We start from the raw sequence: 115,343 nt of genomic DNA, 5'->3' as shown, positions 1-115,343 counted from the left end.
TACCATTTAAGTCTTTTAGGCCAATGCCAGCAGCAAGTAATGCATCTGAGAGGGTTAGTTTTCCAAGATTAAATAGACGATAAGGGGTATTGTTTACATGTACTGTAATAAAATGCAAGCTTTGAGAAGCTGCTACTTTTAAAATCCCAAGTGGGGTTACGTTATCTGGCTGTTTTAACTCATCAGGAAATTCCATTCCATGAATTGTATCAGGTCGCCGTACGGCAACTCTTGGGGCAGGAATTTCTAACGCTTGTGCGAGCATTTCTGGTAAAAGCGGAGTTAAGGAACCACCTCCAACTAATAATACAGCTTGGGGTGATTCTTTATTTAATGCAATGATTTGGTTGGCAATAGCTTGTGCCAGTTCACCGACATTCGGCTTAACTTGTGCAATGATTTCCGTAGGTGACAAATTGTATTCAATTCCAAGAATATCTGAAAAAGTGATTGTAGTTTCTGTGGATGTTTTTGGCATGGTTAATTCGCGTTTAATTCTTTCGGCGACATTGAAATCTAAGAGATACGCTTGTGAAATTGCTTCTGTAATTTCATCTCCGGCAAGTGGAACCATGCCGTAACCAATAATCGTACCATTTTTTGTTATTGCAACGTCAGAGGTGCCTGCACCAATATCTACGAGAACTAGATTTAAATGGCGCATTGTTGGTGGGATTAATACGTTAATCGCAGCAATTGGTTCTAAGGTTAATGCTGACATCTCTAAATTGGCCGCTATTAGTGCTGATTGCATTGAGTCGATAACTTGGCGAGGCAAAAACGTTGCAATTACTTCTATATGTGCTTTTTTCCCGCGTTGTCCGACTAATGTTTTTAAAGGAACGTTATCAAGCTTATAGGTTATGGTGCTATAGCCGACACAATAATATAATGTCGGATCGTCTACTGTATTAGAAGTAGCAAGTTTTTTTTGTGCGGCTTGAATGGCGGAAAGTTCTAAGGTGCGTTCATTTTCTGGGGTGATGATTTCTGATATTTCCATTTCTGCTTCGGCAGTAATCGTATAGAGTGCACGCCCTGCTGCTGCAACCGCAGCATGATTTAGTGTTCCAACGCGATCTTCAAGTTTTAATTTTACTGCTTCTAGTATTGCAGCAACTTCGGGGACATCGTGAATTTGACCATCTAGCATTGCTCTGGTATTATGCTCTTTACGTTCTGCTGCAATAATTTTTATATCTTTACCGATTTTTTCGGCTACGATGCCAATGACACTTCGTGTTCCAATATCTAGTGAAAATAATAGATTTTTATTCATAGGTGAGCTCCTTTATCTAAAGTAAAAAATAAAGTAAGAGTTGACTCAAGTGGAATTTTTACTCTATTTGAGTTCTGGTTATCAGGTAACAATGGATTATTTCGAGAATTTGTGTGATTATTCCTTTGATTTTTAGCAAAATATATAATATTATTAGTAATTGATTTTGATTTTATTGTTTTATACTGTATTTTGCTGTGGAAATTTAGTACAATATAAATATGAATGTTTAACTGGAAGTTTATACTTTCAACTGAAAAATAAAAAAAGAGATAGTAGGCCTTTGGGTTTGAAGGCTGATAAATTGAAAAAGCAATATATTGGGATGTTGTTTTTGAGGAGGATTGTCGTGAATAATATTCATGTAGTTTTAGATAGTACTGCGAGAATTCCAGCAGAATTATTGAAACAACATAAAAACTTGCATAAAGTATCTTTAAAAATTAGAGTTGCCGATAAAGAGTGGAATGAAGATGAATTACCATATCAGCAGTTATTTGCTGAGTTAGATAAAGCGAAGACAATGCCACAAACTTCACAACCTCCACTTGGTGAGTTTGTAGAGTTATTTCAAAAGCTTGTTGATGAAGATGCAGAAGTAATCGTAATTACTGTTTCTGGAGCGCTCAGTGGTACAGCCGAAGGGGCACGAACTGCGGCGCGCAGTGTAGATGCGAAAAAAATTCATGTTATTGATTCGGAAACTGCCGATATTGGTCAGCTAGGAATAGCAGAAGCTGCACTTCAAATGATTGCAGAGGGGCTTGATTGTGTAGAAATTGTTCAAGGTCTAAAAGATAGAGTAAGAGCTACGCATACGATGATTTTACCTGATTCTTTGGAACATTTGCATAAAGGTGGTAGAATTGGCGGTGCCGCAACATTGCTTGGTACAATTTTGCAAATTAAACCAGTACTTTATTTAACCGAAGGAAAAATTTCGGTTTTAGATAAAGTAAGAACACGCAAACGTGCTATGAATCGAATGATTGATGAAATCGCAAAGTGTGAACGCATTGAATATGTTGGTGTGGTTCATGCTGGAGCACCCGAAGAAGATTGTTTAGAATTAAAAAAACGTGTACAGGAATTATATCCATATATGAAAGTTACGTTAACGGAGACTAGTTCAGTAGTAGCTGCACATACAGGGCCAAAAGCGTTAGCACTAATATATCAGGAAAAGTTATAGGAAGGAGTGCAATCGATTGGCGGGAAATAAAGAGATTATTACCGGTAATGATTTTAAATGCATGATTGCAGGTGCGTATAATGCATTTTCATTAGAACATGAAAATATTAATCGTTTAAATGTATTTCCAGTACCGGATGGCGATACGGGAACAAATATGCTTCGAACCTTGGGAGCAGTTGCAAGAGCTGTAGCTGAAGCGTCAGAAACTTCTATTGGAGAATTGAGTAAAAAAGCAGCTACAAGTGCGATTATGGGAGCGAGAGGAAATTCAGGGGTTATTTTATCGCAGATTTTTCGCGGTTTAGCACGTGGGTTGGAAGGAAAAGATACCGTTTGTTCAGCTGGTCTGGGGAAAGCGTTTCAATATGGTGTTTTATATGCATATCGTTCAGTATCTAAACCTGTAGAAGGGACGATTTTGACTGTTGCAAAAGGGATTGCAAAAGGTGCTCATCATGCAGTACGCGCTGATTTGCCTATTATGGAGATATTAAAAGAAGCTGTCGCAGGTGGAAATCGTGAATTAGCAAGAACACCTGACTTATTACCAGCACTTAAAGCTGCAGGTGTGGTTGATGCTGGTGGTAAAGGGCTGATTGTTTTTTTAGAAGGATGCATTGCTGGGTTGGGTGGTGACTTACCGACGACTCCAGAGGTTACTTTTGAAAAAAGTTTTAAAGCAGCAGCAAAGATGCCAGCGGAAGATTTTGAGATTACACGTCCATATTGTACAGAGTTTATGGTAAAAGATTCTACGGTAAAGGCTGTAGAAGCGCGAAAAGTCTTAATGGAAATGGGAGATTCTCTAGTTGTTGCTGATGGCGGCGAAATACTAAAAATTCATATTCATACAGATAATCCAGGCAAAGTATTGGCACAAGGAATTTCTTGGGGTTCTTTACACGATATTAAAGTGGATAATATGGCAGATCAACATCGTAGTTTGGTTATTGATGAAGAAGCAAAAGACCCTGAGCTAAAGGTAGCTGTAATTAGTGTGGCTGCCGGTGAAGGACTGGCTGAGATTATGAAGGGATTAGGTGCTTCGATTATTATTTCGGGTGGACAGTCGATGAATCCGTCAGTAGAGGAATTTGTTGATGCAGTCAATAGTAACATTGCTGAAAAATATATTATTTTACCAAATAACAGCAATATCGTTTTAGCGGCGGCACAAGTAAAGAAAATGCTTGGGGACCGAGTTGAGATTGTTCCTACAGTAAATACTCCGCAAGGGCTATCTGTGCTTATGGCATTTGATCCATCGTTAGATATTATGGAAAGCGTAAATCATATGACTGAAGCGATGCAAGGTGTACGTGAGGCGGCGATTACACAAGCAGTTCGTGACAGTAAAGTCGATGGCGTTTTAGTAGAAGAAGGCGCTTATCTTGGTGTAATTGGTGGTAAAGTAAAATTATATGGTGATAATATTAATAAAGTGATTGTGGATACCGTTAAAAAAATTTCTGATGACGAATGTGAAGTTGTCAGTTTATATTATGGAAAAGATATTAGGACAGAGGATGCAGAAGCTTTTGCTGAAATGTTAGAAGATACTTTTCCAGATTTAGAAGTTGAGATTTATGCTGGTGGACAGCCACATTATCATTTATTGATTAGCGTTGAATAATAAGATAGGGATGTTGCATTGTGGCGACATCCCTATTCTTCTAATGAATTTTTGGAAAATAAAATTTTTATAATGGAAAGTATTTTATTTTTGGTCATACAATAGAGATAGATAGGAGGAGTGAATATGTTGACGGAACTTTCTATCCATGATTTTTTTACAAAAATGGCTGGGAAAGAAGCTCCAGGTGGTGGAAGCGGAGCGGCAATGACGGGGCTTAATGGTGTATGCTTATTAGAAATGGCAGTCAAAGTATCGAAAGTATCTTTAACAGAAACTGAATTTTCAGGGGCATTAGATGAGCTGACTCGACTACATCAAGAATTGGAGAATTTAATTAATGCAGATGCGGAAGTCTTAGCAAGAGCTCTTCCTGCGTTAACGAGAGTTGGACCAGATGGAAGTCAAGAAGAATGGAATGAAATTTTGTTAGAAGCGGTACATATACCGTTTGAGATTGCACAGGCTTGTATAGATGCATTAGTGGTCGCAAAACAAATGAAGGATAAATTGCACCAAAATGTTGTTTGTGATGCGACCTTTGGTGCGATGAGCTGCAATACGGCATTGCAAGGTGCAGTGCTTTTGGCAGAGCTCAACATATCTTTGTTGCGCGGTGATGCAGAGTTAATGGAAAAATTAAAAATAGACATGATGAATTTTGCAGAGAAAAGTGATATGTTAATCGATGCTATATTGTGTAAATAAAAATAGCAGGAAGAAATCTTCCTGCTATTTTTATTTGGAATCCTAGCTTAATTTATATGTCTAAGCTTTGTCTGTTTGCTCCGGGACCATCGTTTGCAATAGCTACAGCCGCTTGTTTAAATGTTTTCATATCATTGACCATATGCAAACAGGCATCAAGGAGTGTCATGCCGAGGGCTGCTTGGCAGCCTTCATAGAGGGTTGAATCAAGATAAAGATAAGCATTTAGATTTAGAGATTCAATTGCTTCTTTATGAAGTGGTTCAGGTGAAAGAGAAGCGTTAATTAAGTAATTATTAATTTCCTTATTCATGCTTACAGCAATTCGTGCGGCTAATGCAGTAAGTGGCCCGTCAAGCATGATTGCACATTTATTTGCAGCGGCAGCGATGATTGCTCCAGTAATAGCCGCTAATTCCACGTTATCTATATTAGTGAATGACTCTAGGGATTTATTGGCAAATCTATTTGGCACTTGCTGGCCATATGGAGTGAGGTTTAAGCTTTCACCAATTCCAAGAATTCTGCTACCTTTTTTAAATTCTTGATCGGCGACTTGCATACCTAATGCTAATGCTTGCCCGCAATTCATTTTACTATTGTCTAGATCAGCAATTGTAAGATTCGCCTTTGTATGTGAAGCAAAGGCGTAAATCAGTGAATTTTTAGGTGTAGAAAATAGAAGTATACTTTTTTTCAAATTCTTTGGTTTAGACATTTCGGTTATACCTGCAAGCTGGACAGCTAATTTTTCAAGATGTCCAAGACTGCCAAGAGGTTTTGTAAGATTATCAATATGTAATTGGCACGCTTGCATTGCTTCATTATCTAATGAAGCGGCAATATAACGATCAGGCAATATTTCAGATAACATCTGATCTGGATCAATGATTGTTGTGTTTTCAGGATTAGATTCATGCAGATAGGATTTTATCGTAGCGTCAAGGATTGACATGGCAAGTGCGGCTCCAGTCGCTTCCCCAAAACGAAAATGCATATCAATATATGCTTTTAATTCTAATATTTCGAGGGCTTTGCTATGTGCAGGCTCAGCTGATAGGTGTGAGCCAATTAAGAATTTTTTTGATAGTGGACAAAGACTCGCTGCAATTAAAGCGGCTGCACTTGCATTAAATCCATCGATGACAACAGCAGCACGGTTCGCTGCACAACCGAGGATAACGCCTGCCAAGCAACCAAGTTCAAAACCACCAACTTTTTTCAAAACGTCTAGGCCATCATTTGAATTTGGTTTATTTACCGCTAATCCTTTTTCTACGACTTGGATTTTTTTTAGTAATCGTTCATCAGAAATATTAGTTCCACGACCAGTTGCCTTTTTGGGAGCTAGCTTAGCAAAAGCTGCGACAATTGCTGCACTAGAGGTCGTATTGGCGATGCCCATTTCCCCCAAACAAAAACAACGATAGCCTTCAGCAATTTTTTGCGTGGCAATTTCAATTCCAATTTCAAGTGAACGAATTGCTTCGCTTTCGGTCATTGCAGGGCCTTTTGTAAAGTTTTTTGTGCCGTAATTGATTTTTCTATCAATAAGTCCCTCGATTTTTTCCATAGGCGCAGCAATGCCAACATCGACTACGACTAAATCAGCACCACAATGCAAGGCCATTGCGTTAGCACCTGCACCTTTAGCGACTAAATAATTACGTGTCATTTGTACTGTTGTTTCAACTGGATAGGCACTTACACCTTCCTCAGCGACGCCATGATCTGCACAAGCGACTACCATACATTTTTTTGGTACTGACGGGGTAATCTCATTGGTAATACCGACGTATTTTTGTAATATAGTTTCAAGATAACCAAGGCAGCCTTCAGGTGTAATTAAATTATGGCTAGCCTTTTTTATTTTTGCCATTGCTAAATCATTCAGAGGTGTAACTTTAGCAATTGTACTTTTTAATAAATCCATAATAACCTCACTTTAATTTCTTTAGATGTTACGATTAACTATCGGATAAAAATATAGAAGGTGCAGCCGGTAGACGGTTTGCACCGATTTTTTATGAAAATATAAGTTGTAAATTAGATAGATGAAGGTTGGATTGTATTCACTTTGGTTATTTTCATAAGAAAATTAATCACTCCAAATACCTTGAGACTTATTATAACATGGAGATATAGGAGAGTAAACTAATGAAAAGCTTGAATTTTATGCCTAAAGGGTAAGATGAAATTCAAGTTTTTTGCATAAAAATTTTGTTAATATTCTGTAATTTGGTCATACTAATTCCAAGTATCTGGAAGGAAGGTGTTTTTGTGGAACAAAACCAAAAAGGTTCTTTATATAAAAAGATATTTGAATATATTCAATATAAACCTAAAACGGAAGAAACTACTTTTGTTTTGCCAGAAACGGAAGAAGAACAATGGATTGCATATAACAAAACAAAAGCAAAAGCAAGTGTTTTAGATTGTCTATCGGATGTTACAAATGGAATAAAATCTTTATCTGAGGTTATTGAATTAGCGAAAGAAAAATGTGCGTCGGGAAAGTGGACAAAAGAAGATATAGAAATATTAAAAATTCGGTTAGAAATGTTAGAAATGCGAGCTGATGAATTAGAGCCAATTATTCTTGCCTATGAGCATGGCAATATGGACCGGGGAAGAATTAGTGTCAGCAGCAGTTTAATTGAGAACAAAACGACAATAGAAAGACTATACCATTTACCAAAAAATAAAGACATTCAAACTCGCGAATTTGAATTAAAAGGAAAAATCCCCGTTAAAATGATGTTAAATTACATTGATGGCATGGTTGATAAGCAATTGTTAACCTTGGCATTATTACAACCGTTGATGTTGTTTGAATATGAAAAAGAAGGGTTGATTGGTGAAAGTTTAACTGATAAATTGGTAAATAATTTTATTCCACACTTGCAGCCGCTTAAAATAACGACTTATCAAGATGTGACAAAAAGTATCAATGCTGGCGATTGTGTTTTATTTATTGAGGGTTCAAAAGAGGCATTGGGAATTGATGTAAAAGGATATAAAAGCCGTGGGATCGGAAAAGCGGAGATTGAGAAAACCACACGTGGTTCGCAAGCTGCGTTTGGTGAAGCATTGCGTCCAAATACTGCACTGATTCATGCTATGCTGCAAAGTACGAATCTAGTAACAGAATTATTTCCTTTAGGAAAAGTAAATGCGAAAAATTGTGCGGTAATGTATGTTGATGGAATTGTAAATGAAACGGCGAAAAAAGAATTAATTCGACGCATCAAAGGGGTAAAGCGTGATGATGTCTTTGATGCAGGCTCGTTTAGTCAAATGATTTCAGATAATAAACTTCAGTTTCCTGAAAATTTATCTACTGAGCGTCCCGATCGTGTAGTTGCAGCACTTATGCAAGGACGAATTGCCTTTATGGTTGATGGTGATCCCTTTGCTTATATTGCGCCAGTTAATCTGTGGGATTTTTTTCATAATCCGGAGGATTATGAAATGCGATTACCAGCGGCTATGTTTATGCGTATCTTGCGCTATACGGGTTTACTTTTAGCATTTTTTTTACCAAGTATATATATTGCGCTAGTATTATTTCATTATGAAGCAATACCAACAGAGATTCTTTTAGCGATATCTGGTTACAGGCAGTTTGTTCCATTTACTTCTGTCTTAGAGTTATTGATGATGATTTTTTCCTTTGAATTGATTCGGGAGGCAACGCTACGTGTACCAGGTCAGCTTGGAGGATCTATCGGTATTGTGGGGGCAATTATTCTTGGGCAGGCGGCAATCTCAGCAAAGTTAGTTAGTCCGCTATTAGTGGTTGTTGTTGCAATTACTGGACTAGCTTCCTATGTCATTCCTGAATATCGATTTGGATTTGCAGTGAGAATTACGCAATATGCAATGCTCTTTTCAGCTGCGATGATGGGCTTGGTTGGCGTAAGTATTGTATTTCTTTTAATCTTATTAGAAATGGTAGGATTAAAATCTTTAGGCGTTCCATTTTTAGCACCAATTATTCCTAAAACGTCGACGGTTACAGATATTTTACGGGTGCCTAATTCATATGAGAATGATTTATGGCGTCCAGATGAATTAAATACTGAGCGGGTACAGCGCAAATCAACAGCAAGTGAGTCATGGCGAGAAGAGAAGCCTACACAAAAGGAGGAAGAATAGTGAGTTATGGCATTGGAAAAATAAGTGCAGTAGAAGGCATGACCTTAGTAGCAATGTTGATTGTTCCGAGTATTTATCTCACAGAACCTAGTTTATCTATTGGGTTTGTGGGAAGCTCAGCTTGGCTGTTGAAAATTTGCAGTGGTTTGCTATTGCTAGGTCTTTTATTAGCAATCTTGAAAATCTATCAAAACTATATTGATAAATTTTGTAATGGACGAATGATCACATTTTTTAGTTTTGTACAAGGGGTATTAGGTCGTAGTGGGGGAATGATATTCTTTATTTTATGGGCAGTTTTGTTTCAACTTTCTACGGTTTTGATGATTAGAGAATTTACAGACCATACATTAATGACGACTTTAAAAACGGGAAATTTAAAATTAGTTTTACTTATTTTTGCTGCTGCTGTTTTTTTTATGATGCGCTATGGGTTAGAGGTAATTTTACGCTGTGCATATCTTTTGTTAGTTGTACGGGCGATTACTTTAATTATTTTACTTTTTTTGTTATTTTCCTCTTACGATGTTACGCAATTATTGCCATGGCAAGGCTATGGCATGGGGAGTTTAGCAAAATATTCTGTTTTAGACATTGGTACAGGAGCAACCTCGATGGCGATTTTTTTCATTATTCCGCATTTGCAAAATATTGCTACAATGAAAAAAAGTATTTTATATGGAATGGCATACGTAACCTTTTTTAAGATGATTTTAATTCTCATGATGATTATGACGTTTGGAATTATTGTTTCGCCAGAGCGCGTGTTGCTCTTTTATGAATTGGTTCGGTGTGTGAATTTATCGCAATATGTGCAGCGGGTGGACTCAATTTTTATTTTGATGTGGTTGACAGCAGGTTTGATGTCAATTGTAGTAACGCAATATTTATCGGTAATGATTTATTGTGAAGCTTTTAAATTAACGGATAGTAAAGCTTTAATGGCGATTGCAATGTTATTGACTACGAGTATAGCGATGTTGCCTGATTCAACAATTACCGCATTAACAATGAGTGGAATTTTTATTTATCAATGGTCAACGGCTTTTATGGTGTTTAGCTTTATTATTTTGGGGATTGGGTATTATGTGAAATGTCGGAGGAACAGCTCATGTGTTGGACAAGGCCTAAGATAATTATTGTAGTAAGTTTATTATTTGTTACTTTTTTATGTAGCGGTTGTATAGGAGGGCAAGAGGTAGATGATTTATCATTTATTTTGACCATTGGAATTGATAAGTCAGATGAACCTGATATGAATATATTTACTTTTCGCATTGCTATGCCTAGATCTTTTACGGGAGATTCTGGGGGAGAGAATAAAGATAAAACAAAACTTGTCAGTGTAAAATCGCCTAACATTACAGAAGCAATTCGACAACTGGGGATTGCGTTGAATCGTAATCCTGAGTTAAGCCATACCTCTGCTTTATTTATTAGTGAAGAGGTTGCAAAAGAAGGCATTTACCCATATTTGACGATGTTTCTACGTGAACAAGTATATTTAAATACGATGTCAATTTTGGTTATTGAAGGTGAGGCAAAGGAGGCTTTGAAAAAAAATACGGCTCCTTTTGAGCTTTTTCAATATCGATGGATAGATAGTTTAAAAAGAGTGCAAAAATTTGCCGCTAGTTCTCTAATTAATGATGTAAATCAATTTTATATGCAGATTAAGGAACCCACACATGCAGTTGCAACCGGATATGGAACCATTGTTGATAATAGCTTACAAAAGAAATCCCCAATGCCATTACCACATCAATCCATTCCACAGTATGGAGTGGAGGATTTTCCAAGAGAAGGCGGGACAGAATTAATTGTTGTAGGCTCAGCTATTTTTCGTGATTGGAAAATGGTTGGTAAGTTAAATATGAGTGAAGCGTTTGGCGCAGTGTTATTAAATAAAGGGATACAAACTACATTAACAGTTGAAGATCCATTTGCTGAAGAAAGAAAAATAAGTTTAGGTATAGATGTAAAAAATCCTAAAGTCGATGTTGATGTAGTTGATGAGAAAATGAAAATTGATATTAATATTATAGCGAATTGTGAGTTATCGGATGTTGTAACGGATATGGATTATACGAACAAAGAAAATCGTCAGACTATTGAGAAAAAAATTAATGAGGCAATAGAAAGTGGTGTTCAGGCCTATTTTAACGCAACACAGCCATTCGGTGCAGATTGTATTGAAATTAGCAATCAGTATCGAGCAAAGGTAGGAACATGGCAAGAATGGTCAAGCCATGATTGGCCGAATTTATATAGGAATGCAGAAGTTCATATTAAGGTGAATTCTAAATTAAAGCGCTCTGGTTTATTATGGAGAGAAGTAGATGAAAGAGGAGCAGGAGATAATGTATAAGTTATTTTTGGTTCTTTGGTTAGTTATGGCCGGAAATTTGGCTCTTGGATATGCGCGTTATGTTCATGATGATGAAAACAATAAGGCTGGTGCATTTGCAGTTTTCGCTTTGGTTATATTGGCTGCTGGGGCAGTATATATGGCTTAATAAAAAAATGCTGACTTCAAATAATATTTTTATTTGAAGTCAGCATTTTTTATTTTCTATCCGATGACGGGAAGTCTAATAGAGTAAAAAATCTACCTGAATTAGGTCCACTTTTATTTTGAGGATACTTGATCTTCTACTTGTTTTAAACTTAGTCCAATACGGTTTCTTTCCGCATCAATGGAGATAATCATAACATCAATAATATCGCCGACAGAAAGCACATCGAGTGGATGTTTAAAGTACTTGTGGCTGAGCTCGGAACGATGAATTAGTCCAGCTGTCTTAATTCCAATGTCGACAAATGCACCAAAATCAGTAATGTTGTGAACGGTTCCTTTAACTATTGTACCAACAGTTAAATCGGTCAGCTTTACAATACTTTTACGGGTAAGTGGTGCAGGCAAATCTTCGCGAGGATCGCGTCCGGGTTTGGCAAGAGCGGAAATAATATCGCGAATTGTTGGAAGACCTGCATCTAAAGTTTTCGCTAATTCTTCAGGGTTGATATTTTGTAATTTTTCCTGTAAATTAGCAAGTTTATTTTTATTGGTTAAATCTTCAAGTGAAAATCCGAGTTCTGTTAATAAAGCTTTAGCTAGATCGTAGGATTCTGGATGAACTGGTGTATGGTCAAGTGGCATGTCACTGCCATTAATTCTTAAAAAGCCTGCACATTGGGTAAAGGCAGCTTGTCCGAGACGTGCGACTCTTAATAATTCTTTACGGCTTTTAAACGCTTGGTGTTCATCGCGATAAGCAACAATATTTTTAGCAACTGATGCGTTAATGCCAGAGACATGCTTTAATAATTCAATAGAAGCTGTGTTTAGCTCGACACCAACATGATTTACGGCAGATTCAACAACTGTCGCTAATGTTGTTGTAAGTTCCTTTTGATTTACATCGTGTTGATATTGGCCAACACCAATGGATTTTGGATCAATTTTTACAAGTTCAGCCAGCGGATCTTGTATACGGCGGGCAATAGAGACAGCGCCGCGAATTGTTACATCGTATTCGGGCAATTCCTCTTTGGCGAGTTTTGAAGCGGAGTAAACGGAAGCGCCAGCTTCATTAGTAATTAAGTAATGCACGGCAAGGTTGTGATCTGCAATTAATTTTGCCGTGAATTCTTCTGTTTCATAAGAGGCTGTACCATTACCAATCGAGATAAGGGTAATCTGATGCTTTTTGATTAGGTTAAGGATTTTTTCGGCGGCTTGTTTACGTTGTTCATCGCTTGCAGTAACATAAATTACCCCGTGGTCCAGTACTGTTCCTGTTGGACCGATTACCGCGAGCTTACAACCCGTTCGATAGCCTGGATCTAAGCCAAGTACAGTATGCCCGGCGAGTGGCTGCTGTAATAAAAGTTGTTTTAAATTCAAACCAAAGACACGGATTGCTTGTTTTTCTGCGTTTTCAGTTAACTGTGTACGAATTTCACGTTCAAGTGCGGGAAATAGTAATCGTTTATATCCATCTGTGATTGCGGCAAGAATAGTGTCCGCAAAAATAGAAGAACCTCTGATGATTTGTTTGGCAATTAAATCAATATTCGTATCGTGATTTGTTGCTAATTTTACTTTCAGCAGCGATTTTTTTTCACCGCGATTAATCGCTAGAATACGATGCGATGGCAAACGATTTATGGGTTCACTATATTCACTGTACATCAAAAAGGCTTTACTTTCCTCGTTATCTGTAACAAGTGTTGTAGAGATTTGCCCGTATTGCCATAATTGGCGGCGAAGCATTGCGCGGATTTTTGCTTGTTCGCACACTGTTTCAGCGATGATATCCATAGCGCCGTTTAATGCATCTTCAGCGGTATGAATTTCTTTTTCTTCATTGATATATTGTATAGCATAATCCAAAGGATTGCCCTCAACTATCTTCTGCAAAAGGATAAGCTCAGCGAGGGGTTCAAGCCCTTTTTCTCGAGCAATTTGTGCACGAGTGCGTTTTTTGGGTTTGTAAGGTAAATAGAGATCTTCTAACTCTTGTAATTTCGTCGTTTTCTCAATCGCTGTTTTTAATTCAGGGGTAAGTTTTTCTTGTTCCTGAATACTGGCGATGATATCTTCTTGGCGTTTGATTAGATTGCGGAGATATTGCACACGCTCTTCAATAGAGCGAACTTTTTCTTCGTCTAATTCACCAGTAACCTCTTTGCGATATCTAGAAATAAAAGGAACGGTATTTCCCTCGTCAAGTAATTTTATTGTCGCATTTACTTGAACTGGTTTAACATCTAGTTCACGGGCAATAAAATTAGGGATTTCTGCTAAAATCATATAGTCACCAACTTTTCTTTTAATAGGAGTATTATAGCATAATTTAAAAATAAAATGAGGACTGAATCATTGATAAGAAAAATCTTCTTTGTAAAAAATGCACAATGTTTTGTGTATGATTTTACTTGATGTGTACAAAATAATGATGCAGGAAAGGAGGGGTAAAATGTTAACAGAAAAAGAGTTGCTTTTAATGGAAGATTTTTTAAATGCAGCACAAAGTTCATCTGATAGTATGAATAACTTGGCTAACTCATTGCAGGATGCGCAAACAAAACAATTATTTCAACAAATTTCACAGAAAAATAGTCAAAATGCACAGATGATTAGCAAGCATTTGAATGCAGGACAAAATATTCAATAATGTGGAGGTGTAAGAATGCCAAGCAAAATGAATGGTGAGGCAGATCAGTTTTCTGAACAAAATGTATTGCAGATAGCATTAAATGAAACAAAATTAATGGCAAATGGGATAAATACATGTATTTTAGAAGCAAGTGACGATCAACTCCGTCGCGATTACATGACTGTGCTAGGTGATGTATATTGCCAGCAAAAGCAAATCTACGATATTATGGAGCAAAAAGGTTATTATCAAACACAACAGGCAAAACCAGAAGCTGTTAATCAAGCAAAATCAAAATTTATGTCGCAAAGCAACTAATTCACAAAAACCCTTACATTAAAAATGTAAGGGTTTTTGTGAATTAGACAAATGTACATATTGACAAAAAATGAATTTTTCAGTTATGATATAAGCAGATAAAAATAAACGATAATTTTTGTTATTAAGGAAAATGTATTAGATGATATTGAACTTGATAAATGCAGTCAAGAGATAGAGAGGAGGAGAATAGAATGGATGAACAAAGTGTTACGAATTTACTAAGAGAAAAAGGTTTTAAAGTGACACCACAAAGGCTGGCAATTTATGATGTGTTGGCAAAGACAAAAGAACATCCAAGTGCCGAAATGATTTTTAATCAATTGCAGGAGTATTATCCAACGATGAGTTTGGCAACTGTTTATAAAACGATTGAAATACTAAAAGAAATCGGTTTAGTTCAGGTATTAAATGTTGGCGAAGACAGCTTCCGTTATGATGCAACCGTTGAAAATCATCCGCATATTCGTTGTATGGTATGTAAACGTGTAGATGATGTGGAAGAAGTGGATTCCAGTGATTTTATTGAAAAAATTAAAGAAAAAACTGCTTATCAATTAACAGGACAACAATTTTACTTTTATGGAATTTGTCCCAAATGTATGGTGAAGCATTAAGTTATAGTGATTAAGCACAAAATATGCGCAGAAAAGTATTTTTCTGCGCATATTTTGTCTGTTCAATTAAAAATAAAATCCTCCATTGGAGGAGGAAAGTGCCACAGCGTGATGGCGCTAATCCGAATTACTCTTCATCGTTTTGTGCTGAATTCATTTTGCTGTTGATACAACCAAGTAATTCAATAATTTTTTGATTTTGAGCGATAATCACTTCTTGGTTTTTTAATGCGCATGCAGCTTTTACATTTAACTCTTCTCTCGTATCACTCAATTCATGAGCTAAAGATTTTGCCATTTTTTCAACGTTAGGCATAAAGAACCTCCCTATATCAAAGTTTTGATTATTTGATTTGTGCTTGGTAGAAGTCTTTTTTTCTTGCTCATTTATGGGGCGAAGTTTTTTGGACATGACAACACATCCTCTATTTGTATTTAATTCATTTTATGCAAGAGTTAGAAAAATAGTTACGATATCCTATGTGCTTGTATTGTTTTTACGAAAAGGATAAAATAGATTTAAGTTTTGTTTATCTAAAGAGAGTATTGCTAGTCTGGGTTGAAATGTATTTGAGAAGGGATTTTAAATAGATGAGTGTTTTTAAAGCATGTGATATTCGTGGAATTGCAGAGAAGGATTTAACAGATGACGTTGTAACGCAGATTGCAAAAGCGGTTGGTGTAAAACTGAGTGGAAAGCGTATTGTGGTAGGGCATGATATAAGGCTGTCATCACCTCGTCTTAAAGAGATCGCAGTCAGGGAGCTGGCTGCATCAGGGTGCGAGGTTGTTGATATTGGTACAGTAGCAACGCCAATGTTTTACTATGCAGCAAAACATTGCAATGCTACTGGTGGGGTAATGATTACGGCCTCGCATAATCCTGCACCTTATAATGGATTTAAGTTACTGCTAGGTGATCAGCCGATTCGTGAAGCGGATATTTTAGCGATTAAAGATTTGTATGAGAAAAAAAGTGAGATTAGAAAAAATGGTAGTATTGAAAAATTTGATATTATCGATACGTATATTGCAGACATGGCAAAAAAAGCCGCGCCAGGCAGGTTGAAAATTGTTCTTGATGCAGGCAATGGCGCAGTTTCGGATTTTGCACCGAAGTTTTATCGTGCTTGTGGCTATGAAGTCGTTGAATTATTTTGTACGCCGGATGGTAATTTCCCTAATCGACCGCCAGATCCTGCATTGCCGGAAAACTTAACATTATTATGTGAAAAGGTAAAGGAATGTAAAGCTGATCTTGGAATTGCTTTTGACGGCGATGGAGACAGAGCGGGATTTGTCGATGAGACTGGACGAGCTGTAGATAATGATGACATTCTAGTATTATTGGCGCGTAATTTTCTTGAGCAAGAAAAGGGAACAGTTGTATATGATGCAAAATGTTCTATGGTAGTACCAGAGCAGATTGCGCTTGCAGGTGGAACTCCTTTGATGGCGAGAGCAGGGCATACGTTTATCAAAGAAAAGTTTTTACAAGAAAAGGCGGTATTTGCCGGTGAACTTAGCGGACATTTTTTCTTTTGTGAACTAGGGTATGATGATGGAATGTTTGCTGGTACAAAGGTTTGTGAATATGTCATGCATCATGGTAAGCTATCTGAATTAATCGACGCGATACCAAACTATATGTTAACGACGGAAATCAGAATAGAGTACTTACCGGATAATAAGGAAAAAGTTTTAGCTGAAATTGCAGCAAGGCTAAAAGGATATCAGGTCAATTTAATTGATGGCGTACGCGTAGAATTTTCCGATGGATGGGGCATGATTCGCTCTTCTGTGACTCAGCCATTATTCACGCTTCGTTTTGAAGCGCATACACAACCTCGATTGCTTGAGATTGAAGAAGTTTTATTAAAAGCCTTACCATTAAATTTGCGTGAAGAGGTACGTGAAAAATTGCTAGATGTAAATGAGGGAAAATAATTTATGCGGGTTTCAGTATTAGCAAGCGGCAGTTCGGGAAATGCTACTTTTATTCAGATGGGAGAAACGAAATTACTCGTTGATGCAGGGATTAGTGCTAGACGAATTAAAAACTCTTTAGCTGAAATTGGCGTAGCAATTGAAGAACTGCAAGGCATTTTAATTACACATGAGCATCGCGATCATATTAATGGATTGGTTACGTTGACGAAAAAATATCAATTACCAATTTATTCGCGAGCGAATACGTTTCGCCAGATGTATTGTCGGGATTTATTGGCAGACCGTTGTTGTAATGCAATTGTCGATTGTCTGGCGATTGGTGATATTCGGATTGAATCATTTAGCATCTCCCATGATGCGGCTGATCCAGTCGGATATTCTTTGTATCGCCAAGGATTAAAGTGCACAGTAGCAACGGACTTAGGTTTCGTTACAACTGGGGTACAAAAAGCTTTAGATGATTCTGATGTGGTTGTGCTAGAGGCGAATCATGATGTAGATTTATTGCAGCAAAATCCAGCGTATCCACAAACACTTAAACAGCGAATTTTAAGTAACCGCGGTCATTTGTCCAATCAAGATGCGGCGTGGGCATTGGTGAAGATGCGCAAGAAAAAGCATTGCAAAGTGTTATTGGCGCACTTGAGTGATGAAAATAATAAACCAGATTTAGCATATGATACAATCTGCAAGATAGTAAGTAAACAAGGCTGCGATTTAATTGGAAGTATGGATATTAAAGTAACAAAACCGGATGAAACGGTGAGCTTAGATGATAAGTATAATCTGCGAAGTGAAGGAGTTGGATAGGAATGAATCAATGGAAAAAATTTAGACCTTATATACTTACTTTAGTAATTGGAATTATGTTTGGTGCAACATTATTAGCGGGATGTTCTAGTAGATTTTTTGCAAGTGAAGCACCAAAAGAAAAAGCAGAAGCGAGCAATTTGGCTGCTCCGACACCTGCTGATTTATCTGATGCAAGGAATACACCAATCGTACGGGCGGCACATAGTGTAGCTCCAGCAGTTGTTGGTATTACGAATAAAGCAGTAGCAAGAGATTGGTTCAATCGCAAAGTTATCGTTGACCAAGGGACTGGATCAGGGGTTATATTTGATGCGAATGGTTATATCGTAACGAACAATCATGTGGTAGAAAATGCACAAGAGATTGTTGTTTCTTTATCCGATGGCAGAACGTTGAATGGTAAGGTTGTAGGTACGGATCCAGCAACGGATTTAGCGGTAGTCAAAGTAGAGGAAACGGGACTACCAACCGCTACTTTTGGAGATTCTGATGGAATTATGGTAGGCGAACCGGCGATTGCAATCGGAAATCCATTGGGGTTAGAGTTTCAAGGAAGTGTAACGACTGGAGTAATCAGTGCGCTTAACCGCTCAATTGAAATTGGCGAACGTCGGTTTAAATTAATTCAGACAGATGCGGCGATTAATCCTGGAAACTCAGGTGGCGCTTTAGTCAATGCAGATGGTCAGGTAATTGGAATTAACAGTGCAAAAATTGCTGTAAGTGGAGTAGAAGGAATTGGACTTGCAATACCAATCAATACGGCAAGACCAATTATCCAAGCATTGATTGATCAGGGTAAAGTAGTGAGACCATATCTTGGGGTAGGGGTGTTTGATAAAGCGACAGCGGCACAGAATGGATATCAATTAAATATTAATGCTGGTGTTTATGTCATGAACGTAACTTTAGGCTCACCGGCAGATAAACTTGGAATTAAAAAAGGCGATATTATATTAAAAATTAATGATACTGAAACAAATAGTGTTGTTGATTTAAGAACGGCAATTGCTGAATGTGCAGTTGGGGATACAATAAAAGTAACCTTTGTCCGCAAGGGAAATCAGCATACGGAATCCGTTCAATTAGAAGAAATGCCAACGGAATAACAAAGATGAGAATAACAATCGTAGCCGCTGGCAAGATTAAAGAAAAATATTTGACGGCTGGAATTAGTGAGTTTACAAAACGCATTACGCCTTATGCAAAGTTAAACATTGTAGAAATTGATGAAGAAAAAATGCCGGAAAATCCGTCAGAAGCAGAAAAACAAAAGACGCTTACCAAAGAAGGTGAACGTCTACTAAAGCAAGTTCCAGAAGGAAGTTATCTCGTTGTACTTGATGTGTTTGGAAAAAATATTTCCTCAGAAGAATTAGCAGGAAATATTCAGCAGTTAGGGGTGCAAGGAACGAGTCATATTACCTTTTTAATTGGTGGAGCCTTTGGCTTATCTAAAGAAGTCCGCCAAGCTGCAAAAGAAAAATTAAGCTTTTCAAAAATGACATTTACGCATCAAATGGTAAGATTACTACTCGTCGAACAAGTTTATCGCGCATTTAAAATTATGCGTGGTGAGAAATATCACTGGTAGTGGTGCAGAATGTCCTCCAGACTGTAATTTTAGGAATTGAGTTCGTTGATATAGTCTGATATCTAGTAAGAGTATTAAAAGCCAGCGATGTTTATTTCATAATGCGAATTAGAAGTTATCGCTGTTTATGCTTTTAAAAGATTGTACTTAGAGAAACAAAGCGATCTATTTTTCAACGGGGATTCATAAAGTAGCCTGGAATATCAAACTGGGGGTAATATAATGTTCAAAGAGATGCGAAGAAAAGAAAAATTGATGAGTGAAGACACAATGGGGAATATCCTTCGTAAAGCAGGGTTTGGAACTCTGGCCTGTATAGGAGCGGATGGCTATCCTTACTCAGTCCCACTTAATTATGTTTATGAAAATGATAAAATTTATTTTCATTCGGCTAAATCAGGGCAGAAGATTGATCATATAAAATTTCAAAATAATGTATGTTTTTCAGTTGTTAGCTACTACAAGATTTTGCCTGAAAAGTTTGATACTGAATATGATAGCGTGATTGTTTTTGGCAAAGCGCATTGTGTAGGCGATGCTTCGGAGAAGAGTCAAGCGCTTAAGCTGTTGATTAAAAAATATTCCGAGAACTATTTGGCAGAGGGGACGGATTACATCCAGAGATCGTCCAATGCGACGGCTGTATACCGAATTGATATAGAGCACAAGACGGGAAAACTTGGTAGGTAGTGCAATATTCACGCATTTGACGTATAATTTGAAGTATTAGATTAAGCAGATAGGCGGTATGTTATGAAAATTTCTAAGCAAGATGCGTTGATATGGTTTGATTTTTTTGCGCAATTACCAGAGGATGAAGAGATTAATGTAAAACATGAAGAAATTATTTACGCTACTTTTGCGCAAATTGAAGAAGCGGTTGATGATAGAAATAATAAGCTGATGGCTCAAATTAAAGGGTTAAGAACGTTAGAAAATAGAACTCTTTTTGTGGGGAATGAAAGCAAATTCCCGCAAGGCTGTCGCTCTTGTCTATTAGGTACTGGGTTAAGTGCGATTAGGAAAACGAACAAGTGTAACTTGGAGTGTAAATTCTGTTATAATTATGGGGAACTAGACGATATTCATCCAGTTGGCGAAGGTATGTGGGAAATTGGTGGAACAAAATTCTACGAAAAGGATATTGATTTACTTCTTTCTATTCACCAAAAACCTACGGGGATTTCCTATGTTTATTTAGAACCCTTTATGGAAATTGAAAAATATTACTCGGTGATAAAGAAATTTGCTGCGGCAAACATTCATCAGCATTTATACACAAATGGAACTTTGGCCACAGAAGCGACTTTGAAAGCGTTAGGGGAAGCTGGCCTTGATGAGATACGTTTCAACTTAGGTGCATCTAATTGCGCGGATAAAGTTATTAAAAATATTGGAATTGCTAAAAAATACATTAAAAATGTAGGGATTGAAACGCCAATGACGCCTGAGTTTTTCGAAGCATTTTTCAAGAAAAAACAAGCGATTTTTGCAACGAAACTTGATTTTATCAACTGTGCGGAATTGCATTTGAATGAGAATAATATCAACAATTATTATGGGGAAAATATGTACATTTCAAGACATGGCTATATATCGCCAATTTGGAGTAGAGAGCTAACTTTGAAATTCATGAAAGTAGCGGATGATGAAAATTGGGATTTAGCAGTTCATGATTGTTCAAACAATACAAAGTTTGCTAGAAGTCTAAACTTGAGCAGTAAATCGGATATGTGGTTTGGCGCTAGTAACTATGCCAGTGAATTTTCTATGATTCCCTATGAAATATTTATCCCGATCTTAAATGATGATAATTTTAAATTTTTAAAAGAAGAAGAACTGCCTGAAGATTACAAACCCGAACTTATAGAATTTTAGAATATGGGATTGTTTACTTTTAAAAATTTAATGAGTAATAAAAAATAAATGCATGTAAACATTTTTACATGCATTTATTTTGAGTATTGGCATTTTTAATTTGGAAATATTTTAGTTGAAATTTATGTTTTATTATTTAAAACTCTCGGAGATGATATTAATAAATCCACGAGAGGAGATTTTATAATGCCTAAATTTTCAAAAGAAAAATTAAAAATGTTTGAAAGCAAGCTTCTTTCAGAAAAAGAACAACTTTTACAGACGGTATCGGCAATAGAGGAAGCCGGGCTAAAAGATACAATGGCAGATACATCGACAGAACTTTCTATGTATGATAATCATCCTGCAGATATAAGTGACCAGGTTTTTGAACGCAGTAAAGATGTAGCGCTAATAGATAATGCAAATGTTGCATTAAAAAGAATAGAAATGGCGCTAGATAAAATACAAGAAGGAACTTATGGAGAGTGTAATCATTGTGGAAAATCTATTGCGGTAGAACGGCTCGAAGTTTTGCCGTCTGCTACTTTATGCATATCATGTCAGGAAGAAGCTGATGAAAGAGAGTTAACCTTACGTCCTTTGGAAGAAGAGGTTTTAGTTCCGCCTTTCTATCAAAACTATTTAGTGTATGACCGATCATATGATGATGGCGTTGAACCAATAGATATTTTACAATCGGTAATGAAATATGGAAGTTCAGATTCACCTGCTGATACCCCAAATATAGATGACGATGATCGATACCCAAGTAGTAATGATGAACAATTACACATTATTAGGGACTCTGATCCTATAATTGATGATGATTAAAACGAAAAATGACAATAATCTTAAAATAGATTGTTGTCATTTTTCTTATTTTTTTGGGTATAAATGAATGATTAAAAAGGTAATCGATTCAATCATTTCTATTTCTAGAATAAGATAGATGATAAATATATGGGACTTAAGGTCGTTTCTTTTTTATTGGCTGTTAAAGTATAATTAATGCAGGGATATCAATTAGATAATGAGTGGGTGTCCTTTATATTGAAGATAAGCTACGAAAAATAGTACATCTTTATTGGATTTTACTGGATTAAGGGAGAAGTTGTATTATGACTAAAATGGTGGCAGTAAAAGATTTAGTCCCAGGCGATATTCTTGCAGATGAAGTTTTGTCTATCTCTGGAAAAGTGCTTCTTGGAAAAGAAGTTGCATTAACTAATCGACACATTTCTTTGTTGAATACTTGGGATATTCAAAGTGTATTTATTGACTCTGATGAAGAAGAGATGGAAGAGGCTGAAAATAAAGATTTTGTAAGTAATCAATTTATAGTAAAAGAAGATCAGCCATCTTCTAATGAATATATAAGATTTAATCAAGACTATGATTCGATAGTAACCAATATTGTACAATCTTTTGATATTATAAAACAGCATAGAATTATACCGGTTTCTCAAATGAAGGGTAATGCAGGAAAAATATATTCCTCTATTGAGAGCAATTTTGAAATATTGAATCATTTGCTTGTTAGTGATAACAATTTAGCGGATTGCATTTCTAGGCATTCTGTGATGGTCGCTTATTTTTCTGGTATAATCGCTAGGCAGATGAATTGGAGTCAGCAAGATATAGAAGGTGTAACCGTTGCAGCGTTATTGCATGATATAGGAAGTTTGGTTGTAGATAGAAAACCAATTTCCCATAAAAGTGCATATCTTTCAGAGACTGCAGGTTTGCTTAAATTGGCGAATGGGTTGTCTGCGGAAATCATATTGGGAATTGTACAACATCGGGAATATATGAATGGAACCGGTTTTCCAAGAGGAACTAAGGGGCTTCAGATTCATCCATATGCTAGGATTCTTTCAATTGCTGATAACTTTCATAATTATACATATAATGAGAAGGGAATAAATCCATTTCCAATACTAGAGTTATTTAAACGTGAAATGTATGGAAAATTCGATACGGATATATGTCAGACTTTTATTTCACGTGTTAAAGATACACTGATATTAAATAAAGTTATCCTATCCAATAATCAAGAAGCAGAAGTTATTTTTTTAAATAAGAATAATTATGAAGAGCCAATCGTAAAGTGCTTAGATAATCAAATTATTGATTTATCAAAAAGAAAAGATTTAAGAATTTCTCGAATTGTTACTTTCAATTAGCGTGGATTAGCAATAATTGATGAAGAACTTTTAAAAGTTGAATAGTTCATAAAAGTTGTCAATGAAAATTGGTTAAACTTATTACTCCCTAGGGTAATTAGTTATAATGCGATGGAAAGCATAATTAGTATTAAATTTAAGTTAGATTATACTATTTTTAAATACAGTTAGAGTATTAATTATTTTTCTTTTAATCTTCAGTGTATTTTATATGATGAAAAAGTTTCAGCGTATTTCGAATATGGCGATGTATTTATTACTTCTTATCTTTAGACAATAAATTGATTTCTGACAAATAAATTATTGAAGAAGGTAAAGAAATTCTTGAATTAAAATGAATTTTAGAGATAAAATAGGGATAGAGTTTTTTATAAATATACAATAAACCATTTATTAAAAGTCGTCGACCGACAGTAGTGTAAAAAATACTAGACATCGACGACTTTTTTAGGTCAATTTTAAATGGATGACGAGTAAAAGATAAAAAATTTATGCTTTTTTATCTTTATGCACTAGAAAATGTATAATTTTACATGTTTTTTATTATATAATAGGATTATTAGCTTACCTATAAGGAATTGAAACATTTTCCGATTTCGCTAGTGGTGCGTGAATCCGCATCATTATTAGCTTACCTATAAGGAATTGAAACTAAAAATGGAAACATTTATGTCGATTATGGATGGATAATTATTAGCTTACCTATAAGGAATTGAAACTCGTTCCGATGGAAGTAGACATATTTTCAGTAAAAGGAATTATTAGCTTACCTATAAGGAATTGAAACTAAGTTGTTTTCAAAATACTAAGCTTTTCATCTTCATATTATTAGCTTACCTATAAGGAATTGAAACATCTAATTGAAGCTGATCGCATTAAAACGCCCCCAACATTATTAGCTTACCTATAAGGAATTGAAACTTGCTTTTATTTCATCTTCTAAATTTTTTAGTTCACATTCATTATTAGCTTACCTATAAGGAATTGAAACTCTTTAAAATAAGGCTCAAGTTAATACTTTTAACAAGATTATTAGCTTACCTATAAGGAATTGAAACTCTACTTTCATTTCATCAGAAATATTTTCTTCAAATGATTATTAGCTTACCTATAAGGAATTGAAACAATGCTTCTTCTCGATGAATCGTCGTTTCTGAAACCCCATTATTAGCTTACCTATAAGGAATTGAAACACATCCATGATTAATACCCCTTTCTTTATTTCGGGATTATTAGCTTACCTATAAGGAATTGAAACGGGGGTAATAATGATGCAGGTAAGATTGAGTGATATAGATTATTAGCTTACCTATAAGGAATTGAAACTATCTATGAAAGCTATTATTGAGGTTACAGTCAAAATTATTAGCTTACCTATAAGGAATTGAAACTTGTTTATAAAAATCATATTCGTTTTCCATTCTCCATTATTAGCTTACCTATAAGGAATTGAAACACTGGTACTCCAAAGATTCTTCCGACACCTTCGGATTATTAGCTTACCTATAAGGAATTGAAACCGCGATTGCTAATGCCAAATACCCAGGTGTTAGGGGATTATTAGCTTACCTATGAGGAATTGAAACAGTGCGTTTCTGGCTTGCTCCACAGCTTCCTCCGGGTTCATTATTAGCTTACCTATGAGGAATTGAAACTAATGTTCTCAGAGAGATTTTGTATCTGTTCAAGTTGTATTATTAGCTTACCTATGAGGAATTGAAACTCTGTGTTATCTGTATTTTTATAATTAACTTTTATTGTATGGAATGAAGTGTACAGAATTGGTAAAATTATATATACTTTTATTATTAAAGCTTTATAAGGAGGGGTAATCATTGTTCGAAAAAATAGATGAAAAGCAATTAGAAATAAATCGCTATAGACCGCTGAATCATATACAGTTAAATGAATTAAAAGATTATTATAAAATTGGTTTGGTGTATTCATCTAATGCCATCGAAGGCAATACATTAGACATATCTGAGACGAAAGTTGTTCTCGAAGATGGTATTACTATTGGTGGAAAGCCAATGAAAGATCATTTGGAGGTAATTGGGAGTGGTGCAGCTTTTGATGAGATGATACATATGATTAATGATAAAAAAGAATTAACAGAGCAGTCAATAAAGCGATTACATAAAGTATTGTACGCGCCTATCGATATAAAAAATGCCGGTGTTTATAGAAAAAAACAAGTATATATTAGTGGTTCAGAATACAGCGTAGCAACTGCTAGTGAGATTGCTTTAAAAATGAAAGAGTTTATATTGAAAATGACTGAAATCAAAGATACTATACATCCCGTTGAGTATGCAGCAAGATTTCATCAGGAATTAGTATATATACATCCATTTATTGATGGAAACGGACGATTATGTAGGACGCTTATGAATTTGATTTTTTTGCAATATGGGTATCCTATCGTATGTATTTCTCCAATTGTAAAAGCTGATTATATTAGAGCCTTAGAGCAGGGACATAAAAATCCAAATCTATTTATTAAATTTATCGCAGAGCAAGTAATAGAAGGACAAAGAGATTATCTTAGATTGGTAAAGTAAAGAACAAAAATCATCAAGTTCTAGCACTATAAAAATGCTAAACCTTGATGATTTTTTTGTTTCAAAGATAAAATAGGTATCTCCTTAATGAATTATATAGTATGCAATAGTTAAACACTTTATGTATTATTACGGAGGAAAAACAAGGAAAATGTAGAATTTATTATTAGATGCTAATTTAAACAATCATTTTGTAATACATCATATCGAAGCGGAGAGAAAACAGGTGAGATGAAGGAGGATGAAGTATGGGTTCATGGAAGTATGAAGTTAAATTGCGTCAACTAACACCACTTATTCATTTTCAAGCAGAGCAACCTCAGGCAACGTTACGGGCAACAGAGGTAAAACCCAAATTAGATAGATTCTTATTGTGGTATCTCGCTCCGGAGCGGTTTAGTGGGATACTGTCAGGAAAAGATGAAAAAAAATTATTATTGGAAATTGCTCGTTCAAAAAAATGGTTGCTTCCAATGGTACAAGGAGATGGTAGCGCTGCTTTAAATTATAAAATGCAAATTAGTGCTGATGAAAAGGACAAGATTGACTTAGATGGTATGGGTGCATATTTTTCAGTGGGGCAAGATGATAAAAAAATGGGAGTGTTCAGTAGAGGACTTATAAATTTAACGATTCTCTGCTTTAATGAAGAACTTCTCGGTAAAATAAAAGAAGTACTGCCGATGTTTTTTGCAGTACACAATTTTGGTTTTCGACAAAATAAAGGATTTGGATCGTTTTTAGTGAGCGATGATAGCGGTGAAAATTCGCTAGGTAAAAGAGAAGACCTTGTAAAAAAATATGTTCAAATGGTAAACCAAAATGATAACTCGCAGATGAGAATATATAAGTTGGAATATAAAAAAAAGATGAAAGTGGATTTTGAATTAGTATTAAAGATAATTAATAATTTCCACAAATATATAAAATCTAAGTTGCTATTTAACTATGTCAAGTCAAAGGATAATAAAATAATAAATGAAAAAGAAATAATGAATGCGTTAGTAAATCAAAAAAATCTTTCTAAAGGAAAATATAAATATATAAGAGGAGTATTAGGATTTGCCAATCATTATACTTTTAATAAGAAAAAGATAAAGTTCAATTTGACTGCTGGCGAAATCAAACGTTTTCCTAGTCCATTGTATTTTTTACCGGTATATGATATGGAATATGACAAGGTTAAATGTTTAATTTTAGTACCTAGTAAATTATTAAAACGATTATATGACATTAATCCAACGATAGAAATAAAACCGGAGATAAATGATGAAAAAGCAAAAAAGATACCAACAATAGAATTGCCAAGAGATGTTTTTGATTTATATAAATTTTTCCAATATCTAATTACAGCGAGTGCGAAAGATGACAATCTATATAATTTACATCGTATTAATGAAAAGGATGGTGTAGACAATGGCTAATCATATATATGTGGGGATTACGATTGGTCCGATTTATGCTACGCTGATGCGTACTTCTACACCGGCGGGAATGTGGTTTGTCAGCACGATGTTCTCTAAAGTTAGTGAAGAATTATGTAAGGAATTAGTGGAAAAGGGGTTAGAGAGGGAAAATATTTTTTCACCATATTTTGGAGAAGATAAGAAATTATTAATTCCTGATGGTATTGGCTTGTATCATGACCGTATTCTATTTTTCACTGATTCTAATTTTATATCTAAAATACCAGAATGTATTATGGCAGTTAAGCAAAGAATTGCAAGCTATTTTGATATATCGCTAAATGAAAATAGAATAGAAACAAACGTGGAAAACTCCACTGAATTTATAAAAGAATATTTACAGATCCGTTATGCTTATTATCAAGAAGAGAAATTTTCACCCGATGTAATTTTCAAATTAAATCATACTTTGGACGTGATGGAGTTACAGGAAGGCTATATATATCAAAGGGATGATGAGCCATTAATTAAGATGTTAGAAGGTGAAGATGAAGCAGGGCGTAACCAAAAGATAAAACATTCTTTTTTAATGGCAAAAGATCCGGCAAAACCTTTTAAGCTAAAGGATAATTCAATTCAGGCACAAATTTTGAGAAAAGATGAATTTGAAATTCGCAATGTAAAAGAAATTGCTGATCTTTATGGGGGATATGAAAACAGCGAAGAAAAGTGTCAAAAGCATTTTCATTATTGGGCATTGGTAAAAGCAGATGGTGACAATATGGGTAAAATGCTCGAAAAGTTAACATCAATAGAGGAAATAACTGAATTTTCTTATAAATGTTTGCAATATGGAAGTGAAGCAGCTGAACTCATTGGGGAAAAAGATGGCGTTACACTCTATGCCGGTGGGGATGATTTGTTATTTTTTGCTCCTGCAAAAGATATTTTAAGTCTTTGTGAGGATATTAATGGAATTTATCACCGGATTTTTGATGGATTTCCCCAAGGCGAAGATAAGCTAACGACACTTTCGATAGGAGTACAGATTTGTTATTATCGTTATCCGCTCTATGAAGCTCTGGCGCAAGTCAGTGATTTGTTAAATAAAGCTAAAGCTAAAGGAAAAAATAGAATTGCAGTATCGCTGCAAAAAGCCTCCGGCAGAGAGATTGCTTTTACGCTAAAACATGCTGAGGCAAACGACAATCAACCAGATATAATGAAACTGCTTATTGATTTTTTACCTAAAGATAACATTGGCGAATATAAAGTTTGGTTGCAATCTGTTTTACATACGGTTATCCAGTATAAAAGTTTATTTCAAGAGGCTTTAAATCATGGTGTGGATATGAATATTGTATTTAAAAATATATTTCATCATGATGTGCATCACCTTGAACCTTCACGAAAATTTTTAGAAAAAATCGTTGCGTTATTTCAGGCAATTCACGAGGAGCATAAAAAAGAGAAGAATAACAACTCTACAGAATGTGTTTTAGAAAGATATGAATCATTATTACGATATATTCGATTTTATATGGAGAAAGGGGAAGAAAAATGAGCGTAAAAATGAAAGTTACGTTTACCCCGATTGATGAATATTTTCTTGGTGGTGAACAAAATGCCAGGTTTGGAGTTGACAAGCGTGCCCCATATTTTATTCGTTCAGAAAATATTCCTACGCAGACCACTATACTTGGTGTGATTCGCTATAGTAGTTTAGAAAACAATAACTTATTGACCCCAAATTTTGATCAGGGAAATAGAGTTGATGGTAATCATAAAAAAGAACAAGAAGCTTTGGTTGGAAAGAGCAGTTTTTCCTTTGCAGCGTCAACAGAGCAATCCTTTGGGCATATCAAAAAGATTTCGCCAGTTTTTTTAGAAGAGAATGGAGATTTATATAGCCGTCATCCACTGAATTATTGTGTTGGTGATGATCCTACAGATGTTTGGCAGTATGAAATGTTTAAAATGAAAGAGCGTTCTAGTGGAGTTGATGAAAAGTCATTTTGGTTGCCAGAAAATTATAAAGCTAAAAATGGGTTGCCAAATGCTTGGATTCATCCGAATGAAAAAAAGAAGCTTGTTCATGACACAAAGGTTTTTTTTGGTAAAGAAAAAGTTGGAATCATAAAATTAAAAAAAGAAAAGGAAGATTCGGGATTTTTCAAAAAAGAATATAAAGGCTTAAGAAAAGGTTGGCATTTTACTTGCTTTGTTAATGTAGAGTCGGAAACTGATTTGCCGAAAGAGAAAATTGTTCGGATGGGGCAAAGTAAGTCGTTATTTTATATGGAATGCAAAAAAACGGAAATGGTTTGGGAAGATGTTATTGCGCGAATTAATTTGGGCAGAGTAGATGGTGATTCATATCACGGGGTTATTTATTATGCCATCTCAGATTGTTATCCAAATTGTCCAGCTGAGAAACTATATCAAATTTGTGATTTTGCTGTTACACAGGTGCGTCCATTTAGAAGTTTAGAGACAAAGCGAGCGGTAGATAGATATTATGATGTGATGAAAAAAACAAATAAGGTAGCTTTGTTACGTAGTGGTAGTGTATTTTACGTGCCTGAAAATAGAAAAAATGAATTTGAAAATCTATTTGCTGATACACATAGAAAAATAGGGTTTAATCGTTTATTAAGGGAGGAAGATAATAATGAAAGTAGCATTATATAAAATGCAATGCATAACAAATACGCATGTTGGTAATGGAGATAATGGTTATAGTGTAATCGGAAATGAAGTAGAAAAAGACCCTATTTTAGGAACTCCTGTAATTCATGGTTCCAGTATAAAAGGTGCTTTGCGAGAATATTGTGCATTGAAAAAAAAAGCTGAAATTCAGAATTGGTTTGGTAGTGAAATCAACGAAACAAAAGAGAATCAGGGAGTAAGCAAGCCGGGGAAGTTGCGATTTTTGTCAGCGCATCTTTTAGTTAGACCGGTAAGAGTTTCTTCTGGAGCGGCGTCTTATGCTTTGGCAACAACGGTAGCAATGTTAAAAGCCTATTGTCAGTTATGTGAAAAGTTTGGCGTTCCTTCTTTACTTACGCTGGAGGAATTGAATCAATTGGATGATAATCAAAATTTCCGTGCAAATACAGATGAAAAAAGAGTGGGAGCTGTTGAAGGATGTGAAATTAAAGGAAAAGTAGGCAGCAAGATAAATGAGTTTTTCCAAAGCTGGTTACCGGGTGAAGACGTTGTTATTCTTTCAGAAAAATTGATGCGAGAAATTGAATTACCAATTATTGCACGGAATAAACTGGAAAACGGGACAAGCACCAATCTATGGTATGAAGAAGTTGTCCCACATGAAAGTGTATTTTATACGATTGTATTTAGCGATGAAATTGAAATGGATGATTTTGATAAAATAATTGATAAAAAAGTTATACAGATTGGTGGCAATGCCAGTATTGGTTGTGGTTACATAGAAATGAAACAAATGAATTTATTGGAGAAGGAGATTAGAAAATGAATAAGCAGCAAATTGACGAAAAAATAGCCCGCGCTTATAAAAGTATTGCTGCATGTGGATTATTAAATGAAGAACAAAAATTAAATTCTTCGTATAGAGGGCAAATTGCTGCATTAGGGGCATCCATTCGGCAAAGTAGTTTGTTAGCAGCTCTTGCATTTTTTAGTGATCAGAAAAATGCAGCTGTAGATCGAGCTAAGTTATTGGACTGTATCTATTATATTTTAGAAACGGATGAGTATGAGAAAGAGCGTGATACAAAAAAAATTAAAGTAAATTTATTTAAAAAAGTACAAAATAAAAATTTTAACGAAGAAGATATTTTACACGCGGTTATAGCGTTAAAGCTTGCAATGAATTTATATCCTTTGCAAAAGAAACGGGAGGATATAAGCAATGAATGAGAAAGGCTGTAATCGGCATTATTATTTTCATTTAGGATACTATGAGGGCTTAACTTATCATGGGGAATTAGATGATAAAGAAGCTTTTATTATCAAAGGTGAGAAGATAAGTGAACGCAATGAATCAATGATTGCTAAATTTACAATGGCGGATAAAGAAAAACAAGAGTGTTATGCTAAAAAGAAGGAAAAATTATTTCCAGATATACAATCCTTTTCCCTGCAAACACAATATCCGGGTTTATTGTTGGGGATTGGGGACTTACATAACAGTGGAATTGAAGGCGAAATTATGGCAGGATTTTCTTTGGATTATGTAACTGGTCTACCGATTATTCCTGGCAGTTCAATAAAAGGAGTATTGCGTGCAGCATTTTTATTGGGAAATGGAATAGTTATTCGTGAAATGTTGGCAGATTTATGTAAGTGCAATATGGAAAAATTATCTATATCAAGTTTAATTACCTCTATTTTTGGAAGTTTGGAATCAGTCGATGAAAGAAAAAATAGAGATGTTTTTTTTGATGCATGGATGATGCTTGAAGAGAAGAAAAATGCGAAAGATAGTTTTAAGTGTTTGGGACTTGACTCCATTACGCCACATCGGCAAACTGATTTATTAGAGCTTGCGGAACCTGTCCCTTTAACTTTTCTAAAAGTGCTGCCGGAAGTAAGGTTTAAATTTAATTTTTTATTACATGATACTGAATTAGTTAGTGAAGATGGAGAAAAAATAACTATATTAGAAAGTCAGACAAAGAAAGAATTATTTCAAGAACTTTTATGCACATTTGGTATTGGCGCAAAAACAAATGTCGGGTATGGAGTTTTAAAGGCACAAAATGATGGATGAATATTGTAGATTTAGCTAAAGAAGGTGAAATGATGTCAACGGAAAATAAAAAGCCAGATGAAGTGTATAGCTTTCATACGTTTATATTGCCGTTTACTTATAAGCGAGGCGACCAAGGGGAAGAAAAAGATCGCAATGAATTTGAAAAGCTCTTGGAGCAAAATAAAGCTTGGCAAAAAGTAAAGTGGAGTAAGGAAGAATTACCGGAGTATGACTTGTGCAAATGGCATGATGATCAAGATTCATCCTCGGCTTATGCGACATTTCAATACTTTAATGCCGCTGGGCGAGCAGCAATTCTCGGTACAGATAAAGGTCATGCGATTGTTAGTAAATATCTATTTAAGCCCAATAAACAAAAAAAACAAATAATGTATAAAATTAATATCCCTACAGCAACAGACACGTCATCAGATAAAGAAAAAGAAGTCGAACGAAGTTATTTGTTAAATGTTTATGCAATTCGTTTGCAAGTCTATGATAATAATGTAGCAATTTTAATTATTGAAAGTACTTATGATGGTAATGGTGGAACAGGTGAAAAAGTAATAAAGGAAATTAATCAATATGGGCGGAGAATTCGTATGCCGTTTATTCCGCCAGCTTTAGTTGATGGAGAAACAGCAAAATCTTTAGAACTATATATTGGTGATGATAAACCATTAAAAGACGATTTTTCTGAACAGCTTTCAAAGAATTGTCAGGGAGAAACTCCGCAATTACTGTTTATTCCGGAGTTTATTCTCCGTCTGTTTGACTACGGAGGCAGCGATAAATGGGCAATATATTCAAAATCTGAATCTTTGAGCCCTAGTGCAACTTGCAAGTTTATTATTCAACCAATCAGTGATGATCGGATGTTTGTTGCTTGTACTGTTTGTGATAAGAATCTTTTGCCATGCTATAAAGCGAAAAATAGGCAGGATGAATATTCATATCAAAGTGATTATGATTTAGCAAAACGACTTTATTCAATTTTATTCGTTGATAAAGATTCAGCTACTTGCCAAAACCAACAGATGATTCAAAAGATATTAGAAAAATCCGTATATGGCAGATGGTTAGACTGTGGAACGCTTCATGCGGTTACGCATCATTCAATGTTTTGTTTAACGGATAAATATAATGATGTTAAATATACAGTAGTTAGACCTTTTCTAACTGAGTATGTGGAGATGTTAACGCTTGTATTAGCACAAAGAGCAACGGTTATCGTTTTGCAAGATGCAGCAAGTAGGTTGAGTAATAAAGGAAAAGACAAGTTAATAGATTTGCAAAAAAAATATGTTGCTTTGCAAAATCAATTGTTGTTATTTGAAGTTACACCGCAAGAACAAGGAATTGAAATGTATCAATTGTTGCGTCAACAACTTTATTTAACAGAGGAACAGGATGTATTAGAAAAACAACTGCATAACTTATATGAAATGGTCACAATTCAACACGCAGCAAAGTTAAATAAATGGGGAATTGTTATTAATATAGTTATTTTTATACTTGGAATATGTTGGGGTAAGTGGAGTGCTTATTTAATGGGAAAGATGGATGCTATTTTTTGTTTTTGATATAGTGATTTTAGAAATATATATTTTAACCTGAATTAAAATATAATTAATTTTTTGTTAAATGGTCAGTGAATAAATAGGCATAAATATTCAAATGAAAAATCGTCGACCCTACATAGCGTAAAAATATATAGGGTACGACGACTTTTTTCATAAGTTTAGAGGGTTTATTTATTATAATTTTCATAAAAAAGGCTAAAAAACGGCGAGGTTTGCATAAATATTACTGATTTTTTAAAATTTTTAATGTATAATAGGGTTAGTAGCTTACCTATAAGGAATTGAAACTATACCATCTCATCTGAGAGATGGTATGAATATTCATCTGTTAGTAGCTTACCTATAAGGAATTGAAACAAGAAAAAGTAAAGCAACACGAATTGGAGGAAAAACAGTTAGTAGCTTACCTATAAGGAATTGAAACTCGCGCCACAACTAAAAAGACAGTCACTCTGATTAAAGGTTAGTAGCTTACCTATAAGGAATTGAAACATTACTTTGTATCGTATATACAAAGACAAATTACCTGTTAGTAGCTTACCTATAAGAAATTGAAACAACAATCAAGAGATATAGCTGTACAAGCGGCGAAAGAGTTAGTAGCTTACCTATAAGGAATTGAAACCTAGAACAACACGTAGAAACAATCAATGATAAGCAATAGTTAGTAGCTTACCTATAAGGAATTGAAACTTTCCAAACGTCTCACAAGCCTTGTCATAACTCATATCAGTTAGTAGCTTACCTATAAGGAATTGAAACTTATGTTAGGCAGGCTATTTCAACCTGCCTAACGTTCTCGTTAGTAGCTTACCTATAAGGAATTGAAACGTTATCGTCATTGTTTGAGAGATTGATGTTTGAGCAGTTAGTAGCTTACCTATAAGGAATTGAAACAGATGTGAGTGTATCGTTTTGAATTGTGATAGAATCTCCGTTAGTAGCTTACCTATAAGGAATTGAAACATAACAAAGAGCCAGCAAGAAGCAGTCGATTTAAATGGTTAGTAGCTTACCTATAAGGAATTGAAACATTGGAAAATGGTGCTATCATTAGACTATCATATTTCTGTTAGTAGCTTACCTATAAGGAATTGAAACTTTTTACGTTCGCTACCCAAGGCAATCCAAAGGAGTCCTCGTTAGTAGCTTACCTATAAGGAATTGAAACTAAATTAGATGAAGAAGATAAAGAAAAAGTACGTTCAGGTTAGTAGCTTACCTATAAGGAATTGAAACTTGCATTTTCCCAACCGCCCGCACTCAAATCCCTGTGCGTTAGTAGCTTACCTATAAGGAATTGAAACTCAGCTAGGTTATCGCAAATGATTGTCACTTGGCATAGGTTAGTAGCTTACCTATAAGGAATTGAAACTTGCAGCAGGTGTATGGGCATGGGAAACGGATTTTCTTGTTAGTAGCTTACCTATAAGGAATTGAAACTTGCCAAAGGTTAATTTCGCCATGAATTCGGTAAGTTGCGTTAGTAGCTTACCTATAAGGAATTGAAACCGGATGATACGAAATCTCCTGCAACACATACGCACAAGTTAGTAGCTTACCTATAAGGAATTGAAACTGTGGAAAATATACGAAAAGTTAGTAGAGGAAAAAGCAGTTAGTAGCTTACCTATAAGGAATTGAAACAACTCACGAATGAAACTCTCTGATAACTTTTGCCCATTCGTTAGTAGCTTACCTATAAGGAATTGGAACTATCGTCGGACATGATAGGTACGAAGTGCATTATCAAGTTCATGAATTGGTTATAATTTTTAAATAAAAATAAAATATTTTTGGAAATAGGAGGATATATTTGTAAATATGTCGAATTTACGCTCTTAGAAGATGATTTATAGGGGCGTATTTTTTATGCGAATGGTGATTACTTTAAAAGCGGAGAATAGCATTGATTTGCCGATTGACCATAATCATATTATTCAGAGTTGGATTTATAGTTCAATTAGTAAAGAACTGGCGACTTTTTTACATGATGAAGGCTTTGTTGTGAATGGGCGGACGTTTAAATTATTTTGTTTTTCTCGCCTTATGGGCAATTTTTCATTATTTCCTGCCAGACAGAGGATTCTTTATAGTGGAATGGCTCAGCTTGTGATTACTTCACCGCTGAATTATTTTATAGAAGAATTGGCAAATGGAATGCTTTTAAGCCCTAGTGTGAGATTGGGCAGTAATGATTTAATGGTAGAGCGTGTGGACGTTTACGATGAAGAGATTACACAAGATGAAATTATCGTAAAAACTTTGTCACCGATTACTGTGTATTCGACGTTGCTTCGCATGGATGGGCGGAAGTATACTGCCTATTTTGCACCGCGTGACCCGGAATACAATGAGATGATTACAAATAACCTTATCAAGAAATGTCAGGCGATTTTAAATTCTTCGAGGGAGTTCCAAGTAGGTGATGTTTTGGTTACACCAATTGGTATGGGGAAAATGAATATTGTTCGCTATAAAAATATTATTATTAAAGGCTATTCGGGGCGGTTAAAATTATCCGGTCCGAAGAATTTGTTGCAAACTGCTATTGAATGTGGGCTAGGCAGTAAAAATTCACAGGGCTTTGGTTGTATCGAAATAGAAAGAAGGCATTAATGCATACGTGTGTGCATTAATGCCTTCTTCTGCATTTTAGTAAAGGTGGTGGATTTATGGACATACCAAAATTGTTGAGCAATATGTGTGGTGAGGATGCTGAAAATTTATTTTCAGCACTCATCAAACCAGCTTCGATTATGGCAAAAGATCGAAAAAAAGATTTGTTAAATATTTTTATGAATTTTGATTTGGATCAAAAGAAAGTCTTTTTTGATGCAGTGCCATATAGCGGAGATATAGTTGATGAACAAAAATACCATTATTTCGGTAACAATCCTGCTGCTGCTAAGCAGACATATGTTGTTCGTGATGCGGGGAGTATGCTGAATTTTTGGCTGGGCAAGCCAAAGGGAATTATGCAAAATCTTTATGAATTTATTGGTGATGGCAAATTAAAAGAGTTACTTAGAGAATGTCAAGAGAGTCAGCTGTTTGATGAAAAAGGAATTTGTGAAGCGGCGATTCAGTTTCGTGAAGCGTTGGGTGAAGTGGAGTTTGAAGTGAAACGTGATAAGGCTGATAAAGGGCTATATATCAACGGCGATAAAGTGAGTCCGGATAAGTTTATCAATTTTTGCTTGGAAGATGAAAGCAATGGAAAATTTGTATTGGTGATTCCGCAGATTATAAAAGATGGCGAAACTATTTGCATTTCGCAGGATGAAGCCTATTTAACAGCGATTACTGAGTCTTTGCAAGGGGAAAGTGTCGGAAGTCTGGCAGTTTGTCATTTGTGTGGGAAAAGTAAACATGATATTAACACGGTAGAGTATTCGACAAAATTGAGTAAATCGAGTATCGGAAAAGTATTTGTAACGACGACGGTCAATTATAGTCCGCTGTTTAATAAGAGTAATCATCAGAAAAACTATAGCCTTTGTAAAGCTTGTTATGAAAAGATATTGTTTGGTGAAAAGGCTGTGATGCGGGACTACAAAATCCGGGTAGCCGGTGAAGATTGCGTGCTATTATTTGCTGGGGTAACGGATAAGCTAGAGACCAAATTTTTACCTGCATTAAAAGCGAATATTGATGCCGTATTTAATCATAATGAACTTAGCGGGTGGGCAAGTGATTTGATTAAGGAATTTGATTGCCAAGGGATAGCGACTTATCTTGGGAAAAAAATTCACTTATATGAATTTCATATGGTATTTTATCGGACGGATGGTAAATCAACCAGTGTGGTAAAAACGATTGAAAGTGTATCGCGAATTCGGTTTGAAGAAGTAAATAAGGCGTTTGCAAAAATTCTTCAAGAGCGATTTGATAAATTTTTAACGTCTTTTTCTTTAGCGAATATTTATCGGATGATTCCTGTTTCGACGAATTCTAAAGGAGAACAATTAGATATTGGACGGGTTTTAGATTTTTATAGTGGCATTTTAAAAGGGGAAGCTATTGCGAGAAATGTTATTTTTGATTTTGCAACGGAAGCATTGGAAAAGGGTATACGTGAACTAAATTCAGCCAAATTACGCAATTATAAAAATTTGCATCGTTTAGAAGCTTTATATGGGAAAGATTACGGCAAAGATTTTTATGGTGCGGAAATGGTCATGATGTATTTGGCTTTGATTGAGGTTTTGCAAGAGTTAAAAATTTTAAATGAGGAGGTAGTTATGATGGAGGAAATAGGTAGTCCAGAGGTACAGTATCCAGAATATATTCAGGAGATGGAACAATTTTTAACAGCACATCATTTTAATATGGCACAGAAAAAATTGTTTTATATGGGAGTGCTAATGCATTTGATTGGCAGAGCACAATATAAACAAGACCATAAAACAAAACCAATCCTTGATAAAATAACGTATTCAGGGATGACAGATAAAGAGGTATTGGATTTCTATTTAGAACTTCAGGCAAAAGGGAGACAATATCAAAGCATTTTGTTGAAAAATAAAATTTTAGGTGTTTTTGAACAAATTGAAGGTTGTGTGACGAGAAACTTGGGAGATGTCGATAAGAAAAATCAATTAACAGAAAAGGAAAATGTATTTTTCATTAAAGCGGGGTACAGTTTTTGTGTATTAAATTATAAGAATAAAGGGGCGGATAATAATGACAGTAGTGAAAAATAATAGTGATTTCTTATTTATTTTTGATGCGACGAATACGAATCCGAATGGGGACGCGGATCAAGAAAATAAACCACGGATGGATAATGAGACAAAAACATTGTTAGTGAGTGATGTTCGCCGGAAGCGTGATGTCCGTGATTTCTTAGCGAATAAAGGGTATGAGATTTTTGTTAATACATTGAATGATAAAAAAGTGACGATGGATAAGATGTTTGAAGAAGTCATGAAAAATCATAACTTATCTAAAGAATCAAAGGAAGAGGAACAAACAAAGTGTGTCTTGGAGAATATGATTGATATTCGTTTATTTGGTAGTGCAATGGCAGTGAAAAGCAATATTACGAAGACATTCACTGGTCCGGTACAATTAACTTGGGGTTATTCACTTCATCCCGTCGATTTAGTGAAATCAAATTCCATTGTAACGATTATGAATGAGGACAATTCTACATTTGGCAAGATGTATAAAGCGCATTATGCAATGGTTGCGCATAGTGGAACGATAAATAAATTTGCCGCAACGAAAACAGGAGTGACGGAAGAAGATTGTGAAGTATTTCGCAGGGCGCTAGTGCAGTCTTTGATGAATAATCTAACACATAGCAAACAAGGGCAACAGCCGTTACTTTATTTAGAAGTTGTATATCACGAGGATTTTGATGGCTATTTAGGTGATTTACGCAGATTTGTTGAAGCGAAGCTCAAAAAGGAATCAGCGATTCGCAATATAGCAGATATCTCCTTGGATTTTGCAAATTTAGTGCAAGCGGTTGAAGAGCTAAAAGGTCAAGGATATGTTCAAGAAGTACGAATCTGGCAGAGTCCATTATTCAAGCAAGTGGAAAATTTACCGGACGGAGTAAGACTTGATTTATTGAAACCGATTGTTAAATAAGGTGGTGAAAGTCATGCAGGCGATTTCCTTTTGCCTTAACGGCAAGATGGCACATTTTAGAAAATATTATAGCAATTCAACTGCACTTTCACATTTAGTTCCACCTGTGGTGACGATAAAGGGAATCATTGCTGGTTTATTGGGGTATGAACGTGACAGTTATTATGAAGAGTTTTCCGATAAACGCTGCAAAGTTGCTTTGTGCGTAAAATCACCGCTAAAGAAAATCACGCAGACCCTGAATTTGTTAAAGGTGGAAAGCTTAAATCATTTAAATGGAGCAGGCTTAAATCGTACGCAGAATCACACAGAGTTTGTCGTGCCGAAAAATATACAAAGTGAAAATATCTGTTATGAAGTGATTTTTTATCATGAAGATAGAAGTGTGATGGAAAAATTAACAGCAATGCTTTGTTTGCCTTCGCAGGCTTATTTGTCGCAAGGAATTAGTGTTGCCTTGGGAAGTGCACAATGTTTGGGGTGGATTAGTCAGGGGAAAATAGTGGAATTAGAAAAACGCTTCAGTGATGATGCTGTTATCGCGATTCGTAGTGCAGTTGCTTTAGCTAGAATCGAAAAGATTTGTTTGGAAAAAGAAAACTGTAGCAATTTTTTTAAGGAAGAAACGATTACGGAATTCGATGAACATCGGTTGATTACGGAAGGTTCACGTAAAGAAATTTTATTTAACTTGGAAGATACCGCATTGTCATTGATTTTAAAACAAGCTGCACCGTATTATGTAATGGATGCAAAAGAAAATATTGTATTTTTGGAGTGATTGCGTTGCTTTATGCACATTACGATAAAACTTCTCAAAGCGGACAAGCGTTAGCAGAGCATCTTGAAGTAGTAGCAGAGAAGATGGGGGAGAATATTTCTCCTCTTCATTTTAAATGTTCGTCCAATGATAGATTGAAGCAACTGTTGTCCCAGACAGGCTACTATCATGATGTCGGCAAAATCATGAAGAGTTTTCAACGGTATCTCAAAACGGATAAAGGTGGACATGAAAAAGATCATGCGTTGATTTCAGCAGGGGTGTTTAGTACAAATTATAAAGCCAGAGAGATTGACGGCTATTTAGCAATGCTGGCAATCGCTAAACATCATGGCGATTTGAACAATGATATCGTAACAGAGAATAACTTGTTTTCCCAGCTTACTAATCAGTACGAAGATATTTGTCAGCAAATTGAAGCTTATCCAGAGTATAAGGAGAAATTAAGCACAACTTTTGATTTAGCTGTATATCAAAAGTTTATACAAGATAATGTTAGCTATATAAGAAGTAAACGAAATTTATCGATGAATGGTGTAGAAACGTTTTTCTTATTGCAATATATTTTTTCTAAGCTGATTTGGGCAGATAAATTAAATTCTGCCGGATTAGACAAAAAAGAAAGCGTGAATACGACTAAGCTGGCTGATATCGAACGCTATATTCGAGAAAAAAATCAGCAAGCTATGGCAGTAAATGAAAAGCGGGAAACGATTCGGCGTAGTGTACTAGAGAAAGTGGATGCGTTAACGGATGAAGAGTTTGATAAAACGCGGATTTTTCAATTGACTGCACCGACGGGAACAGGTAAGACTTTGACGAGTATTTGTGCGGGATTAAAGATTATGGAGCGGATGCAAAAGCTTTATCAGTGCCGCGGACAAATTATTACAGCATTGCCGTTTATCAATATTTTGGAGCAGACGAAAATAGATTATGAAGCATTTTTTGCTGATGTATTGGTGCATTATAGTGGGGCGGATTTGAATGCTACGGCGGAAAATAAATCTGGGCATGAGACTGATTTGCAGAAAAAACTGCTGTTAATGTCAGCGTGGGAAAGTCCAGTCGTGATTACTACCTTCGTGCAATTTTTTGAATCTATTTTAACGGATAAGAATAAGCGATTGATAAAGCTTCACAAATTGGCGGGCAGTGTTGTCATCTTAGATGAGGTGCAAACGATTCCATTTTACTATGCGCCGCTATTAGGGGCGGTGATTCAGCATTTGGCGGATTTTTATGGAACTCGGTTTATTTTAATGACCGCAACGCAGCCGGAAATTGTAACTATGGCAAATCGGTTTTTGCCTAAGGACAATCCTATGCAGACCTATGAATTGTTGCCGAACTATCAGGAATATTATGATGATTTAAAGCGAACGAAGATTATTCCCGTCTTTGATAAGGTCGAAGATAATGAAGCGCTTGTGGAATTTATCAAAGCGACGAAAGAAGAGGATCAATCCGCATTGGTAGTAGTTAATACGATTCGGCAGAGCATCGAAGTTTATCAACTGTTAAAGGAAGAGTATCAAGTGCTTTACCTATCGACAAATTTAATTCCTGTCGATAGAAAAGCGGTAATCAAAGAAGCAAAAGCTTTATTAAAGCAGAAAGTGCCGTTTGTTTTAGTGTCAACGCAGACGATTGAAGCCGGGGTTGATTTGGATTTTGATATTGGGTATCGAGATTTAGCACCATTAGAATCGATTATTCAAGTTGCCGGCAGAGTCAATCGAGCTGGTGATAAAGGGGAGTATCTGCCGTTATATGTATTTGATACAGGGAGTGCAAAATCTGTTTATGACCAGTACCCAAGGCAAGAAACGAGTAAAATGCTAAAAGCATGCGAAAGTATCGGTGAAGATAAATATTTGTCTTTGATTAAACAGTATTATCAGCGAATTGCTAAATCGGAGCAACATGAACGGCAGATTTATCAGGCGATGCACATATTGGAGTATAAAACAGAGGTAAAGGACTGCCTAGCGATTCGTGATTTTTCGCTGATTGAAAATCAAGATAATATTAAAACGGTTTTGATTACCCAAACAGCGCAAGTGCAGGAAAAAGCAGAAGAATATGCACAGTTATTAGAAGCAGGACATTTAGATTTTGCACAAAAAGCAAAATTAAAACAACTCCTTACGGAATTGAGTCGCTATACGGTGGATGTTCGAGTGACGAATTTAGCTAAGAATATACCGTGTAAATTTGCCGATGTACATAGAGTCAAGCTGGATTGGTATGTCGTACAATTAGATGAAGTAAAAAATTATTATAATGAGACGGGATTTATGACAGAGAGCCCGCAAGCGTTTGTTTATTGATGAAAATCCCGATGGTTACTAAAAACCGTCGGGATTTTTTATCGGGGAGGGATAGAAATGGACGTTAAGGTAAATGGAACCTTGATTTGGTATTACTATATTTGCAAGCGTGAAGTCTGGCTTATGGGGCGTCAAATTGTGCCAGATCAAGAAAATGATAATGTGTTGATTGGTAAGAGTATTGCAGAATATTCGTATGGTCGTGAGAAAAAAGAAATCGTTGTTGATAACATCAAAATTGATGTTCTGGAACTAGCTGACGGGAAATTTTGCATTAGTGAAGTGAAGAAAAGCTCGCGTTATAAGCAAAGCGCCAGGATGCAATTGGCATTTTATATGAGTAAATTAAAGGAACGAGGCATAGAGGCTAAGGGTGAATTAAGATTTCCCAAAGAGAAAATTCGGGAAGAAGTTGTCCTTGATGCACAAACGGAAGCGGAGCTGTCAAAAGTAACAGAAGATATTTCAGTCATTTTAAATGAAGAAAAACCATTGCCACCGGAAAAACAGAAGTTTTGCCGTAATTGTGCATATGCGGAATTTTGTTGGTGCTAAGGGGGATAAGTGATGAAAAAGACGCTATATTTTTTCTCGGATGGAGTTTTGCAACGTAAAGATAATACGATATTTTTTGAAACGGCAGAGGGCAGAAGGTTTTTGCCGGTTGAAGATGTTGGCGAAATTATGGTATTTGGGGAAGTGAATTTTAATAAAGCGCTTGTGGAATTGTTATCGCAAAAAGAAATTATTTTGCACTATTTTAATTATTATGGCTATTATATGGGGAGCTTTTATCCACGGGAACATTTGAATTCAGGGTATACGATTTTAAAACAGGCTGAATTTTATATGGATGAAGCGAAACGATTAGAGTTGGCAAAATTATTTGTTGGTGGGGCGGCGAAAAATATTCGTCAGATTCTGAAATATTATTTGAACCGTGGACGCGAGTTAGCGGAAATTTTAGAAGTAGTTGAAAAGTTATTCCCGAGTATTGAAAGTTCAGAAACGATTCCAGAACTCATGGCGATAGAAGGGAATATTCGTGAAACCTATTATAAGGCGTTTGATACGATTATCGATGACAAAGATTTTGTATTTCAGGAGCGAACGCGTCGACCTCCGAAGAATTATTTAAATACGTTGATTAGCTTTGGCAATACGTTAGCATATACTGTTTGTTTAAGTGAAATTTATAAAACGCATTTAGATCCACGTATCGGGTATTTACATAGTACCAATTTTCGTAGATTTTCGCTTAACTTAGATGTTGCTGAAATTTTTAAGCCTATTTTAGTAGATAGAATTATCTTTAGTTGTATCGCAAAAAAGATGATTACCAAGAAAGATTTCGTTAACGATACAGAAGGGATTATTTTAAAAGAGAAGGGGAAGAAATGTTTTATTGAAAATTGGGAAGAAAAATTAAAAACGACGATTCAACATCGAGAGATTGGGAAATCTGTATCATATCGTCGGCTAATTCGATTGGAATTATACAAAATTGAAAAGCACATTATGGGAGAAAAAACATATGAGCCATTTGTTGCTAAGTGGTAGTAGAGGTGATGATTTTGTTTGTAATACTAGTTTATGATATTCACGTAAAACGAGTGGCAAAGGTATTAAAAAAATGTCGTCAATATCTTAATTGGGTACAAAACTCAGTCTTTGAAGGAGAAATATCAGATGGCAATTATAAAAAATTGATGATAGAATTGAATCATATTATAAAAGAGCAAGATTCGGTTATTATTTATAATATGCGAACGACAAGATATTACTCCAGAACCATATTAGGTGTAGAAAGGTGCGAAACGGGTAATATATTGTAACGTAATGAATAAAAATTAAAAAAGTATGCAAGAAAAAAGTCGTCGACCATAGATAGTGTAAAAACACCTAGGGGTCGACGACTTTTTGTATGAGATTTTTTGATTGAAATAAAATTAAAAATAAAATTTCGCCAGAAAAAGTTGATTTTGCATAAATATTAGTGATTTTAGTAGAATTTTAATGTATAATATGGGTTATTAGATTACCTATAAGGAATTGAAACATAACCGCCTTTTTCTCGTTCATACAATCGCCCCCCGTTATTAGATTACCTATAAGGAATTGAAACACGGTTATAAAGAATGTAAATATAATTTTGTTATGTATGGGTTATTAGATTACCTATAAGGAATTGAAACTTCCTCCATCATTTATTAAAGTGGCATTCTTTGAATATCGTTATTAGATTACCTATAAGGAATTGAAACCATAAACAAGGATAACAGCTCGACTACTAATGTAAATAGGTTATTAGATTACCTATAAGGAATTGAAACCCGATTTTTGCTCTTCACTCGTTTCACTACTTTTTTTAGTTATTAGATTACCTATAAGGAATTGAAACTGATCATAAGGTTGGGTGAGTAGATGAGTGGCGGAAATGTTATTAGATTACCTATAAGGAATTGAAACCGCCCTGCAACTAAGTTTGTAAATGAAAATAGCATGTTTGTTATTAGATTACCTATAAGGAATTGAAATTGGTGTTACAGGTGGTCAAGCTGATGGTGTTGGCGGTGTTATTAGATTACCTATAAGGAATTGAAACTCTAATATTTTCACGCAAGATATCGAAGATGTGGATATGTTATTAGATTACCTATAAGGAATTGAAACCGAACAAACCAAAGTAAGCTATCCGGTTCTTGTGCAGTTATTAGATTACCTATAAGGAATTGAAACAATGTAAATAAGCTTCTTCCTTTTCTTTTTAATTTCTGTGTTATTAGATTACCTATAAGGAATTGAAACAAAGCATTGCTGGCTGATGAAGAAGGTCGATGTGTAAGTTATTAGATTACCTATAAGGAATTGAAACTCTTCCATCCCTCTCTCACCTCGCTTTCTTATTTAGTTATTAGATTACCTATAAGGAATTGAAACCGCCTTCTTCAATCTGCGCAATTCTTCGCTGTACTCTTGTTATTAGATTACCTATAAGGAATTGAAACTCAAAATATTGAAATCTACATGCCATTATCTTTTTGTTATTAGATTACCTATAAGGAATTGAAACGGAGAAGCGAGTGATGAGATAAGCATAACAACATTTGGGTTATTAGATTACCTATAAGGAATTGAAACTCAAGAATTTCAGCAATCTTTTTTAAGGTTTTTAGGCGTTATTAGATTACCTATAAGGAATTGAAACTCCCAAGCAAAATGCAACATCTTGATTTTGCAGGCGGTTATTAGATTACCTATAAGGAATTGAAACTCCCTAGCTACTAATATGTTTACGCTAGCCTTTATGTTATTAGATTACCTATAAGGAATTGAAACAATTTAGAATTTAAATTAATTATTGATGGTAGGGTGTTATTAGATTACCTATAAGGAATTGAAACTCGTTAAGGATGTCTATGATATACCCACAACTATAAGTTATTAGATTACCTATAAGGAATTGAAACATTGAAATAAGGGGTACCTCAGAGGGACTGGTTTCAAGTTATTAGATTACCTATAAGGAATTGAAACTTGAATATATCCTTGAAACTTCTGTTGCAACAATACTAGGTTATTAGATTACCTATAAGGAATTGAAACTTATGCATCTGTAGACGAAGCAAACATAAATACCTCGGGTTATTAGATTACCTATAAGGAATTGAAACGCAGTCGCTCAAAAGGGATTGAGCGTATTGGAAATTGTGTGTTATTAGATTACCTATAAGGAATTGAAACCCAGCAATCTTGCTGACCATGATACCACCATCAGATGCGTTATTAGATTACCTATAAGGAATTGAAACATGTGCCCTCTAAGGATGCTTTTGCTATTTTTGAGTTATTAGATTACCTATAAGGAATTGAAACAACGTCTCAATGTTCAAATTGATGATGAATTAATAGAGTTATTAGATTACCTATAAGGAATTGAAACTTTGCATATGAATTTCCCTTACGTTTTTCAATATCCTGGTTATTAGATTACCTATAAGGAATTGAAACTCAATGGAATCCAAAGACTCATATTCCCCAATCTCTGTTATTAGATTACCTATAAGGAATTGAAACCTTCCTTTCTTTGGTGTTTGTACTGCTGTTATTAGTTCGTTATTAGATTACCTATAAGGAATTGAAACAATTCATAACCTGGCTCAATAGTTGTAGTAGATGCGGTTGTTAGATTACCTATAAGGAATTGAAACGTCAATGCCGGACAGATAATTGCTCTCGTTGGTTCAAGTTATTAGATTACCTATAAGGAATTGAAACATCATCTTTTCAGTGAACTGACGGTGAAATTCTGCGTTATTAGATTACCTATAAGGAATTGAAACAGAAGTATGAGGATAATGATACGGATGACCTTGTGACAGTTATTAGATTACCTATAAGGAATTGAAACCATTTACACCTGCACTAACGGCGGCAGTAACAAAGGAGTTATTAGATTACCTATAAGGAATTGAAACTGCCCATGCCACGGTTCCCCTATTGGAATTTCCGAGGAGGTTATTAGATTACCTATAAGGAATTGAAACTTATATAAAGTTCCGACAATTGTAGCCTTGACAGGCTTTGTTATTAGATTACCTATAAGGAATTGAAACTGGACTCGTTTTACAACTTCATGGATATTGTAACGTGAGTTATTAGATTACCTATAAGGAATTGAAACATTCTGTCTCATAAATATAAATGACTCGTCCATACAGTGTTATTAGATTACCTATAAGGAATTGAAACTGCGGATATGAAGAAGAGGATGAAGACGAGAATACAGAAGTTATTAGATTACCTATAAGGATATTGTGAAATAGGTGCGATGTTAATCATGATCGTGAAGGAGAGTTAGCAGGATTTTTGTCGCTTTAGCTCGAATTTTAACATAATAGTATATTTACAATAATAGGAGTAGAAAGTGAAAAACAAGAAAATGTTAGCTTGGATAATTGCAGTTCTTTTTGTTTTGGGAGCAATTGGAATATACATAGGCAATTACTTTATTAATTTTGCTTTGCAAAGAGGAAATGATCAGGACAAAACAGCGGTACCTGCTGCTTGTATGCAAATTTTAGATCCACGAGTAAAAAAACAAGATGAGCCTTCGGTTGTAAAAGAAGAATGGACAATAGTATCATTGGATGGATTAAAGTTAGTTGGGACACACTTTGTGCCTAACGATTTTAGTGACAAATGGGTGGTTGTTGTTCATGGTTATGGTAGAGATCAAAATAGCGTTTGGGATATTGCTACAAAATATTTAAGTGAAGGGTATCATGTATTAACGCCAGATTTACGTGCAAGTGGCAAAAGTGAAGGAATTTATTTAAGTATGGGGTTTTTAGAAAGTGATGATATTAAACTATGGATTGATGACATTATAGCGAAAGACCCACAGGCGAAAATTATATTACATGGGGTATCTATGGGAGCGGCAACTCTTATGTTGGCCGTTGAAAAGGATGTACCTAGCCAAGTTAAAGTTTTAATTGAAGATTGTGGTTATACTAGTGCGTATACAATGTTTATAATGCAACTTGAAAAGATGTTTGGTTTACCGTCGTTTCCGATTATGAATATTGTCGATGGTGTTGGAAGGGTAAAAGCAGGCTATTTTATATCGGATGCAGCACCAATAAAAGTCATGGGAAAAATAAAAATTCCAACGTTGTTCATTCATGGTGAAGATGATGAACTCGCACCTGTATCTATGGTAGATGAGTTATATAGCGTGGCAACTTGTGAAAAAGAAATTTTAAAGGTGAAAAATGCAGAACATGCTGATGCAAGAAAAGTAGATGCGGATAGATATTACGGTACAATTTTCAAATTTATTAATGATAAATTATAAAGAAATTTGCAAGAGCTATAGTAAATGATTTTCTAAGTAAAAAGAGTGTAAGAGTGTTCAATGAGTCTTTCGACTGCATAGGAACACCATACACTCTTTTTATAGATTTTTAAGTTAAATAGTCTTTAGTTATACATTCCGTTTTGCGCCATATAATCATAAATAGCTTTTCCATGTTCTTGTTCTTCTTTTTGAATATGATTTAGTACATCCCTAATATTGTTTTCGGTGAATTCAAAAATAGAAATATTATAGTCAGAGGAAACATATTTTTCTGTAGTTAATGCATCTGAGCATAGATAAGCATCATTTTGTTTGTTCATTGTATTATCGTAGTATGCGGCTTGTGAAGAAGGTTGCTGTAAAGTATTTGAATTATTATTACTACTACTATTAGCATTTATAGTTGGTACAGATCCATTTAGAATTTGATCAATGCTGTTTAGATGTTGTTGCTCTTTTTGACTGATTTGCTGGAATAAAGATTTTAATGATGGTGAGGAAGCTGATTGAGCGTATTTGTTGTATTTTTGAACGCAAACTTCTTCACATTTTTTTAAGTCTGTTAATAGATTCACTTCTTTTTGTGTTAACAAAAAAATCACCCCTTCAATAGTATGACTGTTAAAAGCATAACTATACTACTGTATTTCTTAGTTGAGATTTTGATAATCTTAGTTTATTTATCATTATATTAAAATATTTATGATTATTGCTAAAATAAAAAATTATCGTTTAAGTAAAAAAAGGATTCATTCTTAATATATAGAAGTGTCATTGTAAAACTATTTACGGAGGGGCGTTCATGAAATTTAAAGGGTATGTTCAAGTCTATACTGGTGATGGAAAAGGAAAAACAACTGCGGCAATAGGGCTAGCAATTCGAGCATTAGGCGCAGGTAAAAGAGTTTGTTTCTTACAATTTATGAAGAACAAGTCGTATAGTGAACATTGTATATTAAACAATTTGTCTAGAAATTTGACGGTTAAAACGTTTGGAAAACCTTTTTTTATTGCTAAAAAAGAAGAATCTGACCGATTGAAAGAGGAGGTCATCGGTGAAGAAATTGTTGTCTTTAAAAGTGGTTTTCCACCGCAAGAATATGTAACTTTAATTCATGAAGGAATGGAAGTGGCAAAGCAAGCAGTACAAAGTGGCGATTATGATATTGTTATTCTTGATGAAGTCATTGTAGCGGTATATTTTGAATTAATTGCAGGGAGTGAGTTGGATTTTTTAATTCAAAATAAATTAGATTCTGTTGAACTTGTTTTGACAGGACGCAAAGCGTCTAAGGAATTAATTGAAAAAGCCGATCTGGTTACAGAGATGAAGGAGATAAAACATTATTATACTAATGGAATTGAAGCGCGTGTAGGTATTGAAAATTAGTTTTTTAGAATTATCAAAATGTGTAGTTGGGGTGAACGATAGGGTTACCATTAATTCAGAAAAATAATTTTAATTCTGGTAAATTTTTATCTAGAAAGAAAATATTCTTTATAGTATAATAATCGCTATCTATGGGATTGTATTATCTTTGTTAGCATTATCAGAATTTAATGAAAATTAGGGAGAGAAAAAGGTTAGCAGAAATATTACCACACCCCAATTTGATAGGATTTGGAGGCGGTTTTATGAGTTTGAAACAAGAGTACAAAAATAAAATAGTATCTGCTGATGAAGCAGTAAAAGTTGTGAAATCTGGAGACTGGGTAGATTATAGCTTTTGCTTGGGACAGCCAGTTGCGCTTGATCAGGCATTGGCACTAAGAAAAGAGGAGCTTTTTGATGTGAAAATTCGGGGCGGACTACGAATGGCTCCATTAGCTGTGGTTGATGCTGATCCTGAGCGTGAACATTTTTGTTATAATAGCTGGCATTTTAGTGGACTTGAACGGCAATTAAGTGATAAAGGTTTGTGTAACTATATTCCGATGATTTATCGCAACAAGCCTTTACATTATCGTAAGAGCTTAGATGTTGATGTGGCAATGCTTATGGTTACACCGATGGATGAGTATGGAAATTTTAACTTTTCTTTTACGAATTCAGCAACGAAAGCCATTGTTGAGAAAGCAAAAATTGTTATTGTTGAGGTAAATGAGAATTTGCCGAGAGTTATTGGAGGAAAAGAAAACTCCATTCATCTTAGTGAAATTGATTTTATTGTTGAGGGGAATAATCCTGATATCCCGGTCATTAATCCAGGGAAAATATCGAAAGAAGAAATTAAGATTGCAGCGCTTATTGCAGCGGAAATTCCTAATGGGGCTACGATTCAGCTCGGCATTGGCGGATTGCCAAATGCGGTAGGAACAATGATTGCAGAATCGGATTTGGAGGACCTTGGTTTTCATACGGAAATGCTGGTAGATGCCTATATGGTGATTGATAAGGCTGGAAAGATGACAAACAAAAAGAAGAATATTAATATGGGGAAAGGTGTTTTTTCTTTTTGTGCGGGAAGCAATGATTTATATGAATGGGTGAGAGACAATAGACAGATTGAGTCTTATCCGATTAATTATGTAAATGATCCAGCAGTTATGTCGCAAATTGACCACTTTATTACAATTAATAATTGCATTGAAGTAGATTTATACGGTCAGGTTGCTTCAGAATCAGCTGGTAAACGTCATATTAGTGGCACTGGAGGACAGTTAGATTTTGTAACGGGAGGATATTTGTCTAATGGTGGAAAGAGTTTTATTGCGCTTACCTCTACGTTTGTTGATAAAAAAACCGGTGAACTTAAATCGCGTTTAGTACCGAGTTTAATGGAAAGTACAGCAATAACAAATCCTAGATCACAAGCACATTGTTTAGTTACCGAATGGGGAATTGCTGATTTAGCTGGAAGAACGACATGGGAACGTGCGGAAAGAATTATTCAAATCTCGCATCCTAGTTTTCATGATGAATTAATAAAACAGGCAGAAAAATTAGGGATTTGGCGCAAAACAAATAAGCGTATGTAATAAGCCCTTATTTAGGTGAAGTTTAAACTTCAATTGAATCGGCAGATAACATGGAAGCATCCTATTGAAAGTATCATAGGGTGCTTTTTATTATCAAAGTACCGGAATAATTATTATTAATAAAAAACACTTCAAAAGATAGTGATTTTTTTTTGAGGTTGTTATATTATAAAAATAGATTATTGTTAGAGGAGAGATGTATGATGTATGAATTTACAGATGATTATTTAACTGGTGTGGAGCAAATTGATAATGAGCATAGAAAGCTTTTTGCAATCGCTAATGAAGCATACGAATTGTTGAAAGATAATTTTGTTTCTGATAAGTATGATTATATTAGAGAAATACTTGAAGAACTTCGAGGATATACGAAAACTCATTTTGCGCATGAAGAAGAATATATGGATGAGATTCAATATCGGAGAAGATTTTCGCAAAAAATTCAACATGCAGAATTTATAAAAAAATTAGAGGATATTGATTTAGATAGAATTGATGAAAATCAACAAGAGACTTTATTGGAAATTTTAGATTTTCTCGCAAATTGGTTAGTTTCCCATATTAAAAAAAGTGACACGTTGATTAATAAATAAAATTTGAAACTAAAAATGCAAAGAATATCCTGTAACATTACATATGGTAGATAACGGTGTATATCTTTTGTGATTATCACAACTTGCAAAAATATAGAGCTTTTCAAAGCTAAATAGAAACAAAAAACAACATCACTTTTTAAGTGATGTTGTTTTTTGTTTCTATTTAGGAAGTCATATTTTAAACTGAAATTTTTGCATTATTTTTATCTTTGATTAATGAAGACCATTTTTTGATAGAGCTAAATATGATGAATATAATAAGTAACATCATTATTGCACTTGATCCAGCTAATAATAATTGATTTTTAGGAAGATAGAATTCAAAAATATTATAAAAAGCAGCTGTTAAAGCGGTTGCAATCATAAAGCATAATGGAATAACTGTTGCCCAGATATATTTAAGTTTTCCCATACGAATTAACATTGTTGTTCCGATCGCTAAAGTCATGCTGGCTAAAAGTTGATTTGACAAACCAAACAGTGGCCAGATGGAAGAAATTGAACCGCCAAATACAAGATACCCCCAAGCAAAGGAGATAAGCGCACTGGTGAATATGATTCCTGGCATCCAATGAACATTTCCAAGTGGTTTATATACAAGTCCACCCACTTCTTGAAGTAAATATCGACCAACGCGGGTTCCCGCATCGATGATTGTCAAAATGAAAAGTGCTTCAAACATAATAGCAAAGTGATACAAAAAGGACATCAATGACTCAAGACCAGGGATTTTTGCAAAAATATGTGCCATGCCAACAGCTAAAGATACTGCTCCACCAGGACGTCCAGCGATATCTTCACTTACCATTTGCGATAGGAATGGCAATTCCTTAACTGCCATATCTAACTTTTCAAATACGGCAGGTGCGCTATTAATTGCAAAATAATCAGGCGGGAATAGGCTTGTTGCTGCAATTAGTGCCATGATACCGACAAAGGATTCAGCGAGCATAGCGCCAAAGCCAATAGGTAAAATTTCTCTTTCATTTGTAATCATTTTTGGTGTAGTTCCGGTAGAGATAATGGAATGGAATCCAGAAATCGCGCCACAGGCAATAGTAATACAGATAAACGGCCATACTGGACCTGGTACTACAGGTCCGCCGCCATGGATGAATTCTGTTATTGGAGGCATATGAATTTCTGGTTGTACAATAATAATTCCTAAGGCTAGAGCGCCAATTGTTCCAATCTTCATATAGGTGCTTAAATAATCACGAGGTGCAAGTAACAACCAAACAGGCAGAGCTGCAGCAATGAAGCCATATAAAGGTAGAATAAGATCAAGTTGAACTCTGCTCAAGGTAAAATAAGGTGCAAATGATGAATGCTGAATCAAGGAACCGCCAAAAACTGCTGCTAATACTAAAACAACTCCAATGAAAGAAGCTTCGCCGATATGACCAGGACGCAGAAGACGCATATAAACTCCAATGAATAAAGCAATTGGAATTGTTGCACCGACGGTGAAAGTTCCCCAGGGACTATTAAATAATGCATTTGCTACAGCAATAGCCATACCTGCCATCGTAATAATCAAAATAAAAATTACAGCAATGGAAGCTGCGAGCCCTGTAGATTTACTGATTTCTGCTTTTGCAATTTCGGCGATAGAAAGGCCATCGTGACGAATTGAAGCAAATAAAATTACAATATCATGAACTGCTCCACCAATACAAGCGCCGACTAACAGCCAGATCATACCGGGTAAATAGCCGAATTGTGCAGCTAAAACCGGCCCAACTAAAGGCCCTGCTCCGGCGATTGCGGCAAAATGATGCCCAAAGGTTATCCATTTGTTTGTAGGAACGTAATCGTGCCCATCTTCGTGGACGATTGCAGGGGTTGGTCGATTTGGATCTAATGCTAAAACTTTTGCGGCTATAAAGGCACCATAAAACCGATAACAAATTACAAGAATTAATGCTGAAATAATAACCATGTAAAGTCCGTTCATAAAGATTCCCCCAATGTGAATTTTATAAAAGCGTAAATAAATTTATAAAAACCCAAAACATTTTGAATTTTTAAAATTTTCATTATAGAAATGATTGATTGAAAATAGTGGCAAACAATTCATATGTTTTGGATAATTTTTCATGTTAAGTATAGCAGAAAAAATTTTCTTTCTCAATAAATTTGCAGTTAAAACTTATAAAAAGAATGCAAGGTGGAGATTTGAATAAATAATAATAATTTCTGAATAAATATAGTTATAAAAATGTATTTATTTAGGTTGTTTTGTATAGATATGTAAAATGTTTTGATGTAGAATAGAATTTATTAATATTTTACTAATAAATTGTAAAATCTAATATTTAAGAAGAGCTTGGTGATAAAAATGATAAAATTTTTACAAGATAGCAATGGAATATTTTCTTGGAATAGCATTAGTAATATTTTAGAGGGGCGAAACAATCTTGGCGATGAGATGCCGGTATTTATGTATAGATTGTTTCAATATACGCTGCGTGACGAATTGATAGCACGATTTGGTAAAGAAGTTACGATTGATATTTTTCGCAAATCTGGTGAACGTGCTGGTTGTGAATTTGCCAAAAATATATTGGATTTGGCACTTCCATTTAATGCGTTTTTTGCACAATTGCAAGAGGTTTTGCAAGAAAAGAAAATTGGTATTTTACGAATGGAAAAATTTGATTCTTCAACAGGGCATGTAGTTTTAACAATAAGTGAAGATTTAGATTGTTCTGGATTACCGGTTGTAGGTGAAACGGTTTGTAATTATGACGAGGGATTTTTAGCTGGAATATTAAAAAGCTATACAAAAAAATCTTATCAGGTAGTGGAAGTAGATTGTTGGGCAACAGGTTCCAGGGTATGTAGATTTGAAGCGTTTTTAATAAATGAGAAAGAGTAATGAGGAAAATGAGCAGTTCGCGTGATATTCAAAGTTTAATTGAACAATTATAAAATATCATATTAAATAAACCATTATTAACAATAGAGAAGGTTAAATCACCTAAACTTGATAGAATACAAGAGATGGTTACTTACTTAGGACAGTGTTTGACTGAATCAAATGAATTTTTGCAACAGTTATCCATAGGAAATTTAGAGGCAAAGATGCCGAATCGGTATAATTTTTTAGCAAGTGGATTAAAAGAAATTCATGCAGGATTAAGACACTTAAGCTGGCAGGCTACCCAAGTAGCAAAAGGTGATTATAAACAGCGTGTGAAATTTCTGGGTGATTTTTCTACAGCTTTTAATTCTATGATAGAGCAATTGGAAGAACGAGAAAAAAGATTGAAAGATAAAACTGTAGCTTTAGAGCAGTCAAGAAATCTTTTAATATCAATTATCAATGGGATTGAAGAGTGGATTGTTGTTATTGATAAAGTCGAGAAGAAAGTAATCTATTCTAATCAAGCTGTACGATGTTTAGGTTGTGATGTTAAAAATAATCGAAATTTTTGTGGATATACTTGTGGAGTCATTGAAAAATTAATTGACAAAATGTCCAAAGATGAAAATGATGTAATTGAATTGGAATGTGAATATAATGCAAAAATTGTGGAAGCAAAAGCATATCCTATTGAGTGGAATGAAGTTGCTGCTTGTGCATACTTAATTAGGGATATTACAAATCATAAACGAGAGCAGGCAGAAATGGAGAATGCCGTTTTTAAAGATGAATTGACGGGCGTTTATAATCGTAGGTACTGCATGAAATTATTAGGCGAATTACAACAAGAGCACAAAGGATTTTCAGTTTGTTTTATAGATTTAGATGGACTTAAATATGTTAATGATAATTTTGGACATCATATTGGTGATCGATATATAAAGTTTGTTGCAAAAGAATTTTTTGAGCATACAGGAGATTCTGACCAATTATGCAGAATTGGTGGGGATGAATTTATCGTGCTTTTCCCTAATTGCACACAAAAAAAAATTCGAGGGAAATTAGCTGAATTGTATGAAAAAATTTTACATAAAGATACAGAGTATCCTATGTCAATTAGTTATGGACTTATTTATATTTGTAAAGATAACCAATTGTTGCCGCAAGAAATTTTGGCAAAGGCGGATAAAAAAATGTATCATTGGAAGAAACGAAAGAAAAATAGGAGAATGATATAAAAAAGAAGGTAAAAGAAGGGATATGTTTATTCATGAAAGCTTTTTATTTAGATTTTATTGATAAAAATCTAAGTTATTAAATGACAGATATACTAAAATTTGTACTTGTAGGCTTCTAGTAATTTACAGATTTATAAGGACATAACTAGTAATTGATAAATGAATAGGCTATAATATTAAACTGAAGGAATAGCAGAGTAAACATTTGTGCGTTAAGTGTCAGATGAACGGGGAGTTGTCACTGAACGAAAAACTTGGGTTAAGTTTGCGGTACAAATGTTGCATCCCGCTGCTGCATAGAAAGGAACTCCTCTATATGTAGCAACGATGTGTTGATGAGTTTATCAACATAAATTTCATATGGAGGTGTATTTTTTTGCAAAAAAACAAAAAGACAGAGTTTATTGTTTTTGCTGGTGTCTTTATCGCTTTGACGATTATTTTTACTCATGTTTTTGCTATTCAAACTGTTTTCATGCGGGTGAGCTTTGGATTTTTACCGATTGCTTTATTTGCAATGAAGTTTGGTCGTTGGCAGGGAGCTGTTATGGCTGCTATTGCTGATGTATTGGGGGGCGTGATTTTCTTCCCAGGATTATTCTTCCCAGGATTTACAATGAGTGCATTTTGCACAGGATGGATTTTTGGACATTTTTTTTATGAGAAAAAAATCTCTTTCAGCCATATTCTTATTACGGTGACATTGATTACTTTATTCGTTGATTTAGGCCTGAATACAGTTTGGCTTGCTTTGTTATACAATAAAGCTGCTGCTACTTTTTTTGTTAGTCGCCTGCTTAAAGCAATCGTGTTCTTACCAGTAGAGGCTTTTTTAATTCATATCATGTATAAACAGGTCGGACACTTTACTTTATTTCAGAGGCAAGTTTGAATACTGGTTTGTCAATAGGATAAAACTATGGTAATATCAATAACGATAACGAAAAACCTATAGATGAATGGAGAATGAAAAGTTTATGAGTGATTTCCCAAATTGTCCAAAATGTAATTCTGAATTTACGTATGAAGATAGAGGACTTTTTATTTGTCCTGAATGTGCACATGAATGGAATGACATGGATACTTCTGCGGAACATGATGAAAATGTAATAAAAGATGTGAATGGAAACGTTTTGCAGGATGGTGACACAGTAACAGTAATTAAAGATTTAAAAGTAAAAGGTACTTCCTCTGTTGTGAAGATGGGGACAAAAGTAAAATCAATTCGTTTAGTATTTGAAGGTGACCACAATATCGATTGCAAAATTGACGGAATTGGTGCAATGAAATTGAAATCTGAGTTTGTGAAAAAGATTTAAATATATATTTGACATAAACTTTGTAAGTATGATATATTGCGTCATAGAGCATATTAATTCCTGTGAGGGAGTAGTTTGCAGCAAGAGCTGTGGTAATGCCAACATCATGATGAAAATCTGGTATTATCTTAAAAAACGAGACTCATGGACAATGACTATTTTAGTCAGTGTCTATGAGTCTTTTATTTTGAAGGGAAGAAATTATGATTTATTTATTTTATTTAATTGTAGCAGCAGGAGTGGTTTATTTATCGCAAAAAGCTTCAGAGTATGTGGATTTAATTGATAAGACAACGAAACTTTCGGGAGCTTTTATTGGCGGGATTATGTTATCGGCAGTTACTTCATTGCCAGAACTTTTTACAAGTGTTTCAGCTACCCTTTTCTTGAATAAGCCTGGATTATGTATGGGAAATATTTTAGGCAGCAATTTATTTAATTTGGCTGTTTTAGGTAGCCTAATTTTGATTTTTTTTAAATCTTTTTGTAAAGCGAGGATTTCATCAGGCCATTTAGCTGTTACATTTTCAACGACATTGATTTATATAGCGATAATATTGAACATGAATCATATATTAAATTTTGAAATCATGACAGTTAGTATTACTTCCTTTATTATATTGGCATTATATTTATTTACATTAAAAAATTTATCGGCAGAAAATGGTGGTAGTGGAGAACAACAACAATTAACTGTTACAGATCTAACGCTAAAGCAAATTGTAACAAGATTTATTCTTGTAAGTATAGGGATTATTGTCCTAAGTATTATTATTACCTATATTACGGATGATATTGCAGAGCGTCTTAATTTAGGTGAAGGATTAGCCGGAGCCATCTTTTTAGGAGTAGCAACATCTCTTCCGGAAGTGTCATCCACGATTGCTTTATTTAGAATGAAAAGTTATGACATTGCGATTGGTAATATTATAGGAAGCAACATTTTTAATTTCTTGGTATTATGCATTGTTGATGTATTATATATTGGACAAGGAATCTATGATTTTTCTGACCCGAAAACTTTAAGTCTACTTGTCTATGGTGCTGTAGCTACACCATTATTTATGATTTTATTAAAAGCTAGAAATAAAACAACACAAGTTCTTTGCCCGTTTGCTATGGTGGTTTGTTATATAGCATTTTTATTGTAATTTAATGAACCCCGTAATTTTTGCATAGATCATTCCATAAATAAATTTGATGATTAAGAAACTAAAAAATAATTGTTCTCGTTTCTCTAAAGAAAAGGATAGGAATTTAGACCTGATTTTAGTATAATGAAATTAGTAAGAAGGCGGAATAAAGTTTAGTTTTAAACTAATTTCTATTGAGCGCAATAGAATGGGGTGACCAGAATGAAAACGAGTAGTGAACGGATAAAAAAAGATATTGGAATAGCTTTTTTGCTTGAATTTTTGATAGGAATAAATTGTTGGTTTTCTGAAGTGTATGTATATGAAGAAATTGCTTATGGGTTGAGTGTGTTGCTTTGCGTTCCGCTGTTTTTTGTTTTAAAACGAATTGTTTTCTTGAGCACATTATCTGATAAAAAAGTCATAGATACTGTAATGGCTGAAAAAGAAGATACTCTTGCAGAGCTACCACTACAGCTGGAAAATGAAAATGTTGATTTATTTTTAGATAAAGTAGTAGAGCATTCAGCGCAATATCAAGAAAAAAGTGAAATTGATGAATGGTTTAAGCTGCATATTGAAAAGGTAAAAGAGTATGAAAAAGAAAATATGAATGAATTTTATGTAGGTAGTAATCAGGAGACTATAACTGAATTTGAAAAAGAAGTCGAAGAAATTGTAGAGAATGTGTGTGGGGAAGAAATTGAAATACTCTTTAATCAGCACTTATCCAATAGCGAAGCGAACCCAGAGAAAATGGATGTCTTATATATAGGGGCTAAACAAGAAGTAGAGGTACAGTCTGAGCAATTAGTTGCAGAATCGGTACAGAATGTATATAGAGAAGAAATTGAAGTATTGTTTGAAAAGCATGTTCAAACAGAAAAGTTGAACCCAAAGTACTATGAACAGTATGCGTATTGTGTATGATGGATAACTAGGCAAGAATTTATGAAAAATAATTATCATAAATTTTTGCCTATTGTTATGTAGTGAAAAAAACATTCGGTGACTGGGAGTTAAAGAATTTAGTTCTATTTTTACAGATTATTTATCTTGTATTGAATTATCTAATATTCTTTTATAAAATAAGATAAAAGTATGGATGAGTTAAAGTGAGGAGAGAGCAGTGCAGAAGAAAGGGTTAATTTTATTTGCGATAATTGCTGTAATCGTTGCTCTAGTAGCGATTTCAGATGAAAGCTCTAGTCAAGGGCGTTCTGAGAAAACGTTAAATTATGATTATGACAATAATGATGAATATTATGAAAATGATTTTATTAATCCAGATAGCTCGAAAAGGGAAGAAGAAGAAAATGAGGATTCAGATAATGAAAAAGAGAATATGGCAGGGATGATTTTGTAAGTTTAAAAATAGAAGAATCATATAATAAAAACCAGTAGAATATTCTACTGGTTTTTATTATATGAAAGTTGCTGTATTTTTGTGAATGAATTATACTTATAAGGTAGAAAAATGTAAGCTGATAAAAACAATACGGCGTTTAGCTTCGATAAAGGGGGATCGTATGAAAGTTATAGGGCTTATTGGCGGTATGAGTTGGGAGAGTACATCAATGTATTATCAAATCATCAATCGCACAATAAAAGAAAACCTAGGAGGATTGCATTCGGCGAAATGTATTCTTTATAGTGTAGATTTTGCTGAAATTGAAGCCTGCCAATCTAGCGGGGATTGGAAAAAATGTGCAGAGATTTTATCAGGTGCAGCGCGGAGCTTAGAACGAGCTGGAGCGGATTGTATTGTAATTTGTACAAATACAATGCATAAGATAGCAAAACAAGTAGAAATGGCTGTAAAAATTCCTTTGTTACATATTGCGACATTAACCGCAAAAGTTTTACTTGCTGAAAATATTTGCAAGGTTGCGTTGCTGGGGACAAAATATACAATGGAACAGAATTTTTATAAAGATAAATTAATCGAAAAAAATATACAAGTTTTGATTCCAAATGACATAGATCGAGAATTAGTTCATCGAGTGATTTATGATGAATTATGTCTAGGAAGTATATCGGAAATATCAAGACGAAAAATCTTGAAGATTATTGACAAATTAGCAGCTGCTGGAGCGGAAGGTGTTATTTTAGGGTGTACGGAAATTGGTTTGCTTGTCAAACAAAAGGATACAAGTATAAAATTATTTGATACAACGCAGATTCATGCACGAAATGCAGCGCTTTATGCGATTGACATGCAAAAATAATATTTTGCTACGGTAAAGATTTTAAATTTGGAGGGAATAGAATTGAAAAGAATAATGGCAGTAATTTTAATGGGCATGATGATTATGGTGTTAGGTGGATGTGGCGATTCGTCTGCACCGAAAACAGGAAAATTACAAGAGCTTACGATTGGAACGATGCCTGATGTTGATTCAATTCCATTCATTATTGCCCAGGAAAAGGGGTATTTTGCCCAAGAGGGATTGACAGTACAAATTAAACCATTTAAAAGTGCAATGGATCGTGATAGTGCATTACAGAGTGGAAATTTAGATGGAGCAATTTCTGATATGTTAGCGGTAGCTTTTGCAAAAGAGGGTGGATTTGATGTAAAGATTACCTCTTTAACAAATGGAAGTTACAAATTAATTGCTTCACCAATTGAAAAAGCTGAAACTATGGCAGATTTGGCGGGAAAAGATATTGCTGTGTCAAAAAATACAATCATTGAGTATGTAACAGATAAAATCCTTGTAGAAAACAAAATGAATGAGGAACAATTTAATAAAGTTGTTATTCCACAAATTCCGACACGTTTAGAAATGTTGTCAAATGGTAAGTTAGCAGCGGCAACTTTACCAGAACCTATGGCAAGTATTGCAATGAAAAATGGTGGCAAGTTAATCAATAGCTCTGATAAATTGGGGATCAATCCGGGGGTTTTGATGTTTACAACAAAGTCGGTTCATGAGAAGAAAGCAGAATTGGAAGCAATGTATAGAGCCTACAATAAAGCGATTGATTACTTGAATAATGAGCCTAAGGAAAAATATATTGATTTATTAATTGAAAAAGGTGGATTCCCACCAAGCGTTAAAGATTCTTTAGTATTGCCAACGTATAAAAAGGCAAATAAACCGACTGAAACAGATATAGATTCTTGTATTGCGTGGTTAAAAGATAAAAATTTAATAAAGCAAACGTATAGCTATCAAGATCTTGTTGATGATACGTTTATTCAGGATTAATCATGCTGGAAATCAAAGACTTATCAGTAACCTATCAGAGTTTGGATGAATCTTATACTGCTTTGCAGAATATTAATTTATCTCTACCAAGCGGTGGTACTTGTGCCATTATTGGACCATCTGGTTGTGGCAAATCTACCTTACTAAAAGTATTGGCAGGCATTATTACTGATTATGAAGGAAAGGTTTTGTTTGATGGAAATCCAATTTTACCATCAAAGCAAAAAATTGGGTTTATTCCGCAAAATTATGGATTATTGCCATGGAAGAATGTCTATGAAAATATTTGCTTAGGCGTAAAATTAAAAAATCGTCAATTAAAAGTGAATAAAAGTTCCGTAGAATTCATGATGCGACAATTAGGCATTGATGGTTTGGAAAAGCGCTATCCTGGAGAATTAAGTGGTGGGCAGCAGCAACGTGTAAGTTTGGCGCGCTCGTTTTTATTAAAACCAGATTTATTGCTGATGGATGAACCTTTTTCTGCTTTAGATGCGATAACAAGAGAAGAGATTCAAGATGTGTTCCTAGAGGTTTGGAAAAGGCAAGCAATTTCTACGATTTTAGTTACACATTATGTAGAAGAAGCAGTTTACTTAGGACAAAAGATTATTATTCTCTCCAGTCACTTGGGGCAGGTGAGCAAGATCATTGATAATCCCTTATTTGGCGGAAAAGATATTCGAAAGGATAAGGAGTTTTTTGAATTAAGTCTATATCTCAGAAATTTTATTAAAAAGGACTGGGCAGATGTTGGGGAATAAAACATGGGCATATTATCTTCTTGCTATTATGACTTTTATTGGTTTGTGGCAGATGATCGCTGTTTTAGTTGATTTACCGATTATTCCTTCGCCATTTAAAGTTATGGATAATTTAGTGAATATTTTTATGAAATATATTGCGATTCATGGTTTTTATAGCTTGTGGAGAATCATCGGTGGTGTTTTTTTAGCGATTGTGATTGGTGTCCCGATTGGACTATGTATGGGATATTTCCCAACATGTGATAAGTTTTTAGCACCACTTGTTTATTTAACTTATCCAATTCCTAAAATCGCACTTATGCCGATTCTCATGTTGGTTTTTGGTCTAGGAGAAATATCGAAAGTACTGATGATTTTCTTAATTATTGTATTTCAAGTAATTGTTGCTGTTCGTGATGGAATTAAAAGCATTCCAAAAGAAACATATTATCCGTTGTACTCTTTGGGAGCTGGCTTTTGGGATGTCTGTCGAGAAATTTTAATTGAGGCATCGATGCCAAAATTTTTAACTTCTGTTCGTGTAGCAATGGCGACTTCTATTTCAGTACTTTTTTTTACGGAAACCTTTGGTACGGAATACGGAATGGGCTATTTTATTATGGATGCATGGCTGCGTGTAAATTATCTTGAAATGTATTCGGGAATTGTTGTGTTAAGTTTTATTGGATTATTCTTATTCGCGATGATCGACCTCATTGAAAAGAAAATCTGTCATTGGCAATATAAATAGAAGCTAATATAGAAAAAGTAATATTTACCATCTATAAAACGATAAAAAACGACATAATATTCGAAATATTGACAATGGTTTTTCGTGGGAGTACACTTATAATGATATTTATAATCTTTATGAAAGAAGAGTGTATTTTTATGAGATTAAAAAAGTTTATCACCGTTGGATTAGTAATAATGTTGATTTTAGCATTATCAGGGACGATTTGTCTGGCATCAGAAGGTGGTGCAGGGGAAAAAATTCGCATTATGTGTTATGGAGATTCGAATACTTGGGGATTTACGCAGCGTCCAAATGTAAAGCGCTATCCGAGCGATGTACGATGGACTGGGGTATTGCAAAATAATTTAGGAAATGACTATCAAATTATTGAAGAGGGATTAAGTAGCCGTACAGCAGGAATTGATGATTATAAAAATGGATTAAATGAGTATATTCAATACGATATGAACTTTAATGGGCGTCCAACATTATTACCATTGTTAAAAAGTCATATTCCATTAGATGTTGTGGTGATAATGCTTGGAACGAATGACTTTAAGGTTAAGTTTCGCCAAACACCAGAAATGGTTGCTGAATCTATGGATAAATTAGTAAAACTCGTTACCAATAGCGTTGATCCGGAACAAGAATGGTATGGCTATAGTGTACCGAAAGTCTTAATTGTTGCTCCAGTTCCGTTAAATGCGACAAAGGAATCTTTTGCTGCGAATAATGATCCATCACATGAATTAGCTAAACTGTATGAAAAAGTTGCACAAGCTAATGGAGTAGATTTTTTTGATGCTGGAAAAGTTGTACCAGTTCCAGGGATGAAAGATGGAATTCATTTAACAGCAAATCAGCATAAAATCCTGGGAGATGCACTTACTCAAAAAATAAGATCTATGTTAAACGAATAGAAAATCTTTATATAGAATACATAAAAACGACTACAGTAAGCGATTAAATCTAAGTACTGTAGCCGTTTTTTATTTATAGGGATAAATACTTTATTCGGAGAATAGAATTTATTTTATATTTACTACATCAATATCATAGCCATTAATATAGTAGTCACTATCGTTATAGCCATAGGTCTCACCATGGTAACCGTAATAATCACCAAAGTTAGCACGGTCAGCAAATGCTGTGTTGATCGCCTGAATTGCTTCATCTACATCAGCTACAGATAATCCGATTTGATTACCGACATCGTACCAAGAAATGAAACTTTTTTTGGACATAACGATTTCTAGGTCTGAATTTGCTTTTTGTGATAATGCAGAAGCTAAAGCAACTGCTTTAGGGTGATACTGTTGTTTTAATAAACTCATAACAATATTTTTATCTACATCGAATAAATTGTGAAGCTGGTTTGCCATTAAAGCATGTTGTCCATACTGAATATGCCAGTCGGTAAGTCCTGCAAGTGACGCAGTACCATTCCAGTCTCCGGCAATAGTTTTGTATTTAATTACTTGCTCTAAACTCTGGTTTGTTGCTAGCGCGATAAAGGATGCGCGATTAATATCTTGGAAGCTAAAGCCTTCGCTTTGGGCATTAATGATATCGGTTTGACTAACATTATAATCTTCTGCAATGATTTGTGTTGGAGATTGGTTCGCAAAAGAAATGGAAGAAAAGACAAGCAAAAAGATTGATAGTAATGTTAGGAATCTAATGTTGTTCATATAAATCCTCCTGTAAGTTATTATTATATTTAGTGTAAATTTAACATTGAATTGCTGATATTGTCAATTTATTTATTTTGGTAGAAATGTAGATATGTTCATTCTGGGGAATAATTGTGTAGTATTTTGGATTGTTTAGAAAATCTGAAAATAATATAATGGATACAATAAAACTAAAAAATGAAGAGAGAGAGGCATTATAAAGGAGGTAATATCTTTAGTGCTCATAGTAGTTTTTAATTGAAGAGTATCAAGATAAATTGTCTGAACGTTTTGGGAAGTGTAGTTTTCAGATGGAGTAAAGACTCATCTGAATCAAGTATCATTTTATTAATGGTTAGAAAGTAGGAGATTATGATTCACTATCAAGATTGTATTCTAGTTACGGATATGGATGGGACTTTACTCAATAGTAATAGCAAAATATCAGAAAAAAATTGTAAGGCAATTGAGTTTTTTAAAGGCAATGGAGGAAAATTCGCCATTGCAACTGGTAGGACAGAAAAATCTGTTGCAACATTTTTTAAACAAGCAAAACCAAATGCACCTTGCATTTTTTATAATGGTGCAGTGCTTTATGATTGGGATGAGCAAAAGTTTTTAAAGACGCAAAATGTAAAAAGTAAAGAATTGATAGAATTTTTAAAAGACTGTATGGAGATATACCCAACGCTTTGTATTCGTGTATATACGACAGATAAAAATTACATCATTACAGGAGAGAAATCTTTAAATCGTTTTGTAGTAGGAAGCACAATGGAGTTTATTTTTGCCGATTTATCAGAAGTATTAAATAAAAGCTGGTTAAAAGTGCTGCTCGCAGAGGAAAGAGATATTTTAGAAACCTGTAAAGCAAAGTTGAATAAATATCATCTAGAAGATACAACAAATCACTTTTTTTCGAATGATTATTATTTTGAATTTGTTGATAAAGGTGTATCGAAAGGTGCAATGGTAAAGATGATGAAATCATTAAATGAATTTGAAGGTAAAATTGTATTTGCCACCGGGGATTTTCATAATGATATTGAAATGCTGCAAGTTGCTGATGTTGGCATAGCTCCTGCAAATGCCGAGCCAGAAGTAAAAGCTGTAGCTGATATGATTTCAGTAACAAATGATAATGATTTAATACATCAGATTATTTATCATATCATACCGGATTATTTCAATAAAAGGATGAAAGGTCAATAAAAATTTTCGGATAACCTATCTTTCTTGCTTAATTATAGAAATTTGAACTTTAAATATTGAATATATAAAATTGTCGTTTTTTGAATAAATAACGACAATTTTATATAAAATGGTAGAATTTCATAGGAAAAGTTTAGTATAATTAATTATATAAATTTATATAAGATTGTATAAAATAATATAAGCAAGAAGGTGAACGAAATGAAGGGGAATTTAGAAAATACAAGTTCATTTTATATAAATGTAGAGAACCGTGATATGTATCAATATTTAAATTTAATGCCGATTGCATTTACGGCTATACGAGTTATTGTTGATGAAGTCGGAGCGCCGATTGATTTTATTTGCGAGTTTGCAAATAAAGAATTTGCTATCTTAGAAAATAAAAACTTAAAGGAAATTATCGGGAAGTCATTTTATGAAATATCCCCTGATGTTTCACAAAAATGGTTAAGAGGCTGCTGGGAAGTCGCTTATAAAGGGATAATAAGAGAATGGAAGGATTATAGTTCAGGGCTTGGAAAATATTTATCCATTTATTGCTATCAGCCGAAAAAAGGTTTGTGTGCATGTATCGTAAGAGATATAACGCATGATGTTGATATAGCAAATGAATTAAAATATTTGTCTGAATATGATGATTTAACTTGTATTTATAATAAAAGAAGTTTTTATGAAAAAACACATGACTTGATAATGAACAATTTTGATACGCAATATGTAGTTGGTAGAATTGATATAGAAAAATTTAAGATTGTTAATGATGTTTTTGGAGCGGAAGAAGGCGATCTTTTACTAAAATATCTTGCAACAAAGATTAAACATTACGTGCAGGATTTTGGTACATATGGTAGATTGGATGCGGATATTTTTGCGGTATGTTTTCCTTGGTCGCTAAATAATGTAGAACGGTTTGTCAATTATATGCAAACACAGGTAAAGGAATATCCACTTGAATTTGATGTGATTCCTTGTTTTGGTTTTTATATTGTTGACGTTGTGACTTTGCCAGTGGATATTATGTGCGATCGAGCAAACTTAGCTTTGCGCACAATTAAAGGGAATTATGTAAAAAGCTACGCTATTTACGATGATAGATTGCGGAGAAGTCTGATAGAGGAGCAATCTATTGTCAGTCAGATGAATAGTGCTTTGGAGTCTGGTCAATTTGAGTTTTATTTGCAACCTAAATGCAGCATTGATACAGGCAATATTGTCGGCGCGGAAGCATTAGTGCGTTGGCGGCACCCGATGAAAGGCTTAATTTCGCCAGGGAAATTTATTCCTGTTTTTGAGAAGAATGGCTTTATTTTAAAATTGGATGTGTATATATGGGAATCTGTATGTAAGTTGTTGCGGCAATGGATAGATGAAGGGCGTCAGCCAATGCCGATATCGGTAAATGTATCTAGGATTAATTTGTATAATCCAAAGCTATGTGATATCTTAATTGGTTTGGTTGAAAAATATCAATTAGAACCTTATTTATTAGAGTTAGAGTTAACAGAAAGTGCCTATACAGAGAATGAAAAGCTATTGGTTTCTATTATTGAAAGATTGAGGGGATATGGTTTTAGAATATTGATGGATGATTTTGGAAGTGGATATTCATCCTTAAATATTTTAAAAAACTTACCTGTTGACGTGTTGAAAATTGATTTACATTTTCTTGGGGGCAGTGATAAGTTTAATCGAGGGGGGAATATACTTACTTCGGTTGTTCGTATGGCAAAGTGGATGGCGCTTCCTGTTATTGTTGAAGGGGTAGAAACGCGTGAACAAGTGGATTTCCTCTGCAGTATTGCTTGTACAACAGCACAGGGGTATTATTTTTCGCCGCCGATTCCAGTACTTGATTATGAAAAAATGTTGGATTCTTCAGTGAAATGTAATGAAAATTTAAGTATAACGTTTGAAACGGATATGCAATTAAAGAATTTTTGGGATCAGAACTCTGGGAAAAATGTATTATTCAATACGTTAATTGGGGCAGTAGCAATTTATGAGCTCTGTCAGGATAATCTTGAAATGTTGCGTGCAAATGACGACTATTTTAAAATGGTAGAGTGGTCACGAGAGGACTTTTTTGCAAAAAGTCATAAAATACTCGACTATATTCATCATGATGATCGAAAGAACATTTTAAAAATATTTTATGAAGCTGTAGGAATGCGTGAAATTTTAACGTGTAAATTTCGTCGGTTTATATCAGGGGACAAGTATATTTGGATACATGCCAAAATAAGGTTTATCGCAGGCAGTCATGATAGGTTTCTATTTTTTGCAGTTATGGAAAAAACATTAAATGTTTTTTAGTGAAAGACATTCTTGCGTATTTTTCTTAAATAATATATAATAATTTATAGATATTTTTACTATAGACGAATAAAGAAAAAGAATGCAAAGGCGCATCTTCCTAAAATATATATTATTATATTTGCTAGGATTATTGCGCCTTTTTTGCTTGGAAATTTAAATTCTGTTATTTATATATTAAAATTTTCAGAAATGTATTCGAATTTATTGATTTATAAATATGAAGTTTTTATGCATAAAAAGAATAATATTAGCTATTTAAGAAAAGAAGGTTTTTATATTTAAGTTCTGAATTGATTTATTTTAATAGAATTTAAAGAGAAATAAATTTGATGAGAAAATAAGTGAAGATAATTTAACTGGAGGGATTTGATTTAACTTTGACTATAATTAAGATTTTTGAAGAATTTGCACTTTTTATTAAATTTAACTCAATAAAAAGTGCTAGTAGATGCACTACTTTTGATGTATAATTATTTTTATAAAAATACATAAAAAATTTTATGAAAGAGGGGAAAGTTGTAATGAGATTAAATCGAATGAGTAAGTTATGGGTGCTTTCTTTAGTTCTAGTTTTTGTTGTTTCAATGATTGCTGGATGTGGTGGAGATAATAAATCTGCTGAGAAGCAATTTATAAATATCGCAACTGGTGGTACAGCTGGGACGTATTATCCGTTAGGTGGTGCAGTAGCTGAAATTTTAAATAAAAATATCCCGGGTATGAATGCAAGTGCACAAAGTACTGGTGCTACTGTAGCAAATATTAATATGTTAAAAGAAGGCACTGTTGAGTTGGCATTTGTTCAAAATGATATTGTTTATTATGCAGCAAATGGAATTGAGATGTTTAAGGACAAAAAGGTTGACACATTAAAAGGGATTGCTACTTTGTATCCAGAAACAGTGCAAATCGTTACGCTTGAATCAAGTGGAATAAAAAATGTTAGTGAATTAAAAGGTAAACGTGTAGCAGTTGGTGCAGCTGGAAGCGGTGTTGAAGCAAATGCACGTCAGATTTTAGAAGCTTATGGTATTACATATGATGATATCAATGTTCAATATCTATCTTTTGCTGAAGCTGCAAGCGCATTAAAAGATGGTAACGTTGATGTTGCATTTGTAACTGCAGGTTTTCCAACAGCGGCAGTACAGGACATTGCCTCTCAAAATCAAGTTAGATTATTACCTGTAGATGCAGCAAAAGCTGATGAAATGATTAAAAAATATCCATTTTATACGAAAACAATAATTCCGGCAGATACCTATGTTGGATTAGCAACAGATACGCCAGCGGTTGCTGTAATGGCAATGCTTGTAGTGAATGAAAAAGTGAGTCCAGAACTTGGGTATGACATTACAAAAGCAATTTTTAGTAACTTGGAAAGACTACAATCTTCACATAGCGTAGGTAAAATGATTACTAAAGAAGGTGCCCGTCAAGGGATGCCAATTGAGCTTAATGCTGGCGCTGAAAAATTCTTTAAAGAATAATCCTAGATTAATTCAAGGATTCATCCAAGGAGGATACCGGGTGTCGTTATGGCACCCGGTTTTTTACCACTATGAAGTTAAAAGATAAGAAACTTATTGTTATTGTAGTTATCCTTTGCATATTTTTTTGTTATTTGCTAAGCCGCCCATATTTATTTGTTTGTACGGATGCAAATACACTTTTGGCTTTTCCAACGCAGAAAGAAGATGTGATTTCCATATGGTTTGTTCACTCAGTGCAAAAGACGCCTGTGCTTGAAAATTTGGCGGTTAATAAATCGTGTGATGGATTTACTTTACAATCAACAAAATATCAGTCCTTTGGTGTTGGGTTACCTTTTTTGCCTGATGAAGGTGAATTTAAACAGGTTGGTAAATATTTCATCTTAGATAATATCAATCGTCGCTTTAAAACGGTTGATTTAAGAACTGGTTTAGGTACAGAGCTTACTTTAATTTATCATGAAAAAAAATACCCGATTTATCATGAATTACCTTTAGGTTGTAAGGTTGAATTAAAGGTTTTGCCTTACTATAGGTATTATTTAGATCGATTGATAAATCTTTAAATAAGGTCATAAAAAGAAGAGGAGGCCGAACGATGAAAGAAAAATCAGCAGAAGAAATGCTAAGAGATCTAGAACCAGAATCTGATATACGTGAATATAAAGGATTTATGGCAAAAGTTATCTCGGCAATTGCAATTACATTTTCAATATTTCAATTATATACCGCTATTTATGGCGTTTTAGATGCGCAATTACAAAGAGCTGTTCATCTAGGATTTGGTTTAGCCTTGATTTATTTGCTATATCCAACTTGTAAATCATGGTCACGAGACAAGTTACATCCATTAGATTTTATTTTATCTATTTTAGGTGCGGCAGCACCAGCATATATTTTAATTTCTTATAACGAATTGGTACTTAGAGCGGGTGCGATTAATAGTACTGACATGTTTGTTGGTTGTTTAGGTGTTTTACTTGTTATTGAAGCCACACGGCGTGTGGTTGGAATTCCGATGGTGTTGGTCGCATTGATATTTTTAGCTTATGCATTTGTCGGACCCTATGCACCGGGAGTACTTGCTCATAGAGGACTCTCACTTAAAGAATTGATTGGACATTTATATTTTACAACAGAAGGTATCTTCGGTATTCCATTAGGAGTTTCCTCGACATTTATCTTTTTGTTCATTTTATTTGGGGCGTATTTAGAAGCTACAGGTCTTGGAAAATTCTTTATTGATATTGCAAATGCAATTGCAGGATGGGCAAGCGGCGGCCCTGCGAAAGTGGCTGTTCTTTCTAGTGGACTTATGGGAACAGTATCAGGTAGTTCAGTAGCTAATGTTGCAGGTACGGGTAGCTTTACAATTCCGATGATGAAAAAGCTTGGGTATCATAAAGACTTTGCTGGAGCGGTAGAAGCAGCAGCTTCTACTGGCGGACAGTTAATGCCCCCAGTTATGGGTGCAGCGGCATTTTTAATGGCGGAATTTGTTGGTGTGCCATTTTTGGAAATCGTTAAAGCGGCTACAATTCCTGCTTGTTTATATTTTGCTGGTGTATGGATTGGCGTTCATTTAGAAGCAAAACGCAATAATTTAAAAGGAATTCCACGCGATCAATTACCGAAGGCCTGGATTTTATTTAAAGAACGCGGTCATTTAGCAATTCCATTGATTGTTATTATTTATTTGTTGGTATCTGGTTATACACCAATGAAGGCAGCTTTGTGGGCAATTTTCTTGTCTATTGCGGTCTCTATGCTTAGAAAGTCAACGCGAATGAAGCCGATTGAGATTGTTCGAGGCTTAGAAAAGGGAGCAAAAGGTGTGCTTGGTGTACTTGTGGCTTGTGCATCTGCCGGAATTATTATCGGTGTAGTAACGAAAACGGGTGTTGGATTAAAACTGGCTTCTGCACTGCTAGACTTGTCAGGCGGGTTATTACTACCAACGATGTTTTTTACGATGTTAACCGCAATTATACTGGGTATGGGCGTACCAACGACGGCGAATTATGTTATCACATCCACGATTGCAGCGCCTGCATTAGTGCAAATGGGAATTCCGATATTGGCTGCGCATATGTTCGTTTTCTATTTTGGTATCATTGCAGATGTAACGCCTCCAGTTGCCTTAGCCGCGTATGCAGGCTCGGCAATTAGTGGCGGTAATGCCTTAAAAACGGGAGTCAATGCATCAAAATTGGCAATCGCAGCATTCCTGATTCCCTATATTTTCGTGGCTTCTCCTGTGCTATTAATGATTGATGCAACGCCTGGTGCCTTAATATGGGCAACATTTACTGCACTTGTTGGCATGATTGGTTTATCTGCTGCCATGATTGGTTATCTAATTGCGCCAATTCATCCAATTATGCGTTTGCTATTCTTTGCAGGTGGACTTATGATGGTGGATCCAGCTTCTATTACTGATTTTATCGGAGCAGCAATTTTAATTGTATGTATGATTTTACAACATTATAAGAAGAGAAAAATAAACCGACAAGCATTAAATATTTAACTTTAAATTGATTTAAGAATAATTGAGACTAGGATTACTTCGAAAATAGAGCAAGAAATTCTTTTGGAAAGAATTTTCTTGCTCTATTTTTATAATGAAAAAAAGCCTATTGAAGAAATTTTTCATGATTGGGATTTTCAGCATCCTAAAGAATATATTTAATATATACATAGGCTTATTTCCCATAAATTAGCGAAGTATATTTGATAAAAAATAGTAGGTTGCGACTTTATCTCATCGTTAAGAATATAAAAACACTAAAAATACAAAAATATACTTAGAATACATAAAGAGGTTGTTGATTTTTTGCTAAAATGATATAATAAGCATGTATGCAATGGAAAATTTTATGTTAATAATATGAGGTGGATTATGAATTCTAAACGGGAATCCGCAGGTAGACATATAAATTATATTGCTTCCAATGAGTTTTATATTGATGATACATTTGTGAAAAGTATCATTGAATTACTTTTTTTTAGTAGAAATATCAACTCTACAATCCAGACTGTTTTAATGATGCTAAGCGAGTACTATGATGCGCCGTATGTTAATATCGTAGAAGAGGTATCAAGCCAAGAAGGCTGTATTACGACATACGAATATAAGAATTCTAGAATTGATTTAAAAATGAACAAAGTTTTAAATCTAAATCATACAGTTTGGATACGATATCAAGAGCTTTTTAATCAACAAGGTTTATTTTCTTTCAATCTGCTTGCTGATTTGCAGAATGATAATGCAGATTTATATAATTTTATTCAAGGCTTTCATTTAAAATCAACGATACAATGTGCAATTTTTGAGAATGGTATACAACAAGGATTTATTGCTTTATATGATAGAACGTCGAATCGTAAATGGTCGCAAATTGAGCTTAATACATTTGCAGTTATTTCTAAAATATTGAGTGCTTATTTACTGAAACTTCGCTTATCGGAGATAAATGAGAAAAATTTATGGATTGATCCGCTTACGGGAATTTGGAATTTAACGAAATTTACGATGGAAGCAAATGCTTTCCTAACAAAAAAAACTAAACAAAAATATGTCGTGATTTACGTTGATATTCGCAAATTTAAGTTTATTAATGATGTATATGGTTATGCAGAAGGTGATCGAGTTCTAGTTACATTTGCTCGTCTTTTAAAATCATCTTTATATCGGGATGAAATGTTTGCTAGAGTTACTTCAGATCACTTTATTTGTTTAGCCAGATATGATACTACAGAAAAGTTAGTCAAAAGATTTAAAAATTTTGCAACTCAAATGAATAATATAAAAAAGAATTGCGTTGAGCAATATAAAATTTTACTGAATGGCGGTGTTTGCCTCGTCGATCCTAATATTGCCTCTATTACATCTAGTATAGATAAAGCCAATATTGCAAGAAAAGCAATTAAAGGTCAACATAAGAGTATGTATAATTTTTATAATGCCGAATTGAAACAGCAGCTTGCTAAAGAAAAGTCTATAGAGGATCATATGGAAGAGGCGTTGCAAAACGACGAATTTGTTGTTTATTATCAGCCTAAGATAGAGCTTCTAAGTAACAAAATGGTTGGCGCAGAGGCATTAGTGCGCTGGTGTAGACCGAATTATGGACTTGTACCGCCAGATGAATTTATTCCTATTTTCGAAAAAAATGGATTTATTGTTGAAATGGATTTTTACGTTTTTGAAAAAGTATGTAAAAGCGTCCGTAAATGGATAGATCAAAACTTAGAAGTAGTACCGATATCCGTAAACTTTTCACGTGTTCATTTGAAAACTTCGCTTTTTATAGACCGATTAGTCGAAGTTGCTGATAAATATCAAATTCCAAGAGGTTTGATAGAATTAGAATTAACGGAAAGTGCATTTATTGAAAATGCAGATGCATTATTAACTTTATTTAATCAGCTAAAAGATTTACGCTTTATGATTTCCCTTGATGATTTTGGGACAGGGTTTTCAGCACTGAAATTATTGACTGAATTGCCAGTAGACGTCTTGAAATTAGATAAAGACTTTCTAAAGAAGGGGCAGACAACAAAACGAGAACAAATTGTTTTGGAGCATGTTATTCGAATGTCAAAGGATTTAGATATTAAGGTTGTTTCAGAGGGAGTAGAAACGGAAGAACAAGCAAAATTTCTTACTAGAATAGGATGTAATTTAGCGCAGGGATATTTATTTTCCAAACCTATGCCCGAAAGTGATTTTCTTGATAAATTACGAGCAATGACAAGATAATTTGATAGGACGAAAAAGGTTATAATAAGAACAAAAAGGTAGTCAGCGTGCGAAATATAGGATATAATTAACTATATCCTATATTTTTTTACTCTTTTAAAGGAATTGTTATAGATGAATAATAAAGCAAGATATAATCATTGCCGAATTTGGTTTGTTGGTTTATTCATTTCAATTGCATGTATTTTGTCCTGCGGATTATACATATATAATATACAATCTGATATGGAAGACGATGTTCTAAGAGATATTAGAAATTTGATGTTAAGAAACTCGTTGGCAATTGCAAATAAATTAAATGACCAGAGTAAACTTACTGAAATGTTAGCAGCAGGACTTGAACAAAGAAATTATTCCAATGAAAATGAATATGCGTTTTTTTTAAACTCAATTGTTGTGGATGGAGCATTTGAACGTATAGGTGTGTTTGATAAAAATGGTGATATGTTTACATCAGATAAGAAAAGACTTAATATTGCAGATGAACCGCAATATAAAGAAAGTATGGAGGGACGGTTCAGTATTAGTCAACCGATATATGATAAGGTCGGCGATAAAAAGATTATTGTGTTCACCGCTCCTATCTTATTAAAAAATCAAGTTTATGGTGGAATTGTACTTGCGAAATCTATTGAATCAATAGAAAAGGAATTTTTACAGGGATTTTTTCAAGGGAGAGGTTCTTTTTATATTGTAGATAATAAGGGCGATATTTTGATGCGTTCTGAATCTTTGGATGAAAATAGTTTTGAAAATTTATATGATCAAATTGGACACGAAGAAAGTAATGAAAAAAATTCAAAAAAGATTATTGAGGAAATTAAATCAAGCCTAGTTATAGGTAAGGTTGGAACTGTAAAATCCTTTTTTAATGGTGAAAAAAAAGTATATCAGTTATGCAACAATTCATAATCCATATACATCATGGAATTTGGTATCTATTGTTGACGAAGAAGTCATCTTAAATAAAAGCCAGAAGATGGTAACGAAAGCGTTTATTCTTTGTAGTGTAGTAATCTTATTATTTTTAATTATGGCCGGATATGTATTCAGAATGAAGGAGAAAACAAAACATGAATTGGAGCAGCTGGCATATACAGACTCTTTAACTAAAATTAATAATGTAAATAGATTTTACATAAAGGCATCTGAAATTTTGAAGCGTAATAAAGATATTGCTTATTCAATTATCTGTATAGATGTAAATAATTTTAAGTATATTAATGAAACCTATGGATATAAGATTGGAGATCAGCTACTTATCCAAATAGCACAGAAATTGAGTGATACTTTTAAGGATGATGAAATTTGTGCCAGGATAAATAATGATCATTTTGTAGTTTTAATTAAAAGTGTTTTTGAAAATCCGGAAGTTAAATACCAAAGCTTAGAACGAGCTTTTTTAAATGAAATTAATCAGGGGATAATTAAGTATCCAATTTCGTTTTCTGTAGGAGTTTATCGTGTAGAAGATAAAAATGAAGCAGTAATCTCAATGGTAGACAAAGCTTTACTAACTTTAAAGAATATAAAGAAAAGAAAAAATATTTATTTTGCATATTACAGTAATGATTTATTGCAAAAATTTATAAAAAATAATCAAATTGAAAATATGATGCAACCTGCGTTGGACAATCAGGAGTTTAAAGTTTTTTTGCAGCCGAAAATTGATTTACATACCTTATCTATTATCGGTGCAGAGGCTTTAGTACGCTGGGTGTCTCCATCAAAAGGTTTTATGCAGCCAGATGATTTTATTCCACTCTTTGAAAAGAATGGCTTTATCGTAAAACTAGATTTTTACGTATTAGAAGAGTGTTGTAAAAAGATTCGCGAATGGATAGATAAAGGGATAGATCCAATTCCTATCTCGGTAAATCAATCACGCATTAATTTAGATGATCCCTTTTATGTTGAAAAATTAAATGACATACTTCAAAAATATGAATTGCCAGTAAATCTTATAGAGATTGAATTAACAGAAGGGATGTTTTCATCTAGTAATACGAAGTTGGTTAAAATAATGGAACGGATGCGCAAAATTGGCTTTAGCATCTCTATGGATGATTTTGGGTCGGGATATTCATCTTTAAATTTATTAAAAGAAATACCGGTGGATATTTTGAAAATTGATAAAGTCTTTTTAGATGAAACTGCAAATTCTCGTAAGAGTAGGATTATTATTTCACAGGTTGTATCTATGGCAAGAAAACTCGGGATGAAGGTTGTTTGTGAGGGTGTAGAAAATGAAGAACAGGCAGCTTTCTTGCGAAAGATTCATTGCGATTTTGCTCAAGGATATTTATATGCTAAGCCGATGACTATTGCTGATTTTGAAGAGTATAGAGACAGAAATTTAAAAGAAGTTGGATTTTAAATAATAAAAAGGCTGTGCCTAGGGCACAGCCTTTTTATTATAAAGCGAAGTGCTTTTTCGTTAGCTCTATCCATTTTCGCGTAGCGAAAGATAGATACTTATCTTTTTTCCAAATTAAGGCTAAATTCCAAGGGATAATCGTTTTCTCGAGTTTAACGCTAACAAGCCTATCATCTAAATCCTTGCAAATTGTTTCTGGCAAGAGTGCAATTCCTAGACTTTCAGCGACCATTTCAGCGATAAAATCCCAGTGGGAGCTTTGGCAAACAACTCTAGGTGAAAAGCCATTTACTCTGCATTGTTCATAAATCAAGTCGTTCAAAGAAAAATCATTGCTGTATAAAATAAAATTTTGGTCGTTTAGTTCAGGCAATTCAATAGATGATCTATTAGCTAATGGATGTGTGGCAGGTAATACCACTTGTAGAGCTTCTTTTAGAAAAGAAAAAGAAATGATATCTTCTTCTGATATTGGCAATGCAATGACACCAATATCAAGAAGCCCATTTTTGACATCAAGTTCAATTTGCTTTGAACCAACTTCAATTAATTTAATTGTTACTTTAGGATAGTGTTTCTTAAATCTGCGTAATATTTTTGGGAAAAAATTGGCGCCTATCATTGGCGGAAGACCAACGATAATTTGTCCATGCTGAATATTTACAACATCGTGAATCTCATTTGACAAATCGTTAAATTCACTAACAACGAGCTGAGCACGTTTAAATACAGCATACCCTACATCCGTTAACTCAATTTGACGTCCAGACCGCTCAAAGAGTGTTACGCCTAATTCATTTTCTAGTGTTTTAATCACCTTACTTATCGATGGTTGGCTGACGTGAAGAATTTGAGATGCTTTTGTAAAACTTTTTTGCCTAGCAACTTCGATAAAATAGTTTAAATGTAAAATGTCCATTATAAAAATCCTCTTTAAAAAATTTATCCGATGATGAAATCAGTCATCTAACGAAATAAGCAATTCACATAAAATCAAAGATTTTAGTTCTCTGCTTATAAAACTCTACCCATAGGGCACATGCGATCGGCTAACTTCCTAGATAAGTACAGTAGGATTCAGATGGAGTTGTAGCTCCATTTGGATCAAGACTTACCTTATTATAACTTAAACGCATAATAGATATATATAACAAGTATTTTATTATTCCTGCAAAATCAGTTAAAGTATAATCCATACGAAAAAGACAAGTTGTTAATTATATATAATATTTATGATTGATTAACTCGAAGATAATATATTTTCGTTTCAGATAAGAATTTTACAGCCAAATGATTACTTGGCTAAGGATAGTATTGGAGTGTTTAAGATGAAATTATTAATGATGATTATGCAAATTTGCTTATTATGCTTGATTAGTTTGTTCGGCAATTTTGTTGCAGAACATTTAGCAATTGGGATTCCTGGGAATATTATAGGAATGTTTTTGTTGCTTTTATTATTACAGCAAAAAATCATATCCATGGATAAAATTGAAATGGGAGCGAACTTTTTGATTGCTGAATTATTGTTGTTCTTTATCCCGTCTGCAATTGGTGTGATCCAATTTCAAGAGGCGCTTCAACAAGAGTGGTTACAAATCGTTTTTGTTATTGTGGCAAGCACTCTTGCTGTATTGTTGTTTGTGGCTGTTGCGACTGAAAGTGCCTTAAAACGGAAAGTGGCAAAGGAGTGAGTATAGTGTTTATCGTTGCTTCTATTTTATTAACCATTATTATATATTTAGTTTCAAAAAGAATTTATATAAAAACGGGGAAGATGGTTTTTTCACCAATTATTTTATGTCCAGTTATTATTATTGCTTTTTTAATGTTTTTTCATATTCCCTATGAATCTTATGCAAAGGGTGGCAATTGGCTAAGCTATATGCTACAGCCAGCGACAGTGGCTTTGGCTGTGCCAATGTATAAATATCGTGCGACAGTTAAGAAATATTTATTTGAAATTATGATTAGTGTAACAGGCGGGGCGATTGTAGCAATCGTAAGCTCAATGTTGATTGCACAATTCTTAGGAGTAAACTCTACCTTTGTTACGAGTTTGGCACCTCGTTCTGTAACGACACCAATTGCGATGAGTGTGTCAGAAATAATTGGGGGCAATCCTTCGATTACGGCTGTATTTGTCATTTGCACAGGGATTATTGGAGCTGTATTAACTTCTGTTATCTTAAAGTATTTGCCGATAAAAAATCCGGTTACAAAAGGAATGTTATTTGGGATATCCGCTCATGGTACAGGAACCTCAAAAGCCTATGAAGCAGGGCAAGTCGAAGGAACAATTGCAAGTTTAGCCATGATTTTCATGGGAATTATTACAACAGTTATTGCACCAGAAGTAGTCGATTTATGTGTTCATATTTTAGTAAAATAAAAAGAAGCGTTTTAGATTTATCTAGAACACTTCTTTTTAAATTCTTTATTCTATTACACGATGAGCAAAAATGTCTTCAATGACAAGTTTGATAATGACCATACAAGGCACTGCTAAAAACATTCCTAGTGCACCTAATAGTTGACCTCCTAAGAGAATCCCCAGCATAATTGCTACAGGATGCAGGTTGAGAGATTTACCAATTAAATAAGGATACACAATATTATGATTGACTTGTGTCAAGATAAGATAGAAAAATAAAGTTTCTATTCCATAAGAAATAGATAGCGTTGCTGCAAAGAGTGATCCAGCAGCAGAGGCAATGGTAGGTCCGACGACAGGAATGAACTCTCCGATAGCAGAAAGTACGGCGAATACTGATGCGTAAGGAATGCCCATAATGGAGAAATAAGCAAATACACATATGCCTGTGATTGAGCAAACGAGTAGTTGACCACGGATATAATGAATTAGGGCTAAAATAATTTGATTGAATAAAGTAATGATACGTGTTTTATCTTTTTGAGGAAATAAACTAGCAAGGTAAAGTTTTATTTGTTTACCGTCTTTTAATAAATAGAAAGTAACAAATAGAATAATAATTAAATCCAATACCTTGGAGAATAAATCAAAAACAATATCAAGAGAGGATTTTAAAGCGGTTACGCTAAAACTAGCAAAATTTTTAAAAATTGTATCTAGCTCTTGATTGAAATTGTTGATAGATGCAAAGATAGGAAGATTCTTCATATCATTTGCCATGGATGGTAGATCTGCGATAAAACTCATTAGATTAGGAATGAAAGTTTGAGATATGGTGATAAATAAGTAACTTAGTAACGTGATAAATACGCCTAAAACCCCAGCAGCAGCTAAGCCTCGAGGAACTTTTTTTGTAGTTAACTTATCTACCGTAGAATTGAGAAGAACGGTTAATAGAAGCGATAGAAAAATTACCATCGCAACGGAGCGTAAAAACCAAAACATTGAAAATAGTACAATAAGGCTTACGCTGACGAGAATAGAAGTCTGATACTGTGACCACATAGATAAGCACCCCATATATATAAAATAAGAATAATTATATATTATTTTTATTATTTCGTATAGTGAGGGAAAATATTTTCAATAAGAGAAAAATAATTATAAAAAAGACTTGAATGTATTTTGTATACAGAGTACAATATAAGTATAAAATATTTATCATACGATAAACGAAATTGATGCGTAAAGAAAAGAAAGAATTGGTCATAATAGAACTGGAGGGACAAAACATGAGATTAGAACACGATTTTTTAGGAAATATGGAAGTACCAGATGATGCATATTATGGTGTACAAACATTAAGAGCTATGGAAAACTTCAGTATTACAGGTGAAAAATTGGATGCTGATTTTATTGTTGCCATGGCAATTGTAAAGAAAGCAGCGGCGCTTGCAAATATAGCAACAGGAAGATTAGATCCGAAAATTGGTGCTGCGTTAGTTACAGCAGCTGATGAAGTAATTGCAGGTAAACTCCATGACCAATTCCCCGTAGATCCGATTCAAGGCGGAGCAGGGACATCTATTAATATGAATACAAATGAAGTATTAGTAAACCGTGCGCTAGAATTAATTGGAGAAGCAAAAGGACGATATGATATTATTTCGCCAAACAATCATGCTAATATGGCACAGTCAACAAATGATGCTTTTCCAACTGGAATTAAAGTATGTATTATTAGAAAAAGCAAAAACTTATTGAAAGCATTAAATTATTTAGCAGATACATTAGATAAAAAAGCAGTTGAATTTAAAGATGTATTAAAAATGGGGCGTACCCATTTGCAAGATGCGATTCCTATTACATTAGGACAAGAATTCGCATCTTACGCATCGGCAGTTAGACGTGGTATTAAACGTATTGAAAGTGCAATGCTTAGCATTCATACAATTAATATGGGCGCAACTGCAATTGGTACAGGCTTGAACGCTGAACCGGAATACATTGTTGAGGTAGCGCGTCAATTGGCAGAAATTACAGGTGAGCCATTTGTAACAGCTACAAATCTAATTGATGCAACGAACAATACGGATGGGTTTGCCGATGTGTCCGCATCTTTAAAAATTACTGCGTTAGTATTAATTAAAATGGCAAATGATTTCCGTTTGATGGCATCTGGTCCTCGTTGTGGGTTAAACGAAATCAAATTACCTCCTCGTCAACCGGGGTCTTCGATTATGCCTGGAAAAGTAAATCCAGTTATGCCGGAAGTATTAAATCAAACTTGCTATCAAGTATTGGGTAATGATGTTGCCGTTGGGATGGGTGTAGAAAATGGACAATTTGAATTAAATGTTATGGAACCGGTGATTGCGTTTAATATATTTAATTCGATGCGTTATTTGACAAATGCGGTAAATAAATTTACAAAACTTTGTGTGGAAAATGTTCAAGCAAATGAAGAGCAATGTCAAATGTGGCTAGACCGTAGTGTGGGTATTGTAACAGCACTTCTTCCACATATAGGTTACGAAAATTCTTCCATGCTTGCAAAAGAAGCTTATAATACAGGCAGACCAATTCGCGAAATTATCTTAGAAAAAGGGTTACTCACGAAAGAAGCGATGGATCATATTCTTTCACCGGAAGAAATGACGCATCCTGGTATTGCAGGTAAGGATTTGCTTGAAAAAGAATAATATCCTCTCCATTTTTTGACTGCTGGCTAGTGCTAGCAGTCTTTTTTGTGTCATATAACGTATGGAGGTGATACGTTTGCGACGCGGTGTTGTATTGAGAAGTGCTTGGAAAATGGGGCGCGGGTATTTTTTTTCAGAAAGTAAAAAAGAGGCTTGGTTATTGCTTCTTATCGTAATAAGTTTAAACTTATTTTTAGTATACATTACAGTTGAATTAAATATTTGGCAAGGAAACTTTTATCAAGTTCTGCAGTTGAAAGATCATAGAGGTTTTTTAGAAGCAATTGCTATTTATGCAGGATTAGCGGTTATTTTAATCGTAGTCAAAGGGGCACAGACCTATTTTCGGCTGCTCTTACAAATTAATTGGCGAAGGTGGCTGACTAAAGAATATCTAAGGCGATGGCTGGATAGAAAATCATATTATCGGCTTCAATTTGTTCATAAAGATTATGCAGACAATCCTGATCAACGGATTAGTGAAGATGTAGATTTATTTGTATCACTTACTCTACGACTATCTTTAGATTGCTTGCATGATATGATTACGGTTATTTCTTTCGTTGTGATTTTATGGAACCTATCTGGACTTTTGGTTGTAGCAATTTTTGGCTATACTTTTATGATTCAGGGGTATATGGTTTGGGCAGCGTTTATTTATGCTATTTTTGGAACGTATTTTACGGTGAAATTTGGTAAGCCGCTAATTCAATTGGACTATGATAAACAAAAATATGAAGCAGATTTTCGTTATAGTTTAATTCGCGTAAGAGAATATTCGGAAAGTATTGCTTTATATGGTGGTGAACTTGCCGAAGAAAAAAATTGCCTTGCGCATTTTACTTATTTAGTACAAAACTTTCGACAGATTATTCAAGTACGAAAGCAATTAATGTGGCTGACGACAGCCTATGCACATATTGCTGTTGTGTTTGCAGTTGCCGCTGCATCACCGAGATATTTTGCGGGAAAAATTCAATTGGGACAATTGTTTCAAATTACAGATGCTTTTTATCATGTACAAAATGGTTTATCCTTTATTATTGACAGTTTTACAAAAGTGGCGCATTGGCGTGCAGTTGTAAATCGTTTGAATGGATTTCTTGTGAGTATGGAAGAGTTGGACATAAAAATGATTTCACCTAGTCGAGGGGAATGCAAAATTGGCAGCGATATTCACTTGTCACAGGTATCTATTTATAAACCTGATAAAATTGTATTAATCAAGGGATTAAAGTTACATTTACCGAAGAGTAAAAGTCTAATCGTTACAGGTGCATCCGGATGTGGGAAAAGTACATTAGTGAAAACATTAGCTGGCTTATGGAAAAACTATGATGGAAATGTGTCAATTCCAAATCCAAGAGAAAGTTTATTTGTTCCACAAAAGCCATATATGCCAATTGATACGCTTAGGAATGCCTTGTTTTATCCAGATATTAAAAGAAAAATAACGGATGAAGAAATTGGCAGTTTATTAGAAAGGTGTTGTTTGCCTAGTTTTAAAAATCGCTTGAATGAATTTGGCGACTGGGGAAAAATTCTATCATTAGGTGAACAACAGAGAATTGCTTTCGTTCGAATTTTGATTCATCAACCGAAGTGGTTGTTTTTAGATGAAGCGACTTCGGCACTTGATGAAGTGAATCAAGAAATTATGTATGGGCTGGTTAAAAAATTTTTACCAGATACGGCAATTATCAGTGTTGGGCACCGTCAAAGTATTATGAGATATCATCAATTATGTTTAAATATCGAAAAAGACACAAGCTGGAGTTTGAAAGCAGTAAAAATATAGAGATATTTTTACTATAAAACAGTCAAATAAAAATAATAAATGAAAAAGATGATTTCTGCCGTCAGCAGAAGTCATCTTTTCATTTTATGTAGAGAAAATTTATTGAATGAAAACGATAGTAAATGAAAAATATATTGATAAATAGAGTTAATTTATATACAATGTAAGATAATTAGTAGATGCTTTAGATTTTGTAAAATATTTTGTGATGCAGAAATTTTGCAAAGAAAATATTTGAATGAGTTATAAGTACTTAATATAAAGTAGAAATAAAAATGAATGAACTAAAATGAAGTTGAAAGGTACTGTAAATGTATTAAAGAGCAGTGATAGGAGGGATTGAAATGGAGAAAAAACGGCAGAGTAAAGATGTGATTATTATTGGTGGTGGTGTTGCTGGTCTTACTGCGGCACTTTATGTTGGTCGAATGAATTTAGATGTTTTGGTACTTGAATCTGAACTTGTTGGCGGGCAGATTATCAATGCATATGGAATTGAAAACTATCCTGGGTTTGCCTCGATTAAAGGCAGTGAATTAGTTGAAACAGTCCAAAAGCAGGCGGAAGAGTTTGGAGCAGTCATTGATGAATTTGATAAGATAAAGTCAGTTGAGCTTACAGGTAAGATAAAAATAATAGAAACAGAAAGTTATATTTATGAAACTAAGGTCGTGATTATTGCTTCAGGGATGACACGCCGTAAATTACCAGTTGATAATGAAGCAAAATATCTTGGCAAAGGAATTCATTATTGTGAGCTTTGTGATGGACACATGTATCAAGATAAAACGATTGCGGTTGTCGGTGGTGGTAATGCAGCAGTTGATGCAGCGAATTTCTTGACTAAATATGCAAAAAAATTATATTTGATTCAGCGTTCGGATATATTAACTGCAGATGATATTTCACAGGAAAAGTTAAAACAGCATTCTATAGTTGAATTTTTGTTTAATAGTGAAATTAAGAGTTTGCAGGGAGAAGAATCCTTAGAAGCTATAAGTATCTATAATAGAAACGAACAGAAAGAAATAGCTATTCCAGTGGATGGGGTTTTCGTTAATATTGGAGTTGTACCAAATACTGATATGTTTAAAGGTGTCTTAGAGATTGATGAGTCTGGACATATTATTGCTGGGGAGGATTGTCGGACGAATTTACCTGGAGTATTCGCAGCTGGGGATGTGAGGACGAAGCTAATTCGCCAGCTTACAACCGCTGCTGCTGACGGAACGATTGCAGCACTTTTGTCAGAAAAATATTTAGAGTCATTAAAGGAGGAAAAGTAAATGGTAAAAGTATATTCGATTACAACATGCCCATGGTGTGACAAGGTGAAAAAATATTTAAAAACGAAAAGCGTAGAGTTTGAAGAACTTAATATAGAATCAGATGAGTCGGCACGCCGTCAATGTTATAAACTTTCAGGAGATCTTACTGTACCAGTAACGACGCCAGATGGTGAAAATTATGTAGTTGGTTTTGATAAGGATAAGCTTGATCATATGCTTGAAATTTAAATAAGAAAATTTATAAGAAATACCCTATAGAATGATTGTTATTATATCGACGCTATAGGGTATTATTTTTGCCATAATTTGCCCATGGCAATTCTTATAAATACCATAGTATAATAAAGACGAATTTTTGCGAAAGAAGGCGATAAAAATGAAGATACATTTGAAAAAATGGATAGTTAGTTTTTTAGTTGTATGTTTTGCAGTTACAGGGATGGCTCCGGTTGCACTTGCATACTCAAATGGAAAGGGACATAATGGACATAAGTATGAGAAACATGGAAATCGCTATGATAGAGGAGAACGTGATCGCTTTGTTTTAAACCACTTAAATGTTTCGCAAAAAGTTTTGGACTATGCGCGTCGCAATAAGATGACTATGCGTGATATTATGATTGCAAAACGCATTGCAGAAAGAAGCCCTCGTATTGGGGTAATTGATGTATTAAAATTACGTAAAAAAGGTCATACATATCGTTCGATTGCGAATCGCTATCAGGTAAGATGGGATAATTTCGATGATGATGTAAATAATTCACATAATAATATCGTTCGTGATGCTATTAAAATTGGACTTGTAATCTGGGCACTTGATGAATTATTAAATTAATATTAGTAAAAAAAATGCTTTAGCAAGAGGATTTCCTCAAGGTTAAAGCAGTTTTTATATAGAAAAAATTGCATTTATTACGTTCATCTATTATGCTAAGACCGAGGTGGGAAAATGAAACTTAAAGTTTTAGTAGAGAATCATACGTATATTGATCAATATTTTTCTGGAGAACCGGCAGTAAGTTTTTATCTAGAGGATGGAGATAAACGAATTCTATTTGATGTGGGATATTCAGATTTAATTATAAAAAATGCCTCTGTAATGAATATCGACTTAAATAGAATTGATACAATTATTTTTTCTCATGGGCATAATGATCATACACGAGGGCTTGTGTACTTAACGGAGCAGTATGATTTATCTGGTGTAGAGGTGATTGCCCATTCAGATGTATTTAAACGCAGAGTTTGCAAGGGGCAAGATATCGGTTCACCTATTTTAGAAGAGAATTTGAAAAATTTGTGCCAATTACATTTAGTAAAAGAACCGTTAAAAGTAAGCCCCAATTTAACTTTTCTTGGGGAGATTCCAACGTTATGTGAATTTGAACCGAGAAGAGCTGTTGGAAAGTTAGAAGAAGGTTCAGCATGGAAAGAGGACTTGATTTTGGATGATACTGCACTGGTTTACAAAAATGAGCAAGGCCTTTATATTATTACGGGATGTTCTCATAGTGGAATCTGTAATATTATTGAATATGCAAAACGTATTTGTAAGGATGACCGAATCGTAGCAGTTATCGGTGGATTTCATCTGTTTGAAGTGAATGATAGAGTGAAAGCAGTCGTTCATTACTTTAAAGAAAATCAGATTCAGTCCTTATATCCTTGTCATTGTGTATCTTTTCAAGTAAAGGCGTATATTCACCAAGAAATTCCGATTTGTGAAGTAGGTGTGGGATTGGAGTTAGAATGGTAATTTATTTATACAAATGTAAGCGAAAGATTTTCGCTATTCAATGGATCTAGGAGTGTTAGTTATGGAGAATATTATACTTTTTACAATGATGACATTATTTTTTACGATGATGCCAGGTCCCGACTTTGCTTTAGTCATGAAAACAACTTTGGCAGGTGGGCGAAAAGCCGGTATTTATACTGCGTGGGGAATTTCAGCAGGACTTATCATACACACACTTTTTGCAATTTTAGGACTTTCGGCGTTAATTGCGCAATCTATTTATTTATTTGAAATGGTAAAATATATAGGTGCAGCATATCTATCTTATTTGGGGATAAAATCTTTTATTGAAAAGCCAAAACAAGATGATATGCTAGAAAAGGAAGAAGAAAGTGCGCCTTCGAAAAAACAGGCGATATCATTTTTCGGGGAGGCTGTTTTAGCAAATGTGCTAAACCCAAAGGTTATTTTATTCTATTTAACGTTTATTCCTCAGTTTGTTAATCTGGAAAAGGCAGTTATGCCGCAATTTATCATGCTAGGGAGTATTTATGTAATGCTAACGTTTATCTGGTTTAGTTTACTTGCTTATCTACTCAATCATGTAAAAAAATTATTTGCGAGCAAGACATTTCAAGAAAGAATACAAAAGGTTACAGGAATATTACTTATTTCTTTTGGAATTAAATTAGTGTTGTCAGATAGATAGAAAATGTGTTCAGCCCAATCGGTTGAACACATTTTTTTTTGTAAAAAGATAATTTGCTATATTGACAATGAGAATCGTTATCAATATAATAGTGTTTGACGAAAGCAAAAGGTAAAAAATTAGAGGGCCTACAGAGCTCCGTACATATATTGATATATGTGCGGATTTTTTTCGTTAAAAATTCGTATTGAATAGTGGAGGGCAAGATGGAAGGTTTTTTTAAATGTTTTGATTGGTTTGTGCAAGGGGGGCTTGTGATGTATCCTTTGCTGTTTTGTTCAATCTTTGTTGTAGCAATAGCCATTGAACGTTTCTTATTTTATCGCAATCATTGTGGGCAGATGATGACATTTTTACAAACGGTGAAGAATTCTGTAGCTGAAGGAAAGTGGCAGGAGATTCAAGAGGAATGTCTAGTGCATGATAATATATTAAGCCGCATCTTGGGGCAAGGATTAAGGTATCGCAAAAACTTTGATCATATGAAGGAAAGCTTTGAAAGTTTGACGGTTGCGGAAACGACGGGATTGCGCAATAATTTAAGTTATTTAGATACCATTGTCACCATGGCCCCTTTATTAGGGTTACTTGGTACAGTGATGGGGATGATTGGTTCGTTCCAAGTCCTTGATATTGCGGGCAGCAATCCATCAGTGATTACAGGAAGTGTAGGCGAAGCATTAATTGCGACAGCTTCGGGACTTTGTGTCGCAGTTATGGCACTAGCCGTTCATAGTTATTTTACTCACTGGCTTGATCATATTATTACACATATTGAACAGACTTGTATTATGATACTAGAAAAAAATAAAGGTGAATTATTATGAAGGTAAGAAGTGCACGAATTGAGTCTTCGCCTAAGTTAATGATTATTCCAATGATTGATATTATTTTCTTTTTATTAGTATTTTTTATGATGAGTACGTTGAATATGGTACATCAAAAAGCGTTACCAGTAGATCTGCCAAAAGCGATGACTGCGAATCAGATGGAAAATAAAACAACGTCGATTACTTTGCTGGCAGATGGGATGATTCAAATAGATGAAACCATCGTATCTAAAGCGGAAATGAAAAATTCTGTGATGCAAAAGCTTCAGGAGAATAATGAAATGGCAGTTGTATTACGGGCTGATAAATTGACGGAACATGGAAAAGTAATTGAAGTGATGGATACCTTAAAAGAAGTTGGAGTAAAAAAACTTGCAATTGCTGCAGAAAAGAAAGGAACGTGATGTAAGTGCAAACTTATTGTTCAGATTTTTTAGGGCGCAGCTTTAAAATCTCGTGTGCGATACATGTTTTGCTCCTAGCTCTGATGGGAACAACCTTTTCCGAGATGCATAAACCGGAAAAAAACGTTGATGAATATATTTTTATTGATATTGAAGAGCCAGTTGCGCAAGTTGATGAGAAATCTTTTATCGCAAACCACTTGGAACAGGTAATACAGATACCTTCTTTAACCCAAAAATCTGCTGCGCAAGAACAAAAAAATTTAACACAGCAGCAAGTAACAGCACAATCTTCTTATCATAAAGAGAAACAAGCAGTTGGCTCTGTGAATGCTCTTACGTCTGGCAGTGCCGGTTATGGACAGGAGAGCAATAGTAATGATGCTGACGCCGGACAGGAAATAGCACAAGGGCAAGCTGATTCTGTATCTGCAACAAGCGAAGAAATTAATTCTGGTGGTTATCAAACGGTCAATATTGCACAGCTTGCAACTCAATTTGCAAGTTTGGTTGAGGCAAAAAAAGAGTACCCTTATATCGCATTAAAACGTGGTGAGACGGGCAGAGTTGGTGTTCTTGTACGCTTAAATGCGGATGGGAGTTTAGCTGCAGCAGAAGTGATGCAATCGTCAGGGGTAAAAAGTTTAGATGCGGGGGCAATTAAAGCAGTGCAGAAAGCTTGTCCGTTTATTCATGGTGCAAAACAAGTCATTGAATTTATGGTTCCGATTTATTATGAATTGAATGGATAATGGAGGATAAGGTCATGCAGCGAGAAAGTGAAAAATCAAAACAGGAATTGCCACAAAAACGTTGTGGTAACTGTAATCGACTTTTGTTTTATGGCTATGCAAAATCATTAAAAATAAAATGTCCCAAATGCGGCAATATTCTTTTTTTTGAAAATTAAACGAGAATGATAATCAAAATCTTGAAAGGAAACTTTACTGAATGAAAAAATTTAGTGTAATAATCATAAGTGGACTTATTCTTTTATTTGGCTGTTTGTATTTTGTGAATCAGAATACTGAAAAAAATAGCAATGACCAACAAAAAGTTGTCGATAGCTTGAAGCGAGAGGTGATGATTCCGAAACATCCACAGCGGGTGGTGATCTTAAATGCATCAAATTTAGAATTGTTTTGTGCAGCAGGTGGAGCTGAGTTTATCGTTGGTAAGCCGACTTCACAGGCATTATCGAAAAAAATTCAATTAGATACAAAAGATGCGGCAGAAGTAGGCGTGATTCATAGCCCTGATGTTGAGAAAATTTTAGAGCTTAAACCAGATTTAGTGGTGGGGATTAATGTCCCATTTCATCATTCTTTGATTCCGATTTTGGAAGCTGCCAATATTCCACTCTATGTACGAGCTTTAGATACTTATGAAGATGTAATTGAAACTTTAGATTTTTATGGAAAGTTAATGAACAAAGAACAAAAAGCACAGGAACAAATTGATTTTGTTCAGGCGAAATATAAGCAAGCATTATCTTTAGCGGAGGGGAAGCAAACGCCAAAAAATTTAATCATCTGGGGTTCAACAGAGAGCTTTAATATGGCAACAGGTCAGAGCTTTGTTGGAGATTTAGTAAATCGTCTGGGGGGAAATAATATTGCGGATCATATGGAAGGTGAAACAGGCAGTTTCGTTCCATTAAGTATGGAATATATTGCAAAAGAAAATCCAGAAGTGATTTTTCTTGTTACCCATAGTTCGGATGAAAAAGTAAATCAAAAATTTCAGAATGAATTGGCAAAACATCCTGCATGGCAAGGGATTCAAGCAGTAAAAAATGGGCGTGTGTATACGCTCCCTTATGAATTGTTTGCAGTAAATCCAGGGACGCAGGTTGCTGAAGCAATGCGTATTTTAGCAGAAAAACTTTATCCGGAGGGTAAATAAGCGTGATGATACAAACAAAAGTCTCCGAGGACCCACGATTGAAAAAACGAACGCTTGTCATGCTTGCAGGTTTAGTTATCGTTATTTTAACAATTATTACAGGGGTTACTTTCGGTGCGGTAAAAATTCCTTTTGCAGAATTTTGGGCGGCAATGACACAAAAAGAAATGACGGAAAATTATCAAATCTTATTTCAAATTCGTATTCCCCGTGTGATTGTCGGTGCACTTACTGGAATGAATTTAGCTTTGGCAGGCTGCATTTTACAAGGAATTTTGCGTAATCCGTTAGCTGATCCCGGTATCATTGGTGTATCAGCCGGAGCTGGCGTAGCGGCAATGCTCGTGATGGTACTTTACCCTGAGCAAACAATGCTTGTGCCAATGGTTGCTTTTTTGGGCGCGTTAATTGCAACAGGACTGGTATTTTTATTGTCCTGGGAACGGGGGATTCATCCACTGAGAATGATTTTAGCAGGTGTTGCAGTTGGAGCCTTTTTTGGTGGGGCGATGAGTGCAATCATGGTGTTTCATTCAGACAAAATTCAAGGTACGGTAAATTGGCTGGCTGGTGGTTTTCAAGGTCGTTCTTGGGAACATGTCAAAATGATTTTGCCTTATAGTCTAATTGGAGTCATTGGAACAATGATTGGTTCTAGGTATTTAAATGCGTTGCAGCTCGGCGATGATATGGCGAAAAGCATCGGTACGAATGTAGAAAAAATACGGTTTTATATGGTAACGCTGGCGGCGCTGCTTGCGGCATCGGCGGTAAGTGTAGCCGGTATGCTCGGTTTTGTCGGTTTGGTTGTGCCACATATGATTCGGATGCTGGTAGGTTCTGATTTTGAATATTTATTGCCTTGTTCAGCCTTGTTTGGCGCTGCGTTAGTCGTTGGTGCAGATACGGTTGCTAGGACTGCATTTTCACCAATTGAAGTACCCGTTGGTATCTTTATGGCATTTTTAGGTGCACCATTTTTCTTATATTTATTAAAAAAGGGGTTGAGAAAGGAATGATTTTAGAAGCACAATCCTTGAAACTTCAATACGGAGCAAAAACGATTATTGAAGAAATGAATTTTTCAGTGGAAAATTCAGAAATTATTTCGATTATCGGGCCAAATGGATCGGGAAAATCGACGTTGCTAAAATCGCTGGGACGCCTTTTAGTACCAACAAAAGGCAAGGTGCTTCTCAGGGAAACAGATATTTTTCATATGGAGATTAGCAAGTTTACGAGGAAAGTTGCCATTGTTCCGCAATCAGCATCGGCACCAGGTGATATGACGGTGTATGATATTGTTGCTTACGGGCGGATGCCATATCAGAAGCTGTTTGGCGATAGAAGTCAGATAGATGAAGCGGCGATTGAAGAAGCGATGATAAAAACAGGTGTTGAACATATGAAATATCAGCGACTAGATGCTTTATCAGGTGGAGAGCGACAGAGAGTTTGGCTTGCCCTTGCGCTTGCGCAGAAACCGGAGATTTTACTTTTGGATGAGCCGACAACGTATTTAGATATTCATCATCAATTAGAGCTTATGCATTTAGTGCAAAATTTGCAACAGATGCTAAATATAACAGTCATCATGGTTCTCCATGATTTGAACCATGCAGCGCGCTTTAGTCATCGCCTCGTTGCCGTAAAACAGGGGAAGATTCTCGCGGATGGCAAAGTGGAAGATGTGTTTACGACGGAAACGTTACGTGAATTGTATGGCGTAGAGCCAAACATTATGAGAATTCAGCAGGGAGGAAAAGAACAACTCGTTTGTTTTCCGCAGGAATGTTGCTTAAAAACAGGAGCGTGAAATGGTTAGCTTTAGCATAGAAAATATTCGAAAAAAATATGGACAAAAAGAAGTATTAAAGGGCGTATCAATTTTTGCAAAGCCTGGGGAAGTTATAGGGCTGATCGGTACGAATGGAGCAGGCAAGACAACATTGATTAAAATTATCGCTGGATTGAGTAAGGTTGATGCAGGAACGATCAATATTTTAAAGAGTTGCCCAATAAAAAATCGTACTTTGGTTAGACAACAAATTGCTTTAGTTCCACAAGAAAATAATTTAGAGCGTGAGTGCAGTGTATTTGAAGTGTTATATTTATATGCGCGATTATTTGGGGTAGTAGAGGCAAAAAAGCGTGTAAGGGAAATCTTGCATGAATTTACCATGCAAGACTGGCAAACGAAGAAGGTGGAGCATTTGTCGGGAGGGATGGCGAGAAAGGTTTTAATTGCTCGGGCGATGCTTACCAATCCTAAAATTATTTTGCTGGATGAGCCAAGCGTTGGACTTGATCCTGATGTAAGGCAAGAAATTTGGCAGATGATTTTACAATTAAGAAGTTTAGGTAAGACAATTTTGATTACGACGCATTATATGGATGAAGCAGAATTTCTTTGTGATAGAGTTGCGTTGTTGAAAGAGGGAAGACTACTTTATATGGATACAGTAGAAGGTTTGAAAGAGCATGTGCAAGTTGCGACGGAAAAAATCAGTTTAGAAACAGCGTTTTTGCATTATGTCCGTGAAAAGGAGAAGCTGTAGTGGGTTGGTTGGCAGTATATCAACGAGAAATGGTGTTGATGCAAAAGAAGATTGGCAAGCTTGGTTATGTATTTTCAACGCTGCTTTTTCCTTTAATCTATTTATTTGCTTTTGGTTGGGGCATTGGGGGGAATATTTCTGTCGAAGGTGGATACGTACCTTTTTTAGCTAAGGGGATGGTCACAATTACCGTTATGCTAAATGCGTTTCAGCAAACAGCTTTATCGGTAAGCGTAGGAAGATTTTATTTTGGCAGTTTTCAAACATTGATGTTGAGTCCGATACCTTTAAAGCAGATTGCGCTTGGTATTGTATTAAGTGGAATGACGCGAGGGATTTTAGCAGGTGCCTCTATTTACGCGATTGCGATGCTGATTTTTGATGTGCCGATGATGAATCTCCTTGGAATACTGGGGATTCTTTTGACTTCAATTTGTTTTGCTGCTTTAGGAATCGCGGTTGGCATGTGGGTGAAGAATCCTGATTCTTTATCTTTAGTCATTAATTTTTTGATTACACCGATGACGTTTTTTTGTGGTTCGTTTTTCCCAATTCATAATTTGCCGACTGTGATAAAAGGAATCGTAAAGTTTCTGCCGCTTAGTTTAGCAAACGACTTGTTAAGAATGAATGCGTGGACAATAGAGGCAATTTATGCGATGGGAATCCTCGTTTTTATGGCACTGCTTATGTTTCTTTTCGGCGTTTATCAATTGAGTCAATATACAGAATAATAGGAGTGTTTAATTTATGAAAAGTTTAGTTGTTTATTCAAGTTTAACCGGAAATACAAAAATGGTTGCAGAGGCGATTGTTGAAGCCTTGGGTGAAAATGCTGTGTTAGCAGCCGTTGAAGAAAATCCGACCGTAGAATCATATGATTTAGTTGCCGTAGGCTTTTGGGTAGATAGAGGGACTGCCGATAGAAAGAGTGCAGATTATTTAGGAACGATTAAAAATAAACGGGTAGCTTTATTTGCTACTTTAGGTGCTGATCCTCATTCAGATCATGCCAAGAAAAGTTTGGAGAATGCGGCTGCTTTATTAGATGCATCGAATGAAGTTGTTGGTCAGTTTATTTGTCAGGGAAAAGTTGATCCTAAATTAATTAAAAAAATGGAAAAAATGTTCCCGGCGAATCATCCGCATGGGATGAATGAAGAGCGTAAAGCACGTCACAAAATAGCGAGTACACATCCCGATACAAATGATTTATTAGAGGCAAAGACTGTGTTTAATAAAATCAAGTCGGAATTGTTAGGAGGCTAAAGGATGAAAAAAACATTAGCAGAAATTTTGTCTCAAATGAATGAAGAACAATACCGCTTGACCGTTGGAAAAAATACAGATCATCCATTGCAAGATGCATTTGATAAGAAAAGAGTTGTTCATCCAAGTGTGCAAGGACGGCCTCTAAGTGAAGAAGAAAGGCAGGTTGCTTGGCAAAATACGATGCATACAGAACTGATAAAGGTAGAAAAGCGCACCGCTTATATTCATATCCCGTTTTGCAGTCATCTTTGTTTATATTGTGGTTTTTTTCAAAACTACTCGAATGAGGAACGAGAAACGCTTTATGTGGATTGTTTGATCAAAGAACTATCCATGTCGGCAAATGAGAGCTACTTAAAGGCCGGGCTCATTCATGCGGTATTTATTGGGGGCGGAACACCTAGCGCCTTATCCCCGTACAATGTGCGGCGTGTTTTACAGGCAATTCAAATGTATCTGCCGTTAGCGAATGATTGTGAGATCACGCTTGAAGCGCGTATCCATGATTTAGTGAAAGAGAAAATGGATGCGTGGTTTGCCGGTGGGGTAAATCGAGTTTCGGTCGGTGTTCAGTCCTTTCTCACGAACCTTAGAAAGTCAATGGGGCGGTTAGATGATTATGAAACGGTGGTTGCCAGATTAAAAGAGTTAGCAGCCTATGAACAAGCTTCGATTATTATTGATTTAATTTATGGATTACCAGGACAGACCGTTGAGGATTTATTGTTTGATTTGCAAACGGTAGACAGTTTGCCGATTGATGGCATGGATCTTTATCAATTGAATTTATTTGATGTAAGCCCGTTGAAAAAAGCGATTGATGCAGGCAACTTACCGCCAGCGGCTACAACAGCGGAGCAAGCACAAATGTTTGCCGTTGCGAATACTTGGTTAAAAGAACGCGCGTATAAACAATTGAGCAACTGTCACTGGGCAAAGGGGATACGCGAGCGCAATATGTATAATTTGCTAACAAAAAGCGGGGCTGAAGTATTTGCCTTTGGTTCTGGTGCTGGAGGAAACATTGGTGCATATAGCATTTTCTTAGAGCGCAATTTGAAAAGCTATATAGAACACATTCAAGCGGGCAAAAAACCGTTGATGTTTATGGCAAAGAAATCAGCGAAGCAAGAATTACACAATGATATGTTAAAGCAATTAGAAAGCGGCTATTTTAATTTGGAATTTTTAGCAGCAAAATATGGTGAGCACATAAGAGAACTAGAGTATTTACTGGAAATTTGGCAAAGACATGGCTTGGTGAACAAGGGAAAAGTATTGAGTCGCTTAACTGAGGCAGGACAATTTTGGCATATTAATATCGCGCAATCGTTACTTGAGTGTACAGAAGCTTTACTTGAAGGCCGTTTAAAAACACAAGTGCAGGCGATTGCGGCGCAAGGGTAGAATAGGGAGGAGAAAGTAGAGGATGAGATTCGTGGGGCAAAATAAAAAAGCATTATTAGCCATGGCAATTGGATTATATTTAACGTCGCCAGTATCTGCTGTACAGGCAAGTGATGAAATCGTGCAAAGTAGAGATGTTATCGTTTCGGCTACTAGAACGCAGCAAGAAATTAAAGAAACTCCAGCGAGCGTAGAGGTAATTACGCGCGAAGATATTGAAAATCTTGGGGCAGATAGTGTAGTAAGTGCATTAAAATTAGCGGCTAACGTAGATATTACCAAAGCGGGAATGACAGGAAATAAGGTATCCATTCGCGGGATGAATACGAGTCAAACGCTGATCTTAATTGATGGACGGCGTATGGCAGGTGAAGATACATCAGTTACGGCCAATTTTTATGAATTGGATCGGATTAATTTGACTAATGTTGAGCGAATTGAAATTGTGCGTGGACCAGTCAGCTCTCTTTATGGTTCGGATGCACTTGGCGGTGTGATTAATATTATTACGAGAAAGTCAGATGTAACGACAAGCCAACTTGGTTTATCCACAGGAAGTGAACAAAGAAATGTGGATTATCATTTAGATTTAGGGAAAAATGGGAAATGGGCCTGGAGTTTTGATACTCGTTATAGCGATATTTTGAAACAGACCTATGCAACGGAAAACACCAACATGTTTGGCGACCGTCATTTCTTTAATATTTCAGGGACTTATGATTTGACGGAAGATAAAAAAATAGATGTGTTTTATGAGTATATGAAAGAGAATTTAGCGGAAGATTATGCTTCTGGGAACAAAGAGTATTGGGAAAATCAAAGACGTTCTTATGGCATTACTTATCGAGGTAAAAAAGCGGCGGGCGATTATGAACTTCGAATGTACTTTAATAAGTTAGAAAAAGATGATAATACATATACTTCTGCTAGAAAATTGAGTGATTTTGATGTTGCAAAATACGAAACTTTCGTTGTTGATGGCAAAAATACAACACAAATTGGCGATAATCATTTACTGACTTATGGTGGGGAATATCGTCAAACTTCTTATCGAGGGACTAGATTAGGAAATGGTGGAGATGATATCTTTAGCATTGAACGTGATGGCGTAACGAAAACTGGTTCAAAAGCAACGATTGATTATTATGCAGCATACGTACAAGATGAATGGGTAATAAATGATCGTTTATTAGTGATTCCATCCTTGCGTTATGATGATAGTGACAAATTTGGTGATAAAGTAAGTCCGAAAATTGGCATGACGTATAAAATGAATGATAATTATCGGTTAAAAGCAAGTTATGGAACTGGATTTAAAGCCCCGAGTATCAGTGAACTGTATATGAATATGACACGTCAAATGGGAACGATGAAAGTTACTGTAGCTGGTAATCCAGACTTACAGCCAGAAGAATCTAAAAACTTTGAATTGAGTTTAGAAGGCGAACGTGGCAATAGTTTCGGAAAATTAACTTATTTTCACAATGATGTAGATAATTTAATTGGGACAGAAACAAAAATGAGTTATATTCCAGGTTCCGGAATGGTAGCGACAAGCAAATACGTCAATGTTAATAAAGCAAAAATTGATGGTGTCGAATTGGAATTGGGACGTCATTTAAATGATAAATGGACGGTAAAACTGACAAGTAATTATTTAGACGCAATTGATAAAAAAGATGATGCAAGATTAGAAGATCGTGCAAAAAATCGGACAACATTACAGTTGCAATATGATGATGTAGACAATAGTGGTATCCATGCAGTGATTTGGAATGAGTGGATAAATAAATATCGTTATAGTAAATCGGATTATGATTATAGTACATTTAATGTCAGCGTAAGTAAAAAATTCAATGACACCGTGAATGGCTATGTTGCAGTAGAAAATATCTTTGATAAAAAGATAGATGACTTAGCAATTGACGGTAGAGTTTGGAGATGTGGAGTTCAAATGCAATTATGATGCGTAAATGGTTATCGGTAATTTTTATTGTGGGAGTGTTTTTTATCAGTTTACCAATGCAGGCAGAGGCGGCATTGCAAGATGGTTTTTATCAGAAAAATGGCGAACAGTTATCGGTTAAAGACGTTGCCCGTCGTTTTTCAACGTATGATGTGATTTTCTTTGGGGAATATCATGATAATACATGGATTCATGAACAAGAAAATGAATTTTTAAAAGCTTTATATAAAGAAAAACCAAATTTAATTTTGTCGTTAGAAATGTTTGAACGCGATGTGCAGCCTTATTTAGATAAATATTTGACAAATCAAATTTCCGAAAAAGATTTTTTAGAAAATTCACGTCCGTGGAAGAACTATACAGAGGATTATAAACCTTGTATTGAGTTTGCAAAAAATAAACAAATTGCCGTATTGGGCGGAAATATCCCTCGCTATCTAGCCGCTGAATATGCGAAAAGTGGAACGCTATACAGTATAGAAGAAATCAAGAAAAAGTATCTGCCATCTAAGCATATCGTGAATCATGATGCGTATTATGCTGCATTTGTTTCTTATATGAAATCAGGACAGGTTGGGATGAGACTGGATGATGCACAGATTGAAAGGTATTATCAAGCGCAATGCTTAAAAGATGATGCGATGGCGGAAAGTATAGTTGAAGCATTAAAGCAGAATAAAGGGAAAACTATTCTTCATTTACAAGGGGAGTTTCATGGGAGAAATCGACTTGGCGTAGTAGAGAAGGTACGGTTATTGAATCCTAATTTACGTACCGGACTGATTACCTCTGTTTATGTGAGCTCAGAAGCAGAAAAAAATTTGGCAATACAAAATTTAGCAGACGGAGATATTGCACTTATTGTTCAAAAATAAGAAAAGTACCGAAGAAAATTTTCTTCGGTACTTTTTTAGTGGTTGATATAAATTTATCCGATGGCTAAATCAATAGCTGTTCGTGCCATGACTTCCATTCCGTAAAGAATTGCACGTTCATCGAGATCAAATTTTGGATGATGATGTGGATAAATCATTTTATCCGTACCTGTGCCGATAAAGAAAAAAGCTCCAGGAACATGCTTTAGATAGTAAGAAAAATCTTCGCCACACATCACAGGAGGAACTTCTTCTACTTTGATTGGTGCGTGACATTTTTCTACTGCCTTAGCGATTGCTTTACTATAGCTAGGAACATTGATAATTGCTGGATGCCCCAATAAAGTTTCAGTTTCAGCAGTAGCATCATTCGCCGCACAGATTCCACTCACAATAGCTTCAATGCGAGCGAAGATTTGTTGGCGTACATTTTCATCAAAAGAGCGAACAGTTCCCTCAAGGGTTGCCGTTTCGGGGATGATATTGAAAGCGTTTCCCGCTTGGATTGAGCCAACGGAAACAACAGCAAGTTCAAGTGGATCAATCGAGCGGCTCACAATCGTATTTAAACCGAGAACGATTTGAGAGGCAATTAAGATTGGATCAACGGTTTGCTGTGGCATCGAACCGTGTCCGCCTTTTCCATGTACAGTGATTTTAAATTTATCAGGTGATGCCATGAGATTGCCATAGGTAATGCCGATTGTACCGAGCGAAATTGGCTGCCAAATATGTGCGCCGATAATTGCATCTACATTGTCTAATGCACCATCTTCAATCATAGAAACAGCACCACTTGGAAATTGCTCTTCACGAGGTTGAAAGATAAAGCGAAACGTTCCTTGAAGTTTATCACGCAGTTCGTGAATTATTTGTAAGGTGCCAAAGACAACAGCGATATGACCGTCATGACCACAAGCATGGCAAGCATTTTTATTTTTCGATTGATATGGCGTATTACATTCATCTTGGATTGGCAATGCATCAATATCAGCGCGAATCGCGATGGTTTTGCCTGAATTTTTACCGTGAATTTCGGCAATTACACCTGTAGTTCCCGCAGGGCGGCAGTTAATTTGCAGCGCTTTTAATTCAGCTAATAATTTTGCTTGGGTTTGATATTCCTCACCGCTAACTTCAGGATATTGATGAAAATGGCGACGAAGTGAAACTGCCCAAGGATGATGTTTTTGTGTAAGTGTATAGAGATTCATAAGATACATCCTCGTAGAATAAATTTAGATTTGTATAGAAACGCAGCTGGAGTAAAAAATCCAACTGAATTAAGTCTACTTTATTATATAAAGAAATCATAAGGATGGCAAAATAAACTTGCGAAATATTTGTTAGCCCTCTAAAATAAGAAATATATTTTGGTAAATACTATAAAGAATAAATAGTCTACATTGCATTTTAAATAAATGAGATGAAAGAATATAGGAGGAGAAAGATGGAACAAAAGTTAGAAAAGTATGCACGCCTTGTTGTGCGCAAAGGTGTAAATATTGAGAAAAACCAGATTCTTGTGATTAATGCGCCGATTGAATGTGCAGATTTTGCCCGCAAGATTGCAAAAGAAGCTTACTTGGCTGGAGCAAGGGATGTTGTGGTCAGTTGGAATGATGAGGTATTGGGGCGAATTCGGTTTATGCATGCGCCAGAAGAAATCTTTGATGAATTTCCTGACTGGCGCAAAGAAATGTATATCGGGTATGCACGGCAAGGGGCCGCATTTATCTCTATCGCAGCATCAGATCCGGAAATCTTAAAGGGCGTAAATCCGGATCGTATTGCAAGAATGCAAAAAGCGAGTGGAAATGCGTTAAAAGAATATCGTGAACGCATGATGAACAATAAAAATACCTGGTGTGTTGTATCAATTCCAACGGTTAACTGGGCGAAAAAAATGTTTCCGGATTTGAGTGAAATGGAAGCCATGGCGAAATTGTGGAAAGCGATTTTGGAAACGGTACGCGTTGGCGATGGAGACCCAATAGAAAGCTGGGAAAACCATTTGAATACATTGAAAAAAAATAAAGAGTTGATGAATCAATACAATTTTAAAAGTTTACATTACAAAAATTCGCTAGGAACAGATTTGACGATTGAATTACCAAAAGGACATATTTGGTTCAGTGGTTCTGAATTTACACCAGAAGGTAGAGAATTTGTTGCGAATATGCCAACAGAGGAAGTTTATACAATGCCGAAAAAACATGGCGTAAATGGTACCGTGGTTAGCTCGAAACCGTTAAATTATCATGGAAATTTGATTGAGGAGTTCAAATTGAAGTTTAAAGATGGAAAAGTTATCGAGTATTCAGCAAAAAAAGGTCAGGAAATTTTAGAAAAGTTGTTGACTGCGGATGATAGTTCTGCTTATCTTGGCGAAGTTGCACTTGTTCCCCATGATTCACCGATTTCGAATTTGAATATTTTATTTTACAATACATTATTCGATGAAAATGCCTCCTGCCACTTAGCATTTGGTAAAGCATATCCAGTTTGTATTGCGGGCGGCGATAAAATGAATGAATCAGAACTGGAAGATGCTGATGTGAATGATTCGATTATTCATGAAGATTTTATGGTTGGCACGAAAGATTTAGAAATTATCGGTATTACGGAAGATGGCAAAGAAGTAACGGTATTTAAAAATGGCAATTTTGCTTGGTGAGGTAGAATTAAGAATTTTTACTGAAGGTCTTGTTTATTCCATGAAACATGAAGCATAAATCAGGAGGAAAAGCTATGTTAATCAGACAGGAAACAAGCAAAGATTGCAATATGGTTTATAGCCTTGTAAAAGATGCATTTGCAACTGCAGAATACAGCGATGGAAATGAGCAGGATTTAGTTGATGCTTTAAGAAATGGGGTGGCATTTGTACCGGAACTTTCTCTAATCGCGGAGATTGACGGCAGGATTGCAGGACATATTATGTTCACAAAAGCAAGGGTGGGAGAGGATACAGTACTTGTCTTGGCACCGTTGTCCGTGCTGCCAGAATTTCAAAAGCAGGGCATAGGTACTGCTTTAATTGAAGAAGGTCACAAAATTGCCAAGAAATTAGGATATCAGTATTCGCTGGTCTTAGGAAGTGAAAAATATTATCCGCGATTTGGTTACCGTCCAGCAGAACAGTTTGGTATTGAAGTTCCTGATGGGATATCTTCTGCCAATTTTATGGCAATCAACCTACAAGATAATGTAAAGCCTATAAGTGGAACGGTAACTTATGCAAAAGAGTTTGGGATTTAAAAATTATAGTAAAGCCGGATGATCAGCTTCATGTCGATCGTCCGGCTTTTGTTGTATATCGTTAGGTTAGATTAAATAATTCGCGTAATTCTTTTTCGTTAAGTTTGGATAAAAAATTTTCTCCCGGCTGGATGATGCTATCGATGAGCGATTTTTTCTTTTGTTGCAGGTTGAAGATTTTTTCTTCGATAGTATTTTTGGTGATTAATTTAAAGACTTGCACGGTATTATCCTGTCCTAAGCGATAGGCGCGGTCGGTCGCCTGCTCTTCAACTGAGGGATTCCACCATGGGTCGTAATGAATAACCATATCGGCGCCGATTAAATTCAGCCCTGTTCCACCAGCTTTGAGCGAGATTAAGAATACCGGCTGATTACCGCTATTAAAGGAGTTTGCCATTTGCACGCGGTCAAGTGCCGGGGTAGATCCGTCTAAGTAGTAATAGGAAATGCTGCGATTTTTTAATTCATTTTGCAGAATCGCCAACATACTGGTAAACTGGGAGAAAATCAAAACGCGATGATTACCTTTTATGGCATCGATTAACATCTCCAGCATCAATTCAAGTTTCCCACTACTACCGTGATAATCTTCGAGGAATAAACTTGGATGACAGCAGATTTGGCGTAAGCGCGTTAAAATAGATAAAATTTTTATTCGACTTTGCTCAAAACCATTTTTAGCAAGTTCAGTTTGAAATTCTTTTTGGGCTTGAATGAAGTAGCTTTGATAAATTTTTGCTTGCTTGTCGGTCATTGTATTGATTAATTTACTTTCAATTTTTGGCGGTAATTCCGTTAATACTTTGCTTTTGATTCGACGGAGAATAAATGGGGTAATATAACGGTTTAAATCTCGCATAACGAGAGGATCTTGTTTTTTTACAATCGGAATTTCAAATTTTTTCTTAAAAGCACTATGTGATAATAGGTAGTCAGGCATGATGAAGTCAAAAATCGACCACAATTCAGTCAATGTGTTTTCAATCGGTGTGCCTGTGAGGGCAAAATAACCATCAGTTTGAAGATGTTTTACGGATTTTGCATTTTGTGTATTGGGGTTTTTAATATGCTGTGCTTCATCGAGAAAACAATAATGAAAATGGCGGTTTTCGTAGTCTGTAATATCACGTTTTAAGATATTATAGGTAGTGATAATAATATCATAATTGTTGCTCTGTTTGAGTAACTCAAGTCGTTCCGCCCGCGATCCAGTGATGACGAGTGAGGTAAGTTCTGGTGCAAATCGCTCAATTTCTTCTTGCCAATTATAAATGAGTGAAGTCGGAGCGATCACGATGGACGGCAGTGGAGATTTTGATTTTTCCGATAGGATGAAGGTGATGACTTGCAACGTTTTCCCCAAACCCATATCATCAGCGAGAATTCCGCCCAATTTGTAATGAGCCAAAGTTTTAAGCCATTTAAAGCCGACTTTCTGATAGTCGCGTAAGATGCCATTGAGTGATGGCGGTATAGCAATATCCAGCTTTGCCGGTTCGGTAATATCAGAAATGAGCTGATTGAATGCCTGATTACGTGATAATTTTAATCCTTCAATATCGCGCGATAAGTTGTCGAGGTAGAGCGCTTTTGCCAAGGAGAGTTTGATTGTATTGCTATTTTTAGGGGCTTTTAGATTTAAGTGTTCAGCTAGATCAGCTAAATTTTCTAATTCATCGTTGTCTAAATTGATAAAGGTACCATTTTTCAAACGATGGTAGCGTTTTTTTAAGCGATAGGAACGCAGCATGGAAAAAATATCTGGCAAATTTAAATCGTCTGCTTCAAATGACATTTCAAGTACATTGTCATCGCTTACACGAATGCCAGTAGAGAGATTTTCGATTCTTTTTATTGGGTTTGCTTTCATCGTGTCGCTGTAATAGATTTCGGCGCAATTGGTGAGTTCACGAATTCCATCATTCAAGAAGTCATAAATCTGCATTTCATCTGATTGTATATAGTGATTTTTTTGTGGGGTAAATGCATATTTGGCGAATAACGCATGAATTTTATCTTCTTCTTGTTGATCGCGAATCAAAATTTTATCTCCGGTATGATTAACGATTTCTTTATTGAGAAAAGGATTAATTTCGATATCACCGTATTTGAATTTGAGATCGGCATAGAGAGAGTTTTTATCTTGATCAAGATAAATCGCAGCATTAAGCGGCAAAATATCATATTTTTTCATAATTGTATTGGAAACATCCAAAGATGCTATTTTTTCTAATTCAGGCATAACATTTGAAAAAAAACGTGGTAGGTCTTCGGTATGAATCGGGAGTGTAATCCCGGGACTTTGTTCAAAAGCTAGTAAAAGCGGCTTTATATAGGTTGAAAACTCTTTATCAACATGATATAAAGTATCGTTTACCCACAAATAACGATAATGATGGTCTAGCGGGAGAATTGATGTTTTTCCAAGAGATAATACGGCTTTGCCGTAAGCGTTATTTTCTAATTTGATTTTTAGATTGGGTCGATCATTTAGGATGCTTGTCTGTGGATACAAATATCCATCAAAAGAAAGGTCAAACGGGGTGTTTTCCATGATTGCGAAAAATTTCTGTAAACTGGTAGGAGTTAAAAGAAAACTTTTATTCACCGCTACTTTACTGTCACTAATCGTGTACGGTGATAGACTTTGTTCATCTTCATATGCCGTTATTAAGAGATTGTAAAGTTGTGCAGAGATAGGATCGAAATTTGGCATTACAGAATGTAAGGTGAATTTTGCGCCAAATTTAATATCTTCTTTTAGATACGCGGAAGATAGAAAATTTTTCATATTGCGAATTACATATTGTCGTTCACTGCCAATTGTAAACTCAAGGTCAGCGGCAATTTTTTTATAGTAACGACGAATATTTAATGTTGGAATAAGATGGGCGACTTTTTCATTTTGGGGAGACTGGCGAATGCTTTGGAAAAAATGAAAAAGCAAGTTACTAGGCTCTTGCTTCTTTACAGGCGGCTGTTTATCTAAATTACATTCTTGAATTCGCTTTAAAACAGCAACGACGTGTTTACAAGCGCCAATATATTTATGGGATGCAGGACAATCACAATGATATGCGGAGATATGGTCGGCATTTTCGTTCAAAGTGATACGCACGTTATAGATGTCAGAGCCGTAAACTAAGGCGCTAAATGTATTTTGATTGGCAGTAAAATCTTTTACATAATGATTTCGATAATAAGATAAGCCGCGACTAAACGTTTCAATGGTCGCAGCCGATTTTTTTATAAGTTCATCGGTAAGCATGTTTATTAACCTCGAATCTTTTTAAATCACCCAGCTAATCCCTGGATAACGAGTTCTAAGATTCAGGTGAAGTTAAAATTCCATCTAAATTAAGAACTCTGTTTATATTCTAGCCATCTGTTGAAATTCCTCTGACAGTATTATTTGCTAAAACTTTACCTTAAAACCAGATAAATATTGAAAAATGCTGATTGAACCGCTATAATAACAAGAAGTGTTAGAAACGTTAAATATAAAGTTATAATTATGTTTTATTTATTATTATTTAGGTTGAAGTGGGGGCGGCTATTATTTTTAAAGGTTTGCTGGATAAAGAGGTATGGAAAGCTGCATTACCGATTTGTTTTGGGTATTTATTTTTAGGTTCGGCTTGTGGTGTTTTTGCCCAAAAGGTAGGACTTACAGTGTGGCAAAGTGGAATTATGTCAATTCTCGTTTTTGCTGGAAGTGGACAATTTATTGCCATTGCAATGATGGGGGGCGGCGCTTCTATCTTATCGATTGTTTTGACTACATTTATTGTTAATTTACGTCATGTATTATATAGTTCAACATTAGCTACTTATTTGATGCGCCAATCTTCACGATATTTAGGTGTATTTGCACAAGGGATTACAGATGAAACTTTTGCTGTGAATTTAAGTAATTTTTCGCAAACAAGGTGGACACCGGATCGAGCATTAGCACTAAACATCATCTCGCATAGTGCTTGGGTTTTCAGCAATATGCTTGGAAATGTATTAGGAAACATTATCTTAGTCGATATCGCCGTTGTAAACTATACATTAACAGCGATGTTTATTGGCTTATGGACGTATCATTTTAGCAATAAATTACTGATTATGATTGGGTTATTTGGCGGTGTTTTAGCTTTGGGATTATCAAGTGTTTTACCGCATAAATTACATATTGTTGTTGCAACGTTAATTGCAGCAACAGCAGGGTGTGTTATCGAAGGTGGGGCGAATAAGAAATGATGAGTACAACTGAAATTATGTATTGTATATTAGGCATGTGTATTGTTTCTTATATTCCACGTGCATTACCTCCTTTTATTTTAGCAAGAGTGAGCCTATCGCCAATCGTTGAACGATGGTTACGTTACGTGCCAACATCAATTTTTGGTGCACTCGTCTTTTCAGAAATTTTTATTAATGGCGATCATTTAAATCTAAGTCTAAATAATATAAATTTACTTGCTTCGCTGATTGTACTTGTCGTTTCGCTAAAGACAAAATCTTTAGCGAAGAGTATTGTAACAGGGATTCTTGTTTATTGGATATTAACAAATTTTATATAATGATAACGATGGAGAATAGAGAAAATCGACAATCCTTAAAGGATTGTCGATTTTCATTATATATTAAAATTAACTATTAAATGGTGGTGGATTATAAATAGAAATAATATCGCCTATTTCCCCCATCGCAGTTGCAATAAGAAATAAATCGTTAATATTGACTTCTTTTTGCTTACATTTACAAATTAAAATATTTTGTAAAATTTGCAGAGCAAAAAGCAATACACCATTTGCTCTTGCGGCGGCTCGATTGCTAGATTTAAATGCCTGGCACCTTGTTTCTTCAAGCAATTTTTGTAGATTGAGATGATGACAAGGACAACGGATAACTCTAGGATCGTTAATTGTTTGATTTGATGTTTTTGTTGTAGTTGTATTGTCTATACAAGTCGTTGTGACGGTTTTATCATCAACGGTATCTGTAACGACAGTTGTTTTGTTATCTTGGCAGGTTTCAGTACGAGTAATTGATGTTGTTTCCATGATTTATTCCTCCTTCTTAACTATTGAATGGTTGCGGATTATTAATATTGATTCCATCGCCTAACACTGCTAAGGCAGAAGTAATTAATACAACATCATCTAAATTGAAATTCTTAGAACGGCAAAGCTCTTTGAGGACTTCTTGTAGAATAATCATTGTAAATACCATAATTGAATTGCTGGTTGCAATTACGATATTAGAAGATCTGAAAGCACATTGACATGCATCTTCAGCAAGCTTATCTAAATCTAAATGCCCACAAGGACAACAGCAATCATTTTCATCTGGTTTGGTAACGGTAATAGTTTCATTTACGTCATTTGATTGGTTCGTCGTTATTTGTGTTGTTTTTGTATCTTCGGTAGCTGTTTCTACACTTTGTGTATTACAGGAGTTGTCTGTATTGGTTACTGTTGTATCGGCCATAATATATACCTCCTAGAAGAATTCATGCTAAATAATATGAGAAGATACGCTATTCCATGCATAAAAATGAGAATGAATTAAAAACAGCTACAGATTTTCTGTAGCTGTTTTTAAGATTAATTTAATTTAAATATATGCCCTTCTCCAGCTTTGGCTAAGGTATGCAAATAATCTTGCTTTTCATTTAATCCAATACAGGAAAAATGGATATGGTGTTTTTTCATTTCTTTTGCCATAAGTAGGGCATCTTCGAGTGGATTGTTTAAATTACCGCTTGTGTAGCAAGGAAGCCCATCAGTGATAAGAAATAAAAATGGCTTTCGCAGTCGCTCTGTTTTCAGGTACTGTAAGCTGATTTTAAAACCTAATGCGAGTGGGGTTGCTCCACTTGGCTGTAGTTGATTTAAGGTATCAATTAGCTTGTTTTTATCTCTAGTAAAAGGTAGAGCAATTGTTGCATTTTGATTATGGAAAGTAATAATACTGATTTTGTGTGAGGTAATTTCGCGCAACTTAAAGATAAGCTCTTTGGCAGTATCAATGCGCCATCCACCCATACTAGCGCTTACATCAAGTAAGAGGCAAATTTCTGCATTGGTTTTGGTATTGGTAGAGTAAAAGGATAAATCATCGACTTGAATAGAAAAATTTTTTTTATACTGATTGAGTTGTCTTACGGCAGCATTATGAATGGTTGTTGCGATATCGAGTGAAAAATCATTTGCTGTTGATGATTTACTAATCTGCTTACTCACAATTGATTTAATGTTTTGAATGTTTTTTATTGGGTGATGTTGACCGGGTTTCTTTTTTAAATAGTTTCTAATTCGCCAAATTAAATTATGCAGTGATTGCGGAAGAGAAAATTTTTTCGATTTCGTTGCCTTGATTAAATTAGATGTATGGGGAATCTGCCTTACTAAACCAAGTAGAGTTTGTTGTTGGCTTTTTTGCCCAGTCGTAGAAGCACTGCTTGCTTGCTGGTCTTGACCGGATAAAGTTTCATCGCCCATAGAGGGAGATGAAGATTTTTTCAATTCTTTCATGGCAAAGGTTGTATCAGAAGTAGTTTCTCGGCGCAGTGCAGAATCGTTTTTGTCAGCATAATCTGATACATTCATATATTGATTATCGTCACTATATCCATTGCTTATCTGTTCTATCTGGCGTAGCTCTAATTTATGGTTTAAAATAACTTTTTCTAAAGTTTCAACTAGATAGAAAAGTAGAACTAAATGTTCATGAGAGAGTGAAAAGGCCAAATGAATGTGATTTTGGTGGGTATAGCATAGAGATTCTTTTGTACCATAAGTTAAGCTTCCAGTAATTCTTCCACCGCCAGTTCCCGTTTGAATATCAAACAAATCTGGATTTGGCAAATTGGCTTTCTGCAGGCTATATTTCCCGTAAGATTTGATAGTTTCAATTACTTTTTTTGCAGCTTGCTGATGATTTACTTTGCCGCATTGATGGAAAACGTCAAGGTGAAAAATTTTATTTTCTATGATTTGTCCATAGAAAAACTTACCAGCATCTGCATTGACGACAATTTGAATGTTTTGTGGTGAAGAGGCTTTATAAAGATGAATTTTTTTACTTAATACACTACTTTGTCCAATACCAACACCGCTGTTTTTATTTAATTGTAGTTGAAGTTCTTCAGATAAATATGCTAAATTTTCATTAGATAAATCGAATATATTCTTCATTTTTCCTCAGGTTTTTGCAACCAATCAGCTTCTTTTAATTCACTAAGAGGCGTGGCAATTTTTGGTGGGGAGATGATATCTTCTTTTGTAGAAGTTTTTAATTGCGGTTGATGATGGGATGGATCTTCATTACGTTTAGTATTTGCAGTAAGGGCGGACATTGAAGGAAATTTGGGCAAAAGTTTGATGAGTTGTTTCAGAAATTGTTGCAATCTAGAAAGGGAGAATTTTTTTATTGTAGGTTTAGGTGTATGTTCTGCGATGACACCAGCGCTTAGGGAAAAAGGTATTTCTTGATGGCTTTTAATTAGGTCAAGGTAGTGAAGAATTTGTTCTATTGTCTGCGTGGATACACGATGGGATAAAGTTGGAAGGATCGCTTTTATGATATCGTCAATTTGTGCTGTGTTTCGTTGGCTAATCGCAGCTTCTAAGCGTGATGCAGTTTCAATTGCTTGAATAGATCGAATGCTTTCTAAATTGAATTGGACGTAAATGGTTGCAAGAATTTGTTGAAGGTCATCACGAAAAGAGATATTATCCAGTTTAGGAATAGAAAAGGTTTGAAAAAGTTCTGTGTCTGGAGAGGTTTGATTTAGAATTCTCTGTACAGAAGTCACATCAGATGGTTGTTTTACTGGAATTGTTAAGTCGAAGCGATCTGATAGCTGCCGCCGAACATCGGCGAGTCTTCCAGGTTCTTCGTCTGGATTGGAAGCTGCCCATATACTAATCTCTACAGGCATTTCGACGATTGGTAGTCCAGCTTCTTCAATTTGGATTCTGCCCGGTTTTGTACCCATTACGTCTAGAAGAATATCAGCTAGTTCAGGGGAGGTATCAGCAAGACGATTAATTTCATCGACAAAAATAATTCCACGATGTGCTTGTGGTATTGTTCCAGGCAAAAGTGCAGCTGTACTATTTTCACTATTTACTAATTTACTTAAATCAATGCTGCCAACTACGGAGGCAATTTTAGCTGAATGGGAGATTTCTAAAAAAGGTCGTGGAACAAATTCAGTTCCGATTGTAGCAATTTCCTCTTGCGTCAAATTTTTGTGTTGTGGGCAATGAGGATTTTTAGGGTCGCAATTGTAAATGCAGCCTTTGATGCGTTCGATTGGTGGCAACAAAGCGTGAGCTGCACGAAGAGCCGTTGTTTTTCCCGTACCGCGCAATCCTTCGGCGTGCAGGTGAAAGGGTAGATGATTACAAGCGGCGATGACTGACATTTCTATCGCATGAAACAGCGGCTCAATGCCGTTGTGACGAATCAGCTGATGATACTGCATAAAAATCCTCCTCCAATAAATTACGAGTTCGAAATATTAAAGAAAATACAGGAATGGTGTTATTTGTAATGTAAGCATAAATTTATGGTTTTCTCACCTGTAGGGTTCACTTTTTTAAAAAAACTTATTCTTGTTTTATTTGCATTGTCTTTATTTATTTTCGTGTATAATAAAGATAAGATATTTTGATTTAAGGAGAAGTTCATGAGTAAAATTCTTGTTTTAGCAGAAAAACCATCAGTGGGCCGAGATTTGGCACGTGTTTTAGGGTGTAATAAAAATGGCAACGGCTTTATTGAGGGAAATCGATATATTGTAACTTGGGCATTAGGACATCTTGTAACTCATGCCGATCCAGAAAAGTATGGTGCGAGTGCGAAAGCTTGGAAAATAGAAGAACTGCCAATTATGCCAGAAGCGTTAGAACTTGTGGTAATTAAGCAGACGGCAAAACAGTTTCAAAATGTAAAAACGCAATTGCATCGCAAAGATGTAAGTGAAATTGTAATTGCAACTGATGCCGGACGTGAAGGCGAATTGGTCGCAAGGTGGATTATTGTTAAATCTGGTGTACATAAACCAATCAAGCGCCTTTGGATTTCCTCAGTTACGGATAAAGCGATTAAAGACGGGGTTGCGCATTTAAAAGATGGCAGACTTTATGAAAATTTGTATCAATCTGCTGTTGCAAGGGCGGAAGCGGATTGGTATGTAGGAATTAATGCAACTCGCGCTTTGACATGCAAACATAATGCGCAACTTTCTTGTGGTCGAGTACAGACACCGACTTTGGCCATTATTGCAAAAAGGGAAGAACAAATTCAGAATTTTAAACCGCGTGAGTATTATGGAATTAAAGTTTGGGCAAATCAAGTGGAATGGACTTGGCAAGAGAAAAAAAGCAAAGCTACAAAAGTTTTCATGAAAGAGCAGGCAGAAAGTATTATAAAGGAAATCAAAGGACAAAAAGCACAGGTGGTTGAAGTTAAATCAGTGCAAAAGAAAATGTTTGCACCAGAGCTATATAATTTAACAGAATTACAGCGAGATGCAAATAAGATTTTTGGCTTTTCGGCAAAAGAAACGCTTTCTATTATGCAAAAACTTTATGAGTCGCATAAAGTACTGACTTATCCAAGAACGGATTCGCGTTATTTATCTGCAGATATTGTGCCAACGATTAAGGATCGCTTAAAAGCGTGCGGAGTGGCAAATTATACGAAGTTTGCATTTCAAGCAAGTAAACATATCGTTGGTAGCAAACATTTTGTTGATGATAAAAAAGTTTCTGATCATCATGCGATCATTCCAACTGAACAATTTGTTAATTTAAGCGCAATGACGGATAAAGAACGTAAAATTTATGATCTAGTGGTGAAACGCTTTATTGCAGTACTTTATCCACCCTATGTATATGAACAGAAAACGCTGCTTGCAAAAATTGGTGAGGAGAGCTTTATTGCACGTGGTAAGACGGTGCAAAGTTTAGGCTGGAAAGAAATTTATCAGAGATCTTTGGATGAAGACAGTGACAGCGAAGTTAGAGAGCAAAAGTTACCGCAGATTAAAGAAGGCGATGGATTATCGGTAGGGAAAATTGAGTTAACGCAAGGAAAAACGAAACCGCCAGCACCGTTTACGGAGGCTTCACTTTTAGCAGCGATGGAAAATCCAATACAGTATATGGAAGAATCAAATCAAGCATTAAAGCAAACCTTGAATGAAGCTGGTGGATTGGGAACCGTGGCAACGCGAGCTGATATCATTGAAAAATTATTTGCATCATTTTTATTAGAAAAACGCGGCAAGGATATTTTTATTACAGCAAAAGGCAGACAATTACTTAATCTTGTTCCGAGTGAATTAAAATCGCCAGTTTTGACTGCAAAATGGGAACAAAAATTAAGTAGTATTGCAAATGGTGCATTAGGCAAAGCTACCTTTATACAAGATATAAAAAGCTATGCTACTCATGTTGTACAAGAGATAAAAAATAGTGAAGATCGTTTTCGTCATGATAATTTAACAAGGACAAAATGCCCTGAGTGCGGAAAGTTTATGCTGGAAGTCAACGGGAAAAAAGGCAGAATGCTTGTCTGCCAAGATCGTGATTGCGGTTATCGTAAAGGTCTGGCTAAAGTAACAAATGCACGTTGTCCAAATTGTCATAAGAAGCTCGAATTGCGTGGGGAAGGTGCAGGACAAATTTTTGCGTGTGTTTGTGGATACCGGGAGAAGTTATCGACGTTTAAAGAGCGTAAAAGCAAAGAATCAAGCACGAAAGTATCAAAGCGCGATGTGGCAAGGTTTATGAAAGACCAAGCGAAAAGCTCAGAAACACCAGTAAATAATGCTTTAGCGGAAGCATTAGCAAAATTAAAATTAAATTGAGGATTGTGTTATGTTAAAAAAAATATTGAGTATAACTATATTATGTATGATTTTGACGATTCATGGTTTTGCGGCGGAAAAGATAGACTTTTCTTATCGTGGTATAGAACTTGGGGGAAGTTATGAAGAAATGGTAAATAAAATCGGACAGCCTCGTATGGATATTAGTCATTTAACGGATACAGCAGTAGTGACATATTATATTTATGGCGAAAATAACGATACACGTATTGGGATTGATGAAGCGACAAAAAAAGTTGTGGATATCAGAATCAGTGACAAAACGTATGAAAGTGAGAAAGGTGTCAAAATCGGCGCTACCTTGTACAAGTTGAATAAAGCTTATGGAAAAGGTGAAAAGGAACGTATCGGGGGGAAGGTTTATTATATTTATCAACAAAATGAAAAAGACCGGTTAATGCTTGATATCTCACAAGGATATTTAAACGAGATTAGAATAACAACACTTGAACAGTAGTATAGAGCGGAGGTGTTTTGTTTGCAGAGTAAAGTTACGCGTTATCTAATCCTCACTTTTGCCTGTTTGATAAGTGCGAGTGCAATTAATTTGTTTTTAGTTCCCCATCAACTACTGAGTGGTGGAATTGGTGGGATTGCGATCATTTTGTATTACTTATTTGGGCTTCCTATAGGGACAATGACGTTGATCATGAATATTCCATTACTATTTGCTGCATATCGATTATTAGGTAAACCTTATACGATGGATGTTATCTTTGGGACGGTTGTGTTTTCAGTGGCAATTGATGCAATGATGTTCTTGCAAAACTTTCCGATTGTAGATGATGCGTTATTGGCTGCAATTTATGGTGGTGTTTTTACCGGCATAGGTTATGGGATTGTCTTTCGCTTTAATGGCAGTACGGGTGGATTTGATATCGTCGCAGCAATTGTGAAAAAGTATTATGCACTCAACATGGGGGCGGTGAATTTTTCATTAAATTGTATCATTATGCTCGTTGCCGCAGGTTTTTTTGGACCGAAATTAGCAATGCTTACCTTAATTTCTATGTTTGTGGCAGCAAAGCTTACAGACAAGGTTGTAGCAGGGTTTAATAATAAGAAAACAGTCATGATTATATCTAGCAAAAGTGAGAAAATTGCTGATGAAATTATAAAAGAAGTTGGGCGTGGTGTAACTTTTCTAAAAGGAGAAGGGGCTTTTACACATCAACATAAGGATATCATTTTTGTTGTCGTAAATTTAACGCAGATTGGCAAAATTAAGTTGCTTGTAGATTTATTGGATCCAATGGCATTTATGATTGTACAAGATGCAAATGAAGTGATGGGGCGTGGTTTTACGTTGCCGGGCACACAGATAGAAGAAATGATAAAATTAAAAAATAGTGCTGTTAGGAAATGAAAGAAGGCTTGGAATACTAAAAGGAGTATTCTAAGCCTTCTTTTTTTAATGTTTCTATATAGGTTAAAATTTTTTGATGCGCTTGTGATGTTGTAATATCTGATGGAAGGAGCGGTAAATAAGTTTCAAAGCCACATTTTTTAAAATACTTTATTTTTATCCTGTTTACTCCCAGTCTGGTTAACAAGTCAGCAAATTTTTTTGCATCTTCTAAATCATCATTCACCATTTGTACAATAGGGATGCAAATGGTGATATTTTTATGAGTATATAATGCGGTTGATAAATTTTTAAGGATGATTTCATTAGATACCCCCGTCATTTCAAAATGCTTTTGGCTGTTATAATGGGCAAGAGAAAAATGTAGGAGGTCGGTATAGGAAAGTAATTTTTTAAAGTCATCCGGTTTTGCGTATCCAGTTGTTTCGCAAATGGTAAAAAAGAAATGTTCTTTTAACTGTTTGAGTAAGGCTAGAAGAAAAGTGCTTTGAGATAGAATCTCTCCACCGGATAAGGTAATTCGCAACTTTTTTTTGTTTTGATTATTTGAAGGTTTTTTAGGAAGAAGTTGATTTAAAAGCGAGACTATGCTAACTTTTTTCCCAATCGGCTTTAAGGCACCTTGTGGGCAAATTTCTACACAGCTCATACACCCAATGCAATACTTACTTTGTATATGAATTTGATTGTTAAGGTTGATGATTCCAGTGGAGGGACAATCAGATACACAGGCCATACAGTGAACACATATTGTTTCGTTCGGTACAATTTCTATTTTTTTGCTTTTAAGTGCAGGAGAATTGCACCAAATACAATTTAAAGGGCATCCTTTAAATTGTATTCTATAATGGATTTCATCAGGTAAAGTGGTGTTCGTTTCCACTTTTAAAATCGTTGCCAGAGGAGATTTATTAGACATCATTTTATCTTCCTATACTTAATCATTTAGTTTTGTCTGATAATTTAGGCGTTCTAAGGTTCAGATAGACTGG

General features: G+C 35.1%; 103 protein-coding genes, 3 CRISPR repeat arrays and 1 riboswitch (1 of these 107 only partly in view). Of the genes, 87 read left to right on the top strand and 16 right to left on the bottom strand.

What is annotated here, in order from left to right; genetic code table 11:
• Positions 1-1,279 carry the 5' portion of a cell division FtsA domain-containing protein gene (locus tag ACWZFG_RS09025; protein WP_455577457.1) on the bottom strand. Its footprint begins 863 nt before the window's first position, so the window shows 1,279 of its 2,142 coding nt (coding positions 1-1,279); its start codon is at positions 1,277-1,279; the stop codon falls past the left edge of the window.
• A gap of 349 nt (positions 1,280-1,628) precedes the next feature.
• On the opposite strand from ACWZFG_RS09025, the gene ACWZFG_RS09020 reads away from it, so the two are divergent.
• The 3 genes from ACWZFG_RS09020 to ACWZFG_RS09010 all read left to right on the top strand — a co-directional run bounded on the left by ACWZFG_RS09020 (position 1,629) and on the right by ACWZFG_RS09010 (position 4,815).
• The gene (locus ACWZFG_RS09020; protein ID WP_177506101.1) at positions 1,629-2,471 is read left to right on the top strand and encodes a DegV family protein; all 843 of its coding nucleotides are present in this window, start codon (positions 1,629-1,631) and stop codon (positions 2,469-2,471) included.
• A gap of 16 nt (positions 2,472-2,487) precedes the next feature.
• Positions 2,488-4,107: a DAK2 domain-containing protein gene (locus tag ACWZFG_RS09015; RefSeq protein ID WP_455577456.1), complete on the top strand. Its 1,620-nt coding sequence runs from the start codon at positions 2,488-2,490 to the stop codon at positions 4,105-4,107.
• Positions 4,108-4,233: 126 nt separating this feature from the next.
• Positions 4,234-4,815 carry a cyclodeaminase/cyclohydrolase family protein gene (locus tag ACWZFG_RS09010; protein ID WP_455577455.1) on the top strand — a complete coding sequence of 194 codons (582 nt, stop codon included), beginning with the start codon at positions 4,234-4,236 and terminating at the stop codon, positions 4,813-4,815.
• A gap of 52 nt (positions 4,816-4,867) precedes the next feature.
• Here ACWZFG_RS09010 and cobT read toward each other — a convergent pair whose 3' ends face one another.
• Positions 4,868-6,748: a nicotinate-nucleotide--dimethylbenzimidazole phosphoribosyltransferase gene (gene cobT, locus ACWZFG_RS09005; RefSeq protein ID WP_177506104.1), complete on the bottom strand. Its 1,881-nt coding sequence runs from the start codon at positions 6,746-6,748 to the stop codon at positions 4,868-4,870.
• Positions 6,749-7,095: 347 nt separating this feature from the next.
• Between cobT and ACWZFG_RS09000 the strand changes: the two genes are divergently transcribed.
• From ACWZFG_RS09000 to ACWZFG_RS08985, 4 genes are read left to right on the top strand one after another with little or no spacing between them, the layout of a single operon-like run.
• Positions 7,096-8,973, top strand: coding sequence for a spore germination protein (locus ACWZFG_RS09000; protein ID WP_455577454.1), 1,878 nt, complete (start codon positions 7,096-7,098; stop codon positions 8,971-8,973).
• Complete coding sequence (locus ACWZFG_RS08995; protein ID WP_455577453.1) at positions 8,973-10,109, top strand: GerAB/ArcD/ProY family transporter; 1,137 nt, start codon at positions 8,973-8,975, stop codon at positions 10,107-10,109. Before ACWZFG_RS09000 ends, ACWZFG_RS08995 begins: the two co-directional genes overlap by 1 nt.
• The gene (locus tag ACWZFG_RS08990; RefSeq protein WP_455577452.1) at positions 10,085-11,341 is read left to right on the top strand and encodes a Ger(x)C family spore germination protein; all 1,257 of its coding nucleotides are present in this window, start codon (positions 10,085-10,087) and stop codon (positions 11,339-11,341) included. Before ACWZFG_RS08995 ends, ACWZFG_RS08990 begins: the two co-directional genes overlap by 25 nt.
• Positions 11,334-11,489, top strand: a complete 156-nt coding sequence (locus ACWZFG_RS08985; protein ID WP_177506108.1) for a hypothetical protein — start codon at positions 11,334-11,336, stop codon at positions 11,487-11,489. Before ACWZFG_RS08990 ends, ACWZFG_RS08985 begins: the two co-directional genes overlap by 8 nt.
• Positions 11,490-11,602: 113 nt before the next feature.
• Here the strand turns inward: ACWZFG_RS08985 and ACWZFG_RS08980 are convergent, their stop codons facing one another.
• Positions 11,603-13,789, bottom strand: coding sequence for a Tex family protein (locus tag ACWZFG_RS08980; RefSeq protein WP_455577451.1), 2,187 nt, complete (start codon positions 13,787-13,789; stop codon positions 11,603-11,605).
• Positions 13,790-13,955: 166 nt separating this feature from the next.
• Between ACWZFG_RS08980 and ACWZFG_RS08975 the strand changes: the two genes are divergently transcribed.
• The 3 genes from ACWZFG_RS08975 (at position 13,956) to ACWZFG_RS08965 (ending at position 15,070) form a co-directional block, all read left to right on the top strand.
• A complete protein-coding gene (locus tag ACWZFG_RS08975; RefSeq protein WP_147666816.1) occupies positions 13,956-14,153 on the top strand; it encodes a ferritin-like domain-containing protein in 198 nt (65 codons plus the stop codon).
• Between the two features lie 15 nt (positions 14,154-14,168).
• On the top strand, positions 14,169-14,453 hold the full coding sequence (locus ACWZFG_RS08970) for a spore coat protein (protein ID WP_147666814.1): 285 nt from the start codon (positions 14,169-14,171) through the stop codon (positions 14,451-14,453).
• A 194-nt stretch (positions 14,454-14,647) separates the two neighbouring features.
• The gene (locus ACWZFG_RS08965) at positions 14,648-15,070 is read left to right on the top strand and encodes a Fur family transcriptional regulator (RefSeq protein WP_177506110.1); all 423 of its coding nucleotides are present in this window, start codon (positions 14,648-14,650) and stop codon (positions 15,068-15,070) included.
• 127 nt (positions 15,071-15,197) lie between these two features.
• On the opposite strand, the gene ACWZFG_RS08960 is transcribed toward ACWZFG_RS08965, so the two are convergent.
• Positions 15,198-15,386 (bottom strand): hypothetical protein, encoded by a 189-nt coding sequence (locus ACWZFG_RS08960; RefSeq protein WP_418626895.1) that lies wholly within the window; start codon positions 15,384-15,386, stop codon positions 15,198-15,200.
• A gap of 275 nt (positions 15,387-15,661) precedes the next feature.
• Here ACWZFG_RS08960 and ACWZFG_RS08955 point away from each other — a divergent pair, with 275 nt between their 5' ends.
• The 25 genes from ACWZFG_RS08955 to ACWZFG_RS08835 all read left to right on the top strand — a co-directional run bounded on the left by ACWZFG_RS08955 (position 15,662) and on the right by ACWZFG_RS08835 (position 48,330).
• Positions 15,662-17,017, top strand: coding sequence for a phosphomannomutase/phosphoglucomutase (locus ACWZFG_RS08955; RefSeq protein WP_177506112.1), 1,356 nt, complete (start codon positions 15,662-15,664; stop codon positions 17,015-17,017).
• Positions 17,018-17,020: 3 nt separating this feature from the next.
• Positions 17,021-17,830, top strand: a complete 810-nt coding sequence (locus ACWZFG_RS08950) for an MBL fold metallo-hydrolase (protein ID WP_177506113.1) — start codon at positions 17,021-17,023, stop codon at positions 17,828-17,830.
• A 2-nt stretch (positions 17,831-17,832) separates the two neighbouring features.
• A complete protein-coding gene (locus ACWZFG_RS08945; RefSeq protein WP_177506114.1) occupies positions 17,833-18,942 on the top strand; it encodes a S1C family serine protease in 1,110 nt (369 codons plus the stop codon).
• 5 nt (positions 18,943-18,947) lie between these two features.
• Entirely contained in the window at positions 18,948-19,427 is a 480-nt protein-coding gene (rlmH, locus tag ACWZFG_RS08940) for a 23S rRNA (pseudouridine(1915)-N(3))-methyltransferase RlmH (protein ID WP_177506115.1), read from the top strand.
• 222 nt (positions 19,428-19,649) lie between these two features.
• Complete coding sequence (locus ACWZFG_RS08935; protein WP_418626893.1) at positions 19,650-20,117, top strand: pyridoxamine 5'-phosphate oxidase family protein; 468 nt, start codon at positions 19,650-19,652, stop codon at positions 20,115-20,117.
• A gap of 63 nt (positions 20,118-20,180) precedes the next feature.
• The gene (locus ACWZFG_RS08930) at positions 20,181-21,305 is read left to right on the top strand and encodes a radical SAM protein (protein WP_455577450.1); all 1,125 of its coding nucleotides are present in this window, start codon (positions 20,181-20,183) and stop codon (positions 21,303-21,305) included.
• Positions 21,306-21,491: 186 nt separating this feature from the next.
• Positions 21,492-22,118, top strand: a complete 627-nt coding sequence (locus ACWZFG_RS08925; RefSeq protein ID WP_455577449.1) for a TraR/DksA C4-type zinc finger protein — start codon at positions 21,492-21,494, stop codon at positions 22,116-22,118.
• Positions 22,119-22,405: 287 nt separating this feature from the next.
• Positions 22,406-23,470, top strand: a complete 1,065-nt coding sequence (locus ACWZFG_RS08920) for an HD-GYP domain-containing protein (RefSeq protein WP_455577448.1) — start codon at positions 22,406-22,408, stop codon at positions 23,468-23,470.
• Positions 23,471-24,025: 555 nt separating this feature from the next.
• A CRISPR array of direct repeats spans positions 24,026-25,193; the repeat unit is 30 nt; unit sequence ATTATTAGCTTACCTATAAGGAATTGAAAC.
• A 112-nt stretch (positions 25,194-25,305) separates the two neighbouring features.
• Positions 25,306-26,031: a Fic family protein gene (locus ACWZFG_RS08915; RefSeq protein ID WP_177506120.1), complete on the top strand. Its 726-nt coding sequence runs from the start codon at positions 25,306-25,308 to the stop codon at positions 26,029-26,031.
• A 248-nt stretch (positions 26,032-26,279) separates the two neighbouring features.
• Positions 26,280-27,455: a hypothetical protein gene (locus tag ACWZFG_RS08910; RefSeq protein ID WP_455577447.1), complete on the top strand. Its 1,176-nt coding sequence runs from the start codon at positions 26,280-26,282 to the stop codon at positions 27,453-27,455.
• Entirely contained in the window at positions 27,448-29,001 is a 1,554-nt protein-coding gene (cas10, locus tag ACWZFG_RS08905; protein ID WP_418626988.1) for a type III-B CRISPR-associated protein Cas10/Cmr2, read from the top strand. The genes ACWZFG_RS08910 and cas10 overlap by 8 nt, the downstream gene beginning before the upstream one ends.
• Entirely contained in the window at positions 28,998-30,128 is a 1,131-nt protein-coding gene (locus ACWZFG_RS08900; RefSeq protein ID WP_455577446.1) for a type III-B CRISPR module-associated Cmr3 family protein, read from the top strand. Before cas10 ends, ACWZFG_RS08900 begins: the two co-directional genes overlap by 4 nt.
• Entirely contained in the window at positions 30,109-30,933 is an 825-nt protein-coding gene (gene cmr4, locus ACWZFG_RS08895; RefSeq protein ID WP_455577445.1) for a type III-B CRISPR module RAMP protein Cmr4, read from the top strand. The genes ACWZFG_RS08900 and cmr4 overlap by 20 nt, the downstream gene beginning before the upstream one ends.
• Positions 30,930-31,337 (top strand): type III-B CRISPR module-associated protein Cmr5, encoded by a 408-nt coding sequence (locus ACWZFG_RS08890; protein ID WP_418626985.1) that lies wholly within the window; start codon positions 30,930-30,932, stop codon positions 31,335-31,337. Before cmr4 ends, ACWZFG_RS08890 begins: the two co-directional genes overlap by 4 nt.
• Positions 31,330-32,190, top strand: coding sequence for a type III-B CRISPR module RAMP protein Cmr6 (cmr6, locus tag ACWZFG_RS08885; protein WP_418626984.1), 861 nt, complete (start codon positions 31,330-31,332; stop codon positions 32,188-32,190). The genes ACWZFG_RS08890 and cmr6 overlap by 8 nt, the downstream gene beginning before the upstream one ends.
• Positions 32,187-33,755, top strand: a complete 1,569-nt coding sequence (locus ACWZFG_RS08880; RefSeq protein ID WP_418626983.1) for a hypothetical protein — start codon at positions 32,187-32,189, stop codon at positions 33,753-33,755. The genes cmr6 and ACWZFG_RS08880 overlap by 4 nt, the downstream gene beginning before the upstream one ends.
• Before the next feature lie 258 nt (positions 33,756-34,013).
• Positions 34,014-35,471: a CRISPR direct-repeat array (repeat unit 30 nt; unit sequence GTTAGTAGCTTACCTATAAGGAATTGAAAC).
• Positions 35,472-35,627: 156 nt separating this feature from the next.
• Complete coding sequence (cas6, locus tag ACWZFG_RS08875; protein WP_455577444.1) at positions 35,628-36,374, top strand: CRISPR-associated endoribonuclease Cas6; 747 nt, start codon at positions 35,628-35,630, stop codon at positions 36,372-36,374.
• 56 nt (positions 36,375-36,430) lie between these two features.
• Positions 36,431-38,461, top strand: coding sequence for a TM1802 family CRISPR-associated protein (locus ACWZFG_RS08870; RefSeq protein ID WP_455577443.1), 2,031 nt, complete (start codon positions 36,431-36,433; stop codon positions 38,459-38,461).
• Positions 38,442-39,356 (top strand): type I-B CRISPR-associated protein Cas7/Csh2, encoded by a 915-nt coding sequence (gene cas7b / locus ACWZFG_RS08865; RefSeq protein ID WP_455577442.1) that lies wholly within the window; start codon positions 38,442-38,444, stop codon positions 39,354-39,356. The genes ACWZFG_RS08870 and cas7b overlap by 20 nt, the downstream gene beginning before the upstream one ends.
• Before the next feature lie 13 nt (positions 39,357-39,369).
• Complete coding sequence (gene cas5, locus ACWZFG_RS08860) at positions 39,370-40,137, top strand: CRISPR-associated protein Cas5 (RefSeq protein ID WP_455577441.1); 768 nt, start codon at positions 39,370-39,372, stop codon at positions 40,135-40,137.
• Between the two features lie 5 nt (positions 40,138-40,142).
• On the top strand, positions 40,143-42,470 hold the full coding sequence (gene cas3, locus ACWZFG_RS08855) for a CRISPR-associated helicase Cas3' (protein ID WP_177506125.1): 2,328 nt from the start codon (positions 40,143-40,145) through the stop codon (positions 42,468-42,470).
• 57 nt (positions 42,471-42,527) lie between these two features.
• On the top strand, positions 42,528-43,025 hold the full coding sequence (cas4, locus tag ACWZFG_RS08850; protein WP_177506126.1) for a CRISPR-associated protein Cas4: 498 nt from the start codon (positions 42,528-42,530) through the stop codon (positions 43,023-43,025).
• A 12-nt stretch (positions 43,026-43,037) separates the two neighbouring features.
• The gene (gene cas1b / locus ACWZFG_RS08845) at positions 43,038-44,030 is read left to right on the top strand and encodes a type I-B CRISPR-associated endonuclease Cas1b (protein WP_177506127.1); all 993 of its coding nucleotides are present in this window, start codon (positions 43,038-43,040) and stop codon (positions 44,028-44,030) included.
• Positions 44,031-44,044: 14 nt separating this feature from the next.
• On the top strand, positions 44,045-44,305 hold the full coding sequence (gene cas2, locus ACWZFG_RS08840; protein WP_177506128.1) for a CRISPR-associated endonuclease Cas2: 261 nt from the start codon (positions 44,045-44,047) through the stop codon (positions 44,303-44,305).
• Between the two features lie 194 nt (positions 44,306-44,499).
• Positions 44,500-47,222: a CRISPR direct-repeat array (repeat unit 30 nt; unit sequence GTTATTAGATTACCTATAAGGAATTGAAAC).
• A 175-nt stretch (positions 47,223-47,397) separates the two neighbouring features.
• Positions 47,398-48,330, top strand: a complete 933-nt coding sequence (locus ACWZFG_RS08835) for an alpha/beta hydrolase (protein ID WP_418627453.1) — start codon at positions 47,398-47,400, stop codon at positions 48,328-48,330.
• Between the two features lie 125 nt (positions 48,331-48,455).
• On the opposite strand, the gene ACWZFG_RS08830 is transcribed toward ACWZFG_RS08835, so the two are convergent.
• Positions 48,456-48,926, bottom strand: a complete 471-nt coding sequence (locus ACWZFG_RS08830; protein ID WP_418627452.1) for a spore coat protein — start codon at positions 48,924-48,926, stop codon at positions 48,456-48,458.
• A gap of 209 nt (positions 48,927-49,135) precedes the next feature.
• Between ACWZFG_RS08830 and ACWZFG_RS08825 the strand changes: the two genes are divergently transcribed.
• The 3 genes from ACWZFG_RS08825 to ACWZFG_RS08815 all read left to right on the top strand — a co-directional run bounded on the left by ACWZFG_RS08825 (position 49,136) and on the right by ACWZFG_RS08815 (position 51,905).
• Positions 49,136-49,723, top strand: a complete 588-nt coding sequence (locus ACWZFG_RS08825) for a cob(I)yrinic acid a,c-diamide adenosyltransferase (RefSeq protein ID WP_418627451.1) — start codon at positions 49,136-49,138, stop codon at positions 49,721-49,723.
• A gap of 245 nt (positions 49,724-49,968) precedes the next feature.
• Positions 49,969-51,312: an acetyl-CoA hydrolase/transferase family protein gene (locus tag ACWZFG_RS08820; protein WP_177505649.1), complete on the top strand. Its 1,344-nt coding sequence runs from the start codon at positions 49,969-49,971 to the stop codon at positions 51,310-51,312.
• 200 nt (positions 51,313-51,512) lie between these two features.
• A complete protein-coding gene (locus ACWZFG_RS08815) occupies positions 51,513-51,905 on the top strand; it encodes a bacteriohemerythrin (RefSeq protein WP_418626934.1) in 393 nt (130 codons plus the stop codon).
• A gap of 181 nt (positions 51,906-52,086) precedes the next feature.
• Here the strand turns inward: ACWZFG_RS08815 and ACWZFG_RS08810 are convergent, their stop codons facing one another.
• On the bottom strand, positions 52,087-53,865 hold the full coding sequence (locus ACWZFG_RS08810) for a carbon starvation CstA family protein (RefSeq protein WP_418626935.1): 1,779 nt from the start codon (positions 53,863-53,865) through the stop codon (positions 52,087-52,089).
• A gap of 384 nt (positions 53,866-54,249) precedes the next feature.
• On the opposite strand from ACWZFG_RS08810, the gene ACWZFG_RS08805 reads away from it, so the two are divergent.
• The 12 genes from ACWZFG_RS08805 (at position 54,250) to ACWZFG_RS08750 (ending at position 64,084) form a co-directional block, all read left to right on the top strand.
• Positions 54,250-54,789 carry a V4R domain-containing protein gene (locus tag ACWZFG_RS08805; RefSeq protein ID WP_177505585.1) on the top strand — a complete coding sequence of 180 codons (540 nt, stop codon included), beginning with the start codon at positions 54,250-54,252 and terminating at the stop codon, positions 54,787-54,789.
• Between the two features lie 125 nt (positions 54,790-54,914).
• A complete protein-coding gene (locus ACWZFG_RS08800) occupies positions 54,915-56,015 on the top strand; it encodes a diguanylate cyclase domain-containing protein (RefSeq protein ID WP_455577440.1) in 1,101 nt (366 codons plus the stop codon).
• Between the two features lie 191 nt (positions 56,016-56,206).
• A riboswitch (THF riboswitch) is annotated at positions 56,207-56,309 on the top strand.
• Between the two features lie 82 nt (positions 56,310-56,391).
• Entirely contained in the window at positions 56,392-56,907 is a 516-nt protein-coding gene (locus ACWZFG_RS08795; RefSeq protein ID WP_455577439.1) for a folate family ECF transporter S component, read from the top strand.
• 67 nt (positions 56,908-56,974) lie between these two features.
• Positions 56,975-57,334, top strand: a complete 360-nt coding sequence (locus ACWZFG_RS08790; RefSeq protein ID WP_455577438.1) for a zinc ribbon domain-containing protein YjdM — start codon at positions 56,975-56,977, stop codon at positions 57,332-57,334.
• A 203-nt stretch (positions 57,335-57,537) separates the two neighbouring features.
• Positions 57,538-58,485 (top strand): sodium:calcium antiporter, encoded by a 948-nt coding sequence (locus ACWZFG_RS08785; RefSeq protein WP_455577437.1) that lies wholly within the window; start codon positions 57,538-57,540, stop codon positions 58,483-58,485.
• A 204-nt stretch (positions 58,486-58,689) separates the two neighbouring features.
• Entirely contained in the window at positions 58,690-59,397 is a 708-nt protein-coding gene (locus ACWZFG_RS08780; RefSeq protein WP_418627468.1) for a hypothetical protein, read from the top strand.
• A 199-nt stretch (positions 59,398-59,596) separates the two neighbouring features.
• Complete coding sequence (locus ACWZFG_RS08775; protein ID WP_177505579.1) at positions 59,597-59,833, top strand: hypothetical protein; 237 nt, start codon at positions 59,597-59,599, stop codon at positions 59,831-59,833.
• A gap of 163 nt (positions 59,834-59,996) precedes the next feature.
• Positions 59,997-60,695 (top strand): aspartate/glutamate racemase family protein, encoded by a 699-nt coding sequence (locus ACWZFG_RS08770; protein WP_177505578.1) that lies wholly within the window; start codon positions 59,997-59,999, stop codon positions 60,693-60,695.
• 42 nt (positions 60,696-60,737) lie between these two features.
• Positions 60,738-61,682, top strand: coding sequence for an ABC transporter substrate-binding protein (locus tag ACWZFG_RS08765; RefSeq protein ID WP_177505577.1), 945 nt, complete (start codon positions 60,738-60,740; stop codon positions 61,680-61,682).
• Between the two features lie 2 nt (positions 61,683-61,684).
• Positions 61,685-62,446 (top strand): ABC transporter ATP-binding protein, encoded by a 762-nt coding sequence (locus tag ACWZFG_RS08760; RefSeq protein WP_418627467.1) that lies wholly within the window; start codon positions 61,685-61,687, stop codon positions 62,444-62,446.
• Positions 62,433-63,179 carry an ABC transporter permease gene (locus ACWZFG_RS08755; protein WP_177505575.1) on the top strand — a complete coding sequence of 249 codons (747 nt, stop codon included), beginning with the start codon at positions 62,433-62,435 and terminating at the stop codon, positions 63,177-63,179. The genes ACWZFG_RS08760 and ACWZFG_RS08755 overlap by 14 nt, the downstream gene beginning before the upstream one ends.
• Positions 63,180-63,319: 140 nt before the next feature.
• Entirely contained in the window at positions 63,320-64,084 is a 765-nt protein-coding gene (locus tag ACWZFG_RS08750) for a GDSL-type esterase/lipase family protein (protein WP_177505574.1), read from the top strand.
• A gap of 108 nt (positions 64,085-64,192) precedes the next feature.
• Here the strand turns inward: ACWZFG_RS08750 and ACWZFG_RS08745 are convergent, their stop codons facing one another.
• Positions 64,193-64,816 carry a hypothetical protein gene (locus ACWZFG_RS08745; RefSeq protein WP_455577436.1) on the bottom strand — a complete coding sequence of 208 codons (624 nt, stop codon included), beginning with the start codon at positions 64,814-64,816 and terminating at the stop codon, positions 64,193-64,195.
• Positions 64,817-65,209: 393 nt separating this feature from the next.
• Between ACWZFG_RS08745 and ACWZFG_RS08740 the strand changes: the two genes are divergently transcribed.
• The 8 genes from ACWZFG_RS08740 to ACWZFG_RS08705 all read left to right on the top strand — a co-directional run bounded on the left by ACWZFG_RS08740 (position 65,210) and on the right by ACWZFG_RS08705 (position 77,000).
• On the top strand, positions 65,210-66,049 hold the full coding sequence (locus ACWZFG_RS08740) for a Cof-type HAD-IIB family hydrolase (protein WP_418627466.1): 840 nt from the start codon (positions 65,210-65,212) through the stop codon (positions 66,047-66,049).
• Between the two features lie 201 nt (positions 66,050-66,250).
• The gene (locus tag ACWZFG_RS08735; protein ID WP_455577435.1) at positions 66,251-68,365 is read left to right on the top strand and encodes an EAL domain-containing protein; all 2,115 of its coding nucleotides are present in this window, start codon (positions 66,251-66,253) and stop codon (positions 68,363-68,365) included.
• A 524-nt stretch (positions 68,366-68,889) separates the two neighbouring features.
• Positions 68,890-69,858, top strand: a complete 969-nt coding sequence (locus ACWZFG_RS08730) for a TAXI family TRAP transporter solute-binding subunit (RefSeq protein WP_418626494.1) — start codon at positions 68,890-68,892, stop codon at positions 69,856-69,858.
• Between the two features lie 71 nt (positions 69,859-69,929).
• Positions 69,930-70,427 (top strand): DUF1850 domain-containing protein, encoded by a 498-nt coding sequence (locus ACWZFG_RS08725; protein WP_177504650.1) that lies wholly within the window; start codon positions 69,930-69,932, stop codon positions 70,425-70,427.
• A 32-nt stretch (positions 70,428-70,459) separates the two neighbouring features.
• On the top strand, positions 70,460-72,388 hold the full coding sequence (locus ACWZFG_RS08720) for a TRAP transporter permease (RefSeq protein ID WP_177504651.1): 1,929 nt from the start codon (positions 70,460-70,462) through the stop codon (positions 72,386-72,388).
• A 372-nt stretch (positions 72,389-72,760) separates the two neighbouring features.
• Positions 72,761-74,623 carry an EAL domain-containing protein gene (locus ACWZFG_RS08715; protein WP_177504652.1) on the top strand — a complete coding sequence of 621 codons (1,863 nt, stop codon included), beginning with the start codon at positions 72,761-72,763 and terminating at the stop codon, positions 74,621-74,623.
• A gap of 114 nt (positions 74,624-74,737) precedes the next feature.
• Positions 74,738-75,535, top strand: a complete 798-nt coding sequence (locus ACWZFG_RS08710) for a cache domain-containing protein (protein ID WP_455577434.1) — start codon at positions 74,738-74,740, stop codon at positions 75,533-75,535.
• Positions 75,495-77,000, top strand: coding sequence for a putative bifunctional diguanylate cyclase/phosphodiesterase (locus ACWZFG_RS08705; protein WP_455577433.1), 1,506 nt, complete (start codon positions 75,495-75,497; stop codon positions 76,998-77,000). The genes ACWZFG_RS08710 and ACWZFG_RS08705 overlap by 41 nt, the downstream gene beginning before the upstream one ends.
• Before the next feature lie 37 nt (positions 77,001-77,037).
• On the opposite strand, the gene ACWZFG_RS08700 is transcribed toward ACWZFG_RS08705, so the two are convergent.
• Positions 77,038-77,919 (bottom strand): LysR family transcriptional regulator, encoded by an 882-nt coding sequence (locus tag ACWZFG_RS08700; protein WP_147666724.1) that lies wholly within the window; start codon positions 77,917-77,919, stop codon positions 77,038-77,040.
• 409 nt (positions 77,920-78,328) lie between these two features.
• Here ACWZFG_RS08700 and ACWZFG_RS08695 point away from each other — a divergent pair, with 409 nt between their 5' ends.
• Together ACWZFG_RS08695 and ACWZFG_RS08690 are read left to right on the top strand one after the other, a co-directional pair.
• Positions 78,329-78,694: a CidA/LrgA family protein gene (locus ACWZFG_RS08695; protein ID WP_147666722.1), complete on the top strand. Its 366-nt coding sequence runs from the start codon at positions 78,329-78,331 to the stop codon at positions 78,692-78,694.
• Positions 78,691-79,392, top strand: a complete 702-nt coding sequence (locus tag ACWZFG_RS08690) for an LrgB family protein (protein ID WP_455577432.1) — start codon at positions 78,691-78,693, stop codon at positions 79,390-79,392. The genes ACWZFG_RS08695 and ACWZFG_RS08690 overlap by 4 nt, the downstream gene beginning before the upstream one ends.
• A 45-nt stretch (positions 79,393-79,437) precedes the next feature.
• On the opposite strand, the gene ACWZFG_RS08685 is transcribed toward ACWZFG_RS08690, so the two are convergent.
• Positions 79,438-80,439, bottom strand: coding sequence for an AI-2E family transporter (locus ACWZFG_RS08685; protein WP_177504654.1), 1,002 nt, complete (start codon positions 80,437-80,439; stop codon positions 79,438-79,440).
• 227 nt (positions 80,440-80,666) lie between these two features.
• On the opposite strand from ACWZFG_RS08685, the gene ACWZFG_RS08680 reads away from it, so the two are divergent.
• From ACWZFG_RS08680 to ACWZFG_RS08585, 20 genes are all read left to right on the top strand, one after another.
• Positions 80,667-82,076 (top strand): aspartate ammonia-lyase, encoded by a 1,410-nt coding sequence (locus tag ACWZFG_RS08680; protein WP_177504655.1) that lies wholly within the window; start codon positions 80,667-80,669, stop codon positions 82,074-82,076.
• 76 nt (positions 82,077-82,152) lie between these two features.
• Positions 82,153-83,874 (top strand): ABC transporter ATP-binding protein/permease, encoded by a 1,722-nt coding sequence (locus ACWZFG_RS08675; protein ID WP_177504656.1) that lies wholly within the window; start codon positions 82,153-82,155, stop codon positions 83,872-83,874.
• Positions 83,875-84,218: 344 nt separating this feature from the next.
• Positions 84,219-85,160: an NAD(P)/FAD-dependent oxidoreductase gene (locus ACWZFG_RS08670; RefSeq protein WP_418626534.1), complete on the top strand. Its 942-nt coding sequence runs from the start codon at positions 84,219-84,221 to the stop codon at positions 85,158-85,160.
• The gene (locus ACWZFG_RS08665) at positions 85,161-85,391 is read left to right on the top strand and encodes a glutaredoxin family protein (protein ID WP_177504658.1); all 231 of its coding nucleotides are present in this window, start codon (positions 85,161-85,163) and stop codon (positions 85,389-85,391) included.
• Between the two features lie 148 nt (positions 85,392-85,539).
• The gene (locus tag ACWZFG_RS08660; RefSeq protein WP_177504659.1) at positions 85,540-85,998 is read left to right on the top strand and encodes a hypothetical protein; all 459 of its coding nucleotides are present in this window, start codon (positions 85,540-85,542) and stop codon (positions 85,996-85,998) included.
• A gap of 114 nt (positions 85,999-86,112) precedes the next feature.
• Positions 86,113-86,919, top strand: a complete 807-nt coding sequence (locus ACWZFG_RS08655) for an MBL fold metallo-hydrolase (RefSeq protein ID WP_177504660.1) — start codon at positions 86,113-86,115, stop codon at positions 86,917-86,919.
• Positions 86,920-86,980: 61 nt separating this feature from the next.
• Positions 86,981-87,610 carry a LysE family translocator gene (locus tag ACWZFG_RS08650; protein WP_455577431.1) on the top strand — a complete coding sequence of 210 codons (630 nt, stop codon included), beginning with the start codon at positions 86,981-86,983 and terminating at the stop codon, positions 87,608-87,610.
• A gap of 206 nt (positions 87,611-87,816) precedes the next feature.
• Entirely contained in the window at positions 87,817-88,437 is a 621-nt protein-coding gene (locus ACWZFG_RS08645) for a MotA/TolQ/ExbB proton channel family protein (RefSeq protein WP_177504662.1), read from the top strand.
• Positions 88,434-88,844, top strand: coding sequence for a biopolymer transporter ExbD (locus tag ACWZFG_RS08640; protein WP_177504663.1), 411 nt, complete (start codon positions 88,434-88,436; stop codon positions 88,842-88,844). Before ACWZFG_RS08645 ends, ACWZFG_RS08640 begins: the two co-directional genes overlap by 4 nt.
• A gap of 104 nt (positions 88,845-88,948) precedes the next feature.
• Positions 88,949-89,596, top strand: a complete 648-nt coding sequence (locus ACWZFG_RS08635; RefSeq protein ID WP_455577430.1) for an energy transducer TonB — start codon at positions 88,949-88,951, stop codon at positions 89,594-89,596.
• A 14-nt stretch (positions 89,597-89,610) separates the two neighbouring features.
• Positions 89,611-89,754: a Com family DNA-binding transcriptional regulator gene (locus ACWZFG_RS08630; RefSeq protein ID WP_147666697.1), complete on the top strand. Its 144-nt coding sequence runs from the start codon at positions 89,611-89,613 to the stop codon at positions 89,752-89,754.
• A 41-nt stretch (positions 89,755-89,795) separates the two neighbouring features.
• Positions 89,796-90,749 carry an ABC transporter substrate-binding protein gene (locus ACWZFG_RS08625; RefSeq protein WP_455577429.1) on the top strand — a complete coding sequence of 318 codons (954 nt, stop codon included), beginning with the start codon at positions 89,796-89,798 and terminating at the stop codon, positions 90,747-90,749.
• 5 nt (positions 90,750-90,754) lie between these two features.
• A complete protein-coding gene (locus ACWZFG_RS08620) occupies positions 90,755-91,768 on the top strand; it encodes a FecCD family ABC transporter permease (RefSeq protein WP_177504689.1) in 1,014 nt (337 codons plus the stop codon).
• Positions 91,765-92,565 (top strand): ABC transporter ATP-binding protein, encoded by an 801-nt coding sequence (locus ACWZFG_RS08615; protein WP_177504665.1) that lies wholly within the window; start codon positions 91,765-91,767, stop codon positions 92,563-92,565. The genes ACWZFG_RS08620 and ACWZFG_RS08615 overlap by 4 nt, the downstream gene beginning before the upstream one ends.
• A 1-nt stretch (position 92,566) precedes the next feature.
• The gene (locus tag ACWZFG_RS08610) at positions 92,567-93,307 is read left to right on the top strand and encodes an ABC transporter ATP-binding protein (RefSeq protein WP_455577428.1); all 741 of its coding nucleotides are present in this window, start codon (positions 92,567-92,569) and stop codon (positions 93,305-93,307) included.
• Positions 93,307-94,041: an ABC transporter permease gene (locus ACWZFG_RS08605; protein WP_455577427.1), complete on the top strand. Its 735-nt coding sequence runs from the start codon at positions 93,307-93,309 to the stop codon at positions 94,039-94,041. The genes ACWZFG_RS08610 and ACWZFG_RS08605 overlap by 1 nt, the downstream gene beginning before the upstream one ends.
• A gap of 16 nt (positions 94,042-94,057) precedes the next feature.
• Positions 94,058-94,576, top strand: a complete 519-nt coding sequence (locus ACWZFG_RS08600) for a flavodoxin family protein (protein ID WP_455577426.1) — start codon at positions 94,058-94,060, stop codon at positions 94,574-94,576.
• Positions 94,577-94,579: 3 nt separating this feature from the next.
• Entirely contained in the window at positions 94,580-95,986 is a 1,407-nt protein-coding gene (gene hutW / locus ACWZFG_RS08595; RefSeq protein WP_455577425.1) for a heme anaerobic degradation radical SAM methyltransferase ChuW/HutW, read from the top strand.
• A 22-nt stretch (positions 95,987-96,008) separates the two neighbouring features.
• Positions 96,009-97,952: a TonB-dependent receptor plug domain-containing protein gene (locus ACWZFG_RS08590; protein WP_455577424.1), complete on the top strand. Its 1,944-nt coding sequence runs from the start codon at positions 96,009-96,011 to the stop codon at positions 97,950-97,952.
• Positions 97,928-98,827, top strand: a complete 900-nt coding sequence (locus ACWZFG_RS08585; protein WP_455577423.1) for a ChaN family lipoprotein — start codon at positions 97,928-97,930, stop codon at positions 98,825-98,827. The genes ACWZFG_RS08590 and ACWZFG_RS08585 overlap by 25 nt, the downstream gene beginning before the upstream one ends.
• A gap of 53 nt (positions 98,828-98,880) precedes the next feature.
• Here the strand turns inward: ACWZFG_RS08585 and ACWZFG_RS08580 are convergent, their stop codons facing one another.
• Positions 98,881-100,041 (bottom strand): M20 metallopeptidase family protein, encoded by a 1,161-nt coding sequence (locus ACWZFG_RS08580; protein ID WP_455577422.1) that lies wholly within the window; start codon positions 100,039-100,041, stop codon positions 98,881-98,883.
• Between the two features lie 236 nt (positions 100,042-100,277).
• Here ACWZFG_RS08580 and ACWZFG_RS08575 point away from each other — a divergent pair, with 236 nt between their 5' ends.
• Positions 100,278-101,504 carry an aminopeptidase gene (locus ACWZFG_RS08575; RefSeq protein ID WP_455577421.1) on the top strand — a complete coding sequence of 409 codons (1,227 nt, stop codon included), beginning with the start codon at positions 100,278-100,280 and terminating at the stop codon, positions 101,502-101,504.
• 74 nt (positions 101,505-101,578) lie between these two features.
• Positions 101,579-102,088, top strand: coding sequence for a GNAT family N-acetyltransferase (locus ACWZFG_RS08570; RefSeq protein WP_455577420.1), 510 nt, complete (start codon positions 101,579-101,581; stop codon positions 102,086-102,088).
• 61 nt (positions 102,089-102,149) lie between these two features.
• On the opposite strand, the gene ACWZFG_RS08565 is transcribed toward ACWZFG_RS08570, so the two are convergent.
• Complete coding sequence (locus ACWZFG_RS08565; protein ID WP_455577419.1) at positions 102,150-105,359, bottom strand: SNF2 helicase associated domain-containing protein; 3,210 nt, start codon at positions 105,357-105,359, stop codon at positions 102,150-102,152.
• Between the two features lie 275 nt (positions 105,360-105,634).
• Between ACWZFG_RS08565 and ACWZFG_RS08560 the strand changes: the two genes are divergently transcribed.
• The gene (locus tag ACWZFG_RS08560; RefSeq protein WP_177504676.1) at positions 105,635-106,336 is read left to right on the top strand and encodes an AzlC family ABC transporter permease; all 702 of its coding nucleotides are present in this window, start codon (positions 105,635-105,637) and stop codon (positions 106,334-106,336) included.
• The gene (locus ACWZFG_RS08555) at positions 106,333-106,659 is read left to right on the top strand and encodes an AzlD domain-containing protein (RefSeq protein ID WP_177504677.1); all 327 of its coding nucleotides are present in this window, start codon (positions 106,333-106,335) and stop codon (positions 106,657-106,659) included. Before ACWZFG_RS08560 ends, ACWZFG_RS08555 begins: the two co-directional genes overlap by 4 nt.
• Positions 106,660-106,728: 69 nt before the next feature.
• Here the strand turns inward: ACWZFG_RS08555 and ACWZFG_RS08550 are convergent, their stop codons facing one another.
• The 4 genes from ACWZFG_RS08550 to ACWZFG_RS08535 form a co-directional block, all read right to left on the bottom strand.
• On the bottom strand, positions 106,729-107,142 hold the full coding sequence (locus tag ACWZFG_RS08550) for a hypothetical protein (protein ID WP_177504678.1): 414 nt from the start codon (positions 107,140-107,142) through the stop codon (positions 106,729-106,731).
• A gap of 16 nt (positions 107,143-107,158) precedes the next feature.
• The gene (locus tag ACWZFG_RS08545; RefSeq protein WP_418627456.1) at positions 107,159-107,569 is read right to left on the bottom strand and encodes a hypothetical protein; all 411 of its coding nucleotides are present in this window, start codon (positions 107,567-107,569) and stop codon (positions 107,159-107,161) included.
• 116 nt (positions 107,570-107,685) lie between these two features.
• The gene (locus ACWZFG_RS08540) at positions 107,686-109,278 is read right to left on the bottom strand and encodes a vWA domain-containing protein (RefSeq protein ID WP_455577418.1); all 1,593 of its coding nucleotides are present in this window, start codon (positions 109,276-109,278) and stop codon (positions 107,686-107,688) included.
• A complete protein-coding gene (locus tag ACWZFG_RS08535) occupies positions 109,275-110,573 on the bottom strand; it encodes an ATP-binding protein (RefSeq protein ID WP_455577417.1) in 1,299 nt (432 codons plus the stop codon). The genes ACWZFG_RS08540 and ACWZFG_RS08535 overlap by 4 nt, the downstream gene beginning before the upstream one ends.
• Positions 110,574-110,777: 204 nt before the next feature.
• Here ACWZFG_RS08535 and ACWZFG_RS08530 point away from each other — a divergent pair, with 204 nt between their 5' ends.
• The 3 genes from ACWZFG_RS08530 to ACWZFG_RS08520 are packed head-to-tail and all read left to right on the top strand — an operon-like array spanning position 110,778 to position 114,351.
• Complete coding sequence (locus tag ACWZFG_RS08530) at positions 110,778-112,964, top strand: DNA topoisomerase III (RefSeq protein WP_455577416.1); 2,187 nt, start codon at positions 110,778-110,780, stop codon at positions 112,962-112,964.
• 10 nt (positions 112,965-112,974) lie between these two features.
• Positions 112,975-113,442: a hypothetical protein gene (locus ACWZFG_RS08525; protein ID WP_455577415.1), complete on the top strand. Its 468-nt coding sequence runs from the start codon at positions 112,975-112,977 to the stop codon at positions 113,440-113,442.
• A gap of 21 nt (positions 113,443-113,463) precedes the next feature.
• Positions 113,464-114,351, top strand: coding sequence for a YitT family protein (locus ACWZFG_RS08520; RefSeq protein ID WP_455577414.1), 888 nt, complete (start codon positions 113,464-113,466; stop codon positions 114,349-114,351).
• 16 nt (positions 114,352-114,367) lie between these two features.
• Here the strand turns inward: ACWZFG_RS08520 and ACWZFG_RS08515 are convergent, their stop codons facing one another.
• Positions 114,368-115,270 (bottom strand): glycyl-radical enzyme activating protein, encoded by a 903-nt coding sequence (locus ACWZFG_RS08515; protein ID WP_455577413.1) that lies wholly within the window; start codon positions 115,268-115,270, stop codon positions 114,368-114,370.
• Positions 115,271-115,343 lie beyond the last annotated feature (73 nt).

The sequence above is a fragment of the Anaerosinus sp. genome, from assembly GCF_965318445.1.
This window is presented reverse-complemented; position numbering and strand designations above follow the sequence as displayed.

Excerpts from the sequence above, each read along its gene's own strand:
- ACWZFG_RS09010 (WP_455577455.1), top strand. The coding sequence starts at position 4,234 with ATGTTGACGGAACTTTCTATCCATGATTTTTTTACAAAAATGGCTGGG.
- cobT (WP_177506104.1), bottom strand. The coding sequence starts at position 6,748 with ATGGATTTATTAAAAAGTACAATTGCTAAAGTTACACCTCTGAATGAT.
- ACWZFG_RS08990 (WP_455577452.1), top strand. The coding sequence starts at position 10,085 with ATGTGTTGGACAAGGCCTAAGATAATTATTGTAGTAAGTTTATTATTT.
- ACWZFG_RS08985 (WP_177506108.1), top strand. The coding sequence starts at position 11,334 with ATGTATAAGTTATTTTTGGTTCTTTGGTTAGTTATGGCCGGAAATTTG.
- ACWZFG_RS08980 (WP_455577451.1), bottom strand. The coding sequence starts at position 13,789 with ATGATTTTAGCAGAAATCCCTAATTTTATTGCCCGTGAACTAGATGTT.
- ACWZFG_RS08975 (WP_147666816.1), top strand. The coding sequence starts at position 13,956 with ATGTTAACAGAAAAAGAGTTGCTTTTAATGGAAGATTTTTTAAATGCA.
- ACWZFG_RS08970 (WP_147666814.1), top strand. The coding sequence starts at position 14,169 with ATGCCAAGCAAAATGAATGGTGAGGCAGATCAGTTTTCTGAACAAAAT.
- ACWZFG_RS08965 (WP_177506110.1), top strand. The coding sequence starts at position 14,648 with ATGGATGAACAAAGTGTTACGAATTTACTAAGAGAAAAAGGTTTTAAA.
- ACWZFG_RS08960 (WP_418626895.1), bottom strand. The coding sequence starts at position 15,386 with ATGCCTAACGTTGAAAAAATGGCAAAATCTTTAGCTCATGAATTGAGT.
- ACWZFG_RS08955 (WP_177506112.1), top strand. The coding sequence starts at position 15,662 with ATGAGTGTTTTTAAAGCATGTGATATTCGTGGAATTGCAGAGAAGGAT.
- ACWZFG_RS08950 (WP_177506113.1), top strand. The coding sequence starts at position 17,021 with ATGCGGGTTTCAGTATTAGCAAGCGGCAGTTCGGGAAATGCTACTTTT.
- ACWZFG_RS08945 (WP_177506114.1), top strand. The coding sequence starts at position 17,833 with ATGAATCAATGGAAAAAATTTAGACCTTATATACTTACTTTAGTAATT.
- rlmH (WP_177506115.1), top strand. The coding sequence starts at position 18,948 with ATGAGAATAACAATCGTAGCCGCTGGCAAGATTAAAGAAAAATATTTG.
- ACWZFG_RS08935 (WP_418626893.1), top strand. The coding sequence starts at position 19,650 with ATGTTCAAAGAGATGCGAAGAAAAGAAAAATTGATGAGTGAAGACACA.
- ACWZFG_RS08930 (WP_455577450.1), top strand. The coding sequence starts at position 20,181 with ATGAAAATTTCTAAGCAAGATGCGTTGATATGGTTTGATTTTTTTGCG.
- ACWZFG_RS08925 (WP_455577449.1), top strand. The coding sequence starts at position 21,492 with ATGCCTAAATTTTCAAAAGAAAAATTAAAAATGTTTGAAAGCAAGCTT.
- ACWZFG_RS08920 (WP_455577448.1), top strand. The coding sequence starts at position 22,406 with ATGACTAAAATGGTGGCAGTAAAAGATTTAGTCCCAGGCGATATTCTT.
- ACWZFG_RS08910 (WP_455577447.1), top strand. The coding sequence starts at position 26,280 with ATGGGTTCATGGAAGTATGAAGTTAAATTGCGTCAACTAACACCACTT.
- cas10 (WP_418626988.1), top strand. The coding sequence starts at position 27,448 with ATGGCTAATCATATATATGTGGGGATTACGATTGGTCCGATTTATGCT.
- ACWZFG_RS08900 (WP_455577446.1), top strand. The coding sequence starts at position 28,998 with ATGAGCGTAAAAATGAAAGTTACGTTTACCCCGATTGATGAATATTTT.
- cmr4 (WP_455577445.1), top strand. The coding sequence starts at position 30,109 with ATGAAAGTAGCATTATATAAAATGCAATGCATAACAAATACGCATGTT.
- ACWZFG_RS08890 (WP_418626985.1), top strand. The coding sequence starts at position 30,930 with ATGAATAAGCAGCAAATTGACGAAAAAATAGCCCGCGCTTATAAAAGT.
- cmr6 (WP_418626984.1), top strand. The coding sequence starts at position 31,330 with ATGAATGAGAAAGGCTGTAATCGGCATTATTATTTTCATTTAGGATAC.
- ACWZFG_RS08880 (WP_418626983.1), top strand. The coding sequence starts at position 32,187 with ATGAATATTGTAGATTTAGCTAAAGAAGGTGAAATGATGTCAACGGAA.
- cas6 (WP_455577444.1), top strand. The coding sequence starts at position 35,628 with ATGCGAATGGTGATTACTTTAAAAGCGGAGAATAGCATTGATTTGCCG.
- ACWZFG_RS08870 (WP_455577443.1), top strand. The coding sequence starts at position 36,431 with ATGGACATACCAAAATTGTTGAGCAATATGTGTGGTGAGGATGCTGAA.
- cas7b (WP_455577442.1), top strand. The coding sequence starts at position 38,442 with ATGACAGTAGTGAAAAATAATAGTGATTTCTTATTTATTTTTGATGCG.
- cas5 (WP_455577441.1), top strand. The coding sequence starts at position 39,370 with ATGCAGGCGATTTCCTTTTGCCTTAACGGCAAGATGGCACATTTTAGA.
- cas4 (WP_177506126.1), top strand. The coding sequence starts at position 42,528 with ATGGACGTTAAGGTAAATGGAACCTTGATTTGGTATTACTATATTTGC.
- cas1b (WP_177506127.1), top strand. The coding sequence starts at position 43,038 with ATGAAAAAGACGCTATATTTTTTCTCGGATGGAGTTTTGCAACGTAAA.
- ACWZFG_RS08825 (WP_418627451.1), top strand. The coding sequence starts at position 49,136 with ATGAAATTTAAAGGGTATGTTCAAGTCTATACTGGTGATGGAAAAGGA.
- ACWZFG_RS08820 (WP_177505649.1), top strand. The coding sequence starts at position 49,969 with ATGAGTTTGAAACAAGAGTACAAAAATAAAATAGTATCTGCTGATGAA.
- ACWZFG_RS08815 (WP_418626934.1), top strand. The coding sequence starts at position 51,513 with ATGATGTATGAATTTACAGATGATTATTTAACTGGTGTGGAGCAAATT.
- ACWZFG_RS08810 (WP_418626935.1), bottom strand. The coding sequence starts at position 53,865 with ATGAACGGACTTTACATGGTTATTATTTCAGCATTAATTCTTGTAATT.
- ACWZFG_RS08805 (WP_177505585.1), top strand. The coding sequence starts at position 54,250 with ATGATAAAATTTTTACAAGATAGCAATGGAATATTTTCTTGGAATAGC.
- ACWZFG_RS08800 (WP_455577440.1), top strand. The coding sequence starts at position 54,915 with ATGGTTACTTACTTAGGACAGTGTTTGACTGAATCAAATGAATTTTTG.
- ACWZFG_RS08790 (WP_455577438.1), top strand. The coding sequence starts at position 56,975 with ATGGAGAATGAAAAGTTTATGAGTGATTTCCCAAATTGTCCAAAATGT.
- ACWZFG_RS08785 (WP_455577437.1), top strand. The coding sequence starts at position 57,538 with ATGATTTATTTATTTTATTTAATTGTAGCAGCAGGAGTGGTTTATTTA.
- ACWZFG_RS08780 (WP_418627468.1), top strand. The coding sequence starts at position 58,690 with ATGAAAACGAGTAGTGAACGGATAAAAAAAGATATTGGAATAGCTTTT.
- ACWZFG_RS08770 (WP_177505578.1), top strand. The coding sequence starts at position 59,997 with ATGAAAGTTATAGGGCTTATTGGCGGTATGAGTTGGGAGAGTACATCA.
- ACWZFG_RS08760 (WP_418627467.1), top strand. The coding sequence starts at position 61,685 with ATGCTGGAAATCAAAGACTTATCAGTAACCTATCAGAGTTTGGATGAA.
- ACWZFG_RS08755 (WP_177505575.1), top strand. The coding sequence starts at position 62,433 with ATGTTGGGGAATAAAACATGGGCATATTATCTTCTTGCTATTATGACT.
- ACWZFG_RS08750 (WP_177505574.1), top strand. The coding sequence starts at position 63,320 with ATGAGATTAAAAAAGTTTATCACCGTTGGATTAGTAATAATGTTGATT.
- ACWZFG_RS08740 (WP_418627466.1), top strand. The coding sequence starts at position 65,210 with ATGATTCACTATCAAGATTGTATTCTAGTTACGGATATGGATGGGACT.
- ACWZFG_RS08735 (WP_455577435.1), top strand. The coding sequence starts at position 66,251 with ATGAAGGGGAATTTAGAAAATACAAGTTCATTTTATATAAATGTAGAG.
- ACWZFG_RS08730 (WP_418626494.1), top strand. The coding sequence starts at position 68,890 with ATGAGATTAAATCGAATGAGTAAGTTATGGGTGCTTTCTTTAGTTCTA.
- ACWZFG_RS08725 (WP_177504650.1), top strand. The coding sequence starts at position 69,930 with ATGAAGTTAAAAGATAAGAAACTTATTGTTATTGTAGTTATCCTTTGC.
- ACWZFG_RS08720 (WP_177504651.1), top strand. The coding sequence starts at position 70,460 with ATGAAAGAAAAATCAGCAGAAGAAATGCTAAGAGATCTAGAACCAGAA.
- ACWZFG_RS08715 (WP_177504652.1), top strand. The coding sequence starts at position 72,761 with ATGAATTCTAAACGGGAATCCGCAGGTAGACATATAAATTATATTGCT.
- ACWZFG_RS08710 (WP_455577434.1), top strand. The coding sequence starts at position 74,738 with ATGAATAATAAAGCAAGATATAATCATTGCCGAATTTGGTTTGTTGGT.
- ACWZFG_RS08705 (WP_455577433.1), top strand. The coding sequence starts at position 75,495 with ATGGTGAAAAAAAAGTATATCAGTTATGCAACAATTCATAATCCATAT.
- ACWZFG_RS08700 (WP_147666724.1), bottom strand. The coding sequence starts at position 77,919 with ATGGACATTTTACATTTAAACTATTTTATCGAAGTTGCTAGGCAAAAA.
- ACWZFG_RS08695 (WP_147666722.1), top strand. The coding sequence starts at position 78,329 with ATGAAATTATTAATGATGATTATGCAAATTTGCTTATTATGCTTGATT.
- ACWZFG_RS08685 (WP_177504654.1), bottom strand. The coding sequence starts at position 80,439 with ATGTGGTCACAGTATCAGACTTCTATTCTCGTCAGCGTAAGCCTTATT.
- ACWZFG_RS08680 (WP_177504655.1), top strand. The coding sequence starts at position 80,667 with ATGAGATTAGAACACGATTTTTTAGGAAATATGGAAGTACCAGATGAT.
- ACWZFG_RS08670 (WP_418626534.1), top strand. The coding sequence starts at position 84,219 with ATGGAGAAAAAACGGCAGAGTAAAGATGTGATTATTATTGGTGGTGGT.
- ACWZFG_RS08665 (WP_177504658.1), top strand. The coding sequence starts at position 85,161 with ATGGTAAAAGTATATTCGATTACAACATGCCCATGGTGTGACAAGGTG.
- ACWZFG_RS08660 (WP_177504659.1), top strand. The coding sequence starts at position 85,540 with ATGAAGATACATTTGAAAAAATGGATAGTTAGTTTTTTAGTTGTATGT.
- ACWZFG_RS08655 (WP_177504660.1), top strand. The coding sequence starts at position 86,113 with ATGAAACTTAAAGTTTTAGTAGAGAATCATACGTATATTGATCAATAT.
- ACWZFG_RS08650 (WP_455577431.1), top strand. The coding sequence starts at position 86,981 with ATGGAGAATATTATACTTTTTACAATGATGACATTATTTTTTACGATG.
- ACWZFG_RS08645 (WP_177504662.1), top strand. The coding sequence starts at position 87,817 with ATGGAAGGTTTTTTTAAATGTTTTGATTGGTTTGTGCAAGGGGGGCTT.
- ACWZFG_RS08640 (WP_177504663.1), top strand. The coding sequence starts at position 88,434 with ATGAAGGTAAGAAGTGCACGAATTGAGTCTTCGCCTAAGTTAATGATT.
- ACWZFG_RS08635 (WP_455577430.1), top strand. The coding sequence starts at position 88,949 with ATGCATAAACCGGAAAAAAACGTTGATGAATATATTTTTATTGATATT.
- ACWZFG_RS08630 (WP_147666697.1), top strand. The coding sequence starts at position 89,611 with ATGCAGCGAGAAAGTGAAAAATCAAAACAGGAATTGCCACAAAAACGT.
- ACWZFG_RS08625 (WP_455577429.1), top strand. The coding sequence starts at position 89,796 with ATGAAAAAATTTAGTGTAATAATCATAAGTGGACTTATTCTTTTATTT.
- ACWZFG_RS08620 (WP_177504689.1), top strand. The coding sequence starts at position 90,755 with ATGATACAAACAAAAGTCTCCGAGGACCCACGATTGAAAAAACGAACG.
- ACWZFG_RS08615 (WP_177504665.1), top strand. The coding sequence starts at position 91,765 with ATGATTTTAGAAGCACAATCCTTGAAACTTCAATACGGAGCAAAAACG.
- ACWZFG_RS08610 (WP_455577428.1), top strand. The coding sequence starts at position 92,567 with ATGGTTAGCTTTAGCATAGAAAATATTCGAAAAAAATATGGACAAAAA.
- ACWZFG_RS08600 (WP_455577426.1), top strand. The coding sequence starts at position 94,058 with ATGAAAAGTTTAGTTGTTTATTCAAGTTTAACCGGAAATACAAAAATG.
- hutW (WP_455577425.1), top strand. The coding sequence starts at position 94,580 with ATGAAAAAAACATTAGCAGAAATTTTGTCTCAAATGAATGAAGAACAA.
- ACWZFG_RS08590 (WP_455577424.1), top strand. The coding sequence starts at position 96,009 with ATGAGATTCGTGGGGCAAAATAAAAAAGCATTATTAGCCATGGCAATT.
- ACWZFG_RS08585 (WP_455577423.1), top strand. The coding sequence starts at position 97,928 with ATGTGGAGTTCAAATGCAATTATGATGCGTAAATGGTTATCGGTAATT.
- ACWZFG_RS08580 (WP_455577422.1), bottom strand. The coding sequence starts at position 100,041 with ATGAATCTCTATACACTTACACAAAAACATCATCCTTGGGCAGTTTCA.
- ACWZFG_RS08575 (WP_455577421.1), top strand. The coding sequence starts at position 100,278 with ATGGAACAAAAGTTAGAAAAGTATGCACGCCTTGTTGTGCGCAAAGGT.
- ACWZFG_RS08570 (WP_455577420.1), top strand. The coding sequence starts at position 101,579 with ATGTTAATCAGACAGGAAACAAGCAAAGATTGCAATATGGTTTATAGC.
- ACWZFG_RS08565 (WP_455577419.1), bottom strand. The coding sequence starts at position 105,359 with ATGCTTACCGATGAACTTATAAAAAAATCGGCTGCGACCATTGAAACG.
- ACWZFG_RS08555 (WP_177504677.1), top strand. The coding sequence starts at position 106,333 with ATGATGAGTACAACTGAAATTATGTATTGTATATTAGGCATGTGTATT.
- ACWZFG_RS08550 (WP_177504678.1), bottom strand. The coding sequence starts at position 107,142 with ATGGAAACAACATCAATTACTCGTACTGAAACCTGCCAAGATAACAAA.
- ACWZFG_RS08545 (WP_418627456.1), bottom strand. The coding sequence starts at position 107,569 with ATGGCCGATACAACAGTAACCAATACAGACAACTCCTGTAATACACAA.
- ACWZFG_RS08540 (WP_455577418.1), bottom strand. The coding sequence starts at position 109,278 with ATGAAGAATATATTCGATTTATCTAATGAAAATTTAGCATATTTATCT.
- ACWZFG_RS08535 (WP_455577417.1), bottom strand. The coding sequence starts at position 110,573 with ATGCAGTATCATCAGCTGATTCGTCACAACGGCATTGAGCCGCTGTTT.
- ACWZFG_RS08530 (WP_455577416.1), top strand. The coding sequence starts at position 110,778 with ATGAGTAAAATTCTTGTTTTAGCAGAAAAACCATCAGTGGGCCGAGAT.
- ACWZFG_RS08525 (WP_455577415.1), top strand. The coding sequence starts at position 112,975 with ATGTTAAAAAAAATATTGAGTATAACTATATTATGTATGATTTTGACG.
- ACWZFG_RS08515 (WP_455577413.1), bottom strand. The coding sequence starts at position 115,270 with ATGTCTAATAAATCTCCTCTGGCAACGATTTTAAAAGTGGAAACGAAC.